The 115,343-nt window shown below is 37.5% G+C and carries 103 protein-coding genes and 1 riboswitch (2 of these 104 running past the window's edge); of the genes, 95 read left to right on the top strand and 8 right to left on the bottom strand.

Features of this window, described 5'->3' with window-relative positions; all coding sequences use genetic code 11:
• From tsf to AC3WSK_RS00570, 57 genes are all read left to right on the top strand, one after another.
• Positions 1–10, top strand: partial view of a translation elongation factor Ts gene (tsf, locus tag AC3WSK_RS00850; RefSeq protein ID WP_079560486.1) — the 3' portion only. The gene continues 878 nt to the left of window position 1, outside the view; the window shows 10 of its 888 coding nt (coding positions 879–888); its start codon lies off the left edge, out of view; its stop codon occupies positions 8–10.
• A gap of 524 nt (positions 11–534) precedes the next feature.
• Positions 535–1,260 (top strand): UMP kinase, encoded by a 726-nt coding sequence (pyrH, locus tag AC3WSK_RS00845; protein ID WP_079560487.1) that lies wholly within the window; start codon positions 535–537, stop codon positions 1,258–1,260.
• Positions 1,260–1,817 carry a ribosome recycling factor gene (gene frr / locus AC3WSK_RS00840; protein ID WP_079560488.1) on the top strand — a complete coding sequence of 186 codons (558 nt, stop codon included), beginning with the start codon at positions 1,260–1,262 and terminating at the stop codon, positions 1,815–1,817. Before pyrH ends, frr begins: the two co-directional genes overlap by 1 nt.
• A 744-nt stretch (positions 1,818–2,561) precedes the next feature.
• The gene (gene uppS, locus AC3WSK_RS00835) at positions 2,562–3,356 is read left to right on the top strand and encodes an undecaprenyl pyrophosphate synthase (protein WP_079560490.1); all 795 of its coding nucleotides are present in this window, start codon (positions 2,562–2,564) and stop codon (positions 3,354–3,356) included.
• Positions 3,353–4,153, top strand: coding sequence for a phosphatidate cytidylyltransferase (locus AC3WSK_RS00830; protein ID WP_079560491.1), 801 nt, complete (start codon positions 3,353–3,355; stop codon positions 4,151–4,153). Before uppS ends, AC3WSK_RS00830 begins: the two co-directional genes overlap by 4 nt.
• 162 nt (positions 4,154–4,315) lie before the next feature.
• On the top strand, positions 4,316–5,461 hold the full coding sequence (gene dxr / locus AC3WSK_RS00825; RefSeq protein WP_079560492.1) for a 1-deoxy-D-xylulose-5-phosphate reductoisomerase: 1,146 nt from the start codon (positions 4,316–4,318) through the stop codon (positions 5,459–5,461).
• A gap of 45 nt (positions 5,462–5,506) precedes the next feature.
• Positions 5,507–6,769, top strand: coding sequence for an RIP metalloprotease RseP (rseP, locus tag AC3WSK_RS00820; RefSeq protein ID WP_492411453.1), 1,263 nt, complete (start codon positions 5,507–5,509; stop codon positions 6,767–6,769).
• Between the two features lie 187 nt (positions 6,770–6,956).
• On the top strand, positions 6,957–8,663 hold the full coding sequence (locus tag AC3WSK_RS00815; RefSeq protein WP_079560494.1) for a proline--tRNA ligase: 1,707 nt from the start codon (positions 6,957–6,959) through the stop codon (positions 8,661–8,663).
• Between the two features lie 359 nt (positions 8,664–9,022).
• The gene (locus tag AC3WSK_RS00810) at positions 9,023–13,354 is read left to right on the top strand and encodes a PolC-type DNA polymerase III (RefSeq protein WP_492411451.1); all 4,332 of its coding nucleotides are present in this window, start codon (positions 9,023–9,025) and stop codon (positions 13,352–13,354) included.
• Between the two features lie 517 nt (positions 13,355–13,871).
• Positions 13,872–14,342, top strand: coding sequence for a ribosome maturation factor RimP (gene rimP, locus AC3WSK_RS00805; protein ID WP_079560495.1), 471 nt, complete (start codon positions 13,872–13,874; stop codon positions 14,340–14,342).
• A 30-nt stretch (positions 14,343–14,372) separates the two neighbouring features.
• Positions 14,373–15,512, top strand: coding sequence for a transcription termination factor NusA (nusA, locus tag AC3WSK_RS00800; protein WP_079560496.1), 1,140 nt, complete (start codon positions 14,373–14,375; stop codon positions 15,510–15,512).
• Positions 15,513–15,698: 186 nt separating this feature from the next.
• The gene (gene rnpM, locus AC3WSK_RS00795) at positions 15,699–15,977 is read left to right on the top strand and encodes an RNase P modulator RnpM (protein WP_079560497.1); all 279 of its coding nucleotides are present in this window, start codon (positions 15,699–15,701) and stop codon (positions 15,975–15,977) included.
• The gene (locus tag AC3WSK_RS00790) at positions 15,974–16,282 is read left to right on the top strand and encodes a YlxQ family RNA-binding protein (RefSeq protein ID WP_053483263.1); all 309 of its coding nucleotides are present in this window, start codon (positions 15,974–15,976) and stop codon (positions 16,280–16,282) included. The genes rnpM and AC3WSK_RS00790 overlap by 4 nt, the downstream gene beginning before the upstream one ends.
• A 14-nt stretch (positions 16,283–16,296) precedes the next feature.
• Entirely contained in the window at positions 16,297–18,552 is a 2,256-nt protein-coding gene (infB, locus tag AC3WSK_RS00785) for a translation initiation factor IF-2 (protein ID WP_079560498.1), read from the top strand.
• A complete protein-coding gene (locus AC3WSK_RS00780; protein ID WP_079560499.1) occupies positions 18,552–18,830 on the top strand; it encodes a DUF503 domain-containing protein in 279 nt (92 codons plus the stop codon). Before infB ends, AC3WSK_RS00780 begins: the two co-directional genes overlap by 1 nt.
• A 99-nt stretch (positions 18,831–18,929) precedes the next feature.
• Entirely contained in the window at positions 18,930–19,271 is a 342-nt protein-coding gene (gene rbfA / locus AC3WSK_RS00775; protein ID WP_079560500.1) for a 30S ribosome-binding factor RbfA, read from the top strand.
• 169 nt (positions 19,272–19,440) lie between these two features.
• Complete coding sequence (gene truB, locus AC3WSK_RS00770; RefSeq protein ID WP_079560501.1) at positions 19,441–20,352, top strand: tRNA pseudouridine(55) synthase TruB; 912 nt, start codon at positions 19,441–19,443, stop codon at positions 20,350–20,352.
• A 13-nt stretch (positions 20,353–20,365) separates the two neighbouring features.
• Positions 20,366–21,322, top strand: a complete 957-nt coding sequence (gene ribF, locus AC3WSK_RS00765) for a riboflavin biosynthesis protein RibF (RefSeq protein WP_079560502.1) — start codon at positions 20,366–20,368, stop codon at positions 21,320–21,322.
• 342 nt (positions 21,323–21,664) lie between these two features.
• Complete coding sequence (gene rpsO, locus AC3WSK_RS00760) at positions 21,665–21,934, top strand: 30S ribosomal protein S15 (RefSeq protein ID WP_079560503.1); 270 nt, start codon at positions 21,665–21,667, stop codon at positions 21,932–21,934.
• A gap of 287 nt (positions 21,935–22,221) precedes the next feature.
• Complete coding sequence (gene pnp / locus AC3WSK_RS00755) at positions 22,222–24,336, top strand: polyribonucleotide nucleotidyltransferase (protein WP_079560504.1); 2,115 nt, start codon at positions 22,222–22,224, stop codon at positions 24,334–24,336.
• Positions 24,337–24,482: 146 nt separating this feature from the next.
• Positions 24,483–25,706 (top strand): M16 family metallopeptidase, encoded by a 1,224-nt coding sequence (locus AC3WSK_RS00750; protein ID WP_492411444.1) that lies wholly within the window; start codon positions 24,483–24,485, stop codon positions 25,704–25,706.
• A 232-nt stretch (positions 25,707–25,938) separates the two neighbouring features.
• Positions 25,939–26,928, top strand: a complete 990-nt coding sequence (locus tag AC3WSK_RS00745) for an ABC transporter substrate-binding protein (protein ID WP_170938914.1) — start codon at positions 25,939–25,941, stop codon at positions 26,926–26,928.
• Between the two features lie 15 nt (positions 26,929–26,943).
• A complete protein-coding gene (locus AC3WSK_RS00740; RefSeq protein ID WP_079560507.1) occupies positions 26,944–27,936 on the top strand; it encodes a FecCD family ABC transporter permease in 993 nt (330 codons plus the stop codon).
• Positions 27,936–28,718, top strand: coding sequence for an ABC transporter ATP-binding protein (locus AC3WSK_RS00735; RefSeq protein ID WP_492411441.1), 783 nt, complete (start codon positions 27,936–27,938; stop codon positions 28,716–28,718). The genes AC3WSK_RS00740 and AC3WSK_RS00735 overlap by 1 nt, the downstream gene beginning before the upstream one ends.
• A gap of 11 nt (positions 28,719–28,729) precedes the next feature.
• Positions 28,730–29,224, top strand: coding sequence for a HugZ family pyridoxamine 5'-phosphate oxidase (locus tag AC3WSK_RS00730; protein ID WP_492411439.1), 495 nt, complete (start codon positions 28,730–28,732; stop codon positions 29,222–29,224).
• 915 nt (positions 29,225–30,139) lie between these two features.
• Positions 30,140–30,403, top strand: a complete 264-nt coding sequence (locus tag AC3WSK_RS00725) for a YlmC/YmxH family sporulation protein (protein WP_053594254.1) — start codon at positions 30,140–30,142, stop codon at positions 30,401–30,403.
• Positions 30,404–30,412: 9 nt separating this feature from the next.
• Positions 30,413–31,192 (top strand): dipicolinate synthase, encoded by a 780-nt coding sequence (locus AC3WSK_RS00720; protein ID WP_079560510.1) that lies wholly within the window; start codon positions 30,413–30,415, stop codon positions 31,190–31,192.
• Complete coding sequence (locus AC3WSK_RS00715; protein ID WP_079560511.1) at positions 31,186–31,776, top strand: dipicolinate synthase subunit B; 591 nt, start codon at positions 31,186–31,188, stop codon at positions 31,774–31,776. The genes AC3WSK_RS00720 and AC3WSK_RS00715 overlap by 7 nt, the downstream gene beginning before the upstream one ends.
• Before the next feature lie 85 nt (positions 31,777–31,861).
• Positions 31,862–32,899, top strand: a complete 1,038-nt coding sequence (locus AC3WSK_RS00710; RefSeq protein WP_079560512.1) for an aspartate-semialdehyde dehydrogenase — start codon at positions 31,862–31,864, stop codon at positions 32,897–32,899.
• A gap of 13 nt (positions 32,900–32,912) precedes the next feature.
• Positions 32,913–33,830, top strand: coding sequence for a 4-hydroxy-tetrahydrodipicolinate synthase (gene dapA, locus AC3WSK_RS00705; RefSeq protein ID WP_079560513.1), 918 nt, complete (start codon positions 32,913–32,915; stop codon positions 33,828–33,830).
• Between the two features lie 545 nt (positions 33,831–34,375).
• Positions 34,376–36,043, top strand: a complete 1,668-nt coding sequence (locus AC3WSK_RS00700) for a ribonuclease J (RefSeq protein ID WP_079560514.1) — start codon at positions 34,376–34,378, stop codon at positions 36,041–36,043.
• 155 nt (positions 36,044–36,198) lie between these two features.
• Positions 36,199–36,498, top strand: a complete 300-nt coding sequence (locus AC3WSK_RS00695) for a hypothetical protein (RefSeq protein ID WP_492411435.1) — start codon at positions 36,199–36,201, stop codon at positions 36,496–36,498.
• Between the two features lie 81 nt (positions 36,499–36,579).
• A complete protein-coding gene (locus tag AC3WSK_RS00690; protein ID WP_427482607.1) occupies positions 36,580–38,868 on the top strand; it encodes an FtsK/SpoIIIE family DNA translocase in 2,289 nt (762 codons plus the stop codon).
• A 186-nt stretch (positions 38,869–39,054) separates the two neighbouring features.
• Positions 39,055–39,783, top strand: coding sequence for a GntR family transcriptional regulator (locus AC3WSK_RS00685; RefSeq protein WP_079560516.1), 729 nt, complete (start codon positions 39,055–39,057; stop codon positions 39,781–39,783).
• 52 nt (positions 39,784–39,835) lie between these two features.
• The gene (locus tag AC3WSK_RS00680) at positions 39,836–40,924 is read left to right on the top strand and encodes a BMP family lipoprotein (protein WP_079560517.1); all 1,089 of its coding nucleotides are present in this window, start codon (positions 39,836–39,838) and stop codon (positions 40,922–40,924) included.
• Positions 40,925–41,449: 525 nt separating this feature from the next.
• Positions 41,450–42,997 (top strand): ABC transporter ATP-binding protein, encoded by a 1,548-nt coding sequence (locus AC3WSK_RS00675; protein ID WP_079560518.1) that lies wholly within the window; start codon positions 41,450–41,452, stop codon positions 42,995–42,997.
• On the top strand, positions 42,997–44,043 hold the full coding sequence (locus AC3WSK_RS00670) for an ABC transporter permease (RefSeq protein ID WP_079560519.1): 1,047 nt from the start codon (positions 42,997–42,999) through the stop codon (positions 44,041–44,043). Before AC3WSK_RS00675 ends, AC3WSK_RS00670 begins: the two co-directional genes overlap by 1 nt.
• A 1-nt stretch (position 44,044) precedes the next feature.
• Positions 44,045–45,004 carry an ABC transporter permease gene (locus AC3WSK_RS00665; protein WP_079560520.1) on the top strand — a complete coding sequence of 320 codons (960 nt, stop codon included), beginning with the start codon at positions 44,045–44,047 and terminating at the stop codon, positions 45,002–45,004.
• A 257-nt stretch (positions 45,005–45,261) separates the two neighbouring features.
• On the top strand, positions 45,262–46,533 hold the full coding sequence (gene yfmF, locus AC3WSK_RS00660; RefSeq protein WP_079560521.1) for an EF-P 5-aminopentanol modification-associated protein YfmF: 1,272 nt from the start codon (positions 45,262–45,264) through the stop codon (positions 46,531–46,533).
• Positions 46,530–47,831: an EF-P 5-aminopentanol modification-associated protein YfmH gene (gene yfmH / locus AC3WSK_RS00655; RefSeq protein WP_079560522.1), complete on the top strand. Its 1,302-nt coding sequence runs from the start codon at positions 46,530–46,532 to the stop codon at positions 47,829–47,831. Before yfmF ends, yfmH begins: the two co-directional genes overlap by 4 nt.
• The gene (gene ymfI / locus AC3WSK_RS00650; protein WP_079560523.1) at positions 47,828–48,556 is read left to right on the top strand and encodes an elongation factor P 5-aminopentanone reductase; all 729 of its coding nucleotides are present in this window, start codon (positions 47,828–47,830) and stop codon (positions 48,554–48,556) included. The genes yfmH and ymfI overlap by 4 nt, the downstream gene beginning before the upstream one ends.
• Positions 48,557–48,601: 45 nt before the next feature.
• On the top strand, positions 48,602–48,859 hold the full coding sequence (locus tag AC3WSK_RS00645) for a DUF3243 domain-containing protein (RefSeq protein WP_079560524.1): 258 nt from the start codon (positions 48,602–48,604) through the stop codon (positions 48,857–48,859).
• Between the two features lie 225 nt (positions 48,860–49,084).
• A complete protein-coding gene (locus AC3WSK_RS00640; protein WP_197141989.1) occupies positions 49,085–49,867 on the top strand; it encodes a DUF3388 domain-containing protein in 783 nt (260 codons plus the stop codon).
• Between the two features lie 39 nt (positions 49,868–49,906).
• The gene (locus AC3WSK_RS00635; protein WP_079560525.1) at positions 49,907–50,806 is read left to right on the top strand and encodes a helix-turn-helix domain-containing protein; all 900 of its coding nucleotides are present in this window, start codon (positions 49,907–49,909) and stop codon (positions 50,804–50,806) included.
• Positions 50,807–50,856: 50 nt separating this feature from the next.
• Positions 50,857–51,435 (top strand): CDP-diacylglycerol--glycerol-3-phosphate 3-phosphatidyltransferase, encoded by a 579-nt coding sequence (gene pgsA / locus AC3WSK_RS00630; protein WP_079560526.1) that lies wholly within the window; start codon positions 50,857–50,859, stop codon positions 51,433–51,435.
• A 17-nt stretch (positions 51,436–51,452) separates the two neighbouring features.
• Positions 51,453–52,709: a competence/damage-inducible protein A gene (locus AC3WSK_RS00625; RefSeq protein WP_427482618.1), complete on the top strand. Its 1,257-nt coding sequence runs from the start codon at positions 51,453–51,455 to the stop codon at positions 52,707–52,709.
• Between the two features lie 322 nt (positions 52,710–53,031).
• Entirely contained in the window at positions 53,032–54,096 is a 1,065-nt protein-coding gene (recA, locus tag AC3WSK_RS00620) for a recombinase RecA (protein ID WP_079560528.1), read from the top strand.
• Positions 54,097–55,072: 976 nt separating this feature from the next.
• Positions 55,073–56,632, top strand: coding sequence for a ribonuclease Y (gene rny, locus AC3WSK_RS00615; RefSeq protein WP_079560529.1), 1,560 nt, complete (start codon positions 55,073–55,075; stop codon positions 56,630–56,632).
• Between the two features lie 363 nt (positions 56,633–56,995).
• On the top strand, positions 56,996–57,766 hold the full coding sequence (locus AC3WSK_RS00610; protein ID WP_492411430.1) for a tyrosine-protein phosphatase: 771 nt from the start codon (positions 56,996–56,998) through the stop codon (positions 57,764–57,766).
• A 193-nt stretch (positions 57,767–57,959) separates the two neighbouring features.
• Entirely contained in the window at positions 57,960–58,970 is a 1,011-nt protein-coding gene (locus AC3WSK_RS00605; protein ID WP_492411429.1) for an O-antigen ligase family protein, read from the top strand.
• 65 nt (positions 58,971–59,035) lie between these two features.
• Positions 59,036–59,944 carry a glycosyltransferase family protein gene (locus tag AC3WSK_RS00600; protein ID WP_427482624.1) on the top strand — a complete coding sequence of 303 codons (909 nt, stop codon included), beginning with the start codon at positions 59,036–59,038 and terminating at the stop codon, positions 59,942–59,944.
• A 54-nt stretch (positions 59,945–59,998) separates the two neighbouring features.
• Positions 59,999–60,751 carry a glycosyltransferase family 32 protein gene (locus AC3WSK_RS00595; protein WP_492411426.1) on the top strand — a complete coding sequence of 251 codons (753 nt, stop codon included), beginning with the start codon at positions 59,999–60,001 and terminating at the stop codon, positions 60,749–60,751.
• Positions 60,752–60,793: 42 nt separating this feature from the next.
• A complete protein-coding gene (locus AC3WSK_RS00590) occupies positions 60,794–62,338 on the top strand; it encodes an oligosaccharide flippase family protein (RefSeq protein WP_492411424.1) in 1,545 nt (514 codons plus the stop codon).
• Positions 62,317–63,333 carry a glycosyltransferase family 2 protein gene (locus AC3WSK_RS00585; protein ID WP_492411422.1) on the top strand — a complete coding sequence of 339 codons (1,017 nt, stop codon included), beginning with the start codon at positions 62,317–62,319 and terminating at the stop codon, positions 63,331–63,333. Before AC3WSK_RS00590 ends, AC3WSK_RS00585 begins: the two co-directional genes overlap by 22 nt.
• Before the next feature lie 153 nt (positions 63,334–63,486).
• On the top strand, positions 63,487–64,212 hold the full coding sequence (locus tag AC3WSK_RS00580) for a YveK family protein (RefSeq protein ID WP_492411420.1): 726 nt from the start codon (positions 63,487–63,489) through the stop codon (positions 64,210–64,212).
• Positions 64,212–64,925, top strand: coding sequence for a CpsD/CapB family tyrosine-protein kinase (locus AC3WSK_RS00575; protein WP_492411418.1), 714 nt, complete (start codon positions 64,212–64,214; stop codon positions 64,923–64,925). The genes AC3WSK_RS00580 and AC3WSK_RS00575 overlap by 1 nt, the downstream gene beginning before the upstream one ends.
• 195 nt (positions 64,926–65,120) lie before the next feature.
• Positions 65,121–65,918 (top strand): TIGR00282 family metallophosphoesterase, encoded by a 798-nt coding sequence (locus AC3WSK_RS00570; RefSeq protein WP_079560868.1) that lies wholly within the window; start codon positions 65,121–65,123, stop codon positions 65,916–65,918.
• Between the two features lie 209 nt (positions 65,919–66,127).
• Here AC3WSK_RS00570 and AC3WSK_RS00565 read toward each other — a convergent pair whose 3' ends face one another.
• A complete protein-coding gene (locus AC3WSK_RS00565) occupies positions 66,128–66,547 on the bottom strand; it encodes a hypothetical protein (protein WP_079560538.1) in 420 nt (139 codons plus the stop codon).
• Positions 66,548–67,112: 565 nt separating this feature from the next.
• On the opposite strand from AC3WSK_RS00565, the gene AC3WSK_RS00560 reads away from it, so the two are divergent.
• From AC3WSK_RS00560 to AC3WSK_RS00465, 20 genes are all read left to right on the top strand, one after another.
• On the top strand, positions 67,113–67,379 hold the full coding sequence (locus AC3WSK_RS00560) for a stage V sporulation protein S (protein ID WP_004224903.1): 267 nt from the start codon (positions 67,113–67,115) through the stop codon (positions 67,377–67,379).
• A gap of 312 nt (positions 67,380–67,691) precedes the next feature.
• Complete coding sequence (locus AC3WSK_RS00555; RefSeq protein WP_079560539.1) at positions 67,692–69,431, top strand: 2-oxoacid:acceptor oxidoreductase subunit alpha; 1,740 nt, start codon at positions 67,692–67,694, stop codon at positions 69,429–69,431.
• Positions 69,431–70,297, top strand: a complete 867-nt coding sequence (locus tag AC3WSK_RS00550) for a 2-oxoacid:ferredoxin oxidoreductase subunit beta (protein WP_079560540.1) — start codon at positions 69,431–69,433, stop codon at positions 70,295–70,297. The genes AC3WSK_RS00555 and AC3WSK_RS00550 overlap by 1 nt, the downstream gene beginning before the upstream one ends.
• Before the next feature lie 434 nt (positions 70,298–70,731).
• Positions 70,732–71,439, top strand: coding sequence for a lantibiotic protection ABC transporter ATP-binding protein (locus tag AC3WSK_RS00545; protein WP_079560541.1), 708 nt, complete (start codon positions 70,732–70,734; stop codon positions 71,437–71,439).
• Position 71,440: 1 nt separating this feature from the next.
• On the top strand, positions 71,441–72,169 hold the full coding sequence (locus AC3WSK_RS00540) for a lantibiotic immunity ABC transporter MutE/EpiE family permease subunit (RefSeq protein ID WP_492411414.1): 729 nt from the start codon (positions 71,441–71,443) through the stop codon (positions 72,167–72,169).
• A gap of 3 nt (positions 72,170–72,172) precedes the next feature.
• Entirely contained in the window at positions 72,173–72,928 is a 756-nt protein-coding gene (locus AC3WSK_RS00535; RefSeq protein WP_492411412.1) for a lantibiotic immunity ABC transporter MutG family permease subunit, read from the top strand.
• A gap of 28 nt (positions 72,929–72,956) precedes the next feature.
• Positions 72,957–73,619: a response regulator transcription factor gene (locus AC3WSK_RS00530; protein WP_492411411.1), complete on the top strand. Its 663-nt coding sequence runs from the start codon at positions 72,957–72,959 to the stop codon at positions 73,617–73,619.
• Positions 73,616–74,992 (top strand): sensor histidine kinase, encoded by a 1,377-nt coding sequence (locus tag AC3WSK_RS00525; RefSeq protein ID WP_492411955.1) that lies wholly within the window; start codon positions 73,616–73,618, stop codon positions 74,990–74,992. Before AC3WSK_RS00530 ends, AC3WSK_RS00525 begins: the two co-directional genes overlap by 4 nt.
• Before the next feature lie 541 nt (positions 74,993–75,533).
• Positions 75,534–75,905 (top strand): ELKS/Rab6-interacting/CAST family protein, encoded by a 372-nt coding sequence (locus AC3WSK_RS00520; protein WP_240518225.1) that lies wholly within the window; start codon positions 75,534–75,536, stop codon positions 75,903–75,905.
• A 277-nt stretch (positions 75,906–76,182) separates the two neighbouring features.
• The gene (locus tag AC3WSK_RS00515) at positions 76,183–77,439 is read left to right on the top strand and encodes a carboxylate--amine ligase (protein ID WP_079560546.1); all 1,257 of its coding nucleotides are present in this window, start codon (positions 76,183–76,185) and stop codon (positions 77,437–77,439) included.
• Positions 77,440–77,627: 188 nt separating this feature from the next.
• Complete coding sequence (gene miaB, locus AC3WSK_RS00510; RefSeq protein ID WP_427482640.1) at positions 77,628–79,172, top strand: tRNA (N6-isopentenyl adenosine(37)-C2)-methylthiotransferase MiaB; 1,545 nt, start codon at positions 77,628–77,630, stop codon at positions 79,170–79,172.
• Positions 79,173–79,610, top strand: coding sequence for a YlbF/YmcA family competence regulator (locus AC3WSK_RS00505; RefSeq protein ID WP_079560550.1), 438 nt, complete (start codon positions 79,173–79,175; stop codon positions 79,608–79,610). It begins immediately after the preceding gene.
• A 385-nt stretch (positions 79,611–79,995) separates the two neighbouring features.
• Positions 79,996–80,631, top strand: a complete 636-nt coding sequence (gene cotE, locus AC3WSK_RS00500; protein ID WP_427482641.1) for an outer spore coat protein CotE — start codon at positions 79,996–79,998, stop codon at positions 80,629–80,631.
• A 128-nt stretch (positions 80,632–80,759) separates the two neighbouring features.
• Positions 80,760–83,351, top strand: a complete 2,592-nt coding sequence (gene mutS, locus AC3WSK_RS00495; RefSeq protein ID WP_492411407.1) for a DNA mismatch repair protein MutS — start codon at positions 80,760–80,762, stop codon at positions 83,349–83,351.
• A gap of 14 nt (positions 83,352–83,365) precedes the next feature.
• Positions 83,366–85,234, top strand: coding sequence for a DNA mismatch repair endonuclease MutL (gene mutL / locus AC3WSK_RS00490; RefSeq protein WP_492411405.1), 1,869 nt, complete (start codon positions 83,366–83,368; stop codon positions 85,232–85,234).
• Between the two features lie 398 nt (positions 85,235–85,632).
• Positions 85,633–87,279, top strand: coding sequence for a glycerol-3-phosphate dehydrogenase/oxidase (locus AC3WSK_RS00485; protein ID WP_079560556.1), 1,647 nt, complete (start codon positions 85,633–85,635; stop codon positions 87,277–87,279).
• Between the two features lie 3 nt (positions 87,280–87,282).
• The gene (locus AC3WSK_RS00480; RefSeq protein ID WP_079560558.1) at positions 87,283–88,197 is read left to right on the top strand and encodes an alpha/beta hydrolase; all 915 of its coding nucleotides are present in this window, start codon (positions 87,283–87,285) and stop codon (positions 88,195–88,197) included.
• Positions 88,184–89,086, top strand: coding sequence for a tRNA (adenosine(37)-N6)-dimethylallyltransferase MiaA (gene miaA, locus AC3WSK_RS00475; RefSeq protein ID WP_492411402.1), 903 nt, complete (start codon positions 88,184–88,186; stop codon positions 89,084–89,086). The genes AC3WSK_RS00480 and miaA overlap by 14 nt, the downstream gene beginning before the upstream one ends.
• A 91-nt stretch (positions 89,087–89,177) precedes the next feature.
• Positions 89,178–89,408 (top strand): RNA chaperone Hfq, encoded by a 231-nt coding sequence (hfq, locus tag AC3WSK_RS00470; protein ID WP_079560563.1) that lies wholly within the window; start codon positions 89,178–89,180, stop codon positions 89,406–89,408.
• A gap of 313 nt (positions 89,409–89,721) precedes the next feature.
• Positions 89,722–90,024, top strand: coding sequence for a rhodanese-like domain-containing protein (locus AC3WSK_RS00465; protein ID WP_079560565.1), 303 nt, complete (start codon positions 89,722–89,724; stop codon positions 90,022–90,024).
• 58 nt (positions 90,025–90,082) lie between these two features.
• On the opposite strand, the gene AC3WSK_RS00460 is transcribed toward AC3WSK_RS00465, so the two are convergent.
• Positions 90,083–90,478 carry a hypothetical protein gene (locus AC3WSK_RS00460; RefSeq protein ID WP_079560567.1) on the bottom strand — a complete coding sequence of 132 codons (396 nt, stop codon included), beginning with the start codon at positions 90,476–90,478 and terminating at the stop codon, positions 90,083–90,085.
• Between the two features lie 328 nt (positions 90,479–90,806).
• On the opposite strand from AC3WSK_RS00460, the gene AC3WSK_RS00455 reads away from it, so the two are divergent.
• On the top strand, positions 90,807–91,679 hold the full coding sequence (locus AC3WSK_RS00455; protein WP_492411399.1) for a DMT family transporter: 873 nt from the start codon (positions 90,807–90,809) through the stop codon (positions 91,677–91,679).
• 174 nt (positions 91,680–91,853) lie between these two features.
• Positions 91,854–92,030, top strand: a riboswitch (cobalamin riboswitch).
• A 114-nt stretch (positions 92,031–92,144) separates the two neighbouring features.
• Positions 92,145–93,200, top strand: a complete 1,056-nt coding sequence (gene cobT / locus AC3WSK_RS00450; protein ID WP_079560572.1) for a nicotinate-nucleotide--dimethylbenzimidazole phosphoribosyltransferase — start codon at positions 92,145–92,147, stop codon at positions 93,198–93,200.
• Between the two features lie 120 nt (positions 93,201–93,320).
• On the opposite strand, the gene AC3WSK_RS00445 is transcribed toward cobT, so the two are convergent.
• On the bottom strand, positions 93,321–93,926 hold the full coding sequence (locus AC3WSK_RS00445) for a trimeric intracellular cation channel family protein (protein WP_079560574.1): 606 nt from the start codon (positions 93,924–93,926) through the stop codon (positions 93,321–93,323).
• 286 nt (positions 93,927–94,212) lie between these two features.
• Here AC3WSK_RS00445 and AC3WSK_RS00440 point away from each other — a divergent pair, with 286 nt between their 5' ends.
• The 4 genes from AC3WSK_RS00440 to AC3WSK_RS00425 all read left to right on the top strand — a co-directional run bounded on the left by AC3WSK_RS00440 (position 94,213) and on the right by AC3WSK_RS00425 (position 98,361).
• Entirely contained in the window at positions 94,213–95,463 is a 1,251-nt protein-coding gene (locus AC3WSK_RS00440) for a methionine gamma-lyase family protein (RefSeq protein WP_427482668.1), read from the top strand.
• A gap of 558 nt (positions 95,464–96,021) precedes the next feature.
• Positions 96,022–96,396 carry a MerR family transcriptional regulator gene (locus tag AC3WSK_RS00435; protein ID WP_079560583.1) on the top strand — a complete coding sequence of 125 codons (375 nt, stop codon included), beginning with the start codon at positions 96,022–96,024 and terminating at the stop codon, positions 96,394–96,396.
• Positions 96,397–96,479: 83 nt separating this feature from the next.
• A complete protein-coding gene (gene glnA, locus AC3WSK_RS00430; protein WP_079560586.1) occupies positions 96,480–97,814 on the top strand; it encodes a type I glutamate--ammonia ligase in 1,335 nt (444 codons plus the stop codon).
• A 241-nt stretch (positions 97,815–98,055) separates the two neighbouring features.
• On the top strand, positions 98,056–98,361 hold the full coding sequence (locus AC3WSK_RS00425) for a hypothetical protein (protein ID WP_427482670.1): 306 nt from the start codon (positions 98,056–98,058) through the stop codon (positions 98,359–98,361).
• Between the two features lie 155 nt (positions 98,362–98,516).
• Here the strand turns inward: AC3WSK_RS00425 and AC3WSK_RS00420 are convergent, their stop codons facing one another.
• Positions 98,517–98,822: a hypothetical protein gene (locus tag AC3WSK_RS00420; RefSeq protein WP_492411396.1), complete on the bottom strand. Its 306-nt coding sequence runs from the start codon at positions 98,820–98,822 to the stop codon at positions 98,517–98,519.
• Positions 98,823–98,907: 85 nt separating this feature from the next.
• Here AC3WSK_RS00420 and AC3WSK_RS00415 point away from each other — a divergent pair, with 85 nt between their 5' ends.
• Entirely contained in the window at positions 98,908–100,035 is a 1,128-nt protein-coding gene (locus tag AC3WSK_RS00415) for an S-layer homology domain-containing protein (protein WP_492411394.1), read from the top strand.
• A 395-nt stretch (positions 100,036–100,430) separates the two neighbouring features.
• Here the strand turns inward: AC3WSK_RS00415 and AC3WSK_RS00410 are convergent, their stop codons facing one another.
• Positions 100,431–100,880, bottom strand: a complete 450-nt coding sequence (locus AC3WSK_RS00410) for a CotD family spore coat protein (RefSeq protein ID WP_240518227.1) — start codon at positions 100,878–100,880, stop codon at positions 100,431–100,433.
• Positions 100,881–101,440: 560 nt separating this feature from the next.
• Here AC3WSK_RS00410 and AC3WSK_RS00405 point away from each other — a divergent pair.
• Both AC3WSK_RS00405 and AC3WSK_RS00400 read left to right on the top strand, forming a co-directional pair.
• Entirely contained in the window at positions 101,441–102,796 is a 1,356-nt protein-coding gene (locus AC3WSK_RS00405) for a YjiH family protein (RefSeq protein WP_427482767.1), read from the top strand.
• A gap of 179 nt (positions 102,797–102,975) precedes the next feature.
• Positions 102,976–103,533: a hypothetical protein gene (locus tag AC3WSK_RS00400; protein ID WP_079560594.1), complete on the top strand. Its 558-nt coding sequence runs from the start codon at positions 102,976–102,978 to the stop codon at positions 103,531–103,533.
• A gap of 81 nt (positions 103,534–103,614) precedes the next feature.
• On the opposite strand, the gene AC3WSK_RS00395 is transcribed toward AC3WSK_RS00400, so the two are convergent.
• Genes AC3WSK_RS00395 through AC3WSK_RS00385 form a run of 3 tightly spaced genes read right to left on the bottom strand, consistent with a single transcriptional unit; the run spans position 103,615 to position 105,521 of the window.
• On the bottom strand, positions 103,615–104,295 hold the full coding sequence (locus AC3WSK_RS00395; RefSeq protein ID WP_079560596.1) for a hypothetical protein: 681 nt from the start codon (positions 104,293–104,295) through the stop codon (positions 103,615–103,617).
• Positions 104,292–105,158 carry an ABC transporter ATP-binding protein gene (locus AC3WSK_RS00390; RefSeq protein WP_492411391.1) on the bottom strand — a complete coding sequence of 289 codons (867 nt, stop codon included), beginning with the start codon at positions 105,156–105,158 and terminating at the stop codon, positions 104,292–104,294. Before AC3WSK_RS00390 ends, AC3WSK_RS00395 begins: the two co-directional genes overlap by 4 nt.
• A gap of 3 nt (positions 105,159–105,161) precedes the next feature.
• A complete protein-coding gene (locus AC3WSK_RS00385; protein ID WP_079560601.1) occupies positions 105,162–105,521 on the bottom strand; it encodes a GntR family transcriptional regulator in 360 nt (119 codons plus the stop codon).
• A 276-nt stretch (positions 105,522–105,797) separates the two neighbouring features.
• Here AC3WSK_RS00385 and queF point away from each other — a divergent pair, with 276 nt between their 5' ends.
• The 9 genes from queF to AC3WSK_RS00340 all read left to right on the top strand — a co-directional run.
• Positions 105,798–106,298 carry a preQ(1) synthase gene (queF, locus tag AC3WSK_RS00380; RefSeq protein WP_049668571.1) on the top strand — a complete coding sequence of 167 codons (501 nt, stop codon included), beginning with the start codon at positions 105,798–105,800 and terminating at the stop codon, positions 106,296–106,298.
• Complete coding sequence (locus AC3WSK_RS00375) at positions 106,298–106,933, top strand: queuosine precursor transporter (RefSeq protein WP_079560603.1); 636 nt, start codon at positions 106,298–106,300, stop codon at positions 106,931–106,933. The genes queF and AC3WSK_RS00375 overlap by 1 nt, the downstream gene beginning before the upstream one ends.
• Before the next feature lie 201 nt (positions 106,934–107,134).
• Positions 107,135–107,386: a phage holin gene (locus AC3WSK_RS00370; RefSeq protein WP_427482680.1), complete on the top strand. Its 252-nt coding sequence runs from the start codon at positions 107,135–107,137 to the stop codon at positions 107,384–107,386.
• Positions 107,387–107,484: 98 nt separating this feature from the next.
• Entirely contained in the window at positions 107,485–109,590 is a 2,106-nt protein-coding gene (locus AC3WSK_RS00365) for a DUF2339 domain-containing protein (RefSeq protein ID WP_492411388.1), read from the top strand.
• Between the two features lie 500 nt (positions 109,591–110,090).
• Positions 110,091–110,540: a type IV pilus modification PilV family protein gene (locus tag AC3WSK_RS00360; RefSeq protein WP_079560610.1), complete on the top strand. Its 450-nt coding sequence runs from the start codon at positions 110,091–110,093 to the stop codon at positions 110,538–110,540.
• A gap of 17 nt (positions 110,541–110,557) precedes the next feature.
• The gene (locus AC3WSK_RS00355) at positions 110,558–111,004 is read left to right on the top strand and encodes a type II secretion system protein (protein ID WP_079560612.1); all 447 of its coding nucleotides are present in this window, start codon (positions 110,558–110,560) and stop codon (positions 111,002–111,004) included.
• Positions 111,005–112,537, top strand: a complete 1,533-nt coding sequence (locus tag AC3WSK_RS00350) for a pilus assembly PilX N-terminal domain-containing protein (protein ID WP_492411386.1) — start codon at positions 111,005–111,007, stop codon at positions 112,535–112,537. It begins immediately after the preceding gene.
• A 604-nt stretch (positions 112,538–113,141) separates the two neighbouring features.
• Positions 113,142–114,512, top strand: a complete 1,371-nt coding sequence (locus AC3WSK_RS00345; protein ID WP_427482686.1) for a G5 domain-containing protein — start codon at positions 113,142–113,144, stop codon at positions 114,510–114,512.
• Positions 114,513–114,530: 18 nt separating this feature from the next.
• On the top strand, positions 114,531–115,343 hold the beginning of the coding sequence (locus AC3WSK_RS00340) for a GspE/PulE family protein (RefSeq protein ID WP_492411383.1). The gene runs 858 nt beyond the window's last position; only the first 813 of its 1,671 coding nucleotides appear in the window; it begins with the start codon at positions 114,531–114,533; its stop codon lies beyond the right edge, outside the window.

Below are 115,343 nucleotides of genomic sequence, written 5' to 3'. Positions count from 1 at the left end.
AGGTAACTAATTTAGCTTGCATTTGATCCTAATCAAATAATAACTAGATTTTCTAGACAAAAAATGGGGAACACAACATAGCGTGTTCCCTATTTTTCCGAGATTAGCGAAAAAAAGTTAAAATTGGCTCGTCACCAAAAGTTGCGGATAACATTTATTAAACCGTATGCTATGTATATAAGTTGATCTTCGTTACGACTGGACGACTCCTTGGGATCAGCGATAGAGGAACGGAGGCTAAAACCATCACATCCTGTGATAACGCTTTCGTGACCAACATCATGCTGCTGCCGCTACGCTAGCACTACGCTTTCGCGTGAAAAACATCTGTTGGCCCAAGCGGCTCATCGGACGCCCCCAGGAAGCTCTGCTCTGCGCGAAAGCGCCTAGTCGGAACGGAAATCAACCAACTTTATCGTGTTGAGCCACATAATTTTCTATTTTGCCTTATTCATAACTAGAAATTATTGTTATTTATACTATAATGGAAAAGGGAATAGAGATTTTTTAAATAAAGTCTGACGGAGGTTTACAATGAGTGTGCCACAATATAAACGAGTAGTTATTAAATTAAGTGGTGAAGCGTTAGCTGGAGAAGCGGGCTTCGGTTTATCACCAAAAATAATCAAGGCTGTTGCAGAAGAAGTAAAAGAAGTAGTAGATCTTGATGTAGAAGTTGCTGTTGTTGTAGGTGGCGGTAATATATGGCGTGGAAAAATCGGTAGCGAAATGGGAATGGATCGTGCAGCAGCCGACTATATGGGTATGCTAGCAACGGTTATGAACTCTTTAGCGTTACAAGATGCACTGGAGAAATTAGGAATTGAAACACGTGTACAATCTTCAATTGTAATGACACAAGTAGCAGAGCCATATATTCGCCGTAAAGCAGTTCGTCATCTAGAGAAAAAACGTGTAGTAATTTTTGCAGCAGGTACAGGTAACCCATTCTTCTCTACGGATACTACAGCTGCATTACGAGCTGCTGAAATCGACGCAGATGCGATTTTAATGGCGAAAAATAATGTAGATGGTGTTTATTCTGCAGATCCGAAAGTAGATGCAACTGCCGTTAAATATGATACACTCACATACTTAGACGTTATTCAACAGGGCTTACAAGTAATGGATTCAACAGCTTCTACTCTATGTATGGATAACGATATTCCGTTAATTGTCTTCTCAATTACGGAACCAGGTAATATTAAACGTGCCGTACAAGGCGAGAAAATTGGAACAGTTGTTAGGAGGAATGTATAATGGCTAAACAAGTTTTAGAACAAGCTAAAGAAAAAATGAACAAAACAATTGCCGCTTTTTCACGTGAACTAGCTTCAATCCGTGCAGGTCGTGCAAATGCTTCTCTATTAGATCGCATTACGGTTGATTATTATGGTGCACCAACACCGATTAATCAGCTTGGAGGTGTTTCGGTACCAGAAGCGCGCTTATTAGTTATTACACCTTACGATAAAACAATCTTAGGTGAAATCGAAAAAGCAATCATGAAATCAGATATTGGTATTACACCAACAAATGATGGATCTGTTATTCGTTTAATGATCCCGGCTTTAACAGAAGAGCGTCGTAAAGATCTTGTGAAACAAGTGAAAAAAGAAGCAGAGGATGCAAAAATCGCTGTACGTAATGTTCGTCGTGATGCTAATGATGATCTGAAAAAACTTGAAAAAGCTGGCGAAATCACAGAAGATGGTCTACGTGGCTACGGTGAAGATATTCAAAAATTAACAGATGAATTCATTGTTAAAGTAGATCAAGTAACGAAAGAAAAAGAAAAAGAAATTTTAGAAGTGTAAGCATAATTTGCTTTGCATATCTATGATGGAACTTTTTGATGAGATGAAGGCGTCCTATACATATCAGGACGTCTTTTCTCTTTACTTTAAATGATTATGTAAAAGGTTTAGTAAAATGTTATACATAACTTTAATTGTTTTAGGGAAATACCTTTCATCTATTTTTTCTTTCTTTTAAGATTAAGAAGAACTGTTTTTTACGTGAAGAGAAAAACATTATTGAGGAATGAACGAAATAAGGGAAATACCTCTTAATAATCATACTTGAGTGGGCGTGATAAAAGTTTTCTAGCCTTTCTTTATAAAGGAATCATCAATCTAAAGTTGGGGATGACATTTTGTTAAAACGTATGTTATGAGGATAAGTTGATTGGAGTGGAGACTGGGCGACTCCTTGGGGATTAGCGATAGAGGAACGAAGGCTAAAACCATCACATCCTGTGATAATGCCTTCGTGACCAACATCGTGTTGGCCCGAGACCCTGGAGCGAGCAACGTGAGTGAAGCGGCTCATCGGACGCCCCCAGGAAGCTCTGCTCTGCGCGAAAGCGAAGCGTCAGCGGCAAAGCGCCCAGTCGGAACGGAAATCAACCCCACGTTTCGGTGATCATCCTAAAATGTGTGTAGTTCTAAAATAAGATAGTTCATACATAGTCAATTTAGAGGGGAAAAAAAGACAAAATGCGCTTTTGTTTGTTATGATAGGTTAGTATACGTCCGATTAGTTGTAGTGGGGGAGTTAGCATGTTTAAAAAGCTATTAGGTAAACAAATAAATATGGATTCACAATCATTGGAGGAACGTGTTGCCCTTGCTAAAAACGAGCCGATTCCTGCCCATGTAGCGATTATTATGGACGGAAATGGACGTTGGGCGAAGAAACGTGCCATGCCACGTGTTGCTGGGCATCACGAAGGTATGAAGACAGTCCGGAAGGTAACTAGATTTGCATCCGATTTAGGTATTAAAGTTTTAACGGTATATGCGTTCTCTACAGAAAATTGGAAGCGACCAAAACCTGAGGTCGATTTTCTAATGCGTTTACCTGTAGAATTTTTAGGTTCCTTTTTACCTGAAATGATGGAGCGTAATGTACGTGTTGAAATGATAGGGGATCCATCTTTATTACCTGCACATACGCAAAAAGCGTTGTATGAGGCGATGGAGGAAACGAAACATAATACAGGATTAATATTAAATTTTGCTCTGAATTATGGAAGTCGTTCCGAAATGGTTAGCGCCATGAGAACAATGCTTCAAAAGGTGCAGGATGGTCAATTAACGATGCAAGAAATAACAGAAGAATGTTTGACATCTCATTTAATGACGGCTCATCTGCCAGAGCCAGATTTATTAATTCGAACAAGCGGTGAAGTACGCTTAAGCAACTTTATGTTATGGCAGCTCGCTTATACAGAATTTTGGTTTACAAATACATTGTGGCCAGATTTTAGCGAGGAAAACTTACTGGAAGCGGTGGAAAACTACCAGAAACGTAATCGCCGTTACGGTGGGTTGAAGGGAGAAGGAACAACTTGAAACAACGAATTATCACAGCAATAATTGCAGCAGCGCTATTTATTCCATTTGTTATTTATGGAAAAGTGCCATTTACAATTCTTGTGCTTGCAATGGCTGTTGTCGGCTTTTATGAAATACTAAAAATGAAAGGTATTTCACTTTTTTCAGTGCCTGGTTTTTTAGGGCTACTAACATTAATACTACTTGTTATACCAAAGGACTGGTCAAGTAAAGTGGTAGAAGCAATTGGCTATTCCTCTGATTTAATGGTTGTGTATGGTCTAATGATGCTTTTGCTCATTTACGTAGTCCTTGTGAAAAATAAAATTACATTCGATGAAGTTGCATTTATTTTATTAGGTGCGTTTTATGTCGGACTAGGTTTCCATTACTTAATTGAAACACGAAGCTATGGTCTTGAGTTTGTCGTATATTGTTTACTAGTAGTTTGGACAACTGACTCTGGTGCATATTTTGTTGGAAGAAAATTAGGTAAAAATAAGCTTTGGCCTGAAATTTCACCGAAGAAAACTGTGGAAGGTTTTGTAGGTGGCATTGTTATTGCTGTAATCTTTGCTGTCGCGATGCAAGCAATTTATCCATTTGCAAATGGTTATGTCTCACTTATTTTCATCACAATCATTGCGTCAATTATTGGGCAAATGGGCGATTTAGTGGAATCTGCTATAAAGCGACATTTTGACGTAAAGGATTCAGGAAATATTTTACCTGGGCATGGCGGTATTTTAGACCGCTTTGATAGTCTGCTATTCGTCGTGCCTTTACTACATTTTTTACATCTTTTTGGTAACTAAAAATAATAGGTGCTCATCGGACGCCTTTAAAAAGCGCCCAGTCTGAATCGATATCAATTCTACGATCTGATGATGAGCCATAATAATAGCAATTTCCTCTAAACAGAGAGGAAATAATCGTGCTATATCATTTGTTGAGATAGAAAAAGGGGACAATTTGTCGTGAAAAAAATTAGTTTACTTGGTGCAACTGGTTCAATCGGTTGGCAAACCTATGATATTTTAAAAGAACAACGCGATGCCTTTCATTTAGTAGCGTTTTCTTCAGGAAAAAATATCGAAAAAACGCGTGAAATGATTGAAACTTTAAAGCCAGAGCTTGTATCTGTTCAATTAGAAGAAGATGCAGTTATGCTCGCTAAAGAATATCCACAAGTACAGTTTACGTTTGGTGCAAAAGGGCTTGTAGAGGTTGCTACACATCCTGATTCAACGGTGCTTGTAAACGCGGTTCTTGGAAGCGTTGGACTAGAATCGACATTAGCTGCAATTCGCATGGGCAAAACAATTGCCATTGCCAATAAAGAAACGCTTGTAACCGCTGGACATTTAGTAATGGCAGAGGCCAAGAAATATAATGCAACAATTTTGCCAGTAGATAGTGAGCACTCAGCGATTTACCAATCGATGAATGGTGAGAATCCAAAAAATATTGAACGATTAATTATTACAGCTTCTGGTGGTAGCTTCCGTGACAAAACACGCGAGGAATTGAAGCATGTTACGGTTGCAGATGCATTAAACCACCCGAATTGGTCAATGGGTGCAAAAATTACGATTGATTCAGCTACAATGATGAATAAAGGACTAGAAGTTATAGAAGCACATGTCTTATTTGATATGCCCTATGATAAAATAGATGTACTTTTGCATAGAGAAAGTATTATTCACTCCCTAGTTGAGTATCATGATACTAGTGTCATTGCACAGCTAGGTACGCCGGACATGCGTGTACCTATCCAATATGCATTAAGCTATCCAGATCGTATGCCACTGCATAACGGACAACGACTTAATTTAGCACAAATTGGTCAACTTCATTTTAAAGAAATGGATTTTGAACGTTATCCAGCATTACGTCTAGCATATGAGGCTGGGCGCACAGGCGGTACAATTTTAACAGCGATGAACGCAGCGAATGAAGCGGCAGTTGCGGCATTTTTACAAGGGAAAATAACATTCCTTGAAATTGATGAAACGATTGAGCGTGTAATGCAAGCACATAACAATATAGTAGTACCAGATTTGCAAACGATTTTGCATGTAGACAGTGAAACAAGAAAAACAGTATTAAACATGGTAAAATAAAGAGAGAAGATATCGTTAACTATTCGCTTTTAAAGGTGGGGTATTATGCAAACAGCTATTGCATTTATTTTAATATTTGGCCTACTTGTATTCTTTCATGAATTTGGTCACTTCTTGTTTGCGAAACGAGCAGGCATTATGGTTCGAGAATTTGCAATCGGTATGGGACCAAAAATTTATGGGAAAACACACGGTGAAACAATCTATACAATACGTTTATTGCCAATTGGTGGTTACGTTCGTATGGCTGGTGAGGACATGGATGGTACCGAACTACAGCCGGGTTACCGAGTAGGGCTTATTGTAGATGAAGATAATGTTGTAAAGAAAATAATCTTTAATCAAAATAATAAGCAACTACCAGATTTATTATTTTTAGAAGTTGAGCGTGCCGATTTAGAAAATGAATTGTTTGTAGAAGGCTATGATGAAGAAGAAAAATTAGTTAGTTATAATGTTGCAAGAGATTGTATGCTTGTAGAAAACGGTAAAGAAACGTTAATCGCACCGTATGATCGTCAATTTAACGCTAAAACAGTCGGTCAACGTGCTATGACAATTTTTGCTGGTCCGTTATTTAACTTTATATTAGCTTTTGTTATTTATTTGCTAATTGGATTAATTAATGGTGTGCCTACGTATGAGCCAATCATAACAGAAGTTGTGGAAAATGATCCAGCTGCACAGGCAGGCATGCTTGCAGGTGATAAAGTAGTTGACATTGGCGGACAAGCAGTTGAAAAATGGCAAGATTTAGCTGCCATTGTACAAGATCACCCGGGTGAAAATATTAATGTTACGGTTGAACGAGATGGTCAGCGAGTTAACCTAAATATGACGGTTAAAGAAGTAGAACAAAATGGCGAAAAATACGGTCAAATAGGGGTTAAGTATGAGAGCCCACGTGAATTTAATCCGTTAAAGGCTGTTGTTTATGGCGCTCAAGAAACGTATACTATGACTGCTCGAATATTTGAATTGCTTGGTATGTTAATTACCGGTAAATTCACGATAGATGCGTTATCAGGTCCAGTAGGCATTTATAAAGCGACAGAGCAGGTAGCTCAATATGGATTCATCAATTTAATGAATTGGGCTGCGATGTTAAGTATTAACCTTGGAATTATGAATTTATTACCGCTTCCAGCACTTGACGGTGGCCGTCTATTGTTCTTCGGCTTCGAAGCAGTAAGAGGTAAACCAATCGATCGTCAAAAAGAGGGTCTTGTGCATTTTGTAGGTATTGTACTATTGATGATCTTAATGGTTGTTGTTACATGGAATGATATACAAAGATTTTTCTTTTAACTAAATAAAGTTAAGCTTTTCAAGTAAAACATTATTTAGAGGAAGCCCTGGCAATTATGCCAAGGTGAAAATTGATTGAAAAAACATAGCTTTGAGCGCAATTTTTTTGAAACATTGCGTTCAAAGCTAAATTTGTTTATGCTAATTAGAGTATAAAACTTATTTATTAAAAAAGGTGGAACACTGAATGAAGCAAAGTAAAACATTTATCCCAACGCTACGTGAAGTACCTGCTGATGCAGAGGTAAAATCACATAAGCAATTACTGCGTGCAGGGTTTATTCGTCAAAATACAAGTGGGGTATACTCGTATTTACCGCTTGCAAAACGTGTATTAACAAAAATAGAAAATATTGTTCGTGAAGAGATGGAAGCAATCAATTCAATTGAACTTTTAATGCCTTCATTACAATCTGCGGAACTATGGCAGGAGTCAGGCCGCTGGGAAAAATATGGTCCAGAATTAATGCGTTTAAAGGATCGTCACAATCGTGATTTCGCATTAGGGCCAACACATGAAGAAGTGATTACAACTTTAGTACGTGATGAAATTAAATCATATAAAAAATTACCGTTAACACTTTATCAAATTCAAACTAAATTCCGTGATGAAAAGCGACCTCGCTTTGGTTTACTGCGAGGCAGAGAGTTTATTATGAAAGATGCGTATTCATTCCATGCATCGCGTGAAAGTTTAGATGAAACATATGATGATATGTATCGTGCCTATTCAAATATTTTCTCTCGTCTTGGTTTAAACTATCGTGCAGTTATTGCAGATGCAGGCTCAATTGGTGGGAAAGGTACACATGAATTTATGGTACTTTCTGAAATTGGGGAAGATACAATTGCATACTCTGATACATCTGATTATGCTGCGAACATTGAAATGGCAGAGGTTCTTGTAGACTATCAACCATCAGATGCAGCATTAAAAGACCTTGAAAAAGTGGCAACACCAGATCAAAAAACGATCGAAGAAGTATCAGCTTTCTTAAATGTTGACTCTTCAAATGTCATCAAGTCATTAGTATTTGACGTAGATGGTGAATTAGTAGTTGTACTTGCTCGTGGAGATCACGAAATTAATGATATTAAACTGAAAAACGCACTTGATGCTGGTTCTGTTGAACTTGCTAGTGAAGAGGCAATCCGCGAATTATTAGGCTGTGGAGTTGGTTCAATCGGTCCTGTTAAATTACCAGTAGACGTAAAAGTAGTAGCTGACAATGCTATTAAATCGATTCGTAACGGTGTAGCCGGTGCAAATGAGGATGGGTTCCATTTAGTAAATGTAAATCCAGAGCGTGATTTTGCAGTGAATGAATACTTAGATATTCGTTTTATTCAAGTGGGTGATCCATCTCCAGATGGACAAGGTATTATCAAATTTGCAGAAGGTATCGAGGTTGGTCATATTTTCAAATTAGGAACAACTTACTCTGAAAAAATGAATGGTACATTCTTAGACGAACAAGGTAAAGCACAGCCATTTATTATGGGATGCTATGGTATTGGGGTATCACGTATTTTAGCTGCTGTTGCAGAGCATTTCCAAGATGAAAATGGTTTTGTTTGGCCAACACAATTAGCTCCTTATGATATTCATGTTGTACCTGTTAATACAAAAGATGAATCACAAGTTGCCTTAGCTGATGAGCTATACGGTTTATTGAAATCATACCGTTATGATGTGCTATTAGATGATCGTGCAGAGCGTGCAGGGGTTAAATTCGCAGATGCTGACTTAATTGGCTTACCTGTCCGTGTTACAGTAGGTAAAAAAGCAACTGAAGGTATTGTTGAGGTTAAATTCCGTCAAACAGGTGAAACGTTCGAATGGAAAAAAGAAGAGGTCATTGATCGCTTAAATGAATTTTTCCGCAAACATTAAATTCCTTTAGAAGAACCGCTGTCCTAAATGGTATTAAATAGATAAAAAATTCGCGCCACTTCTCGGGGACAGCGAGCCAAGCATGAATTCATAGATGTTTAGGATTTGTGAGGCTTGACGGTCGCTCGTGGAAAGGGTGCGATTTTTTTTCCGTCTAGGCTAAAGCGCTACATCCTTGAGGTCGCTTCGATCCCTCGGGCAAAAGTAGGTAGATCGCTTACTTTTGCTTCGGGCTCTCCAGCGCTGTCGGATGTAAACGAGCGCTTTAGCGCATTTGTTCCTTTAAATCGTAAACGTTGGTGAGGAAATAAAATATGGGGCATGTAAGACTGCCTCATTCTGAAAGTAGGTGTCAATAGTTGGAACAGCAACAAGAAGCAAGAGCAAGGTTTCAAATGCTCTTGCAACAACTAGAACTAACAGATGATGTGTATATGTCCTTTTTTGAGGAAGGTGAATTATCACGACTAACTGTACACAAAAAGAACAGGCTATGGAATTTTTCCATTAAATTACGAGATATACTTCCTTTTTCACTATACCAACTTTTTCGTACTCGTTTAGCTGAGAAATTTTCAGCTATCGCTGAAATCCATACAACTTTTGATACGGAAGAGAAAAATGTGACGGAGGAGCTAGTCCAACAATATTGGTTAACGGTAGTAGAGCAAATCGATGAGATGGCGCCCACTTTGAAAGAATGCCTAGTATCGCAAGTGCCTACGTGGAATGGGCAAAAAATTACGTTATCCTGCATGCAGGAAATGGAATTTATGATGCTGAAAACAAAGTATGCAGAAAAGCTTTCTGCAAGCTATAGTCAGTTCGGCTTTCCGCATATTGTGTTAGATTTCGTACTTCAAGATCAAACAGAAGAAATGATTGCCGCACAGGAAGCTTTCATGGAACAGAGGCGTTTAGAAGAAGCTGCTTTAGCTCAGCAAGCGATAGAAGATTACCAAAAACGTGAGAAGGAGAAGAAAGAAAATCCTGCTATTGCGAATCTTGGTGATCGACCATTCCAGCTTGGTATGTTAATTAAAGATGATGAAACAATGGAAATTAAACGCATTGTTGAGGAAGAACGTCGTGTGATCATTGAAGGCTTTGTATTTGATGCAGAAGTTAAAGAGCTGAAAAGCGGTCGTTCTTTATTGCAAATTAAAATTACCGACTATACGGATTCCATCGTTGTAAAAATGTTCTCACGTGATAATGATGATGCGGAACTTATGCAGCATTTGAAAAAGGGTATGTGGGTAAAAGTCCGAGGCTCTGTACAAACTGACACATTCATTCGTGATTTAATCGTTATGGCAAACGATATTAATGAAATCAAAAAAGAAACACGACAGGATAAGGCGCCAGAGGGAGAAAAACGGGTTGAATTGCATTTGCATACACCAATGAGCACGATGGACGCTGTAACACCAGTTGATAGACTTGTTTCTCAGGCTGCGAAGTGGGGTCATCCAGCCGTGGCTATTACCGACCATGCTGTTGTACAATCCTTCCCAGAGGCTTATGCAGCAGGGAAGAAACATGGTATAAAAGTTATTTATGGATTGGAAGCGAATTTAGTAGATGATGGTGTACCGATTGCTTATGCAGCTGAGCACCGATTATTAGATGATGATACTTATGTCGTGTTTGACGTAGAGACGACAGGTCTATCTACTGCTTACGATACAATCATTGAGCTTGCCGCGGTGAAAATTAAAGATGGGCAGGTAATCGACAAATACGAAAGCTTTGCCAATCCCCATCACCCACTTTCAGCGACGACCATTGAACTGACAGGCATTACAGATGATATGGTACGTAACGCGCCAGAAGTGGAACAAGTCATTAAGGAGTTCCATGCATTTATCGGAGATGGCATAGTGGTTGCCCATAATGCATCATTTGATATTGGCTTCTTATACACAGGCTATAAAAAATATGGACTAGAGGGAACTATTCATCCAGTTATTGATACGTTGGAGTTAGCCCGATTACTTTATCCAACGATGAAAAACCATCGTTTAAATACACTTTGTAAAAAATTCAATATTGATTTAACTCAGCATCACCGAGCTATTTATGATACAGAAGCAACTGGTTTCTTACTTTTACAGCTGTTAAAAGATGCAGATGAATTAGGTATTAAATATCACGACGACTTTAATAAGCATATCGGGGGCGGGGATGCTTACAAAAAGGGACGACCGATGCATTGTACGATATTAGCAGTAGACAATGTTGGACTAAAAAATTTATTTAAATTAGTCACTCACTCCCATACAAAAACTTTCTATCGAGTACCTCGAGTAACACGAGCGGTCCTAGAACAATATAGAGAAGGATTATTAATCGGATCAGGTTGTAATAATGGTGAATTATTTGAGACGATGATGAATAAATCCCCAGAGGAAGCGGAGCAAGTTGCGAGATTCTATGATTATATTGAAGTTCAACCAAAGGCTGTGTATGCACCGTTAATTGAGCGCAATGTCGTACGTGATGAATGGACACTTGAAGATATTATTCGCAAGCTCGTAAAGCTAGGGAAGAAAATCGATAAACCCGTTGTAGCAACCGGTAATGTTCATTACTTAGATCCGACAGATGGAATGTTTAGACAAATACTAATTGGCTCTCAAGGTGGTGCCAACATATTAAATAGATCGAAGCTGCCTGAAGTTCATTTCAGAACGACGGATGAAATGCTTAAAGAATTTGATTTTTTAGGTCCGGATCTTGCGAAAGAAGTAGTTGTTACCAACTCTCAAAAAGTCGCAAATATGATTGGTGATGTTAAGCCAATTAAAGATGATTTATACACACCAAAAATTGAAGGCTCAGATGATGAGGTTACAAATTTAACCTATGAAATGGCTCATCTTATATATGGAGAAGAGCTACCAGAAATCGTGAAGGCCCGAATTGAAAAGGAATTAAAGTCAATTTTAGGCCATGGTTTCGGAGTAATTTACTTAATTTCAGCGAAGCTTGTGAAAAAATCATTAGCTGATGGCTATTTAGTAGGTTCCCGTGGTTCAGTTGGATCTTCATTAGTAGCGACCTTTATGGAGATTACTGAAGTAAATCCACTTCCTCCTCATTATGTTTGTCCAGATTGTAAGCATTCAGAGTTTTTTAATGATGGTTCAGTAAGTTCAGGCTATGACTTACCAAATAAAGATTGTCCGGAATGTGGATCACCGTATAAAAAGGACGGGCAAGATATCCCATTCGAAACGTTCCTTGGCTTTAAAGGAGACAAGGTACCTGATATCGATTTGAATTTCTCAGGGGAATATCAACCACAAGCCCATAATTATACGAAGGTATTATTCGGTGAAGATTATGTATATCGTGCAGGAACAATCGGTACAGTCGCAGAGAAAACAGCGTATGGCTACGTAAAGGGCTATGCCAATGATAACAACCTACATTTCCGCGGTGCCGAGGTAGATCGTTTAGTACAAGGCTGTACAGGCGTAAAACGTACAACAGGACAGCACCCTGGAGGAATTATCGTAGTACCAGATTATATGGATATTTTTGATTTCTCACCAGTACAATTCCCTGCGGATGCACAGGATGCAGAATGGCGTACAACGCACTTTGATTTCCATTCCATCCACGATAATATTTTAAAGCTTGATATACTGGGGCACGATGATCCGACTGTGATTCGGATGTTGCAGGATTTATCAGGGATAGATCCAAAAACCATTCCAACAGATGATCCAGTCGTTATGAAAATCTTTAGTTCGCCAGAAACTTTAGGCGTAACAGAAAAACAAATTGGCTGTAAGACAGGAACACTCGGCATTCCTGAGTTCGGTACCCGTTTTGTACGCCAAATGCTTGAAGATACAAAGCCATCCACATTCTCGGAGCTCGTGCAAATTTCAGGACTATCGCACGGAACAGACGTATGGCTTGGTAACGCGCAAGAGTTAATTCACAATGGTACATGTGTGCTAAAAGAAGTAATTGGCTGTCGTGACGATATTATGGTGTATTTAATTTATCAAGATTTAGAACCGTCACTGGCGTTTAAAATTATGGAATCCGTGCGTAAAGGGAAAGGATTATCTGACGAATTTGAAGCGGAAATGCTAGCGAATAAAGTACCAGGCTGGTATATCGAATCATGTAAAAAGATAAAATACATGTTCCCGAAAGCCCATGCTGCCGCGTACGTGTTAATGGCAGTGCGTATTGCATGGTTTAAGGTACATTTCCCAATCCTTTATTACGCAGCGTATTTCACAGTTCGTGCAGATGATTTTGATTTAATTGCCATGGTACAAGGTCCGCAAATGATTCGTACAAAAATTGATGAAATCAATCTGAAGGGCTTAGATGCTTCAACAAAAGAGAAAAACCTATTAACTGTAATGGAATTAGCACTTGAAATGTGTGAGCGTGGTATGAACTTCCAGAAAGTGGACTTATATCGTTCGCAAGCTAGTGAATTTATCATTGATGGGAACACTTTAATTCCACCATTCGATGCGATTCCTGGACTTGGTACAAACGTTGCTAAACAAATTGTGGCAGCACGTGAGGACGGAGAATTTTTATCGAAGGAAGATTTACAGCAACGAGGTCGTGTATCCAAAACATTAATAGAATACATGGATCAATTGGGTTGTTTAGAAGGAATGCCTGATGCCAATCAGTTATCACTTTTCTAAAATTACGAAAGTTAGCTTGAAGGCATCTTCATCAATCACACGAATAACTTCTCTACCTTTTGCTCAAATTAAGGCTTATAAAGACATTTGTTAAAATGTATACCATGTATATAAGTTGATTGAAGGCAAGGTTGGGCAACTCTAGAATAGCGCCTAGCTTGAACGGAAATCAACCCCACGTTGTAGTGATGGCTTAATTTAAGCACAATTTTGATTTCTGGACACATTGTTTATCTGTGCGAAAGCGAAGCGACAGCAACAATTATGTCAAGGCATACTGGATTAGATGTCTAGAAAAAGGAAATTTGCATTGTGCTGTAAACTATGCTATCCTTATGGTAATAATTTGTTGATATTTTTCCAGCAAAAGAGTGGGACCTTCCCGCTCTTTTCTGTTGTTATACCGTAGCAAAACAAATTTTTGACTAACAGCAGGTAAGACCGTTAAATTTCACCAAAGCTACTGGTGGAATTTCTGTTTTATTACGCCAGAATTTGATAGATACAGGAGGAAACAATGAGCAAAGTACCATCTTTAATTGAAGAGCTCGCTAAACCGATTGTTGAAGAGTTGAATCTTGAGCTTGTAGATGTCGAGTTCGTAAAAGAAGGACGTAACTGGTTTTTACGTGTTTATGTGGATACACCTGAAGGTGGGATTGACATTGAACAATGCGCTCAAGTTAGTGAACGACTAAGTTTGCTATTGGATGAAAATGACCCAATTACACAAAACTATTATTTAGAAGTTTCTTCACCTGGAGCAGAACGTCCATTGAAAAAAGACACTGATTTTGAAAAAGCGATTGGCAAATTTATTTATGTTAAAACCTATGAGCCCATTAAGGACATGAAGGAATTCCAAGGCTACTTAACGTCATACGATGAACATACATTAGTGATGGAAGTACGCATTAAAACGCGTAAAATAACAGTAACAATTGAACAAGAAAAAATCGCATTGGCGCGACTTGCCATCGATTTTTAAGCATATTGCATATTTAGGAGTGAAAATAAAATGAGTAGTGATTTGTTAGATGCGCTAAATGCGTTAGAAGAACAAAAAGGAATTTCAAGAGATGTGTTAATTGAAGCAATAGAAGCGGCATTAGTTACAGCTTACAAACGCAACTTCAATCAAGCACAAAATGTTCGTGTGGACTTAAATTTAGATAAAGGCTCTATTCGTGTCTTTTCACGTAAAGATGTTGTTGAAGAAGTAGAAGATGATCGTTTACAAATCTCTGAAGAAGATGCTAAGGCAATCAACCCTGCATATCAATTAGAAGATATCGTGGAGCAGGAAGTGACACCTCGAAACTTTGGTCGAATTGCTGCACAGACAGCGAAACAAGTTGTTACACAACGAGTGCGCGAAGCAGAACGTGGCTTAATTTACGAGCAATATGTGGACCGTGAAGATGATATCGTAACGGGTGTAGTTGAACGTCTAGATGCTCGCAATATTTACGTAGGTCTAGGAAAAGTAGAGGCTGCATTACCACAAAACGAACAAATTCAAGGTGAAACATATCATCCACATGACCGTATCAAGGTCTATATTACAAAGGTTGAACGTACAACACGCGGACCACAAGTAATTGTTTCACGTACACATCCTGGTTTATTACGCCGCTTATTTGAAATGGAAGTACCTGAAATCTACGAAGGTATCGTAGAAATTAAATCAATTGCTCGTGAAGCAGGAGACCGTTCTAAGATTTCTGTTTATGCACATAACGAAGAAGTAGATCCAGTAGGTTCATGTGTAGGGGCAAAAGGCGCACGTGTGCAAACAATTGTAAATGAATTGAACGGCGAAAAAATCGATATCGTTGAATGGTCAGAAGATCCAGTTGTATTTGTAGCAAATGCTCTTAGCCCATCAAAGGTTTTAGATGTTCAAGTAGATGAAGAAGAAAAATCCACTACAGTTGTTGTTCCAGACTATCAATTATCATTAGCAATTGGTAAACGTGGTCAAAATGCTCGTTTAGCTGCGAAGTTAACTGGCTGGAAAATTGATATTAAGAGTGAAACAGATGCTCGTGAGTTAGGTATTTATCCATCTGCTACAAGCACTTTCATACCTGCTGAGGATAAAGAAAGTGATTTTGATGATGTGACAGTTGACTTATATCAAGACGACGAAGAATAAGTAAGAAAGCCCGTGTGACTAGTTAACTACCATTATTCAGTAGGCGTTGGGCTGCGCCGACTGAATAATGGCAGAGCCTACAATTGAAAATAGTACAGTATTTAATTAAAATGCAAGTATATAACCAATGTAGTGCACGGCTAGTCCACCTCTTACGACAAGCTTTAGAGAGGAAAGGTGATTCTTATGGCTATTAATAAAAAAGTACCTCTTCGAAAATGTGTAGCTACTGGAGAGATGCTATCAAAGAAAGAAATGATTCGTGTCGTTCGTTCGAAAGATGGCGAGGTAAGTGTAGATGTTTCCGGGAAAAAACCTGGACGTGGTGCCTATGTCTCTAAATCAGAGAAAGCGATTGAAATCGCCCGTAAGAAAAATGTTTTAGGGCATCAACTTGATGTGAAAATCCCTGAAGAAATCTACGAAGAACTTATTTTGTTGATTCGTAGGGAGTCTATATTATGATCAATCAAGCAGTGCATAATTTGCTTGGAATAGCGGCAAGAGCCCGTAAAGTGATTTCAGGAGAAGAGTTAGTAGTAAAGGAAGTTCGCAATGGTAATGCTAAGCTAGTACTGCTTGCAAACGATGCTTCTAAAAACTCTAGCAAAAAAATTCAAGATAAATGCACGTACTACAACGTTGAGTATCATGTAATTGGTGATCGTTATGATCTAGGACATGCTACAGGTAAGGAGGCCCGAGTGGCTTTAGCTATTACCGATAAAGGTTTTGCAAGTAAATTGTCTAGTCTACTCAACGAAAAATAATCGGGGGTGAGCAGATGACCAAAATCAGAGTTCATGAATATGCGAAACAAGTGAATAAAACGAGTAAAGAGGTTATTGAAGCACTAAATAAATTAAATGTGAGCGTAACAAATCATATGTCAATGTTAGAAAACGACATAGTGACAAAGTTAAACCAATCATTTAAAAATAATAAAGATGTGAAGCAACCTACTCAAAATGTTTCGCAAAAACAGCAGCAACCGGTAAAAAAGCAAGAAGGGCAAAAGCAACAATCTGCTACTTCTAAGCCTAAAGCAAATAATCAGCAACAAACGCGTCAAAACTCAAATTCGTCTAACGAAAAATCTAAGAATATAAAAGGTAATCAAAATAGAAATATGACACAAAATAATAATAATAACAATAATAATAATAATCGCAGAGGTGGCGGTGGTTACAACCAACGTCCAAAACCAGGAATCCATGGCGGGAAACGTCGCCATCCAAAAACACATCAACCAAGTCTACCAGTGAAACAAAAGGAATTACCAGAAAAAATTACTTTTGTTGAATCACTTTCTGTAGCGGAATTAGCAAAAAAATTACACCGTGAGCCATCAGAAATTATTAAAAAATTATTTATGCTTGGTGTAATGGCAACGATTAACCAAGAATTAGATAAGGATGCAATTGAATTAATTTGCGCAGACTATGGTGTAGAAGTTGAAGAAGAAATTCGTGTAGATATTACGGATTTAGAAACACACTTCGAACAAACAGAAGAAATTAACGAGGAGGAGTTATCAGAACGTCCTCCTGTAGTAACAATTATGGGTCACGTTGACCATGGTAAAACTACATTGTTAGACTCTATTCGTAATACTAAAGTTACCGCTGGCGAAGCTGGAGGTATCACGCAACATATCGGTGCTTATCAAGTTACTGAAGGCGACAAAAAAATTACTTTCCTTGATACACCAGGACACGCTGCGTTTACAACTATGCGTGCGCGCGGTGCGAAAATAACTGACTTAACGATTTTAGTGGTAGCTGCGGATGATGGCGTTATGCCACAAACAGTAGAAGCAATTAACCATGCAAAAGCAGCAGAAGTACCAATTATTGTTGCAGTCAACAAAATGGATAAACCTTCAGCTAATCCAGACCGTGTGATGCAAGAGTTAACAGAGCATGGCCTAGTTCCTGAAGCTTGGGGCGGCGAAACTATTTTCGTACCGATCTCAGCACTTAAAGGTGAAGGCATTGACACATTACTTGAAATGATTTTACTTGTCGCTGAAGTTGGAGAGTTAAAAGCGAACCCTAATCGCTTAGCACTTGGTACAGTAATTGAAGCACAGCTAGATAAAGGTCGAGGTTCTGTTGCAACACTTTTAGTACAAGATGGAACATTAAAAGTTGGAGATCCAATTGTTGTTGGCCATACTTATGGTCGTGTACGTGCTATGGTGAATGACAAAGGCCGTCGTGGAAAAGAAGCTGGACCATCAACGCCAGTAGAAATCACAGGTTTAAATGATGTACCACAAGCTGGCGACCGTTTCGTTGTCTTTGAAGACGAAAAAACAGCACGTCAAGTTGGTGAAACTCGTGCAATGTCAGCGATTCAAGCACAACGTTCAGAAAAACAACGTGTAACGCTTGATAACTTATTCGAACAAATGAGTCAAGGTGAAATGAAGGAGCTTAACTTAATTGTTAAGGCTGACGTTCAAGGTACTGTAGAAGCTATGGCTGCATCATTAATGAAAATTGATGTTGAAGGCGTAAACGTAAAAATTATTCACACTGGCGCTGGAGCGATTACAGAATCTGATATTTCTCTTGCTGCGGCTTCAAATGCAATTGTTATCGGCTTCAACGTTCGTCCGGATGTTAATGCAAAACGTGCAGCAGAAGAAGAGGGCGTAGATATTCGTCTACACCGTATTATCTATAAAGTAATCGAAGAAATTGAACAAGCAATGAAAGGTATGCTTGATCCAGAATTTGAAGAAAAAATTATTGGTCAAGCAGAAGTTCGACAAACAATTAAAGTATCAAAAGTTGGTACAATTGCTGGTTCATACGTAACAGAAGGTAAAGTAACTCGTGATTCAGGCGTACGTGTAATTCGCGATAATGTAGTAATTTTTGAAGGTGAATTAGATACACTTAAACGTTTCAAAGATGAAGTAAAAGAAGTTGCCCGAGGTTACGAATGTGGTATTACAATTACAAACTTCAACGATATTAAAGAAGGCGACATTATCGAAGCCTATATTATGGAAGAAGTTAAACGTGCTTAATGATCGTTTACGCAGAGGTTGAATTCATTATTCAAACTGCCCATTCGTTGAAGGAAAAACGTGCTGTCTTACAGCGTATGATTACCCGCACGAAACAAAAATTTAATGTATCGATTGCGGAAATTGATCATCAAAATGTATGGCAACGCACGAAAATAGCGCTTGTTGCTGTTTCTTCTTCAAAAGAAGCAGCCGAGCGTGAAATTAATCACGCGCTTCACTACTTACAGTCAAATCCATCTTGGGAACAGCTAAATGTGTGGCGGGACTATTTATAAGTTACATTATAAGTTGTGTTGTATGATTTACCACCTTGCATGAAAAACTATGTAAGTGAGGACACAACTTTCTGTACATCGAAATTGAGGTGACAAACTATGTCTCTACGCTCAAACCGTGTCGCTGAGCAAATGAAAAAAGAGCTTGGTGATATTATTGGACGTAAAATAAAAGATCCGCGTGTTGGTTTCGTTACTGTTACTGGTGTTGAAGTAACAGGTGATTTACAGCAAGCGACGATTTATATTACAACTCTAGGCAATGAACGTGAGAAAGAGGATACACTAAAAGCTTTATTAAAGGCTTCTGGTTTTATTCGCTCAGAAATCGGTTCACGAATCCGCTTACGTCGTACACCAGAACTAATTTTTGAATTCGATTCATCGATTGAATATGGGAACCGTATTGATACATTGCTACGTGGTTTACACGAAGAATAAGATAACTAAAAAAAAGTCTGCCATATGCATGTTCATGCAGGCAGGCTTTTTTACATTGATTGAAATATAACAAGACATTTTGAGGCCCTATCACCTCTATCAAAAGGGTGATAAAAGGTTGCGGACTCTCAAAACAGGCTGAAAATGTATTGATTTTAGGAGGAAAGTTATGAACGGTATTTTACCGCTTTGGAAGGAACGCGGCATGACAAGTCATGATTGCGTCTTTAAATTACGAAAAATTTTACGCACAAAAAAAGTAGGACATACAGGCACACTTGATCCTGGTGTTGAGGGGGTTCTCCCAATTTGTATTGGTCAAGCAACACGCATCGCAGAGTATTTAACGGATGCAGGAAAAACCTATGAAGCTGTTATTTCAATTGGCCGTACAACGACAACTGAAGATGCAGAAGGAGAAACGGTTGAGCAAGATCATACGAATAAAAAGTTTACACGTACTCAATTGCAAGAAGTTTTAGCCTCACTTACAGGTGTCATTCAACAAACGCCACCAATGTTTTCAGCTGTTAAAGTAAATGGTAAACGTCTCTATGAATATGCTCGAAAAGGCGAGACCGTCGAAAGACCGACACGTCAAGTTACTATTTATGCATTAGAGCTACTAGATGATGTTGAACTATATGAAGGACAAGAAATTACATTCCCTGTACGGATAGCGTGTAGTAAAGGGACGTATATTCGAACACTAGCTGTGCAAATCGGAGCAGCGCTTGGCTACCCTGCGCATATGAAAGAGCTCGTACGCACAGCCTCAGGTACGTTTACACAAGAAAATTGCTTTACATTGGCACAGGTAGCTGAGCTGATGGAAGCTGAACAAATCGATACATGCATTTTACCAGTTGAGTATGCATTGACAGACTATCCATTTATTGAAATAACTTCTGCTAATGAAAAAGAAATTTTCAATGGACAAGTGCTTCCCGCAGATGCATTATTAAAGATACATGATAAAATTGTTTTTGGAATCAGTGGGAAAGCAGTTGCGGTCTATCAAGCCCATCCTACAAAGGAAGGGTTTATGAAGCCACATAAGATGTTTCCGACGATAGAGTAGGAGGATTTTTTGTATGGAGGTCATTCATTTAAAATACCCACATCAGCTACAGCAACGAGAAAGCATGCAACCGTATTCATTGGCACTTGGCTTTTTTGATGGTGTACATAGAGGGCATCAGGCAGTTATTCAGACAGCGAAGGAAGAAGGAGACAAGCGTCAAATTCCAACAGCTGTTATGACATTCGATCCACATCCTTCTTTAGTGCTAGGCGGTCGTAACGAAAAAGTATTTTATATAACGTTATTACAGCAAAAATTGCAGCTATTTGAAGAACAGGGTGTGGATACAGCATTTGTTGTACATTTCACTTCTGATTTTGCAAAGCTTTCACCTGAAGCTTTTATTGATACATTTATTCGTGGGCTGAACATTCAACATGTTACAGCTGGCTTTGACTATTCTTTTGGTGCATTCGGTAAAGGTAAAATGGAAGATATGCGTGCATTAAGTAATGGAGATTACGGCGTAACGGTTGTTGAAAAGAAAACCGACGATATCGAAAAAATTAGCTCTACACGTATCCGAAAGCTTTTACAAGAGGGGGATATGGAAGCAGCGAGATTGCTTCTAGGAAGACCATTTGAAATTTCGGGTATCGTTGTACATGGTGATAAACGAGGACGCACAATAGGTTTCCCAACTGCTAATGTCCAAGCGTTAGAGGGAACTTATATCCCAGCAAGCGGTGTATATGCGGTTCGATTACTGGTGCAAAATAACTGGTATGATGGTGTATGTAATGTAGGCTATAAACCAACATTTAAAGATCCAAATGACAAGCAATTATCCATCGAAGTCCATATATTAAACTTCGAAAAAAATATTTACGGTGAAGAAGTGCATGTCGCTTGGTATAAACGTATAAGAAGTGAACGGAAATTCGATGGTATTGAAGCTTTGAAAGCCCAAATCCAAAAGGATAAACAAGAAGCAATTGACTATTTTGGGATTATCGCCGAAAGTTAAAACGTACGCCATGAGTTGATTGGAGTGGAGGTTGGGCGACTCCTTGGGGATCAGCAATAGAGGAACGAAGGCTAAGAGCATCACATCCTGTGATAACGCCTTCGTGACCAACCTCGTGTTGGCCCGACGCCCAGTTGGAACGGAAATCAACCCCACGTTATGGAGATGAGCCTAAATCTGCTTTAGCCTATGAATAGGCGCTTACGTTAACACTTGCTTGACCTTTTGATTTATGGTAACATTCATAAGTGCATAATATGCTTAACCTTAGCTCGGTATATCGATGACTCCAACGTTTACTGTGCTAATGGGGATTAACAATTATTTAGGAGGTCCATACAAATGGCTATTTCAAAACAACGTAAAAACGAACTTATTGCTGAGTTCCGTACTCACGAAAGTGACACTGGTTCTCCAGAAGTACAAGTTGCAGTATTAACAGAGGAAATTAACTCTCTAAATGCTCACTTACGTACACACAAAAAAGATTTCCACTCTGAGCGTGGTCTTCTTAAAATGGTAGGTCGTCGTCGTCACCTATTAAAATATCTTCGTGAAACTGACGTACAACGTTACCGTGAACTAATCACTCGTTTAGGCTTACGTCGCTAATTGTCGAAAAGCGGGATTAATCCCGCTTTTTCTTTATGTTTATAAATATTAAGAAGACGGTTAACTTTACTATTGCGAAAAAAAGCATATATATGACACGAATTTCAAGCAAAAAAACTTTGTTTCAATCAAATACAGAAATAAATCCTAAATAAATTGGCAATAACTGAATTTAAATGTATGATTATTTGATGAAATATTTAGCATAGAACAAGCATTTTTGGTACACTTACTATTAGTACATACAGACGAAGTAAGTGTTTTTATAATAGAGAGGGGTTCATTGAATGAACGAAAAGAAAGTCTATTCCTATGAATGGGCTGGCCGTCCGCTTGTAATCGAAGTCGGACAGTTAGCAAAACAAGCAAATGGGGCCGTTTTAGTACGTTATGGTGATACATCTGTACTTTCAACAGCGACAATGTCAAAATCACCGAAACCACTTGATTTCTTCCCATTAACAGTAAACTACGAAGAACGTTTATACGCAGCAGGTAAAATTCCTGGAGGCTTTATTAAACGTGAAGGACGTCCATCTGAAAAAGCAATTTTAGCAAGCCGTTTAATCGACCGTCCGATTCGTCCGATGTTCCCAGACGGTTTCCGTAATGAAGTACAAGTGATTTCGATGGTCATGTCTAACGATCCGGATTGCACGTCTGAAATGGCTGCAATGGTTGGTTCATCAATAGCGTTAGCTATTTCAGATATTCCATTCGACGGACCGATTGCAGGTGTACAAGTTGGCTATATCGACGGTAAATTTATCGTGAACCCAACAGTGGAACAAGCTAATCAATCAACAATCCATTTATCTGTAGCAGGTAACAAGGATGCTATCAACATGGTTGAAGCAGGTGCACTAGAAGTACCAGAGGAAATAATGCTAGAAGCTATTATGTTCGGTCATGAAGAAATCCAAAAAATTATTGCTTTCCAAGAGCAAATCGTTGCAGAAGTAGGAAAAGAAAAATTACCAGTAACGTTATTTGAAATTGATGAAGCGATTCAAGCAGATATAAAAGCAGCTTGTGAGACTGACATGCATGATGCAATTCAAACTGCTGAAAAACATGCACGTGATGAAGCTATTAAAGCGGTAAAAGACCGTGTTATTGCTTCTTATGAAGAGCAAGAAGCTGATGAAGTAACAATGAAGCAAGTTTATACAATTCTAGATAAAATGGTTAAAGACGAAGTACGTCGTCAAATTACAGAAGATAAAGTACGTCCAGATGGTCGTAAGTTAGACGAAATCCGTCCACTTTCTTCTGAAACAGGTATATTGCAACGTACGCACGGTTCAGGATTATTTACGCGTGGACAAACACAAGCCCTTTCTATTTGTACATTAGGTGCACTTGGAGATGTGCAAATTATCGACGGTTTAGGTGTAGAAGAATCAAAACGCTTTATGCATCACTATAACTTCCCTCAATTCTCTGTAGGGGAAACTGGCCCAATTCGTGGACCAGGTCGTCGTGAAATCGGTCATGGTGCATTAGGCGAACGTGCTCTTGATGCGGTTATTCCAGATGAAACTGTATTCCCGTATACAATCCGTTGTGTATCGGAAGTACTTGAATCAAACGGTTCTACATCTCAAGCCTCTATCTGTGCTTCAACGTTAGCGATGATGGATGCTGGTGTTCCATTAAAGGCTCCTGTAGCAGGTATTGCAATGGGTCTTATTAAAAAAGGAGAACACTACTCTATTTTAACTGATATTCAAGGTATGGAAGACCACCTTGGAGATATGGACTTTAAAGTTGCAGGTACAGCTAAAGGTGTAACAGCACTTCAAATGGACATTAAAATTGATGGTTTATCACGCAATATTTTAGAAGAAGCATTAACACAAGCTAAAATTGGCCGTATGCACATTTTAGAATCAATGCTTGCTACTCTTGCAGAACCACGTGAAAAATTATCTACATTTGCTCCGAAAATTGTAATCGTGAAAATTAATCCTGATAAAATTCGCGATGTTATCGGACCTGGTGGTAAACAAATTAACAAAATTATTGAAGAAACTGGCGTAAAAATTGATACAGAGCAAGATGGTACAATTTACATCTCTTCTGCAGATGAAGAAATGAACGCTCGTGCAAAACAAATTATTGAAGACATCGTACGTGAAGCAAAAGTTGGCGAGTATTACTTATCAACAGTGAAACGTATTGAAAAATTCGGTGCGTTCTGTGAAATATTCCCTGGTAAAGACGGCTTACTTCACATCTCTGAAATTCAAGAGGAACGTACAAAGCAAGTTGAAGATGTATTAAAACTTGGCGATCAATTACTTGTAAAAGTTATTGAAATTGACAAGCAAGGTCGTGTGAATTTATCTCGTAAAGTAGTTATCCAAGAGGAAAAAGAACGCGCTGAGCAAGATAAATAATAAATTGTAGAAAAGGCTGCGTATAATGCGCAGCCTTTTTTAAATCAACTATAAGGAAACTGGTTCTATTCGAGATATCCATATAAATTTTGGGATGCTTCACATTGCCTTTAATATTGAACCAGAGATGAAATGGGGGAGATTTTTTGGTACAAGTACATACATGTCAGAATGGTGTGCGTATTGTGTCTGAGCAAATCGATCATGTAAGATCCGTTGCGCTAGGCATTTTTGTTAATGCAGGATCTCGTTATGAGCTACCTGAGGAAAATGGTATTACACATTTTATCGAGCATATGCTTTTTAAAGGGACAAAAAATCGAACAGCTCGACAAATTGCTGAAGAATTTGACCGAATTGGTGGCGAGTTAAATGCTTTTACATCTAAGGAAAACACTTGTTATTATGCAAAGGTTTTAGACCATCATGCAGAGCTCGCCGTTACAATATTAGCGGATATGTTCTTTAATTCTACGTTTGCAGAGGAAGAGTTAGAGAAGGAAAGACAAGTTGTACTAGAAGAAATACTAATGAGTGAAGACGCACCTGATGACGATGTTCATGAAAAGCTATGGGAAGTCATGTATCCAAACGACGCACTTGGTCGTCCAATACTAGGAACTGCGACTACGTTAAAAACATTTACAGCAGATATGATCCGTAACTATATGGCTAAACATTATGGTCCAGAATCAGTTGTTATTTCAATAGCGGGAAATATCTCTACAAAGCTTATGCAAACAATTGAAGACTTATTTGGTCACTATCAGCCATCTCCACTTGTGGTTGAACCTGTGTTAACGAATCCTCATTTTTACCCAGGAGAGATTTCAAAAACTCGCGATACGGAGCAAGCGCATTTGGCTATTTCGTATCCAGCAATTGGTGTAAAGGATCCGGATATGTATAGCTTTATTGCACTTAATAATATTATTGGGGGTAATATGAGCTCTCGTTTGTTCCAAGAAGTACGCGAAGAACGTGGTTTGGCATATTCGATATTTTCTTATCAATCTTGTTATGCTGATGTTGGCGCATTTACGATTTATGGTAGTACAAGTCGTCAGCAATTATCACAGCTTCAACATACAATTGATGCGACATTACTTGATATCGTAGCAGGTGGTGTGACCGAGGAAGAACTTATGAATGCGAAGGAGCAGCTGAAGGGGAGTTTTGTACTCGGTCTAGAGGGGACAGGCGCTCGTATGAATCGTAATGGTACAAGTGAGTTAGTGCATCGCAGACATCGTTCTGTAGACGAAGTATTAGCGTCAATCGATGCCGTATCAATGGAATCGATTGATCGTTTAATAGCAAAAATCTTAAAAGCTGAGCCAGCCATTTCAATTATTGGTCCAGAAGCTTAATCATGTCTAACATTTGTAGGGTAAATAAAGTTACAGTTTATGTTACTTTGAATATTACTAATTTTCATTACCATCAATTTTTTGATAAAAAGAGGATTTCGATAGCTATCGGAGTCCTCTTTTTTTTAGTTGAAAATGCTCATTCTCAATTAAAAGTTGATATTCCCAATGAAGTTTGATAGAGTAAATGATATTGAATATCATTATCATTTAGATGGAGGCTTGTATTGTTATGAATAAATGGATAGGTGCTGGATTTCTAGCATTATCACTTACATTAGTTGGGTGCTCACAACAAGAAAAAGAGGCAGATAAGGAGATACAGAAAGAAGAGACATCTCAATCACAAGAAGTATCAGAAGCAACACAGAAGGGGAAATTTGAGGATGGTGTAAATGAAGAGGCATTTCAAAAAGCACTAGCTAGCTTTCCAGCAACAGTTCCTGAAAAAATCGTTACTACTTCGGTTCCTTTAACAGAGATGCTACATATACTTGACATCACACCTGTGGGCGTTCCGACATCGACAAATCCGATTCCGGTAGATTTCGATGCTATTACACGAATTGGCTCACCTATGGCACCAGATCTAGAAGTTATATCGAGTTTACAAACTGACTTAATAATTGGAGCTTCTTCTCTACAAAGTTCCCTAGATCAAGCACTTCAGGGAATGAATTTACCAACAGCCTATCTACCGACAGATTCCTATGATGACTTAAAATTGAGCTTCAAGGTACTTGGTACATATTTTGGAAAAGAAGAAAAAATGAATGAATTACTTCAAAACATTGTCGCAAAAGAAAAGGAACTTGAAACAAAAGCACAAGGAAAGGAACTTCCATCTGTTATGCTTGTGATCGGAACTTCTGACTCATTTATGGTTATGAATGAAAAATCATATCTGGGTAGTCTGGTTGAGCGTTTAGGTGCTGATAATATTGCAAAATCAGTATTAAAAGCAAAATCAACTTATTCTGCAATGAATCTAGAAGACATTGTCGTTGCTGATCCAGATATCATTTTCGTATTAGCATCAGGTGACCATGGAGCAAATGAAGATAAGTTCAAAGAAGAGATTGAAAAAAATAGTGCATGGAAACAACTCTCAGCTTATAAAAATGACAAAATCCATATGCTTGATTATAGTACGTTTGGTGTAACTTCCATTTCTAATGTTGAGACAGCACTTACAACAATCGCAGATTATTTTTACAAATAACAATGAGGTATTCCTATGATTAGTACTACAAGAAGTCGAATAATTATTATCATGACCTTTGTGTTAACAATGGTAGCAGCTATTGTTGCGATAGGGCTAGGGAGTGTGAAAATTGCAATCCCAGATATTTTAACAACAATTGCCAATGGACGTGATAATGCTGGCGTATATACTACAATTATTTGGGATATTCGTTTACCACGTGTTTTATTAGCACTAATAGTTGGAGCTAATATTGCAATCTCAGGTGCATTATTGCAGGCCGTAATGGGAAATCCACTAGCTGATCCAGGGTTGACGGGTGTTACAAGTGGAGCAGCGGCATTTGTTTTAATCATTTTATTAGCAAATCCAGAATTCACTCACTTTATCCCAGCCGCAGCTTTTATTGGTGGCTTAATTGCCGCAACTATAATTTATGCACTGGCCTGGCGACGAACAGGCATTACACCAATCACTATTATTTTGTCAGGAGTTGCAGTAAATGCACTGTGCGGTGGGGTTATTGGATTTTTATCGATTCTTTATAGTGATCGACTACCATCAGCGGTGCAATGGATGAATGGTAGTTTAGCGGCCAAGGGAAATGCGTCACTGCAAATGATTTATTTGTACGCAATAATAGGTTGGATCATATCTATTTTTGCGATACGCAAGGCAAATATTATACGTTTAGGAGATCAAGTAGCAGTAAATTTAGGGGAAAATGTAACTCGTATTCGTATTATGTTATCTATTTTGGCTGTATTTTTAGCGGCAATCTCGGTAGCAGCAGTAGGAATGATTGGCTTTATTGGTTTAATCGTACCGCATATGGCTCGAATGCTTGTAGGCTCAGACTATAAATATTTACTACCAATGAGTATGGCGATGGGGGCTATTGTGTTACTTATTGCTGATACTGGTGGACGAACATTGTTTGCGCCACTCGATATTCCAGCGGGCATTCTAATGTCAGTCATTGGTGGACCTTACTTCTTATATTTAATGCGAAAGAAGGCGTTTTAATGTTAAAAATTGAACAGCTATCTGTCCGCTATGAACAAAAGGAAGTTGTCCATAATTTTTCTTTTGAAGTTGTAAAAGGTGAGGTCCTATCCATTATTGGACCTAATGGCTCTGGAAAATCTACTATTTTAAAAGCTATTGCTCGTATGCAGCCTTATAATGAAGGAACAATTATCTTTGATGGCGAAAATATCCGTCGACTCTCGTCCAAAGACATAGCAAGAAAAATGTGTATGTTGAGTCAAAAAAATCAGGCTCCAACTGATATATCTGTTAAAAACCTAGTGGCATACGGACGATATCCACATAAAAAGTGGTTTGAGCGTTTAAATGCAGAGGATGAGGGTATTATTGATTGGGCTCTTGAGAAAACACATCTCACACATTACAGAGAAAAGCCTATTGCAGCTTTATCGGGTGGTGAATCACAGCGAGCTTGGATAGCGATGGCTTTAGCGCAGCGGCCACAAATTTTATTGTTGGATGAGCCAACGACATACTTAGATATCGCACATCAGCATGAAGTTCTAGAATTAGTGAGAGAGCTTAATCATGAAATGGGGATGACGGTTGTGATGGTGCTCCATGATTTAAATCAAGCATCTAGCTATAGTGATAAAATCGTAGTTGTAAAGGATGGTCAACGCGCTCATGTTGGCACGCCTGAAGAGGTAATGACCGAACAGATGATTCAGCAAATATACCGAATGGATGCAGAAATTCAATATGTATCATGGGATAGTGCTCCACGGATTCAATTAAAAAGTACTGTCAAGGCATAGGAGGAAGTAAGATGCAAAAAGAAATGGATATTGAGCAAGTAAAACAGGGCTATGAAACATTTATTCAAGGAAAGAAAAGTTGTGTGTTAAGTCTAGTGGATGGAGAAGGGAAACCTTTTAGTAGCACTACTCCATTTGTGCGTTTGAATGGTAAATTTTACGTCTATATTAGTCGTATCGCAGAGCATTTCCAACTCATGGAGCAGGCTCAATTTGTAGATGTACTTTGCGTGGCAGATGAGGCAGTAACACCAAATCCATTTGCAGCAGAACGGGCACGTTGGCAATGTACACCAAAGAATTTAGGGAACGAAGGATATGAGGACGTATTTGCAGCATTCAATAAATTGTTTAATGCTAAAATGATGGAGCTGTTACGTACACTTGATTTCTCACTATTTGAGCTCACACCATTGGAAGGTCGCTACGTGGTAGGCTTCGGTAAGGCATTTACAATTGATATAGCGAATGATACGTTAGTCCATGTAGTAATTGATAAAAAATAGGTCGCCATTTTTCGGCAACCTATTTTTTTATTCATTAAAAAACTTCTCTTGCTAAATATAAAGTAAGGCTTTGAAATAAAATAGAAATACTAATGATTATACTCATGATTGTAGGAATCAAAATAATGAAGATGGCTGTTATCATTCGAAAATGACGCGTCCGCTTCGCCTCGTCTAGATGATGGATATAAAACTGAACAAAGAAGAATCGAAGGCTTCTCATTGTATGCTTTATTGTTATGAACTAGTGCCTCTGATATTTTGCTTACTTCCTCATTACTTCCTTTAAATAGCGCCAATCACTATCCAATATTTTAAAACCTTTTTCCATAGTCTTGTCGAGTTATGTCGTATTGAGCGTTTCAAGTATATGTAAATCGTCAAAAACTACACCGATGTCGTTTTTTATCGGTAATTCATGTTCGACAACATCCTTGTCGAATAGCAAAATTTCGCACTATTATTTTTGGGAAAATATCGTAGTCGACTCCCCGGTTCAGTAAAACCAATGGTAGCCTCAGTACTGAAAAACACTTACATCATTAAGAGAAAACCATTCATGCTTTTAAGTAAAGTATGAAGTTCAATAGTATTCATAACTAACTCCTATACTTCCTCTTTTGTTAGCCCAGCAGTTAAGACCGTTCTAACCGTTTACTGCATATACTCTTAAAAATGACGCAATAATTCCTCGCGTAGAAAATCTTGATTTCTTTCTGTAACAAAGCTTCCTTTTCCAGTTATCGTTTCGATAAATTAAATTAAGTTTGCACAAATTCCTCACGTCACAAATTTGTATATATACACTATTTGTAGATGTGCTAGTAAAATGCACATTTCAGACTTTGGGTAAGGGTCACGAATTGCAAAAACTCGGCATATATTGGGGTAACGGTTCAAGGAGGGAGATGAGGCATGCTACTATCAGAGATGGTGGATAAAGAGTTAATTCAAGTTGAGGGTGGCGTACACTTTGGCATATTGGCACATACGGAATGTCTATTAGATGTGCAAACAGGAAAGATTCATGGTTTTGAGATTGTGAAAGATAAATTGCCATTTCAAAAAAAGAAAGTGAAAGTAAGTGAAATGATACCTTGGCACGAAATTATACTAATTGGCGAAGATCGAATTTTATTTAACAAAACAACGACAGTACAGTCAGAATTTTTACAGTGAGGTGAGCTTTTGGAAAATGAAAAATGGCTTGTTATCGGTGAGGATCTAAGGTTAAAGGAATTAGCTACCATGCTAAGAAGCCCATCGAGAACAGTATTTTATAAAAGAACATCAGTTTGGAATGAAGAGTTGAATAAGCTTGTATTAGAATTCCAACCAAATAGAATTATTCTTCCTATACTTCCACTAAAAATTGAAGTGGAACAGCTTTATGGCATATCTCAAGTTAAGTTTTATACAGGGCGTTTAACGATGCATTGGAAGCAATTGCTTGAGAAAAATGAAACAAATTGCTATTTACAACAAGAATCATTTATTTGGCAAAATGCAAGATTAACAGCGGAGGGATTTATCGCCACGTTTTACGGACTCGAGCAAAAATGTATTTACGGACAAAACTTTACTATCGCAGGATTTGGGCGCACAGCCAAAATGCTCGCTTCTTTACTCGTCAAGATGGGCGCTAATGTCCATATAGTAGCGCGTTCAGTTGTACAAGTGAGTGAAGCAAAGGCATATGGTTATAAAGCTACGGATTTAGATGATCGTCAATGGTCAATTAATGATGGGATTTTTGTCAATACGATTCCTGCTAAGTGGATTACTGAATCATTCCAAGAACATGTCCCGGTTGTACTATATGATTTGGCTTCAGAGCCTGGCTGTTTAGATATAGACGTTGAACAATTACAAACGTACGTGCTATTGCCGTCATTACCTGGGAAATACTTTGCACATAATGCAGCGACAATATTGTGCAAGGCAATAGAGGAGGAAGAAAATTGCTAACGGGGAAACGAATTGGTTTAGGGATTACAGCCTCCCACTGTACGTATGCGGACGTAGTACCTAAAATCCAAAACTTTATAGATGCAGGAGCAACAGTTGTTCCAATCATTACACACTCCGTTTTACATGCAGCTACGCGTTTTGGTACTGGGGAGGAGTGGATTGCCAAAATAGAGGAATTAACTGGAGAAAAGGTTGTTTCTTCTATTAAAGAGGCAGAACCATTTGGACCATCCAATCCATTGGATGCGATGGTTATAGCCCCAATGACTGGAAATAGTATTAGTAAATTTGCAAATGCAGCAACAGATAGTCCGGTATTGATGGCTGCGAAGGCAACATTGCGTAACGGTTCACCTGTTGTTCTAGGTATATCAACGAATGATGCGCTTGGCTTAAATGGTATAAATATAATGAGGCTGTTAAATGCTAAAAACATTTATTTTATTCCATTTGGGCAGGACGCGCCACATTCAAAACCAAATTCCTTGATTGCTGATTTTGATCAAATGGTCGCGACTGTTTATGAAGCGATTACGGAGAAAAAGCAATTACAGCCACTGTTGGTACAATATTTAAAATAATTCGTAAATTACACACAATTTTCAGTATTTTTGTGATACAATAGCACACATTATGTAACTTGTATTCAAGGAGAGTTGATGACAGATGACAAAGCAGTTAACAGTTGCTGTAGTTGGAGCAACAGGGGCAGTAGGCACAAAAATGATGGAACAACTAATTAAACGGGAGTTTCCAATTGGAGATATTAAGTTTTTAGCTTCGGCACGTTCAGCAGGAAAACCAATCGAATTTAATGGAAAGACATATACAATTGAAGAAGCGACACCTGAAGCTTTTGAAGGCGTCAATGTCGCTTTATTCTCAGCTGGTGGTTCGGTATCAGCAGTGCTAGCACCAGAAGCGGCAAAACGCGGTGCAGTAGTGATCGATAACACGAGCCATTTCCGCATGGATCCAGACGTACCATTAGTTGTTCCAGAAGTAAATCGAGGTGATCTTGCTAAGCACAAAGGGATTATTGCAAATCCAAACTGCTCTACGATTCAAATGATGGCTGCACTTGAACCTATTCGTCAAGCATTTGGCTTAACAAAAATTATCGTATCAACATATCAAGCAGTTTCAGGTGCAGGTGTTTCTGCTATTCAGGAATTAAAGGCACAAAGTGCAAATTGGGATGCAGGTAAGGATGTAGAAGCAAATATTTTACCTTCTGGTAGCGACAAACGTCATTATCCAATCGCTCGTAATGTCATTCCACAAATTGATAAATTTACAGACAATGGCTTTACATACGAAGAAATGAAAATGATTAATGAAACGAAGAAAATTATGCATGCACCAGAGCTAAAAGTAGCCGCAACTTGCGTTCGTGTGCCAGTCGTTTCAGGACACTCTGAATCTGTTTATCTTGAAGTAGAAAAAGAAGCAACAGTACAGGAAATCTTTGAAGTATTACGCAATGCGCCTGGTGTCGTATTACAAGATGATATCGCAACACAAACTTACCCAATGCCTATTTATGCAGAAGGGGAAGACGCTACTTTTGTAGGGCGTATCCGTCAAGATTTAGACAATAAAAAAGGATTCCACTTATGGATCGTTTCTGACAATCTTTTGAAAGGCGCTGCATTAAACTCTATTCAAATTGCTGAAGCAATGCTAGAGGATAACTTACTATAAGAGGGGTGTAAGGATGAATTTAGGTCGAATTGGAACGGCGATGATTACGCCGTTCAAAGAAGATGGCACGATTAATTATCCAGAACTAGAACGTATTATTAATCATTTGATTGATAATGGTACAGATTGTATTGTCGCATGTGGCACAACCTCTGAAAACCCAACTATGTCCACAGAAGAAAAAATTGAAGTTGTACGCTTTACCGTAGAGAAAGTGGCAGGTCGTGTACCGGTTATTGCAGGTACAGGAGATAACGAAACGGCTTACTCTATAGCAATGACGCACAAGGCTGAAGAAAATGGCGCAGATGGTATCATGCTTGTAGCACCATATTATAATAAGCCAAATCAACGCGGTATTTTTGCGCATTTTGAAACAATTGCAAAAGAAACAAGTTTACCTGTCATGCTTTATAACGTGCCAGGACGTACAGGCGTCAATGTTGCCTATGAAACTTCTGTTGCTTTAAGTAAAATTTCTAATATTGCCTGGATAAAGGAAGCGAGTGGCAATTTAGATCAAATGGGCGATATTATTGAGAATGTTGATTCAGATGATAATTTCTTAGTGTATAGTGGGGATGATGGTTTAACACTCCCACTACTAGCAATCGGCGGAGCAGGAATTATTTCAGTTGCTGCCCATGTTGTAGGGAATGATATGCAATTAATGATTAAAGCGTTTGAAGAAGGAAATCACGAGCTAGCAGCCAAAATTCACCGAGCATTATTACCACTTGTACGTGCGTTGTTCGCACAGCCAAACCCATCGCCAGTAAAATACGCGATGACCAAATTAGGCTTTGATACACTTAATGTTCGTTTACCAATGATGGAAATGACAGATGAAGAAAAAGCAAACTTTGACCGAATTTGGGATACGTATCAAGAAAAGGCGAGAAGCTTTAGAGAAATAAGTACCTTTAGTTAATTTGTAATTCAAGCTAAATAGTAAATCCTCAGACCGTAGACAAACTCGAAATTTTTAGTTTGTTTACGGTCTTTTTCTTTTGGAACTTTCGTAGAAGGGTGAGACACTTTCCCAAAAAAATATAGAGTATTCGCCCTAATGAGGATAACTGCTCAAGGATGACTGATATTCTCTCAGGTAAGAATCCGGAATCTATCAAGGTATTTGGATCTATTTTTATAGTCAATTGTTTTTGTATCTTTTAATCATCGATTTATTTATATGGAAGTTGAAATAGCTTACGTGCAAGAAAAAACATTACTGAAAATGGCTTATATCGGCACTATATCCCAATCTCCAAAAGCTCGCTTCGCTTTTTTTTTATAAAATTAAACCTTTCACGATGCTACATCCTCCTCCTACTTTCCATCTATTAGAAATAAAATTAGCAATAAATTTCTGTTTCTATCATGAAAGATGCATTTTTAATTTGTGCAAAAGCTTTGCAAACCTTATAATAAATCTTAAGTGGTTGCTGTTCGGGATATTTTTTAGGAGGAAATAAATTGACGAAAAAGAAAAATGAATTAATTCGCATCATCCCACTTGGTGGCGTTGGCGAAATTGGGAAAGCAATGTACGTAGTAGAAATTGACGAAGAGCTATTTGTAGTGGATAGCGGATTGATGTTCCCAGAAGACGAAATGCTGGGCATTGATATCGTAATTCCAGATATTACGTATTTAGAAGAAAATAAAGAGCGTGTGAAAGGAATTTTCTTAACACATGGTCATGAAGATGCAATTGGCTCAATTGCTTATGTATTACAAAAAGTGAAAGCGCCAGTGTACGGATCAAAATTAACAATTGCACTTGCAAAGGAACATTTAAAGGAATTGCCTGCACCACATCAGGTGAAATTCTTTGAGGTTACGAACCGTAGTCGTATGAATTTTAACTCAACGTATGTGACATTCTTCCATACAACACATAGTATTCCCGATTCGTTAGGGGTAGTGTTCCATACATCTGAAGGAGCAATTGTTCATACAGGTGAGTTTAAATTCGATCAATCCGCGACAGGTAAATTTAAGCCTGATTTAGCAAAAATGGCTCAGCTAGGAGAAGAAGGCGTATTTATGCTGTTATCTGAGTCGAGTGAAGCTGAGCGACCAGGTTACACGACATCTGAGATTGTGATTGAAGAGCAATTATCAAAAACATTCCATTCAGCACCAGGTCGTATTTTAGTTGCTGTTTATGCATCGAATTTTATTCGTATACAGCAAGTGTTGACACAAGCTCAAAAGTCGTTCCGTAAAATAGTTATTGTAGGAAAACCTTTAGAAAAAGCTGTGGATTTAGGTGCACATCTAGGTTACTTAACAGTAGAAGAAGATACAATTATCCCTATCTCGGAAATGCAAAAGTATCAAGATGATGAGATTATTATTATCGCTACAGGTAATAAAGGGGAGCCACTTGATGCATTAGAGAAAATTGTCCGCAAACATCACCGAGACATTAAAATTAAAAAGAATGATACAGTATTAATTACATTTACACCGTCTCCTGGTATGGAAGTGCAGATGGCTAATACGATGAACTCGATCGCAAAAGCAGGTGCTGAAATTCTCACATCTAGCAAAAATGTACATGTATCGGGTCACGGTAGCCAAGAAGATTTAAAGTTAATGTTAAACTTAATGCAACCAAAGTACTTTATCCCTGTGCAAGGTGAGTACCGCATGCTTATTGCTCACTCTAAGCTTGCTCAACAGCTAGGTATGCAAAAATCACAAATTTTTATCGCCGATAAAGGGGATATTGTAGAATATAAAAATGGTAAAATGCGAATGAGTGGCCGTGTACAAGCAGGTAATGTTTTAATAGACGGTATCGGTGTAGGTGATGTAGGGAACATAGTACTTCGCGATCGTAAATTATTATCGCAGGATGGTATTTTCATTGTTGTCGTTACATTAAACCGTGCTCAAAAGAAAATCGCATCTGGTCCAGAAATTTTATCGCGTGGTTTCGTATATGTACGCGAATCAGAAGAATTAATGGTGGAAGCTTCTGATATTGCTAAAAATGTTATTGAAAAATACGTTGGTAAAGATACATTTGAATGGACAAACATTAAACAAGAAATTCGAGATACACTGAATACGTATTTATTCCAAAAAACGAAGCGCCGCCCAATGATTATCCCAATCATTATGGAATATTAAAAATGAAAGATCATCGTTGATTGAAAAAGGATTTTCTAACCGAATGTAAACGGTGGAAAATCCTTTTTTGCCTCAATACGGAAAGTTAGATATCGCATTTATTGTATTATATGCCATGTGTAATAAGTTGATCTTCGTTAAGGCTGGGCGACTCCTTGGGAATCAGTAATAGAGGAACGAAGGCTAAAATCATCACATCCTGTGATAACGCCTTCGTGACCAACATCGAATGTTTTATCTGTAGCGAAAGCGAAGCGGCAGCGGCAAATGTTTTACCTGCGCGAAAGCGAAGCGGCAGCGGCAAATGTTTTACCTGCGCGAAAGCGAAGCGGCAGCGGCAAATGTTTTACCTGCGCGAAAGCGAAGCGGCAGCGGCAAAGTTTTATCTGCGCGAAAGCGAAGCGGCAGCGGCAAAGCGCCCAACCGGAACGGAAATCAACACCACGATATGGTGATGATTTTTTTGGAATAATCAAGTTCTACATGTTATTATTTGCTACATATTAAAGAATGGATTGCAAAAGAAGGTGAAATAGATGGCGACTAGTAAAAAAAGAAAAGTCACGAAAGGAAAAGCGACGACAGAGAAAAAAGAAATGCATCCGCTTATGTATGAAATTTTAGGTCTTATCTTAATTGCGTTTGCGGTTATTATGATTTTTGAATATGGCATGATTGGCCGAGTTCTACAAACAATTGCGATGTTTCTTTTTGGAAATTTACATTTTGCTGTGCCGTTTATGCTTATTTTTGTTGCGGTGTTACTGATGATTGGGCGGAAAAAAATAAGCATTTATGATCGTGTCATATTAGGTATGCTCCTAATTGTTATGAGTTTAACAATTTTTAGTCATGGCATTTTGTTTGAACAATTATCAAAATCTGGTGGATTATTATCAGACTCTGTTTTGCGAGAATCTTGGCGAATTTTAATTAATTCTGAGGGTATCATCAATCGAAGTAATGCACTTGGCGGCGGAATGGTGGGTGCACTGTTATTTAGTGCTCTACATGTTTTATTTGAGGCGGCAGGTGCGAAAGTCGTTGCATGGGTTATTTTCTTTATCGGATTAATATTAGTAACAGGAAAGGCCCTTGTTCCATATTTAGCGAAAAAAATGCCCGACCTTTTTGGCAAATGGCAGAAGAAGCATCGTGATAAGAAAAAGAATATGCCGAAAAAACCTACTAATCGCCGTTCAAAAGTAGAAAGCAAGGATGACATTGCGGCCGTTGATCAGGAGCCAGAAGTACAAGAGGAAGAAGAGATTTCTCATGAACCAATCATCTCTGCTTTTACTCAAAATGTGTCTCATGAACGAGAGTCATTTGCAATGGCCGAAAATGAAGACATTGAACATGGTGAGATGGTTGATGATGTTCATATTGAAGGAGCAGATGCTGTGGAAAATGCAGACTACCAACTTCCGTCTTATAATTTATTACAATTACCACCACAACATGACCAAAGTGGCGAATATTCTGTCATACAGGCAAATGCGAAAAAGCTAGAGCAAACGTTGCAAAGCTTTGGGGTAAAAGCAAAAGTTACACAGGTACATTTAGGTCCAGCTGTAACAAAGTACGAAATATTACCAGATGTAGGTGTGAAAGTAAGTAAAATTGTAAATTTACAGGATGACCTTGCCTTAGCACTTGCTGCGAAGGATATACGTATGGAAGCACCTATTCCTGGGAAGTCAGCGATTGGCATTGAAGTACCAAATAGTGAGGTAGCTATTGTTACACTCCGAGAAGTGTTAGAGTCTAAGGACGGCGTAAAGCCAGAAGCATTATTGCAAGTTGCATTTGGTCGTGATATTACTGGACAAGCAGTACTTGCTGAGCTCAATAAAATGCCACATTTACTTGTTGCGGGTTCGACGGGTAGTGGGAAAAGTGTGTGTATAAATGGTATTGTCGTATCAATCCTAATGCGTACAAAACCACATGAGGTTAAGCTGATGATGATTGACCCGAAAATGGTGGAGTTAAATGTTTATAACGGTATTCCACATCTACTGGCACCAGTTGTTACGGATGCACGTAAAGCGTCTCAGGCGCTGAAGAAAGTTGTGGCGGAAATGGAACGCCGCTACGATCTATTTTCTCATACAGGTACCCGTAATATCGAAGGTTACAATAGTCATGTACAAAAAGTTAATGAGCAAACAGATGAGAAACACCCTAAATTACCATATATTGTAGTAATTGTAGACGAGTTAGCGGACTTAATGATGGTTGCCTCAAGTGATGTAGAGGATTCTATTACACGTTTAGCACAAATGGCACGTGCAGCTGGGATTCATTTAATAATTGCAACTCAACGACCAAGTGTAGATGTGTTGACAGGTGTTATTAAAGCAAATATTCCTTCGCGCATTGCCTTTGCAGTGTCATCTGCAATCGATTCTAGAACGATTTTAGATATGGGTGGAGCCGAGCGTTTACTCGGTCGAGGAGATATGCTGTTTTTACCAGCGGGTGCATCTAAACCAAAACGTGTGCAAGGTGCTTTTTTATCAGATCAGGAAGTTGAGTCAGTTGTTAACTTTGTTATAGAACAGCAAAAGGCACAATATCAGGAGGAAATGATTCCGACCGATGAAGAGACAATTTTAGAAGAAACGGATGAATTATTTGATGAGGCTGTACAGTTAGTTGTTAGTATGCAGACGGCCTCTGTTTCGATGTTGCAACGCCGTTTCCGTATCGGTTATTCGAGAGCTGCTCGTATCGTCGATCAAATGGAACAACGTGGTATTGTCGGGCCTTCGGAGGGTAGTAAACCTCGACAAGTGCTCATTCATCAATACGATAATTAGTGCCAAAATAACGTTAAAAAATTGAACAATGTTGTATACATTGAGTAGGCCCAAATTCATTTAAAAATTCGAAAGCAATTACATTATGTGTAATTGCTTTCGGTCTATAAAAATGTTATATTTATGAACGATTAGTAGGAATGTTGTACATCAGATGTCTGATCTCTGATTTTGGTGGTGATATATGTGACTATTAAAGCAGATCATCGTCATCTCTATCTTCAAGTAATTGATCGTTTAAAGTCTGACATTGAAAAAGGCGTTTTTAAAGAAAATGAAAAACTGCCTTCAGAGTTTGAATTATCGAAATCACTAGGAGTCAGTCGAGCAACTCTTAGAGAAGCGCTCCGACTGTTGGAAGAGGAGAATGTGATTGTGCGTCGACATGGGGTGGGCACATTTGTAAACCCTAAGCCGTTGTTTACATCAGGTATCGAGCATTTATCGAGCATTTCTTCCATGATCGAGGCAGCGGGTATGGAACCCGGTTCCCGCTTTTTAAAGGCGACGGAAAGCATACCTGCTGAAGAAGATTTAAAACGCTTCCAGTGTGATGGCGAGGATAAAATACTCACAATTGAACGTGTCAGAACAGCGGATGGTGAGCCGGTAGTTTACTGCATAGACAGATTACCAGCAAGCTTCCTGCCAACTGACTTTGTAGAAAAAAAAGAAGTTTCACTTTTCTCTGCACTTGAACAATCCGGTAAAATTCATGTTGCCTATGCTGTGACATATATTGATCCTATTGGGTATCATGAGCAAGCTTCGCCGATTTTAAATTGCGGACGTGAAACAGCTCTTTTAGTATTAAAGCAGTTACATTACGATGATCATGATCAAGTAGTGTTGTATTCAAAAAATTATTTCCGAGCTGATAAATTCAGCTTCCATGTAGTTCGTAAACGGGTGTAGAACATTTCTAATTTTTTCCTGCTAATTACAATACCTTTGGGGGGTTAATCAAATGAAAAAACGTAAATTTGGTTTAGTATTATCATCAGTTTTAGCTGCAAGTGCAATCTTAGGTGCATGTGGTACGAAAGAGGAAGAAAAAACTAATAAAGAAAATGAAAACGCTTCACCAGGCGAAAGCAACCAAGAAGGTGCCTTCTCAGTAGCAATGGTAACTGACGTAGGTGGAGTTGATGATAAATCATTCAACCAATCTGCTTGGGAAGGTGTTCAAGAATTCGGTAAAGAACATGGCCTAAAAAAAGGTGATGGCGGCTTCGACTACTTACAATCAAAATCAGATGCAGACTATGATTCAAATTTAAATGCGTTATTACGTCGTGACTTTAACTTAATCTATGGTATTGGTTTCATGATGGAAGATTCTATTACTGCAATCGCTGAAGAAAATCCAGATAACCATTTCGCAATCATTGACGCTGAAGTAAAAGCGGACAATGTAGTATCAGTATTGTTCAAAGAGCAAGAAGGTGCTTTCTTAGCAGGTGTAGCTGCTGCGAAAATGTCTAAATCAGGTAAAATCGGTTTCGTAGGTGGCGTAGATATTCCAGTTATCAACCGCTTCGAAGCTGGATTTTTTGAAGGTGCAAAAGCTGTAAATCCAGATATCGAAATCACATCAAAATATACTGCTGCATTCGATAAAGCTGACCTTGGTAAAGTTACTGCAAACAGCATGTACTCTTCAGGTGTAGATGTAATTTTCCACGCAGCTGGTGCAACTGGTAACGGTGTATTCTCAGAGGCAAAAGAACGTAAGAAAAAAGATCCTAATGCAAACATTTGGGTAATCGGAGTAGACGCTGACCAATATGAAGAAGGTAAAGTAGACGGTAAAACAAATGTTACTTTAACTTCTATGTTAAAAGGTGTAAATACAGCAGTTGTAGATATTTCTAATAAAGCGAAAAAAGGTGAATTCCCAGGTGGCAAAACGCTTACTTATGGTTTAGCTGAAGACGGCGTGAAGCTTGCGGATTCTCGTGGCGCAATCCCAGAAGATGTACTAAAGGTTATTGAAGAATATAAAGAAAAAATTGCTAAGGGTGAAATTAAAGTTCCAGAAAAAGTGAAAAAATAATTCACCTTTTGATCATCATAAGGGACTTTTTATGAAGGCCCTTATGATGATTTTTCAATCTATCGTTATATTTTGACTATTCGTAATATTCTATTTAACTATACTGGTCATTACCGTAGAGGTAGAATTTTATATGAGCTTATCGTAAGAATAGTAATGATGGTAACAAGTTAATAGAAGAAAGGTTTCTAACGATGACCTTTCCTGTATTAATTTATCTTCATTTAGAAGACTATCTACCTCTATTAGTGGGACAAGATAGGCATGGATTTTTTGTGGATTGGGTGCATAATGCCCAATGAACGAAGAGTTAATCTCTGACAGAATTCATTGTTGTGCGATGTGATAAACGCTGAGCAACAGGGATTATGTCAAGTATTTAGATTAGTTTTAAGCGATGCAACAATGTTTCATGTGCGAAAGTGCAGTGCAACTTTGCGACAGTAACAAAATGCTTTCTGTGGCGACAGCCACAATTACGTCAAGGCGAAATTGATAAAAGTGCCTATTAAGGGAGTGACAAAATTGGAATACGTGATTGAAATGCTAGGAATCCGAAAAGAGTTCGGTAATTTCGTGGCGAATAATAACATCACCCTCCAGCTGAAAAAAGGCGAAATTCATGCACTGCTAGGCGAAAATGGTGCAGGTAAATCGACTTTAATGAACGTCCTTTTTGGTTTGTATCAACCAGAGGGTGGCGAAATTCGAGTTCGTGGGAAGGCTGTTAAAATTACAAACCCGAATGTGGCCAATGATTTAGGGATTGGTATGGTCCATCAACATTTTATGTTAGTGGAAAATTTCACAGTAACAGAGAACATTATTTTAGGTTCTGAACCAACAAAAATGGGTATTGTTAACATTAAAGATGCGGCGAAGAAAGTACAAGCACTTTCTGAAAAATATGGCTTAGATGTTGATCCATATGCCAAAATCGAGGATATTACTGTGGGGATGCAACAGCGTGTTGAAATTTTAAAAACACTATACCGCGGTGCAGAAATTTTAATTTTTGATGAACCAACTGCATCTTTAACACCACAGGAGATTACAGAGCTTATTCAAATAATGCGACGCTTAATTGCAGAGGGCAAATCTATTATTCTAATTACCCATAAACTAAAAGAAATTATGGAAGTCTCTGACCGTGTGACAATTATTCGTAAAGGTGAAGGGATTGGAACAGTTATCACTGCTGAAACAAATCCTAACCAATTAGCTGAAATGATGGTTGGTCGCCAAGTCGAATTTAAAACCGAAAAAACAGAAGCCAACCCAACTGATGAAGTAATTGCAATCGATAATTTGGTTGTTACAGACTACCGTAATATCGATAAAGTAAAAGGCTTAAACTTAAAAGTACGTAAAGGTGAAATTGTTGGTATTGCAGGTATCGATGGTAACGGACAATCTGAGTTAATCGAAGCCATTACTGGTTTACGCAAAATAAAGAGTGGTTCTGTTAAATTAAATGGCAAAGATATTACAAATATGAAACCTCGTAAAATTACTGAGGAAGGCGTTGGGCATATTCCACAAGATCGCCATAAGCATGGTTTAGTTTTAGATTTCCCAATAGGTCATAATATCGCACTACAAACATATTATCAGTCTCCAATCGCTAAGGGCTTTGTTATGGACTATAAGAAAGTGTCTGAAAAAGCACGTCAAATCATTGAAGAATATGATGTGCGTACAGGTAATGGTGAAATGACACCAGCACGTGCCCTTTCAGGTGGTAACCAACAAAAAGCGATTATCGGTCGTGAAGTTGATCGTAATCCGGACTTATTGATTGCTGCACTACCAACACGTGGTCTTGATGTAGGGGCAATTGAGTTTATTCACTCTCGCCTGATCGAGCAACGTGATAAAGGAAAAGCGGTACTGTTAATTTCATTTGAATTAGATGAAGTCATGAATGTTTCGGACCGAATTGCTGTTATTTATGACGGTCAAATTGTTGATGAGTTAAATCCAACAGAAACGACAGAACAAGAGCTAGGTCTATTAATGGCAGGACAAAAAAGTGAAAATAAAAAGAATGGTGCGAAGGAGGGGAATGACTAATGTCAAATCGTGTCATTAATATTCTCGTTCCTATCATCTCTATCATTATCGGTTTAATTGTTGGGGCTATCGTGATGATAGTTAGCGGCTATGACCCAGTACAAGGTTATAGCGCACTTTGGACAGGTATTTTTGGAGATTCATATTCTATTGGGAACACAATCCGTCAAATAACACCGTATTTATTGGCGGGTCTAGCGGTAGCATTTGCCTTCCGCACAGGTTTATTTAATATTGGTGTAGAAGGTCAGTTAATTTTAGGTTGGCTAGCAGCAGCTTGGGTAGGCTATGCGTTTGATCTACCTAAAATCATTCACTTACCATTAGCATTACTTGCGGCAGCAGCTGCAGGTGCATTTTGGGCCTTTATTGCAGGTTTCTTAAAAGCGAAATTTAAAGTTCACGAAGTTATTGCGACAATTATGTTAAACTATACTGCGCTTTATATTGCGAATGCAGTGATTAAAAAATTGTCTGACGGTGGCTTTAAAACAGAACGCGTTCATGAATCAGCTTCTTTACGTTCTCCGTTTTTAAGAGAGCTTACAGACAATTCAAGTCTTCACTATGGCATCATTGTTGCACTGTTAATGGTTATGGTTATGTGGTTCATTTTAGAAAAAACAACACGTGGATATGAGCTTAAGGCGGTAGGCTTTAATAAGCATGCTGCAGACTATGCTGGTATGAGCGTCAACAAAAACATTATTTTAGCTATGACGATTTCAGGTATGTTCGCGGGTCTTGGTGGTGCTATGGAGGCATTAGGTACTTTCCAAAACGCTTCTATTAAACCAGGCTTTACAGGTATAGGTTTCGATGGTATCGCCGTTGCCTTACTTGGTGCGAATACGCCTCTTGGGGTTGTATTCGGAGCTTCATTATTCGGCTCACTTAAATACGGAGCATTAAATATGCCAAATGCTGCAGGTATTCCTGAGGAAATCGTATCTATTATTATTGCGTTAATTATTTTCTGTGTAGCATCGGGCTATATTATTCGAGTAGCATTGCAAAAGTTGCGCAAGAAAAAGGAGGGACAATAACATGAGCTTTTTAGAAATGTTATATTTCATCATCCCTTCTGCGATTTTCTTCGCAACACCTTTAATTTTTACGGCAATCGGTGGTGTATTCTCTGAACGATCTGGTGTTGTCAATATCGGACTAGAAGGTTTAATGGTTGTTGGTGCATTTGTTGGTATTTATGTCAATTTAGAATTTGCTTCAACATTTGGTGCAGCAACAATTTGGGTAGCTATGCTGGCAGCTGTCATTGCTGGGGGAATCTTCTCTCTATTCCATGCAGTTGCTTCGATTTCCTTCCGTGCCGATCAAACAGTATCGGGGGTTGCTATTAATTTATTAGGTTTAGCGGTAACTGTATTCTTAGTAAAAATGATTTATGGTAAAGGGCAAACTGATATGATTACCCAACCAATAACTCGTTTCGCTATCCCTTATTTAAAGGATATTCCGTTCTTTGGTCCATTATTATTCCGTGATGTCTATAGTACGTCAATTTTAGCTTTTGCAGTAGCTATCGGGGCATGGTTTATCATTTATAAAACACCATTCGGTTTACGTTTACGCGCTGTCGGTGAACATCCAATGGCTGCAGATACGATGGGTGTAAATGTTAATAGAATGCGCTATATTGCTGTTGTCATCTCAGGGGCATTAGGTGGTCTTGGTGGTGCAGTGTATGCGCAATCAATTACAAGCGATTTCTCACATGCTACAATTGCGGGTCAAGGCTTTATGGCCATCGCTGCAATGATTTTTGGGAAATGGCATCCAATCGGTGCATTAGGTGCAGCTTTATTCTTTGGAGTAGCACAAACGTTAAGTGTTGCAGGAAGCACAATTCCTTACGTTCAGGACATTCCTGCTGTATACTTACAAATTTTACCGTATGTATTAACAATCCTTGCATTAGCAGGATTTATCGGTAAAGCAAATGCACCAAAAGCTAGTGGTCAACCTTATATTAAGGGGAAACGCTAAAAAACAGACAATTTTTTACACGAAAGACTGGGCGAAAATGCTCAGTCTTTTTCCTTGTACATAGCTCAAGTGTTTGGGAAAATAATGGTTGAAGGTTGATCTTTATTTGCTAGTATGAACAGGTTCATTAAGTAACCAAATGAAATTTCACACTTTCCGTATACATACTTTGGATTCTTTTTGCAATTATAGACAATAGACATGTATAGTATGTGTAGTACTTTGTTATATTAAGAAAGATAAGGAGGGTTCTATATATGTTTAAAACAATCCCTTTTGCAAAAGGTGTCAATTTGCATATCCGACAAACAACCCAATTTAAAACCGTAAATTTTTCAATTAAATGGAGAAGAGCATTAACGGCTACAAATGCGTCTGAACGCACAGTGTTAACAAATGTGTTGCAACACAGCAATGCTAAATATAAGACAACAGCTGCATTCCGAGGTTTCTTGGATGACTTGTATGGCACAGTGCTTTATTTTGATACATCTAAACGTGGTAATGAGCATACAGTACTGATGAATGTAGAAACCGTTAACGATCATTATTTGGCAAATACAAGTGTTTTAAACGAGGTGCTTGGTTTATTGCATACAGCAATCTTTGAACCAAATATAGAAAACGGTGTATTTAAAGAATCGATTGTAGAGCGTGAAAAGAAAACGGTCATTCAACGTATCGAGTCTATTTTTGACGATAAATCTCGATTTGCGCAGCAACGTATTCAACAGATTTTACGTCCGAATGAACCGGCCTCTATTTCTGCTAACGGAACTGTTGAGGACATTCAAAAAATTACCCCTGCGTCATTGTTTGAAGCATATCAATCGATGCTTGCTAACGATAAAATAGATATTTATGTCGCGGGTGATATTAATGAAGACGAAATCGTGACGCAGCTGAAAAAAGCTCTACCGTTTAATGATCGTACACCTGAAGAAGTTCCTGCTGTGCTTCCGCAACAGCATCCACAAAATGATTATGTACGTGAGCAACAAGATATGAAGCAAGGAAAGCTGCATATTGGCTTTAGTACACCAGTACGATTTGGTGATCCTGATTTCGCTAAAATGCAAATCTTTAACGGCGTATTTGGTGGCTACCCTCATGCTAAATTATTTATGAATGTTCGTGAAAAGGAAAGTTTAGCTTACTATGCGTCTAGCTCCTATGCATCACATTATGGCTTAGTCTTTGTTGTATCTGGGATTGAACAAAAGAATGAAGAAAAAGCACTATCACTAATAAAAGAACAAATTGCTGTTATGCAAGCAGGCGACATTACTGATTTGGAATTAGAGCAAACAAAGGCAATGCTGACGAATCAGCTAAAAGAGTCATTGGATTCTGCTCGAGGACAAATAGAAATTTTTGACCAATATAAAGATTTACCCGAGGAGTTCTCTGTTGAAGCTTGGGCAAATAAATGGAAAGCTGTAACGAGAGAAGATATCGTTGAAATGGCGAAGCAAATTCAGCTAGAAGCGGTCTATTTCTTATGTGGGAAGGAGCAAGCCGCACAATGAAGACAATTGAATTCAAACAATTAGATGAAACATTGTATTATGAAAAATTAGAGAATGGCTTAGATGTCTATATTTTACCGAAAAAAGGCTATTCCAAAACATATGTGACGTTCACAACTAAGTACGGTTCTGTTGATCGTACATTTGTGCCGCTTGGTGAGACGGAAAGCATTACAGTTCCAGATGGCATTGCTCACTTTTTAGAGCATAAAATGTTTGAAAAAGAAGATGGCGATGTATTCCAAAAGTTTAGTGAATACGGTGCTTCAGCAAATGCCTTTACATCATTTACACGTACGGCGTATTTATTTTCTTCGACGGACAATATTTATAAAAGCACAGAAACATTATTAAATTTTGTGCAAGAACCTTACTTTACGGAAGCAACAGTGAATAAGGAGAAGGGCATTATTGGACAGGAAATTACGATGTACGATGATCAGCCAGATTGGCGCTTGTATTTTGGTACGATCGAAAATATGTATCATAATCACCCAGTAAAAATTGATATCGCTGGTACAATCGAGACGATTGATGGCATTACTGCGGACCACTTATATACGTGCTACAATACGTTCTATCATCCATCCAATATGTTATTGTTTGTTATTGGTGCTGTAGACCCTAATGAAATGATGACGTTTATTCGTGACAATCAAGGTAAAAAAGAATTCACTGAACCAACACCAATACAACGCTACTTTGATAAAGAACCGACTGAGGTTGCTATCAAAGAGCGTGAGTTGCATATGGATGTACAAAAGCCAAAGGTTTATATCGGCTTAAAAGCAAAAGAAACAAATCTTTCTGGTCGTGATATGTTAAAACATGAGCTATCTGTTCAAATTGCACTTGAACTTATTTTCGGACGTACATCTGAATTTTATGAGCGCATCTATGAAAATGACTTAATTGATGAAACGTATGCATTTGATTTCACGTTAGAAAACGGCTTTGGTTTTGCTATGATTGGCTCGGATTCTGCAGACCCGGCTGCATTAGAGAAAGCTATTAAAGAAGAATTAGCAAAGTATGATGAAGATGCACAATTTGAAAGTGGCGATTTAGAACGAGTGAAACGTAAAAAAATTGGTTTCTTCCTACGTGCGCTGAACTCTATTGAATTTATCGCCAACCAATTTACACGTTATTCGTTTAATGAGATGAATTTGTTCGATGTTGTACCTGTGCTAGAAGAATTAACGATTGAAGATTTGAAAAAAGCATTTTCTTCAATTCAAGGTGAATCTCAACAAACTGTCTTTAAAATTTTACCTACAGAGAAGGGCGAACAGTGAAAAAGTTTGCCCTCGTGTTAGGTGCATCGGGTGAGATTGGTCGTGCTATTTGTCAGAGTCTGGCAGAAGACGGCTGGTCCATCTACATACACTTTTCAAACAATGAAAAAGCAGCGCAGGCTTTATACCACTCTCTTTCAGAAAATTTCCCTTCACAGGAATTTATGCTTGTACAGGGAGATTTTTCGAAAGCGTCCGGGGCACAATTACTAGCATCGCAAATTTTTAATGTGCAAGCAATTGTCTTTGCAAATGGTCAGGCGCATTATTCTCTACTTGAAGATACTACTGTGGAGGATATGGATGCATTATGGCGTGTCCATGTGCAAAATCCAATGCGTCTGACGGCATTGCTGTCATCAAAGCTTCGTGCGCATGACGTTAGCTATGTGCTTTTTATCGGTTCGATTTGGGGAGAGGCTGGATCGGCTGGTGAAGCTCTTTACGCAGCCGTGAAGGGCGCCCAACATGCTTTTGTAAAGTCGTATGCGAAAGAAGCGGCACTGTCACGTATTCGTGTTAATGCCATTGCACCTGGCTTTATAAATACCTCGATGAACAGTCATTTAAGTGAAGAGGAGCTTGACTATATTTTAGAGGATATTCCGCTAGGCATAGCTGGTCAAACAACGGATGTTGCTAAGATGGTACGCTTCTACCTTTCTGGAAATGCAGATTATGTAACGGGACAAGTAATTCGATTAAACGGTGGTTGGTACATATAATGTTCTTTTTTGCACATACTACATGTGTAAAGGAGGAGGAACAGTATGACTATCTTAGAGAACTGGCATAAATGGACATCGTTTTTAGGTCAAAATGTTATGCGTGCAGAATCAAGCGGTGTACCATCGCAAATGATTCAACAAGCTGCTGTACAAATTGGAGAATATTTGGCGACAAATGTCGATCCTAAAAATGAACAAGAACGAGTGCTGTCGGATTTATGGGGCGTTGCCTCTGAAGAAGAAAAACACGCACTGGCGAATTGTGTCGTTAAACTTGTGCAAAATAAACCTGTACAGTAAAAAAGAGGAGAGCGATCTCCTCTTTTTTTTATATAAAAAAGCAATTTCTGCATAGAAAAGGGAACGTATGTAAGCCTATTTAGGATGTTCAAAAAAAAAATAGTAAGTTTTTAAAAATAACGCTATAATTCCATGTATTCTAACTTTCCATTACATAAAAAATCAGCTATGATGGAACTTATAAGGGATTTTTTACGTTAACTAATAGGAAGGGAACGAGTGTGTTTGAGCGATTGGTACTTTGAATATGAAATTCAGGTGAATCGCCCTGGATTATTAGGAGATATTGCTTCACTTTTAGGGATGCTTCGTGTCAATATTATTTCAATAAATGGTGTCGATGAGGATCGACGTGGTATGTTAGTGCATACAGACAACGATGAGACAATTGAGCGTTTTCGTACAATTGTTTCGACAATGGAACATATTAACGTGACCAAATTTCGACAACCTAAACTCCGTGATCGTTTAGCCATAAGGCACGGTCATTATATTCCTCGAGATGCAGATGAAAAAAATACCTTCCGCTTCGTCCGAGATGAACTTGGTATTTTAGTTGACTTTATGGCTGAGCTATTTAAAAAAGAAGGGCATAAGCTCATAGGAATACGTGGAATGCCTAGAGTTGGAAAAACTGAATCGATTGTAGCGGCTAGTGTATGTGCCAATAAAAAATGGATTTTTTTATCATCTACAATGATTAAGCAGACTGTTCGCAATAAACTCGCTGGTGATGAATTCAGTGACAATAATATTTTTATATTAGATGGCATTGTAACACGTCGTTCATCTGATGAGCGGCATTTACAACTAGTGCGTGAAATGATGAATATGCCTTCCATAAAGGTCGTCGAGCATCCAGACATGTTTGTTCAGCATTCAGATTATAGGATAGAGGATTTTGATTATATCATTGAATTACGTCATCACCCAGATGAAGAAATTACGTATGAGATAATGGAAAAAAATCATATGATGTCCGAATCCAATTCATTTGGAGGATTTTAGGATTTAATTTTTAAATTGATGTTAAAGTAGGTGTTTTGAGTGGCAGAATTAGGGACTCGACTGAAAGAGGCGAGACTGTCTAAAGGCTACAGTTTAGACGATTTACAAGAAATAACGAAAATACAAAAGCGTTATTTAATAGGTATTGAAGAGGGCAATTATTCGATCATGCCTGGTTCATTTTATGTACGAGCTTTTATTAAACAATATGCTGACGCCGTTGATTTGAACGCAGAGGAAATTTTAGAAACGTATAAAAGTGAGCTACCAGGTACTTCGAACAATCAAGTAAGTCAATCGATAACGAGTAGTCCAAGTAGAAGAAAAATTACAAAAGGCCCTTCTACTAAAATGATGGAGGCAATGCCGAAAATAATCGTTGGTTTATTTATCATTGTCATTATTGTAGTCATTTGGGTACTCATGCAGTCTAAAAATAATGCAGTACCGAATTCTGGAGAAGAGACACCTCCAGAAATGCAATATGATACAAAAGCAAAACCAATAGATACAGAAAAAGATAAAGAAAAAGAAAATAAAAAAGCTCAATCAAATGACAAACAAGAGTCAACAGATTCAGCAAAGGAAACATCTGACGAAACTGAAGAGGTTAAGCAATCGATTTCAGCGGGGACTGTTGAAGCGGATGGTGCTACAACTTCATATACGTTAACAGGTGCAGATACATTTAAAATACGTATCGAAGTATCAGGTCCTACATTTATCGGTATTCGAGACCAACAGCAACAAGAAATACTAACAGATACTCGTGTATATAATGCAGGAGAAGTAGTAGAATTTGATGCAACATCTCAAAATTATGCTCGTATCCGTTTAGGTAATTCAACGCAAGCCAAGGTATACATTAATGACGAGCCTTTAACGTATGCACAGCAAGCTGTAACGCAAAACATCGTCATCAATTTCAATAAAGAATAGTAGTCATCTAATGATGACTACTTTCTTTCATCATGAAAGGTGTTAGAAAAATGAACATTCCAAATAAAATTACCATCTCTCGAATCTTACTTATTCCGTTCTTTGTCATTGTTATGATGTTTGATTTTGGCTGGGGAACAATGTCACTATTCGGAGCGGATATGCCTGTTCATCATTTTGTAGGTGCACTTATTTTTATTTTTGCTTCAGCGACTGATTGGGTGGATGGTTTTTACGCACGTAAGTATAATCTTGTGACAACATTTGGTAAGTTTTTAGACCCACTTGCTGACAAATTACTAGTTTCAGCAGCTTTTATTTTAATGGTAGAGCTTGATATGGCGCCTGCATGGATAATAATTATCATTATTAGCCGTGAGTTTGCAGTAACTGGTCTTCGTTTAATATTGGCAGGTGAAGGAGAAGTTGTTGCGGCAAACCAGCTTGGTAAAATTAAAACGTGGGCCCAAATTGTGGCCATCGGAGCAGCACTTTTACACAATACAATCTTTACACTTATTGGTATTCCATTTGATACAATTATGTTATATATTGCATTGTTCTTTACACTATGGTCTGGATGGGATTATTTCTATCTAAATCGACGTGTCTTACTTGATTCTAAATAAGAGAGGTCTTGAGGATCATGAATGCTGAAATTCTTGCAGTTGGCTCAGAGTTATTGCTTGGTCAGATTTCGAACACAAATGCAAAGTTTATTTCTAGTCAGTTGTCCGAATTAGGAATAAATGTGTATTATCACACTGTAGTTGGAGATAATGCACAACGTTTAGAAGAAGCTATTTCCATTGCAGAGACTCGTGCTGATTTAATCATTTTTTCTGGTGGGCTTGGGCCTACAAAGGATGATTTAACAAAGGAAACGATTGCTCGTCATCTTGGCGTTACTCTTGAATTTGACGATATCGCGCTGACATATATTGAGCAATTTTTTGCAAAGCGAGGACGTCCAATGACGGACAATAATCGTAAGCAAGCTTTAATACTAGCAGGTAGTGAGGTGCTCGCAAACCATCACGGTATGGCACCTGGCATGATACTAGCGAAAGATGAGCGTACTTATATTTTGCTTCCGGGGCCACCTAAAGAGCTTGAGCCGATGTTCCAGTTTGAAGCAAAGCCAAAGCTTAGTGCGATGTTAAATGCAGGAGGGGTTATACTATCGCATGTTATGCGTTTTTATGGCATTGGAGAGGCAGAGCTTGAAGTAAGTGTCCAAGCTATTTTAGATTCGCAAACAAACCCAACTGTTGCGCCGCTTGCTTCTGACGGCGAAGTTACACTGCGTGTAACTGCTAAGGCAGAAACGGAGCAAGAAGCACAGCAGCTTATTGCTGCAAAGGTAGCAGAGATTCAAGCGCTTGTAGGTGACTATCAATACGGTATAGATGATGATTCTCTAGCCTCTAAAACAGTAGAAATGTTACTAGATAATCAGTTAACAATTTCTGCGGCAGAAAGTTTAACAGCAGGATTATTTCAGTCTGAGCTTGCAGAAATACCAGGTGTTGGGGATGCCCTAGTTGGTGGCGTTGTCACGTATACAGAAGAGGCTAAAATAAAGCAACTCGGTATTTCTAAAGAATTATTAACTACACATGGGATTGTAAGCAGTGAATGTGCAGCAGCTATGGCTAGCGCTGTACGTGAAAAATTTGATACTGATATTGGTATTGGATTAACAGGTGCAGCAGGTCCTACAGCCCATGATCATCAACCAGTGGGGACGGTTTGGATTGGTATCGCAATTGGCGATGAGAAACCGCTCACGTACTTACTTCATTTATCGGGCATGCGTAATACAAATCGACTGCGTGCTGCGAAATTTACTTGTCATTATTTAATGCAGCTTTTGGAAGAAAGAGGCTTTAAAAAACGTTAATCAATTTGCCCCGGCATAATATAGGTTCATCACCAAAAGTTGCGGATGACTTTTGTTTAAAACGATTATTATGTAAATAAGTTGATTGGAGCGTAGGCTGGACGCCCCCAGGAAAGCGCCCAGCCGGAACGAAAATCAACTACACGTTTTGGTGATGGTCCATAATATAGTTAAAATAGAAATTTGGGTAATGGAAAGTTACCCAAATTTTTATTTTGAATAAAAACGAATAAACGTTCGCTTTTTTCTTGCGTCTTCTCTTAAAAACAAGTATAGTAGAGATAGAGAAAAACAGTGAACAGTTTTCGAAGGAGGAAAATGAATGAGTGATCGTAAAGCAGCCTTAGAACAGGCGTTAAAACAAATTGAAAAGAACTTTGGTAAAGGTTCTATCATGAAACTTGGCGAAAAGACGGATTTAGAAATTGCTACATCTTCAAGTGGTTCGCTAGCACTTGATGCTGCATTAGGTGTAGGTGGTTATCCACGTGGACGTATTATTGAAGTATACGGCCCTGAATCATCAGGTAAAACAACGGTTGCGCTTCATGCCATTGCAGAGGTTCAGGCAAATGGTGGACAAGCAGCGTTTATCGATGCTGAGCATGCATTAGATCCAATATATGCACAAAAATTGGGTGTCAATATTGATGAGCTTCTATTATCTCAACCAGATACAGGCGAACAAGCGCTTGAAATCGCAGAGGCATTAGTACGTAGTGGCGCAATCGATATTATCGTTATAGACTCAGTAGCAGCATTAGTTCCGAAAGCGGAAATCGAAGGAGATATGGGTGACTCGCATGTTGGTTTACAAGCGCGTTTAATGTCTCAGGCTTTACGTAAACTTTCAGGTGCTATCAATAAATCAAAAACAATTGCTATCTTCATTAACCAAATACGTGAAAAAATAGGTGTTATGTTCGGAAACCCAGAGACAACGCCTGGTGGTCGTGCACTTAAATTCTACAGCTCTGTTCGCTTAGAAGTACGTCGTGCAGAAGCCATTAAACAAGGTAATGACATTATGGGTAACCGTACTAAAATTAAAATTGTGAAAAACAAAGTAGCGCCACCATTCCGTACAGCTGAAGTTGATATTATGTACGGTGAAGGAATTTCAAAAGAGGGCGAAACAGTTGATTTAGGTGTAGAACTAGATATCGTACAAAAAAGCGGTTCTTGGTATGCTTACGGTGATGAGCGCCTAGGACAAGGCCGTGAAAATGCTAAACAATATTTAAAAGAAAATCCAGCAGTGCTTGACGATATCGCAAATAAAATCCGTGCTTCTTACGGTATTGCATCATCATCTTATACAATTGCTGCGCATGATAATGAAGAAGAAATGGATGATGAATTAAAGCTTCTTCTTGAAGATGAATAATATAAGTGCATTGTTCCCACTCTTTATAGTGAGAGCAATGCATTTTTTTATTGTTAAGGAAACTACAGATTTTTGCCTGTGGATAAACTAAAGTATAGTCGGTGTCTAGGGTAAAGCACTACATCCTCGAGGTCGCTGCGATTTCTCGGGCAAAAGTGGTGGAGCGTTTACTTTTGCTTCGACCTCTCCAGCGCTTGTTGGAAGTAAACGAGCGCTTTAGCGCATTTGTTCTTTACACATACTGGGGAATGTGGTTGTATAATATTTGTTAGGATATCCATATATTTAGTGATGAAGGCAATCGCCAGAGCAATGAGTCGGCAATAGGAAGAGGTAATCAAAGAAGTGATAGATTGAACGTCATAAAGGGAAGTGGGGATCATATTTTCCTCACCGTAAATTGATATAGCATCGGGAATAAATAGCTTCCACCAAAAGAAAATGATACTTCCTAAGTACTGCTTCTACGTATGAAAATGAAAAGTTAAATTTAACGTTAGTGTAAAAGTAATAGGTAATTAATTCTCCTAATGGATATGGCTGACTTTTTTTCTTTTGAGAGGCGAACAGATGCCCGACTATCCTTGACAGAGCTTGAGGCTAGTTATACAATTAAATATGTATAATTACTGAATTATGACTTTAAATAGGCAGTACATTACATTTTGACTTCATTTTGGAAAGGCCTTTAAAGATCTCGTAAATGAAGTTGAAGCCTCTGGCAAATGGCAAGATTTTGAACAGACAATGATGCATTAGAATGTTCGCCTTAAAGCTTCGCATCCTGCGAAAACGGCTAACTAATTTGCATAGGTAAAACACTACGTCCAGTGACTTTACCGAATGACCGACATTGTTTCGGTCCTCGTGCATACTTTAACACAATTCAAAATCCGGGACATAGTTATGCCAAGGTGAAATGAATGTATGCGCCGACTGAAACTGTATTACCCAAATAGCAAGAGGAGGTGTTCATATGGATGCAATTACTATCATCTCCGCTTTGCTTGGACTCATCGTTGGTGCCGCTGTTAGCTATATCTACATGAAAAAAGTGAATGACTCAAAAATCACTGGTGCTAAACATGTCGCTGAAACAATCGTTGAAGAAGGAAAACGAGAAGCGGAGGCATTGAAGAAAGAAGCACTACTTGAAGCCAAAGATGAAACTCACAAATTTCGTACTGAAGCAGAAAATGACATTCGTGAACGTCGTTCTGAGCTTCAGAAACAAGAGAACCGTTTATTGCAAAGAGAAGAGAATCTTGATCGCAAAGATGATGCTCTAAATAAGAGAGAAGCAGGTTTAGAGCGTAAAGAACAAGCTCTAAGCGAAAGACAACAGCATATTGAACAGATGGAAAGCAAAGTGGACGAGCTCGTTGCCTCGCAAAAAACAGAGCTAGAAAGAGTTTCTGCTTTAACTAGAGATGAAGCAAAAGCTATTATCTTAGGAGAAGTAGAAAAAGAGCTAGCAACTGATATTGCTGTGATGACGAAGGAAGCTGAGACACGTGCGAAGGAAGAGTCAGATAAAAAAGCGCGTGAAATTTTATCACTGGCACTACAGCGTTTTGCAGCAGATCACGTAGCAGAAACAACAGTATCTGTCGTGAACTTGCCAAATGATGAAATGAAAGGTCGTATTATTGGTCGTGAAGGTCGTAATATTCGAACTTTGGAAACGTTAACAGGTATAGATTTAATTATTGATGATACTCCAGAGGCAGTTATTTTATCAGGCTTCGATCCAATTCGTCGTGAAACGGCTCGACTTGCACTTGAAAAACTTGTACAGGATGGCCGCATTCACCCTGCTCGAATTGAGGAAATGGTGGAAAAAGCTCGTCGTGAAGTGGATGAACAAATCCGCGAAACAGGTGAGCAAACAACATTTGAAATTGGCATTCATAACTTACATCCAGATTTAATGAAGATTTTAGGCCGCATGAAATACCGTACAAGCTATGGACAAAACGTCCTAAAACATTCAATTGAAGTCGCATATTTAGCTGGCTTGCTTGCTGCTGAACTTGGTGAAGATGTAGCATTAGCTCGCCGTGCAGGCTTATTACATGATATTGGTAAGGCAATTGACCATGAAGTTGAAGGTAGCCACGTCGAAATCGGTGTGGAATTAGCTACAAAATACAAAGAACATCCGATCGTTATAAACAGTATTGCTTCTCACCATGGCGACACAGAAGCAACATCTGTTATTGCAGTATTAGTAGCTGCAGCTGATGCGTTATCAGCAGCTCGTCCAGGTGCTCGAAGTGAGACGCTTGAAAACTATATCCGTAGACTAGAAAAGTTAGAAGAAATTTCCGAAAGCTATGATGGTGTAGAAAAATCCTTTGCAATTCAAGCTGGTCGTGAAATCCGTATTATCGTACAACCTGAAAAAATTGATGACTTGGCTTCACATCGCTTAGCGAGAGATATCCGTAAGCGAATTGAAGAAGAACTTGATTACCCAGGCCATATTAAAGTAACGGTTATTCGTGAAACACGTGCCGTAGAATACGCAAAATAATTGTCATACAGAAACGTCTTTTACTCAAAATAGAGTAAAAGACGTTTTTTTTTATAGTTAAGGAAACGATAGATTTTTTGCCTGTACATAACCTAAAGCGACTTCGAGGATCTAGGCTAAAGCGCTACATCCTCGAGCTCGCTTCGTTTCCTCGTGCAAAAGTAGTGGAGCATTTACTTTTGCCTCGGCCCCTCCAGCGCTTTTGTTCTTAACTTGGTTGTGTAAGCTACTGTCATATTTATCGTGAAAATAGGCATATATACAATAAGTGCCTTTATTTATCAGCAATAAAATTTCTACTAATAATCATTTAAATTGGTGAAAAACAGTTAGGTGATGAATTGGAATAAGGAGATGATGAGCATGGTTGATACTCACAGCCATTTATTATCCGGAGTTGACGATGGACCACAACAACTTTCAGAGTCATTGCAATTACTAGAACATGCTGTGATGCAAGGAATAACAGCCATTATTACTACTCCTCATGCCAAGCACCCAATGTACGATGTGCCATATGAAAATGTATTTCATCAGGTACATACTTTACAGCTAGAAATAGAAAAAAGAGCATGGCCAATCAAACTATTTCCTGGACATGAAGTACGCATCAATGAAAATATTTTAGAGTCTATCACAACTAAACAGCTTCATACGTTGGCAAACTCAAACTATCTATTACTTGAATTACCTTCGGAAACAATCCCTTTCTATTGTAAGGGAATTATTAGGTTATTAGTTGCATCAGATATTACACCAGTTATTGCGCATCCTGAGCGAAATGGAGCTATTCGACAAAATGTAGCACTCCTTGAGCAATTCATTCGTGATGGGGCATTAGCACAAATTACGGCAGGTAGCATTACGGGGCATTTTGGCAAAAAAATTCAACAATTTGCAATGGATTTAATAGAAGCAAGACTTGTTCATACGTATGGTTCAGATGTCCATAATATGTCTACAAGACCATTGCTTTTTGAAGCTGGGTTAGATTACTTGGAGAAAATGAAACAGCTGGATATGGTTGACCTTTTCCTTGAAAACAATGAACGTGTTTTAGAAAATAAGCAGCTATTAATTGCGGAGCCAATCGTTATAAGTGAAAGAAAATGGTGGCATCTTTTCACAAAATAACATACGGAATGAAGCTATAGTGAGGGTGATGAAAGTGCGGTTTTTTATCCTAACGATATGTATGAGTGTATTACTACTCTTCAGTGCATTATCTTATGAAATATCTATACTAATTTACTTTACTGTCTTTTTTTCCATCTTTCCGATCATCCTTTTCATCTATAATCGAAGTGCAAATATTCGTAGAATGTATGTGAGCGATATATTTTTCTTTCTATTTATTATTTGTGGGCTATTAAGTGCTTTAGCCAATTCTGATATGGAATCACTTATCAATATTGTATGTATGCTTACGATGTATATAGGGTTATCGATTATATATAACTCTTTTCAAACGGCTACTTTACATGTGCTAGCTATTAGTATTTGTCTCTCGCATCTCATTATTTTATTCTTATCTTTTTTCATGAATCGAGTTGTTTTCAACGCATTTGCGGGGATTTATAGCAACCCAAACATGATGGGATTGGCCATGACATTGTTAGCGGTGGTATTACTAGCTGGGACTATTCAATATTTTCAGGGTGTTACGAAAAAGGTTCCTATCGTAGTCCTAGTAAGCCTATTCTTTTTTGTTTTTTATATTATTTTACTCACACAAAGTAGAACGGCTGCCATCACCGTACTATTCGCTGTCATAATGAGTATGGCCTTGTTAGCTATTCAAAACGCTTCAAGTATTAGAAAAGTGGGCGCACTCGTATCGGTTCTATGTGTACTAAGTATGACATTCATTTTCAGTCTAAGTAAAATTCCGATACTAAACAAAGCGGTTCAAAAAATTGTAGGGAAATTTCAGCGGAAATCGGCTGATCTATCTGATGGACGAATGGCAATTTGGCAAAATATCATAAAAGATTCCACATTATTTGGCCATGGAGAAAATTATCATGTTGGACAATTGGATGCACATAATACCTTTATTGCCCTATTAGCTGAGTATGGTTGGTTGGCCGTTACATTTTTTCTACTATTCGTAGCAGCATTATTATGGAACGCATTTTCTTTTGCTAAAAAACGAGTTAAGTATACGAACATGCTACAACTATTACCATTTTTAATACTTATCACTTATATTTTACTTTCAATGACGGAAATTATTATTTATACAACACCGATAATGATCGTTTTATTTGTTCTTTCTGGCAATTCATTTACCCATCATAAACTCGCACTTAATAGTTCAAATATGAATAAAACGTGAAAATTAATAGACGACAGACCATTTTAATTGAAAATTAGCAGTTGAAAGAAGGGGGAATCATCTATTTGAAGATTGGATTTGTCAACAACGGAAAATCATTTTTACCAGAAATCTCAGCCTATGTAGCGTATTTAAATCAGCAGGATAATATTGAAGCCATCACCATTTTAACAGCGGAGATAAATGAAGTTCCAATAACCAATATAGATTTATTATGGAAATTTCCTGGTTTAGATATAAAAAAACATTCAAGAGAGACAAAGATTATCCATGAATATAATTCGTTATCAACTGGTCATTTTCCGATGTTGAAAAATTTTGTGAAAAAAACTTGTAATGTTAAACCGCATGGTCGCGTATTTTTGAATGAACTTGTAGAAAAGGATTTTAAGATGAAGGACAATGTTCCAAAAATTCATCGAGATATGGGAATATCAAAAGACTTTTTCATAAAAACATCAAAAAAAGAGTACGACTTTGTTTATGTCGGCGCAATGGGAACTGAAAGAGGTACCGCTGATGCGCTAAAGCCCTTTACGACAACTTTAAAAGATAACACGATTTTATTAATAGGAAATCCAACAAATGAATTATATACATCTTTCAAAGACTATAAAAATATTATCTTCTCAGGATCGCTACCTTATCATGAAGTTCCTCTTCTAGCGTCAAAAGCAGAATACGGGCTGAATTATATGCCTGATGTGTACCCTTTCAATTTACAAGCTTCAACTAAGCTCCTTGAGTACTGCGCATTAGATTTGAAAATTGTTACGACCGATTATCCTTGGGTCAATAATTTTGAACAGAAAACACAAGGACGCTTTTTTAAGTTACACCGAAATTTAGCAAACTTTACGATGGCAAGTTTAAAAAACTTTGAATTTGTGACACCAGATGTTAGTTATTTAGAGTGGAACCTATTGTTAGATAGGGTAAAACTGATGGAGTTTATCAAGTTAGTAATGGAATAGTTTGATATGTGATATGCCGTTAATTTATTTGGATAACAGAAAGGAAATTGTATAATGATCCCTAAAAAAATTCACTTCTGTTGGTTTGGCGAAAATCCGTATCCGCAGGTAGTTGAAGCGTGTATTGCCTCCTGGCAAAAATTAATGCCTGACTATGAACTAATTGAATGGAATGAAAATTCATTTGATATTCAATCCAATCAATTTGTACAAGAAGCCTACGAATCTAAAAAATATGCTTATGTAGCTGATTATGTTAGGTTATATGCACTATACACACAAGGTGGCATTTACTTGGATACAGATGTAGAAGTTGTCCAATCGTTAAACCCTTTTTTATCTCATCAAGCATTTACTGGCGGAGAAAATAGTGATACATGTGTAACCGGAACAATGGGGGCTGTAAAGGGGCATCCGTGGATTAAGCTACTGCTGGATTTTTATGAAGATAAAAGTTTCTATACGGAACAAGGTCAACAAACAAATACTGTTATCATCACGGGTCTAACGAGAGAAAAATATGGATTTACAGAGTCTAATCAACATAGGCAATTGGATGACGATCTACACATATATCCATTTGAATATTTCTGTGCGAAGGACTTCGAATCAGGAACGATTAACCAAACTGTTAATACTTTTACGATCCATCACTTTAATGGTTCATGGTTGTCAGAGCAACAAAAAAAACGACATAAAAAAGTAATGCGTTATAAATATGCTATCAACAAATTATTTGGACCGAATGCTTTTGATCAGTTAAATAAAACACGTAAAAAATTAAATGGTATCAAGATTTTCGAGTGAAAATGTAATGCATAAAAGGACAAGTGGAGGCAAGGTGGACTAATGAAGGAAATTCGGATGGGTGCTATTCTCTCTTACTTATCTATTGTTTGTACGTTTATAGTAGCAATTGTGTTTACCCCTATTATGATTCGAATTCTTGGTCAAGAAGAATACGGATTATACTCATTAATTACAATTTTTGTTGGGTATTTAACAATATTAGATTTTGGTTTAGGGAATGCAATTATTCGTTATATTTCTAATAATCGAGTAGTAGGTGATAAGGAGACGGAAGCTAGATTAAATGGCTTTTTTCTACGGCTATTTTCGATTATAGGTGCGTTTACTCTTGCCATTGGGTGTTTTGTGTATTTCCAAGTAGAGACAATTTTTGGACAAAGCTTATCTTCATTGCAAATCGAAAAGGCAAAAGTAATGGTAATAGTGATGACCGTAAGCTTTGCCTTACAATTTCCTTTAAGTGTTTTCTCTTCAATCCTTCAAGCCTATGAAAAATTCATACTAATTAAGTTAACTTCATTTATAAAAGTAATCGTACAACCGTTACTGATGCTGTTTTTCTTGTTACAAGATGCTGGTGCAGTCGGGATGGTTTATATTGTAGCTAGCTTAAATGTATGTGTATTAATAATAAATTCTATTATTTGTTTGAAAACGTTAAAAGTACGATTTATCTTTTCTGGTTATAATCCAGGCCTTATAAAAGAAATATTCGTCTATTCATTTTTTTTGTTTGTGACAGTCATAGTGGATAAAATTTATTGGCAAACTGACCAAGTATTACTGGGGATTATGAAAGGAACAGAAGATGTAGCCATTTATGCAATTGCTATACAATTTATTATGATATTTATGGCACTAGCACTTGCCATAAGTGATTTGTATTTGCCAAAGATTTCAATGTTGGTGACACAAGCGGATGGTCTTATGGAAATTAATCGGTTATTTGTCAATGTTGGCGCCATTCAGCTAATGATTCTTGGATATGTATTAAGTGGCTTTTTTTTATTTGGTAAAACTTTCATCTCATTGTGGATAGGGGATGAATATTTAATCGTCTATCCGATCGTACTGATCATCATGTTGCCGTTTTCAGTCGATTTAATTCAAAATATAGGTCTGAGTGTGTTAAAGGCAAAAAACATGTTTAAGTTCCGAACAGTATTATTAATTACACTTGCTAGCACAAATATTATTCTATCTATTCCTGCCATCTATTTATTCGGGGTTATTGGAACAGCAATCATAACCGCGGTATCGTTATTTATTGGGAATGTATGTATTATGAATGTTTACTATGCAAAAAAAATACAACTAACTATTAAAAAATTTTGGATACGCATTAGCAAGATTTTCGTAGCTATTGTTATTGCGTCTCTTTTAATGAAAGGTATACTAATTGTTTTCCCACTTTCGAATACTTGGTACATTTTAGGGCTATATATTGCCTTATACAGTATGATTTTCGGTATATCTTTGTTCACATTTGGAATTACTGCTTCTGATCGAAAATATTTAATTGGAAAAGTAAAAATGCTCAGCCTAGCTGGAGGGGTGAAATTTTGGGGTCAGAAATCCTCGTAACTGTTATTATACCGGTATATAACGCAGCACCGTATTTAAAGAAATGTCTAGCAAGTATTTGCCAACAAACGTTAAAGCTAATCGAAATTATTGCGATTAATGACGGCAGTACTGACGATTCTCTTTCTATTTTACATCAATTGGCCTTACAAGATCAGCGGATAATCATTCATAATCAATCAAATGGTGGGGTAAGTCATGCTAGAAATATAGGGATTAACGAGGCAAGAGGTCAATACGTTACGTTTGTCGATGCGGATGATTGGATAGAGCCATCTATGTTGGAACGATTATATAGCGCTATTCAGGATACAGAAACTGAAATAGCTAAATGTGATGTTTTTGTAGATGGAAAAAATGATGGCAATCGTTTGAACTATCCGTCGACTGCAAATGAACTTTTTGACTCTCAGAAATGTTTGCATTTATTATTTACTGAATTTCATGAAAAACATTTCGGTTTTGCTTGTTGCAAATTGTATTCTAAAGCCTTTCTTGATCAATTTGGAATTCGATTTGAAGAGGATATGAATTTTTCTGAAGATGTTTTATTCATAACAAAAGCGATCACAAAGAGTAAGACAATTTGTTATGTGCCTCAGCAGCTTTATCATTACAATGTGTTGCCACAGCAATCATTAACGAGAAGCTACCGTAAGAATGAGCGAGAAAAATATGATGTAATCTATGAACGTATTCGTGAGACATTAGTAGCTGAAAATATTTTTACATCCATTGAAACTAGCTTCAATGGATATGTATTTTCCGGTTTAGTAAATTTAACACTTCACATGCAGAGTTCCCCATATAAGGGGCTCGATTTATTAAAAGAGATTAAAGAAGAAATAGTCAGTTTTGTTGATGACTACCCTTATGTTCTTGAGATAAACCCAATAAAATTTTCATTGAAAAAGAAGCTCTATTATCAGTTGTTGAAAAAAAATGCTGTATCTACGCTAGCATTTATCATTTTTTTATCGATGAGGAAAAAATGAATTACTTGTTGTATTAGGAATAACATAGGACATAAATTTATATAATAAATATATAATTGAGTATTTCATTTTACTAGCTACTATACCAATTAACTATGAATATCACACTCCATTACACAAATTTAGATAGTTTAGGGGAAGGAGATATACTCGATGGAGAATTCGATTCAAGTAAAGGCGATAGTAAAAATCTTACGAAAACGTTTGCTTCTTATTCTTTCGATAATCATAATCGCGATGGCATTGGCTGCTTATGTTAGTTACTATGTCATCACGCCTGTATATCAAGCTGAAACTCAAATATTAATCAACCAAAAAAATACGGATCAACAACAAATGTATACGGGTGCATATTCAATTGAGACAGATTTACAATTAATAAATACGTATAATGTCATTATAAAAAGCCCAGCTATTCTATCAAAAGTAATTGAAGAGTTGAAATTAGAATTATCTCCCGAACAATTAGCAGAAAAAATTACGGTCAATAATGAAAGCCAATCACAAGTAGTTTCTATAAAGATTCTTGATGAAAAGCCAGCACGAGCGGTGGAGATTGCCAATAGGATAATAGATGTCTTTAAAGAAGATATTCAAAAACTGATGAACGTAGATAATATCAATGTCCTTTCAGTAGCTAAATTAGCTGATGACCCACAACCAGTGAAGCCGAAAAAAATTCTAAATATTGCGATTTCCGGTTTTCTTGGACTACTTTTAGGAACAGGCATTGCATTTAGTGTAGAATTTTTCGATTCAACAATAAAGACAGAGCAGGAAATTGAAGAGCTATTAAATTTACCGATAATAGGATTCGTGAGTTCAATAAAAGAAGGCAGAGGATCTATCTCTACTAGACGAGGGAGACGAGTCACATAATGTTTAAAATGAAAAATAAAAAAAAGAAAGCAATAGCGATGATGCAACGGAAACTATTGACTAACGTACACACAACTTCTATTATTTCTGAGCAGTTTCGAACAATTCGAACAAATTTAAAATTTGCGCTCCCTAATTTATCGTGTAAAACAATTTTAGTGACATCATCTATCCCTGGTGAAGGAAAGACAACGAATGCAGCAAATATTGCGATCGTTTTTGCTCAAGAAGGTAAAAAAGTTTTAGTAGTGGATGCTGATATGCGAAGACCTGCTATCCACTATACATTTGAATTGCATAATATTTCAGGTCTATCAAGTGTACTGATACAAAATGACACGTTGAGCGAAGCGATACAAGAAACGTTTATAGAAGGATTATTTGTCCTCACTAGTGGACCAATCCCACCTAATCCTGTAGAGCTTCTTGCTTCAGAAATGATGGATACGTTAATAGAAAAAATGATAGATTTTTATGATGTAATCATCTTTGATACGCCACCTGTTAATTCTGTGACCGATGCTCAAATTTTAGCGAATAAAACAGATGGTGCACTACTTATTGTTAATACTGGAGTAGTAGAGAAATCTAGTGTTGTCAAAGCGAAAAATTCCTTACTAGTAGCACAAGCAAAAATATTAGGCGTTGTTATGAATAACTATGCTCTGCCCAAAGAACAATATAAGAACCAGTATTATCATACAAGAAAATAGAAATCAGTACCGTCCGCCTGACAAGTCCTAATAGCTTGTCAGTTTTTTTTATAGACAATCAGAAAGAGTATCAGCGCCTATATTTTCAAGCCTAAAAAGCATCTGTTAAATACGCTAGACGGACATAATTTTGCGTTTGTCTTTGAATTGGTGGTAAAATATAAGGTGCTAATTAATGAAAGAGTGGTTATGAAAATGAAAGTTTTATTTATTGGGGATATTGTAGGTTCGATCGGCCGAGATGCAGTGGAAAAGTATTTACCACGCTTAAAGAAAAAATATAATCCAGACGTTGTTATTGCCAATGGTGAAAACGCAGCAGCGGGACGTGGAATTACACGTAATATTTATAATGACCTATTGCAAATGGGTGTAGATGTCATTACGATGGGTAATCACACTTGGGATAATAAAGATATTTTTGATTTTATAGATGATGCAGATTATTTAATACGCCCTGCAAACTTTTCAAGTGATGCACCAGGTAAAGGCATGGTGCAAATTTCAAAAAACGGTGTAACACTATCTGTTATTAATTTACATGGTCGAGTGTTTTTACCTCCTCACGAGGATCCATTTGCGATGGCAGAGAAATTAATCGAAGAAGCGCATAAAACGTCACCGCTTGTATTCGTGGATTTTCATGCAGAAGCGACAAGTGAAAAAATTGCGCTTGGATGGCATTTAGATGGAAAGGCCTCTGCAGTAGTTGGTACACATACACATGTGCAAACAGCTGATTCACGTATTTATCCAAATGGAACAGCCTATATTACGGACGTTGGTATGACAGGTCCATACGATGAAATTTTAGGGATGACGAAGGAAAGTGTCATTTATAAATTCCAAACAAATATGCCATCTCGTTTTGAAGTGCCTAAAAAAGGACGCGATGTGTTAAGTGGTTTCTTTGTAGACATTGATGATAAAACAGGCAAAGCTCGTCATTGTGAGCGGGTGTATATAAACGAAGATTATCCGTTCCAAGCATAAGAAGAGAAACTATTGTGTATGAAAAAATGCACAATAGTTTTTTGTTTTGAAAATTTGTTAATTCAATGAAATTAAAGCACCATAATAAAATATGACTCTTCGGCAAAACGAGGGGTGATTTCCGTTCCTACTTGGGCTTTCTTTGGGTGTCGGGGCAACAGATGTTTGCTGCGCGACCAGTGGTACTATTCCAATGAAAAAGAGCGCCCTTATTGGGTGCTTTTTTTTATGAGGGTAAATAATTCTTTTACAGATTCGTCCTCTTGTATTTTGTAATTTTTACCGTCAAACTGTAGGATGCCACTTTCAATGATAGAGATATGGTATGAATTATTGTTGTGATAAATAATGAACGTGTATCCTTCCAAATGAGAAAATTCAGAGTGAGACTGTTTAACTTTTAAATCTTCCAGTGAACCAATTAATGTTGGAAATATAGGATTGTCTTTAATAACGTTTGTTATAGTTGTCGTTGATTCATTTAAGATACCAATTTTATTAATTTCTTCGCTTAAATTAACTGTATGTAGTAAATCTTTAACAAAGCTTTTTGTTTTGTATTCGTTGAAAAAGTAAATTGAGACTGCTATTAAAATTAAAGCTTTAATAAAAATTATTTTTTTCTTCATTCGAAACAACTCCTTAAATTATTGGGATTTTAATCATTTTCGAATTTTTAGTCAAGAATAGTTTACTATCATTCTCGGTTCTTTAAGTGCCCATTGTTGCACCTACTATAGAAAGAGGGATTCGATGGGAGAATATGAGTCTTTAATCGGTTTAATGAGCAATACAGACTTTCCAATTGTCGCTTTTTTGGCCTTTTGGAAGTTCGATAAATCACTGACTGGCTTGAAAAAACTGGAAATGATAAGACGGATACGGTTTCTTTCACTTCGCTTTCGTCGCAGAGCAAAGATTTCCGCAGAGATAGCGAGTAGTCTGGAATGGAAATCATCCCACGTTTTGCAAAGGAGCCATAGTTATTTATAATGGCGCCTTTATTTCAATGACAAAGCAATTTTTTAACTGTAATTATCAGTCTTTTTAGATTGTTTTGATATATAAGAAATGAAAATAGTCTATTTCCTTCTCGTCGAGCATAAAATGACCTATCGACAATAACTTGAGGTCCAAAAGGGGGACATGAGTTGTTGAGCGTAAACACTATTCGCGAAACGGGGAGGAATAATTGTGGATTCATTAAAAGTATCATCACGCTCTAATCCAAATTCAGTTGCAGGTGCATTAGTCGCGGTAATCAGAGAAAAAGGGCAAGCAGAAATGCAGGCAGTTGGGGCAGGTGCACTTAACCAAGCCGTGAAAGCAGTGGCCATTGCACGCGGATTTGTAGCGCCAAGTGGCACAGATTTAATTTGCGCACCGGCGTTTGCCGATATTTTAATTGCTGGTGAGGAACGTACAGCCTTAAAGCTTCTTGTGGAAAAACGTATTCGATAAAAAAGTAATGAAGTAAAATGCCTTGCACATAATAAGCTGCAAGGCATTTTTTTCGTTTATATAGACAATAAGGATATCAGGAAGAGAATCCCTCATGCTCTACATACTAACATGTTAAATGTCACTTGAATTCAGCAAGCAAATTTTTTAAACTTAATTGATTTGATAATTACAACTTTATGAACGCTATTTTCAGTCAAAGGTCTGAATTTCGCTGAAATCGCGTAATAACAATAGTGCAGACCGTTTCTTCGTGTTAAACTTATGAAGGAAAAATAATAGTATATACATTGGATCTAAGGAGTTGTTGACATGTTACATCAGCTTTCATGGAAAGTCGGTGGGCAACAAGGTGAAGGGATTGAAAGTACAGGGGAAATTTTCTCAATGGCAATGAATCGTTTAGGTTACTTCCTATACGGTTACCGTCATTTCTCTTCTCGAATTAAAGGTGGCCATACGAATAATAAAATTACAGTTCGTCCAACAGAAGTACGTTCAATTGCGGATGATTTAGATATTTTAGTAGCGTTCGATCAAGAAACAATCGACGTCAATTATAAAGAGTTAACAGAAAATGGGATTATTTTAGCGGATGCAAAATTTGATCCAGTGAAGCCAGAAGATTCAAAAGCGCCATTATTTGCGGTACCTTTTACAGAGGTAGCTGCAGAGCTAGGTACTTCGTTGATGAAAAATATGGTGGCAATCGGGGCAACAGCTTCATTGCTAAATCTAGAAGATGAAGTGTTCCAAAATGTTGTAGATGATATTTTTGGCAGAAAAGGTGAAGAAGTTGTTCAGAAAAACATGGAGGCAATTACACGCGGCCATGAATTAATGAATGAGCTTTTAGGCGATCGTGTAGGTGAATGGGCTCTAGCACCAGCAGACGGTAAACGCCGTATGTTCATGATTGGGAACGATGCAATAGCACTTGGTGCACTTGCAGCTGGGACACGCTTAATGGCAGCTTACCCAATTACACCAGCTTCTGAGATTATGGAATACCTTATTAAAAAATTACCGAATTTCGGTGGTACGGTTATTCAAACAGAAGACGAAATTGCTGCAGCGACAATGGCAATTGGGGCAAACTTTGGTGGGGTTCGTGCCTTTACAGCTTCAGCTGGTCCGGGTCTTTCATTAATGATGGAAGCAATTGGTCTTTCAGGTATGACAGAGCAGCCACTAGTAGTTGTTGACACACAACGTGGTGGTCCATCAACAGGGTTACCAACAAAACAAGAGCAATCAGATTTAATGGCGATGTTATATGGTACGCATGGTGAAATTCCTAAAGTAGTGATTGCACCTTCTACAATGGAAGAAGCATTCTTTGACACAATCCAAGCGTTTAACATTGCGGAGGAATTACAATTACCAGTTATTTTAATGACTGACTTGCAATTATCTCTAGGGAAACAATCTGTAGAGCCATTCGATTACAGTAAAATAGAAATCCGCCGTGGTAAAATTGTTACTGATGACATTGAAGAAGCAGCTGATAAAGCATACTTCAAACGTTATGAGAATACGGAAGACGGTATTTCACCGCGTGTGCTACCTGGTACATTAAACGGTATTCACCATGTAACAGGGGTTGAGCACGATGAAACAGGTAAGCCATCGGAAGCAACTGGTAACCGTCAAGTACAAATGGATAAACGTTTCCGTAAGCTAGAGGCATTGAAATTTGATAATCCAGTATTTTCAAATACGCCACATGAAGAAGCGGATATTTTATTAGTCGGCTTTAACTCAACACGTGGAGCTATTGAAGAAGTACAAGAACGATTAAATGCTCAAGGTATGAAGGTGAATCATGCACATATTCGTTTAATTCACCCATTCCCGTCTGCTGAAGTGGCACCACTTGTAGAAAAAGCGAAAAAAGTAATCGTTGTAGAAAATAACTACACAGGTCAATTAGCAAATATTATGAAGATGAATATTGGTGGTCACGATAAAATCGAGACGATCACAAAATATAATGGTACACCATTCTTGCCAGGTGAATTAGAAAATCGTGTGAAGGAGTTGACTCGTTAATGGCAACATTTAAGGATTTTCGTAATACAGTGAAACCAAACTGGTGCCCAGGCTGTGGTGACTTCTCTGTACAAGCAGCGATTCAGCGCGCCGCGGCTAACGTTGGTATTGAACCAAACGAACTAGCGGTTATCTCTGGGATCGGCTGTTCTGGTCGTATTTCAGGTTACATTAATTCTTACGGTTTCCACGGTATTCATGGCCGTGCATTACCAATTGCACAAGGTTTGAAAATGGCTAACCGTGATTTAAACGTTATTGCTTCTGGCGGTGACGGCGATGGCTTTGCGATTGGTATGGGTCATACAATCCATTCCATCCGTCGAAACATTGACATCACATACGTTGTTATGGATAACCAAATTTATGGTTTAACAAAGGGTCAAACATCTCCACGTTCTGCTGCAGGATTTATTACAAAATCTACGCCAGGTGGTGCGATTGAACCTTCACTAAAACCGTTAGAAGTCGCTTTAACTAGTGGAGCTACATTTGTGGCACAAGGCTTCTCAACAGATATTAAAGAGTTAACGGCTTTAATTGAAGCGGGCATTAATCATAAAGGCTTCTCATTCATCAACGTATTCTCACCTTGTGTTACGTATAACAAAGTGAATACGTATGATTGGTTTAAAGAAAACTTAACGAAGCTTGCTGATATCGAAGGCTATGACAATGCTGACCGTGCTATGGCAATGCGTACAGTGATGGAGCATGAAGGTTTAGTAACAGGTATTATTTATCAAGATACTGAAACAGCTTCATATCAAGAAAAAGTACCAGGCTACTCAGAGCTACCATTAACAGATATTGATATTAATATGAGCGAAAATGATTTTAATAAATTAGTGAAAGAATTTATGTAAATCAAATTTTATACAACATGATAAAAAGCATTTGGGATGACCTCATTCCAAATGCTTTTTGTGTTTTTGAAAGACTATGTAATTAAATAAAGTACGGCTCTTCTGCAAAACGAGGGGTTGATTTCCGTTCCTGCTGGGCGCTTTCCTGGGGGCGTCCGATGAGCCGCTTCACTGCGCTGCAGGGTCTCATCTGTGACGCTGATCCCCGAGGAGTCGCCCAGCCTCCAATCCAATCAACCATTTCACAAAGCATATCACTCTAATAAATAGTCATAAAACAAAAGTTCAGTAGGGGACGTCTATGCAATAGTGAAGCATTATAGCATTCTCTGATTAAATTGATTTTCAGCGTGACGATCCACAAAAATTTTTGATTTCCTTACAAAATCCTTATAATCATTTTCTACACTAAAATCATCGAAAGGAAGATGATTATGGAAGATATTATTTTACAAACAGAAAATCTTAGTAAAAGCTTTAAGGGGCAAAAAATTGTAGAGGACTTGTCGTTAACGATACCTCGCAATTCTGTTTACGGTTTACTTGGTCCGAATGGTGCAGGGAAATCAACAGCGTTAAAAATGATAACTGGGATGCTGCGCCCGAATGCAGGAAAGATACTTTTTAGTGGCCGTGAATGGAATCGTAATGATTTAAAAGACATGGGTGTATTAATTGAAACACCACCTTTATATGAAAACTTAACGGCAAGAGAAAATCTCAAGGTTCGAACGATTGCCCTCGGATTGCCACAGTCACGCATTGACGAAGTATTAAAAATTGTTGACTTAACCAATACAGGGAAAAAACGAGCAGGACAGTTTTCTTTAGGGATGAAACAACGCCTAGGAATAGCAATTGCGCTATTAAACTATCCGAAGCTTTTAATTCTTGATGAGCCAACAAATGGTCTCGACCCAATCGGCATCCAAGATCTTCGAAAACTGATTCGATCTTTTCCAGAGCAAGGGATAACAGTCATTTTATCAAGCCACATACTTTCAGAAGTAGAGCAGGTCGTTGATGAAATCGGCATCATTGCAGGAGGAAAATTAGGCTATCAGGGAGTTGCCCCACAAGGTCAGGAATTAGAATCATTATTTATGCAAGTAGTGTCAGCTAATAGAAAGGCAGGCATGTAACATGATTTCGATTATGAAGGCTGAAAGATTAAAATGGAAAAAGACTTTTATTCCTAAATTAGTTTTGCTAGCACCCATTGTGGCAATCTTACTAACTGCAGTATTAATGGGAGGAAGTTTTTTTCAAAGTGGCGCTTATAATTGGTGGTATACAATGCTCCTGCCGGGTGCACTGACGATATGTTGTGCATTGGTGATCGAAAAAGATGCTAAATTGAAATACCATAGTATTCTCGCAATGCCGATTGATCTGAAGAAGATTTGGTTTGGCAAAATACTTGCATGTAGTACCTGGTTGTTATTAATTACAATTATTTTCTTTGCTGGCATTACTGCTGGTGGAATATTATTTGGTAATAGCTATTCTTTCATTAATAGTCTTACAGGTAGTTTGTTAATTTTCGTCACGTTTTTATGGCAAATTCCTCTTTGTTTATTCCTTGCGGCAAAATTAGGAACTTATATGTCCATTTTAATAAATTTAGTTGGCAATATTGCCGGTATGATCGCACTTGCAAATGGGGAGTTTTGGTATAGTGTTCCTTACGCCATTACTGCAAGACTAATTTGTCCAACGCTAGAGATTTTACCAAATGGTCTGCCAGTGCCTGAAGGTAGCCCGTTATTAAGCATGTCGGTTATAGTTCCAGGTATATTAATTACTTTAGCATGGTTTGCTTCAATCAGCTTCCTTACTGCACGTTGGTTTCAAAGAAGGGAGGCGAAATAGTTCATGGTAATGTTAAGATTACTTAGAGCAGAGTTTCTTAAAACAAAAAGAACGCCATTTTTGCTCACGCATCTAATTGTACCTATTATTATTTCAGGGGTATTTTTAGCATACTATACTTATTCACCATGGGGTTTTAATGATAGGGTAACGGCATATCTTCAAGGAGTAACATGCGGGTTTCCAATTATTATTGGATTAGTTTGTGCAATGGCTGCGGAGCAAGAAGCAAAGGCAGGGCAGTTCCAGGGGATGCTAACAGCTACTAAAACAAAAATAGTGGTCTATTTAAGCAAGTTGCTACTGTTATTGTTATTTAGTTTTGGAGCAATATTACTGTCTTTCGGTATTTTTAGTGTTGGATTTATTGAACTTTTGCATGAAGATACTTTTGATTATCAATTTTATTTTATAGCTGGATGTATTCTATTTGTAAGCTGTGCATTTTTATATATTTTACATTTTTTTGTTAGTCTTCATTTTGGTAAAGGTGCCTCAATCGGATTAGGTATTGTAGGGTCACTAATAGTAGCCTTATTACTCACTGGATTAGGTGATGGCATTTGGTCATTTATACCTTATGGTTGGGGTGGTCACTTTGTTTCATTATGGACAATGAAAGCGTCAGGGGTTGACTTATCAATAGTGGAAGTAGGACTACAGGAAGGTATTATTGCTTCAGTATGCGGAACATTGTTCGCGTTAGTCCTTTCTTGTTTATGGTTTTGGAAATGGGAAGGAAGAAAGTCTGATAATTAGGGTATGAAGAAATGGTGAGGGTAGAAATATGGCGAAAATATTGGCAGTAGATGATGAGAAAGATATTTTAATATTGATAAAAAATGCATTACTAAAAGACGAGCATTTAGTAACGGCAGTCTCTGATGCGACCGAAGTAAGTAAAATGGATCTGGGTGCCTTCGATTTAATTTTATTGGATGTGATGATGCCCGAAATTGATGGATTTACTTTATGTGGCCAAATACGCCATGCTGTAGATTGTCCCATCCTTTTTTTAACGGCTAAATCATTGGAGGAAGATCTAATGTATGGTCTAGGTCTTGGAGCAGATGATTTTATTATCAAGCCGTTTGGAATTGGTGAGCTACGTGCAAGAGTGAATGCGCATTTGAGACGCGAAAAAAGGGAAAGACGCAGTATCCTTTTTGTAGATAATATTCATTTCAATCTTTCTGGTAAAGAGCTGTTTGTAAATGAGGAAAAGGTAATGCTGACAAAAAGCGAATATGAAATATGCGAATTTCTAGCTCGAAATCGAGGACAGGTATTTTCGAAGGAAAAGATTTATGAAACTATTTTTGGGTTTGATGGGAAGAGTGACAGCACTGCCATTACTGAGCATATTAAAAATATCCGTTCAAAGCTACATACCTTTAATGTTGACGCCATTGACACTGTTTGGGGGATTGGATATAAGTGGAGACAATGAGGTCCAATAAAGGAACACGTTTACATACTTTTTTTCTTCGATATCTCTTTTTCCTATGTATAGGCACTATTCTTTTAGTAGTACTACTATTTAGTATATTTTTATTTGCTTTTTCCGCCAATATTGTATTGCCCGCAAATTATGCAGAAATTCAGATTTCATTATCAAAGGATCGCATAACGTCTAGTAGTTCGGTTACAGCTGATATTATTCCAGACCTTGTTGACTACGCTGTTTTGTCTAAAGATGGACAATTTTTTTCAGGGAGTCTTTCAGAAAAGGAAGCTATTAAGGCATGGAATGTAATGAAAAAGGGGGAAACTTCAAGTGGCTCCCAATTTTACTCGTTTATACAGCGAGAAAATGAGATTTGTATATTACGATATTATTTAGTACCCCAGTATCGTTCAGAATTTTTAAGAAAATATTTGCCTAATCCGCAACTATTAGAACTCCTATTGTTTATTATAGGGATAGTAACATATGCAACTGTGCTTGCTATTCATTTTGGAAGAAGTTTAAAGAAAAAAATGTTTGGCTTGCAGGAAGCGATTGAAAAAATACAAAATCAAAATTTGGATTTTACAATAAATACTTCAGGAATTCGTGAGATAGATGAAATATCCATTTCTCTTGAGCATATGAGGGAGGCATTAAACAGTTCTTTAAAACAGCAATGGGAATCAGAACAGGCACGTAGAGAGCAAATCTCTGCTCTTGCTCATGATCTGAAAACACCACTTACGATTATTAGAGGAAATGCAGAGCTTCTACAAGATACTGATCAAGATGATATTCAAAAAGAATATAATAATTATATTTTGAAAAATACAATAGAAATAGAAAAATTCACGAAAGAGCTGATCGATTTATCGAAAATGGAGAAAAGTATCGTTCGTGAAAAAATGAATGTTAAAACGGATGTATTTATGACAGAAGTAGAGCATCAAATGAGAGCTCTTTCGTTGGAAAAAAAACTTCAAGTAGTTGTCCGAAAGGAAATGCTTCCCACGCTCATATGGATCGATGAAGAGCAGTTCTATCGAGCGATGATAAATGTTATTGCTAATGCGGTAGAGCACACACCTGAAAATGGTAAGATATTATTAACCGTGCAAAGTGCTAATGATGTGATTCAATTTACCGTTACCGATAGCGGCTGTGGATTTTCTCCGAAGGATTTAAAAGAAGCTACCAAACAGTTTTATCGCGGAGACCCAAGCAGAAATGCAGGAAATCACCATGGGATGGGGCTTTATATTGCCCAATCAATTGTTCAGAGTCATAGTGGGGCACTGCAAATTGATAATGATTTAGCAGCAGGTGGAGGAAAAGTGACCATAACAATCCCAAACAATTTCTTCTTGAAGTAATTGTTTTACTGTCACTTTGCTTTTGGAAAGATAAACAAAATTATTCAAAATGCGGGTAATTATTTTTCTGATAGAAGGATCCTTTTGTTTATGCCTATTCTGGTATGGAACGGAAATTAGAGTCTGCTAATGAAGTTCATTAATATTATATTAGATAAAATGTATACAAGTTGATCTTCGTTATGGCTGGGCGACTCCTTGGGGATCAGCGGTAGAGGAACGAAGGCTAAAACCATCACATCCTGTGATAACGCCTTCGTGACCAACATCCTGTTGCCCCAAGCGGCTCATCGGACGCCCCCAGGAAGCTTTGCTCTGTGCGAAAGCGAAGCGTCAGCGTCAAAGCGCCCAACCGGAACGGAAATCAATTCCACGCTATAATGGTGACCTTTAAATTAATAAATATCTTGAGAAAAGAGTGATTTTGGCAAATTTGCTAATATCATTCTTTTTGTTTTTGGAAAAAGGAAGAAATGGGGAGCGCGTTCAGGCAATAATATTCTAAAAAATGCTACAATAAAAGAAAAAAGAAGAGGCGATGATGCACGTGGATAACGTCATTGATTTTATTGCAAAGAAAAGAGAGCGCGAAGAAAGGCAGCGCGCGCAGGATTTAGAAAAGTATGTTGCGACACAATGTAATTTCCATCAACCAGAAAATATTGATGCACTTGTTGAAGGAAAAATGATTGAAGTCAAAGATCATACGTTGTTTTTAGGTTTTCTCTCAATATTAAAAGATGAAAAAATTGATCCACTTGATATTTTTCAAGACGTATTTACATTAGAACCTTCCCGCTTTGAGATGTCCTATAATATGAGATGGTGGTCAGTCGTACAGCTTGCATTTACATTTTTAACAATTTTAAAGGAAAACGAGCCACATACATATGCAGATTTTCTTGGTTTATAAAATTAATCTAGAGTGTGTGCACGTCTTGAAAAGCTACATTAACGTGCGCATACAGAACTAGATTCCTTCTTATTCCCCCAAAATAACCCCCTTAAATAATTGTACAACGACGTTGCATATTGCAGATTTTTTATACACGATTGAGTGACAACATCACGTTAGCCCAGAGCCTCTGGCATGAATGAAAAATATAGACTCATAGTGTTATTAGTATTAAGTTCAGAATAGAACGCATACAAATGATTAAATTCATTTTTAATATGAGAGGCGAGTAAAATTGTCAAAAACAGTTGATCAACCCTTTTTACCAGTTATTATACAATCAGGTCAATATGCATATGGGGTAGCCCGTTCCTTCTATGAGGCGTATCGTATGAAAAGTCTTGTATTAGAGCCTTCAATGAAAACAAAAGGTATTCGAACGCTTCTACTAGGTGGGGCGCTAGGAATAGCGACTCAAAATAGTGATATCCTGGATTTTCAATATGTGGACCGTTTAGATGAACCAGATTATTTTGTACAGGCTTTAATAGAAGTAGCGAAGCAGTTCAAACATAAAAAATTAATCCTTCTTGTATGTGATTGTTATTATGCGGAGCTGATCATTACTAATAAACAGACATTACAACATTATTTTATTTTGCCTTATATAGATGAGGGTTTAATGAAGAGGGTTCAAACAAAGGAAGAATTTTATAAGCAATGTGATTTATATAATTTAAAATATCCCCAAACGATCGTATTGACAAAGGAACATCATGTAACAAGTGAAATACCCTTCGATTATCCAATAATAATCAAGCCATCGAATTTCGTTGAATATTCGCGTTGTTCCTTCCCTGAGAAGAAAAAAGTATTTCTTGTAAAAAATGAAGAAGAGAAGCGGCATATTATTAAAAGCATTTATCGCTCTTCCTATAAAGATTCTTTAATTCTTCAAGAGTTTATTCCAGGTGATGATTCTTATATTCGGGTATTAGACGTTTACGTAGGAAAGGACAGGAAGGTTAAACTGATGTGTTTAGGGAACAAGCTCCTTGAAGATCCATCACCACAAAATATTGGAATCTCCTTGGCGATTATGACAGACTTCGATAAACAGCTTATGGACAACTTGCGCTATTTTTTGGAGGGCATTGGCTATAGTGGTTTTGCAAATTTTGATATGAAACTAGATGTTCGTGACGGGGAATTTAAAATATTTGAAATGAACTTACGATCGGGTGCTTCAAGCTATTACGTGACAGCAAGTGGTCATAATTTAATGCAATGTGTTGCTAATGATTATGTATTCAATGTACATCAAGAGCTAACGTATGTACAGACGAGGCATTTATGGTCACTCATTCCAAAAAGATTGTTATTCAAAGGCTTGAAAAATGTAAAACTGAAAATAGAAGCTAAGCAATTAATAAAACAGGACAAGTATTCGAATGCTCTATATTTTAGAGAGGATATGAACATAAAGCGTTGGGTAAAGCTTAAACTATATAATTTTTATTTAAATCTAAAATATAAAAAGTACTACAAATAAGGCCAAGATAATTTGGAGTTCTAAAAGAAGCAAAGCGGTGGTGGAAAAATTCTGCAAACTACGTGTAATTAAGTCTAAACCGCGACATTTAGTACACAAGCCTTGTAGGATGTTGCAATTATTCAGTATAATAGTAAAACGGGATTTCAAATGTATGGAATTCGTTTGAAAGGAGTTACCTGATTGCAATGAATGAAGAACAACGCTTAGCTAATCAACAAGTCAATCAACCAAAAAAAGAAGACAAGCCTGAAAAGGATTATAGTAAATATTTTGAAACGGTCTTTACGGCACCTTCATTAAAAGATGCTAAAAAACGTGGGAAAGAAGATGTTAAGTACCATAAGGACTTTAACATTGCAGAAGAGTTTGCAGGTATGGGAACAGGGCGTACTTTCTATATTCGTACGTATGGCTGTCAAATGAATGAGCATGATACAGAAGTTATGGCTGGGATTTTTATGCAGCTAGGATATACGCCTACAGATATAATTGATGAAGCTGACGTCGTATTACTGAATACGTGTGCCATCCGTGAAAATGCAGAAAATAAAGTATTTGGAGAACTTGGCTTCCTGTTAAAATATAAACGTAAAAATCCAGAAATGTTAATCGGGGTTTGTGGCTGTATGTCACAGGAAGAATCCGTGGTCAATAAAATATTAAGAAGTTATCCGCATGTCGATATGGTGTTTGGTACACATAATATTCACCGTTTACCGAACATTTTAAAAGAAGCATATATGTCTAAGGAAATGGTCATTGAGGTTTGGTCTAAAGAAGGCGATGTAATTGAAAATCTGCCGAAAAAACGTCTTGGTTCCATCAAAGCTTGGGTAAATATTATGTACGGCTGTGATAAATTCTGTACGTATTGTATTGTACCTTATACACGTGGTAAGGAACGTAGTCGCCGTCCAGAAGAAATCATTGCTGAAGTTCGTGAACTAGCGGCTGCGGGTTATAAAGAAATTATGCTTTTAGGACAAAATGTCAACGCTTACGGTAAGGATTTTGAGGATATTGAATATCGACTTGGTGATTTAATGGATGAATTACGAAAAATCGATATCCCACGTATTCGATTTACAACGAGTCATCCACGTGACTTCGATGATCATTTAATCGAAGTACTTACAAAACGTGGTAACTTAGTGGAGCATATTCACTTACCAGTACAATCTGGTTCAAATGATGTGCTAAAAATTATGGCGCGTAAATATACACGTGAGCATTTCCTTGGATTAGTAGCGAAAATTAAAGCGGCTATTCCGGAAGTAACACTAACGACTGATATTATCGTAGGTTATCCTAATGAAACTGAAGAACAATTTGAGGAGACATTATCCTTGTACCGTGAAGTAGGTTTTGAAATGGCCTTTACTTATATTTATTCTCCTCGTGAGGGTACACCTGCTGCCAAAATGGTGGATAATGTACCTGAAGAAGTGAAAAAAGAACGTCTTCACCGATTAAATGCGGTAGTAGGGGAATACTCTCGCAAAGCATTAGAGAGCTTGAAGGGTGAAATAGTAGAAGTATTAGTCGAAGGAACGAGTAAAAAACGTGATGATGTGTTAGCTGGCTACACGCGTAAAAACCGTCTTGTAAACTTTAAAGCCCCAGCAGATCTAATTGGTCAATTAGTGAAAGTAAAAATAGTTGAAGCTACTTCATATTCACTGAGTGGTGAATTCGTAGAAGTAGTAAAAAATGAAAAGGTGGAAGCGTAAATGACACAAGTATTATATACAAAAGAAGATTTAATCAAGAAGTCACATGAAATTGCGCATATGATTGCCAATACGCCAGAAGTAGAATTTTTCAAAAAGGCAGAAGCACAAATCAATGAAAACCAACAAGTACGTGAACGTATTGCAAGTTTAAAAAGCCTACAAAAGCAAGCTGTTAACTTCCAACACTTAGGAAAAGAAAAAGCACTTAAATTAATTGAAGATAAAATCGGAAAAATCGAAGAAGAAATCAACGCAATCCCAGTAGTTCAACAATTTAAAGAATCTCAAGGGGATGTAAATGATTTATTACAACTAGTGTCAAACACAATTGCAAACAATGTTACAAATGAGATTGTTCGTTCAACAGGTGGGGATTTACTTCGTGGAGAAACTGGCTCATACGTAGCAAATACAACACCAGGCAGCTGCTCATAAAAATAATTGAAGAAATAGCTCGAATGAATGCTTTCATTCGAGCTTTACTATTGTTAAAAAACTATTGTGTCAATGAAATGAAGATGCCTGTCGCTCTTCGTTTTATAATCATAAATTAAAGTGAAATGCCAGAAGAGACATACAATGTGAAATAGTTGATCTTCGTTACGGCTGGGCGACTCCAGGAATGCACCCAGCTGGAACGGAAATCAACCCCTCGATTTGCTGAAGAGACATACAATATAAGCAACAATTACGGCTAGGCTTCAATTTTCATAGATATTGGCGTGTTTCTGACAACATACTATGTAAAATGAATTTAATCCTTAATTCGATTCTATAAAAATATATGTTCACCCAATAGGCGCTACCTGCATATGATGGAGTGAAAAGAGTCGAAGGAGGAATTGCGCTGAAACGTTTACGACAAATCGTGACGAGAGCAGTAGTTGCCAAAGGGAAGAAGAGAACAGAAGAACGTGTAACATTATGTCCATCAAATAAGCCGACAAGCATTCTCGGTTGCTGGGTTATTAATCATACTTGCTCCGCGAAAAAAGTCGGTAAATTTGTAGAAGTATCAGGGAAGTTTGATGTCAATGTATGGTATGCCTATAGTAATCATTCGAAAACAGCAGTGTTTTCTGAAACGGTGCACTATAAAGACAAAGTGAAGCTTTCATTTAGAGAAGGTGAAGTAAGTGTTGGTGATGATGTACGTGTACGTGTCATTCAAGAGCCAAACTGCATAGAGGCAATCATTTCTCCATGCGGTACGAAATTTGAAATCTTAGTAGAACGTGAAGTCGTTGTAGAGGTAATGGGAGAAACGACGATTTGTATTAGTGTACATCCACTAGATTTCGAAGAGGAATGGAACTTTGATGATGAGAGCTCATCCTCGTCTTCATCTAGTTCGAGCTCAAGTTCAAGCTCAAGCTCATCTTCTTCGTCTAGCTCTAGTGGAGAAGGCAGGTATGTTTTAGAGTCTTCATCGTTTCCTGATGAACGACAAAGATAATAGTAAAGAACATATTTCTTTTATACATGCGAAGCGCTAGCATCTTAAAAAAGGTGATTGAAGCGTTTCGCATGTATCTTTTGTTATAATAAAAATATCTATATGGTTAGAGCGAGGGAATTTTTAAAATGACAACATATACACCAATGATGCAACAGTATTTACAGGTAAAGGAAGATTACAAGGATGCCTTTTTATTTTTTAGATTAGGCGACTTTTACGAGATGTTTTTTGAGGATGCTATTAATGCCTCACAACTTTTAGAAATTACATTAACGAGCCGAGATGCTGGTGCAAAAGAGCGAATTCCAATGTGTGGTGTTCCACATCATTCGGCAAAAAATTATATTGAAACACTTGTGCAAAAGGGCTATAAGGTTGCAGTTTGTGAGCAAACAGAAGATCCGAAGCAAGCAAAAGGTGTAGTGAAGCGTGAAGTCGTACAACTTATTACACCGGGTACGATCATGGAAAGTAAGTCGCTCGATGGTAAATCCAATCATTTTATTGGCGCTGCAGAGCAATTTGATGATACGACATTTGGCTACGCTTATTTAGACTTATCTACAGGTGAAGCAGTAGCCTCCTCGATTGAGGGCGACGGTAAAGCACTATTAATGCAAATGCAGGCATACGGTATTCGTGAATTAATTGTCACGGAAAATTTGCAACTGCTATTAGCAGAGCATGCAGTCAATGTCGGTATCGTCCTTTCTATTGAAACAGATGAAATGACGTTGGCTAAAGCTGCACATTATGTAGAAGCGGTGCCGAATGATTTACAAATCGCTTGCCTTCGTTTGCTTCATTATATCGATAAAACACAAATGCGTTCCTTATCACATATCCAGGCATTTACGTATAATGAAATGAAAAATTATTTACGTATTGACTCTAGCTCTAAGCGTAATTTAGAGCTTATTCAATCTATTCGTGGCGGCGATCAAAAGGGCACGCTTTTATGGTTGTTGGATGACACCGTGACGGCAATGGGCGGACGAAAATTAAAGCAATGGTTACACCAACCTCTTGCTTCACGTTCTGCCATTGAAGCGAGACTAGCGAACGTCACTGATTTGTTGGAGGAGTATTTTGTAAGAACGGAGCTCCAAGCCTCTTTAAAACAAGTATACGATTTAGAACGTTTAGCTGGACGTGTAGCTTTTGGTAATGTAGGTGGACGTGATTTAGCGCAGCTACGTGATTCTTTACGTCAAGTACCTGTAATTCAGCAGCAATTACGTGGTGCTAATAAAGAAACATTGCAGAAGCTAGGTGCAGCACTTGATACGTGTGCGGATGTGGAGGTACTTTTAGCTCGTGCAATTACGGACAACCCACCAATTACGATTAAAGAGGGGGACGTCATTCGCGATGGCTATAATGAGCGTTTAGACGAACTACGCTATGCCTCACGGAATGGGAAAGATTGGATTGCTCAGCTGGAGCAAGAGGAGCGGGCGAAAACAGGTATTAAAAACTTAAAAATCGGCTACAATCGAATTTTCGGTTATTATATTGAAATTACGAAATCTAATATCCATTTAGCTGATTTAACACGCTATGAACGTAAGCAAACTTTGGCAAATGCTGAACGTTATATTACGCAAGAGCTTAAGGAAAAAGAAGCATTAATTTTAAATGCGGAGGAAGAAAGTTTAACGTTAGAATATAATTTGTTTGTGGAAATACGTGATGAATTAAAGGCGTTTATTCCACGTGTACAAGCATTAGCGGCAAGTATTAGTGAGCTGGATGTGCTAGTAAGTTTTGCGAGTGTTTCAGAGAAATATCGTTTTACGAAGCCTGAGTTTCATGAAGGACGTGCGCTAGAAATTATTGAAGGGCGCCATCCAGTTGTTGAGAAAATGCTTAATAAGCAAATGTATGTGCCAAACGATTGTGTTCTTGAGGATAATAACAATATGATGCTGATTACAGGTCCGAATATGTCTGGTAAAAGTACGTATATGCGTCAAGTTGCACTAATTGTTGTGATGGCACAAATGGGCTGTTATGTGCCTGCTGAAAAAGCTAGATTACCAATTACAGATCAGATTTTTACACGCATCGGTGCGGCAGATGATTTAGCAGCGGGACAATCAACCTTTATGGTGGAGATGTTAGAATCTCAGCACGCCATTACGCATGCTACAAAAAATAGTTTAATGCTATTTGATGAAATTGGTCGCGGGACATCTACTTATGATGGCATGAGTCTTGCTCAATCCATGATGGAATACATCCATGATAAAATTGGAGCAAACACACTGTTCTCAACTCACTATCATGAATTAACGGCACTAGAAAAGGAGCTTCCTCGACTGCAAAATGTACATGTATCTGCTACTGAAAAAAATGGCACAGTTGTCTTTTTGCATAAGGTGAAAAAGGGGGCTGCCGATAAATCTTACGGGATTCATGTAGCACAGCTTGCTCAATTACCAGAGGAAATTTTAACAAGAGCACAAGTACTGCTTGAAAACTTCGAGGCAGGAAGCGAAGCTGGACACGAAGCCGAAAACGAAGTAGTCGTGGTACAGGAAGTTGATGAAAAGCCAATGCAAATGTCCCTATTTACAGAAGAAGAACCAATTTCTCCTGCAGAATCTGAGGTGCTTAAAAGCCTAGAAAAAGTAAATATTCTAGGCACTTCACCAATGCAAGCGATGAATATTTTATATGAATTACAGCAACAACTAGTAAATGCAAAAAAGTAAAGGAGTGATGCGCTATGGGAAAAATACAAATTATGGACGAGTGGCTGTCCAATAAAATCGCGGCAGGGGAAGTAGTAGAAAGACCGGCCTCTGTAGTTAAAGAGCTTGTTGAAAATGCCATTGATGCAGGAAGTACGTCCATTGATGTTTTTTTACTAGAAGCGGGCCTCACTTCAATTCAGGTCATTGATAATGGTAGTGGTATGGATGAAGAGGATGCATTAATATCATTCTCTCGCCATGCGACAAGTAAAATTCATCAGGAGCATGATTTATTTCGAATTCGTACACTTGGCTTCCGTGGTGAGGCATTAGCTTCCATTGCATCAGTGTCAAAAATGACACTGATTACATCAAATGGTGAATCAGGAACGTATTTAGAGCTTGAGGGTGGGCATATCGCCACACATAAACCTGGCCCTTTGCGTAAGGGAACAGATCTTACAATAGCACAGCTATTTTTCAATACACCCGCTCGATTAAAATATATGAAAACAATACAGACCGAGCTTGGGCATACAATTGATCTAATGAATCGCCTCGCACTCGGAAATCCACAAATTGCGTTTAGATTGCTGCATAACGGCCAGCAATTGCTACAAACAAATGGACGAGGGGATGTTCAGCAAGTGTTAGCGGCCATTTACGGTGTGCATAATGCTAAAAAAATGGTGGCATTCAGTGGAGAATCACAGGATTATAAAATTTCTGGCTTTGTATCACTACCTGAGGTGACTCGTGCCTCGAAAAACTATATGTCGTTATTTGTGAATGGTCGCTGGGTGAAGCATTATTTAATACAAAAAGCGATTGTAGATGCTTATCATACGTATTTGCCCATTGAACGTTTTCCGATTGTAGCGCTCTTTATAGAGGGAGATCCTTATTTAACAGATGTCAATGTTCATCCTGCCAAGCATCAAATACGTTTAAGTAAGGAGCCTGAGCTTCTTAAGCTAATTGAGGAAACGATACGAGAGAATATTCGCCATGTTATTCGAGTACCGCAAATGGAAAAGAAGGAGAAAGTGGCAAAGTCTGAGACAGAGCAGTTAAATATTTGGAAACCTGCACCGAAGCTTAATGTGGAGAAAATGAATGCTATTGTAGAGAAACTTTATGATGTACAAACTGTTCAAGAATCCAACACATTAGATCCTTTAGTGCCACAATCTGAAGTCCCTACTGCCGTTGAAGAAAGTTGGCAACCGACACCAATGATGGAAGTGAATCGTCCTGAAGAAGAAGTGACACTAGAAGAGCCAATGGAAGTTTTGGAGGATGAGCTTCCGAAAGAGCCATTCCCTGCACTTGAAGTAGTAGGGCAAATTCACGGCACGTATATTGTTGCGCAAATGGAGGATGGCTTTTATTTAATTGATCAGCACGCTGCTCAGGAGCGTATTAAATATGAATTTTTCCGTGAAAAGGTCGGTCAGGTGAATCCGAATGAGCGTCAGGCTTTATTGCTGCCATTGACTTTCCATTATGCTGCTGACGAGGCTCTTATTTTAAGAGAAAATCGACAGGAGTTAGAAGCTGTAGGCGTATTTTTAGAGGAATTTGGGCAGGCATCATTTGTCGTAAGAGAGCATCCGAGCTGGTTCCCTAAAGGGGAAGAACAGGAAATTATTGAGGACTTAATTGAACAAGTGCTGACAACTAAAAAAGCGGATGTCAAAAAATTACGTGAGGCGGCAGCGATTATGATGAGCTGTAAAAAGTCGATAAAGGCCAATTATTATTTAACGAAAGAGCAAATGGAAGTGTTATTGCGAGATTTACGCAATGCCGACAATCCATTTACATGCCCGCACGGACGTCCAGTACTTATTCATTTTACATCTTATGAAGTGGAAAAAATGTTTAAACGGGTAATGTAATTATAACGCCTAGAACAAAGGTTCAAAAGTAACATACACAGTACATGTGCATAAAAGGAATTTTGTAGGTAAAGCATATACAAATGACTCATCATCAAAAGTTGTGGATGACATTTTGCTAGAATGTATGTCATGGATATTAAGTTGATTGGAGTGGAGACTGGGCGACTCCTTGGGGATTAGCGTCACAGATGAGACCCTGCAGCGAAGCGAAGCGGCTCATCGGACGCCCCCAGGAAAGCGCCCAGTCGGAACGGAAATCAACTACATGTTATGGTGATGAGCTATACGAATGACATTGGAGTTTCTATGCTTAAAGTTATAACTAGTTATACAATCAGACATATACAGCAAAAGTTACACGTATTTTCAATTTATAGCAAATGGGGGAAAAAGGTATGTTTTCATTTGAGCATCGTCCTAAAATTATGCATTTTTTAGAGCAATATAGCTTTGACGTTTTAGTCATCGGTGGTGGCATTACTGGTGCTGGCATAGCACTTGATGCAGCATCGAGGGGGTTATCAGTCGCTTTGATAGAGAAGCAGGATTTTTCTGCTGGTACATCAAGCCGTTCAACAAAGCTTATTCACGGTGGACTTCGTTATTTAAAGCAACTTGATGTAGGTGTAGTAGCGGAGGTTGGGCGTGAGCGTGAAATTGTATATGACAATGCTGTTCACGTTACAACGCCTGAAAAAATGCTACTACCATTATATAAAAAGGGCTCACTTGGACCATTGTCAACATCATTGGCATTGAAGGTCTATGATCGATTAGCAGGTGTTAAAAAGCATGAACGTAGAACTATGTTAAACGCTCAGGAAACGGCAGCGCTAGAGCCTTTACTCAATCAAGATGAGCTTATTGGTGGTGGCTATTACGTTGAATATCGTACAGATGATGCCCGTCTAACTATTGAAGTGTTGAAAAAAGCTGTGGAATATGGGGCACTTTGTCTAAATTATGCGGAAATGACAGGGTTTTTATATGAGAAGAAAAAGCTTGTTGGGGCACAAGTGACGGATCATGTTACAGGGAAAACAATCGATGTGCATGCTGCGCAAATCGTCAATGCAACTGGACCTTGGGTAGATGAAGTCCGTCAAAAGGATAAAGTAGTAGACAAAAAACAATTACGTCTCACAAAAGGGGTCCATATTGTCCTTGATCAAAAAGATTTTCCATTACAGCAAGCCGTGTACTTTGATATAGTGGATGGGCGTATGGCCTTTGCAATTCCACGTGATGGTAAAACGTATGTAGGAACAACAGATACAGTTTACGAGGGAGACCCTACACATCCGGTCGCTACCCGAGAGGACGTTGATTATTTAATTGTAGCTGCAAAAACAGTGTTTCCAACTGCAAATATTTCAAGAGATACGGTTGAATCGTCGTGGGCAGGTGTGCGTCCACTTATTTATGAAAAAGGCAAGGATCCATCCGAAATTTCACGCAAAGATGAGATATGGACGGCTCCAAGTGGGCTAATAACAATTGCCGGTGGTAAACTGACGGGCTACCGTCAAATGGCAGAAACAATCGTTGATAAAATTGTAAAGATCCATAAATATAAGCACGCAAGTCCATGTGTAACACGTGAGTTGTCACTTTCCGGTGCAAAGGGCATTAATGCCATTAATTTCCCTGATTATAGTTCTTATAAAGCTAAAGAGGGCGTTCAGTATGGCCTTAATTATGATGAAGCAAAACAACTTGTACAAAAATATGGGACAAATGTTGACGCATTATATAACCAGGTGAAATTTTTACATGAGCACGGAAGTACGATGCCTTTAGTTTTACATGCCATGTTACTTTATGGCATAGAAGCGGAAATGGTGTATACGCCAAGTGATTTCTTTATTCGTCGAACAGGCTTATTATACTTTGATATTGATGCAGTAAAACGTTATAAACAGCAGGTCATTCAAGTGATGCAACAACATTTTAACTATACAGAGTCACAAAGAAATACTTATGTAGCTCAACTAGAGCAAGCTATTTTAGATGCAACAAATTTTGCAGAGGAAGGAGTGTAGGTAATGCGTTATATTGAAATGTCAGATGGCCATTTTCTGTTTATTCGAACATTAAAACCATCGAAGCCATGTATTGGTCATATTCATATATTGCATGGCATGGCGGAGCATAGTGAACGTTATGTTACATTTGCCAATAGCCTAAACGAAGCGGGCTATGCAGTGACAATGCATGATCATCGAGGGCATGGAGAAACAGCGGCCTATAATGGCACATTAGGTTTTTTTGCTGAACAAAATGGGTTTGATCGTGTCGTAGAGGATGCGCATGAAGTAGTAACATTTTTGCATGAACAATTTGCAGATGTACCATTAATTATATTTGGTCATAGTATGGGATCGTTCATTACTAGAAGATATATACAATTGCACAGCGATCAAGTGGATCACGTGATTCTTTGTGGAACAGGGAATGTTACAGCATTGCATACGATGGGGAATTTAGTAGCAAAAGTATTAGCCAAACAGCTTGGTAAAGAGACAGAGAGCAAGTTATTAAATAAGCTGAGCTTTGGTAGCTTTAATAAACAGTTCCCGAATTCGAAGACTGCTTATGATTGGTTATGTTCAGTAGAGGACGAAGTGGAAAAATATATAGATGATCCGTATTGTGGCTTTATCCCAACAAATCAATTTTTTGTCGATTTAACAACAGGTTTCAGGTCGTTAAATCGTAAAAGTGAAATAGCAAAAGTGAAAAAAGACTTACCGATATTATTGATAAGTGGTAGCAAAGATCCAGTAGGAGAACAAGGTCAAGGTGTATACGCTGTTGCAGAACAATTTACAGAAGCAGGCATACAGGACGTGACGGTCTACTTATTTGAGGATAAGCGCCATGAAATCCTAAACGAGGATAATCGAGAGGCAGTCTATCAAGTTTTATTACGGTGGTTAGAAAAATATGATACAAGATAAAATACAACAGGCAGAGGTCGTAGCAATCGTAGGACCTACAGCATCTGGGAAAACAGCATTAAGTATTGAGTTAGCAAAAAAATATAATGGAGAAATCATTAACGGTGACTCCATGCAAATCTATCGAGACTTAGATATTGGTACAGCTAAGATTACGGAAGAAGAGATGGAGGGTGTACCCCATCATTTACTAAGTTTCAAAGAGCCAACAGAATCCTTTTCAGTAGCAGACTATCAAAAATTAGTGCGAGCTAAAATTGCAGAAATTCAAACGCGTGGCAGGCTACCGATTATTGTAGGGGGCTCAGGTTTATATGTGCAGGCAGTACTCTTTGATTTTCAATTTACAGAGGAGCAGGTAGATGAGGTGGCACGGAAAGCCTATTATGAAGAACTGGAAAAATTAGGCCCAGAGGCGATGCATGCTAAGCTGAAAAAACTTGATCCACAAACAGCGGAGACTATTCATCCAAATAATACTCGCCGTGTCATACGTGCGTTAGAGATGATTGAGCTTAGTGGCGTTTCAAAGGCATCCGAAGAACAAAATCGTGGAGAGGTTCCACTGTACAATCATGTGATTTTAGGGCTCGGGCAAAATATGTCACGTGAAGTGCTCTATGATCGTATTAACCGTCGTGTTGATATAATGATGGAAAAAGGACTTTTAGAAGAAGTAAAGGGCTTATGGCAGAGAAATATTCGTGGTGTGCAATCAATCCAAGCAATCGGCTACAAAGAATTATACGATTACTTAGATGGTAAATGCTCTTTAGAAGAAGCCGTTGACAGCTTAAAGCAAAATTCTCGCCGCTACGCGAAAAGACAGCTAACATATTTCCGTAACAAAATGGATGTATATTTTGTTAATAATGAAGAAAAACTTTGAATAATTTCTAAAAATTACTAATTGCTAAATTGGTAGAACATGCTACTATAGGAATGAAGAGGTAGAAAGAGAGTATAGGGAGGTATATTTGATGAAATCAATTAACTTGCAAGATACATTCTTAAACCATTTACGTAAAAATAATGTCTTTGTAACTGTGTTTTTGTTAAACGGATTTCAGTTAAAAGGAACTGTGAAATCCTATGATAATTTTACAGTATTATTACTAGATGCTGATAGCAAACAACACCTTATTTACAAACACGCTATTTCTACATTTGTTCCAGCAAAGCAAGTGGATTTTTTAGAGACAGGTGAATAGATCATTCATCATCAAAAGTTTGGGAATCAGATTTTATAAAACGTTTACCATTTGAATAAGTTGCTCTTCGTTACGACTGAGTGACTCCTTGGGGATTAGCGATTTAGAGGAACGAAGGCTAAAAGCATCACGTCCAGTGATAACGCCTTCGTGACCAACAACAAAGCGCCCAGTCGGAACGGAAATCAACCTCACGTTATGGTAAGGAGCCGTAAAAAACTATACTTAAACAGTTAGTGTTCTTGACACTAGCTGTTTTTTTGCCTTCAGGCTATAATGTAAGAGGAAATTGACATTTTGGAGGACTACACAGATGAAATCTATGGATACAACAGAAATAGTAGAACTATTAGATGCAAACGAAGACCTATTCATTATTGATGTTCGTGAAGAGGATGAGGTAGCTCAGGGTATGATTCCTGGTGCTCAGCACATTGCTCTTGGGACAATCCCTGAGCGCTTAGAAGAATTAGATACTGCTAAGCCATACATTATCGTTTGCAAGGCAGGCGGACGTTCAGCAAATGCTTGTGCATATCTAGAAGCTCAAGGCTTTGACGTAACAAACCTTGAAGGCGGCATGCTTGCTTATGATGGAGAGTTAGAATTTAAATAATGACATACTAAAAAAAGAAAGAGCCTTTCAATATTCGCTCTTTCTTTTTTTATTGCGCTTATTTTTTTAGTGAGTCTATAATAAGGCTAAAATTTTTTTCGAAATGATTGTATGGATTTTCATTTTTTAGCTCCCGGATCTTTAGGTTATAACTGGCAAAGTTTAAACCGGCACCGTAAATTTGTAATGCGCCATTCGCAAGATCTCCTCTCTGAAGGTGTTCTATACCTTCCATTAAGAAGTTTTCGCTCTCATCGAAGTGACATTCAGTAATGTTTTTATCTCCACTGTGAAATAACTTTAAGTTTTCAATGATTTTATTCGCTGTATCTTCACTTATTGAAGCGTCTACATTGATTAATATTTGGTTTATCGGTTTTACTAGCTGAGCATATCGGCTATCATAATTCTCGCATGTTTCAGCAATTGCGTTTCTTAGCTCTTTTGTGTCCAACGTCTCTTCACCTACCTTTTTAATTTTGTCCTGCCTTAGATTTTATTAACTCCCAAACTTATTTAGCACACCAGTTTTCATTAATTTTTATCGTTTTGGCACTTATCAAAAGATAGCATCTAGCATTAATATTCTTGCGCACGAATATTCAGAAATGTGTTACAATTAAAACCGTTAAGGAGGGATAAGTATGTATCGAACAATAGCACCCCCAACAATGTCTTTACAGTAGAATCTACTGTTTAGGCATTCATTAAAAGCTTGCTAATTCTCAATAGATTCTACTGTATATCGGAGACTATATACATGTAGAAAGTAGGAATTAGAAATGAGCGGAAAACCATCTTTTATTGTATCGATGATTATTTTTGGCGCTGTCGGTGTTTTTGCAAAATATATTAAGTTGCCTTCAAGTGAAATAGCCTTTTGGATGAGTCTCATTGGCTCTTGTTTTTTACTGTTGATTTTCCTTTATAAAAAAGAAAAATTTACGAAAACAACTATTTTGCAAAATAAATGGCCAATGATACTTTCGAGCTTTGCTTTATGTGGCAATTGGATTTTTCTTTTCCAAGCGTACAAGGAAACAACCATCGCAAATGCGGCACTAAGCTACTATTTTGCTCCAGTACTAGTAATTTGTTTATCACCAATCGTTTTGAAAGAGAAAATAGTTGCACGGAAAATCTTTTATGTTTGTGTTGCGCTAGTAGGCCTGTATTTTATTGTCCAAAGTCAAACTACCGAAACGAGCGAACATTATGTCGGAATTATCTATGGGCTTATTGCAGCTTGTTTCTATACAATAGTTACATTCACCAATAAGTATATTCATGGCTTAAAAGAGCCCGATAATACGATTATTCAGCTTGCTTTAGCAGCGTTATTCCTCGCACTTTATCTTGTGGGGACTAATGGGTTCAAAGTAATACAAATCGATATAAAATCAATTAGTTTACTTATAGCATTGGGCATCGTCCATGCTGGGATCGGCTTCTATCTGTTCTTTTTCGGAATGCGTCATTTAAAAGGGCAAAGTATAGCTATTTTAAGCTATATTGATCCGCTAACATCATTACTGATTTCGGCGATAATTATTGGAGAAAAAATGACGACCCTACAAATAATAGGCGCTATTCTTTTGCTCGGTGCAACATGTCTGAGTGAATTAGACAAAACAAAGTTGATCTCACAGCGATAAACAAACAGGAAGCTCCCAAGCCTTTATGCATGGGAGCTTCTATTTTTGCTTAATGACATACTATAAAAAATAATTAAAGAGAAAAGGGACCAGCATATCCGTTCACTAAAAAAACCATGAAGCTTGAAAATTTAAAATGTTGACACATTAAACACTTTGACGTAAATTAAAAATAATTGCATAAAAGCATTAGGTGCCCATTGCGGGAGAATAGGGAATAAAGTGAAAAGCTTTAGCGGTCCCACCACTGTAAAAGGGAGTTTCATAGAGAATGCCACTAGCATCGTTCTGGGAAGGTTCTATGAAATGTTGAAATTGAGCCAGGAGACCTGCCTATCTGCTTCGTATTATATAGACGATGGAAAAGTCTGTAGTTTATTTGTTATGGATAAACTACAGGCTTTTTATTTTTTTCTCTAAATCATTCTTCGAGTAACAAGGGCAAATAAGAAAGGGGAAATTTTCATGCAATTATTACAACAAACGATCCAAAACATTCAAAGTGCAGACCACAAAATGATGGGGCAGGCAAAAGAACGCATAGATGCACTTTGCAAGCCTCCTGGTAGTTTGGGGAAGCTGGAAACTCTAGCTGTGCAACTATCCGGTATTACAGGTGAACTATATCCTGCAATTGATAATAAAGCAATTATTGTCTGTGCCGCGGATCATGGTGTCTGTGAAGAAGGAGTGACGCCGAATCCACAAAATGTGACGGTCTTCCAAACGCTAAATTTCCCAAGAGGAGGAACAGGTGTCTGTGCTGTCGCGAAAATAACGAATGCAAAAATTGTTACGGTAGACGTTGGGGTTAAAGAGGATATTCCACATGATGCTGGTGTCATCATTAAAAAGATTAAATATGGTACGGATAATATGGCAAAGGGTCCTGCTATGTCAAAGGAAGAAGCCATTCAATCAATTGAAGTAGGAATTGAAGTAACTACGGAAGAAATCAAAAAAGGGATAAATGTACTCGGGACAGGTGAAATGGGTATCGGTAATACAACACCTAGTGCTGCTATATTATCGGTTCTTCGCGAGTGTCATCCGAATGAAGTGACAGGCTTCGGTGCAGGAGTCGGACCAGGAGGAATAGCACATAAAGTAGAAGTCATCCACAAAGCTATAGCATTAAACAAACCAAATCGTCATGATGCTATTGATGTTCTTGCAAAAGTCGGAGGGTTAGAAATTGGCGCGATGGCAGGGGTAATACTTGCTGCTGCTGCACATCGCAAACCTGTTGTTATTGACGGCTTTATTTCTACTATCGCTGCTCTAATTGCGTACGAACTTGAGCCAAACGTAAAAGACTATATTATTCCTTCTCATGCTTCTGAAGAACCTGGTGCAAAAATTGCTGCTGAAATGCTCGGAATTGAACCAATGCTACAAATGAATATGCGATTAGGAGAGGGCTCTGGTGCAGCTTTAGCCTTTCCTATTTTGGATGCAGCAAGCTCTATGATGAAAAACATGACTACATTAGAGGAAGCTATGTTACTGTTGAAAAAGTAGATTTATTAATCTTTAGGTACTTATTGTCGCTGCTGTGGATGCACGGCGTTTGTGAAAATAAGAAAAATTCAAAACAAGCCCAAATCTGATATTTGGGCTTGTTAATATGCAACGGTATAGCTATGCTCGATTCAACTTCCGCAACGGTAACCGCCATTTCTTCGTATATGAAAGTATTCTTAATACTGTGATCACACCAAATAATACATATAAAAAGATATCCCCTGAGAAAAGTTGAAGTCCGATAATAAGCCCGGCTAGTGCTGCCCAAACACCATAAATTTCATCACGGAGGACTAATGGTTGTCGTCTAGCTAATAAATCGCGAACAATTCCACCACCTGACCCTGTTAAGACAGCAGCTACAATAACTGCACTAATAGGCATGTCGAGCTTTACAGCATAGAGAGCACCTTGAATGGCAAATGCGGATAATCCGATAGCATCGGTAAAATTGCCCCAGCGATGCCAATGCTGAATAAGACGGTGCGGAAATAAGAAGAATAGCGTAATCGCTGCAATGGCAATTTGGAACATCATATCTTGACCCCAAAGTGTAGTTACAGGTAAACCTATCAATAGATTTCGTATAGCTCCACCACCGAAAGCAGTTACGATACCGAGTATATAGACACCGAATAAATCATATTCTTCTTCCATTGCAATTATTGCCCCGGAAATAGCGAAGGCAATTGTTCCAATGATACTAAAAACCTCCCAAGCCAACCCTTTCACCCCTTAAGTGAATAAAATCATTTCTTGTTGTAGATTAGTTACTAATACGAACTAGAAAACATTAAAGTCTTCTTTTTTGTATCAGAAGCAAAGAAAGCATCGACTTATGATTTGGAATTATCAGATATTAAGTATCTAATTATAGCAGAAATGCATAGATATAGTTTTTAATTTAACTAAGCGCCTAAATGCAATTAGAAACACAAGCAATTTTTGCAGGCAAGCTCACAAATTGTTAAGATAAGATTTGAACAAATGTGAAATGGAGAAGAACATAATGACTTTTACAACCAATTTATTAGAAGAAACACTAGCATTAGCTGCTAAAATAGAAGATAAGGTACGCCCTTTTCATGCAAAGGTAGAAGATATGGCGTTCTTCAATCAACAAAAAGTGCTTGCTGCATTCCGAAAGCATCAAGTAAGTGATTATCATCTGCACCCATCTAACGGTTATGGCTATGATGATGAAGGGCGTGACAATCTAGAACGTGTTTATGCAGAGGTTTTTGGAGCGGAGGCTGCTATTGTGCGTCCGCAAATTATTTCTGGTACACATGCAATCACACTTAGCTTATTCGGAGTACTACGTCCTGGTGATGAATTACTTTATATTTCGGGGCAGCCGTATGATACGTTGCAATCAATAGTCGATGGTGGCGATAAAGATACTGGCTCGTTAAAAGATTATAAAATCGGTTATAGCCATGTGGATTTATTGAATAATCAAGAGATCGATTGGGAAGGTGTTGTAGCTGCAATTACAGCAAACACAAAAATGATTGCTATCCAACGTTCGAAGGGCTATGCAACACGCCCATCCTTTACTATTTCGCAAATTGCAGAAATGTGTGCAAAGATCCGTGAATTAGCACCGAACGCAGTTATTTTCGTTGATAATTGCTACGGAGAATTTGTTGAGGCACTAGAACCGACAGAGGTTGGAGCGGATTTAATAGCAGGCTCGCTCATTAAAAATCCTGGTGGAGGCTTAGCGAAAATTGGTGGTTATATTGCAGGTCGTGCAGATTTAGTAGAAAAATGTGCTTACCGTATGACATCGCCAGGTATTGGTGCTGAGGCAGGTGCAACATTAAATACGCTCGGTGATTTCTATCAAGGATTTTTCCTCGCGCCACATGTTGTATCTCAAGCATTAAAAGGTGCCATTTTCACAGCTGCTATGCTGGGAGAAATAGGCATGAATACATCGCCAAGGTATGATGCGAATCGTACGGATTTAATTCAATCGGTTTCTTTCCAAAAGGCGGAACAAATGATTGCTTTTTGCCGTGAAATTCAAGCAAACTCACCAATTAATGCGCATTATGCACCAGAGCCAGCGTATATGCCTGGCTATGAAGATGATGTCATCATGGCTGCTGGAACTTTCATTCAAGGTTCAAGCATTGAGCTCACAGCAGACGGTCCTATTCGTCCGCCATTTACCGCCTTTATTCAAGGTGGGTTAACATACGAGCACGTAAAATTTGCTATTTGTAGTGCTGTTCAAAAAATCCAAAAATAAGTAACGAAAAACTATTCAAAACCTCCTTTTGAATAGTTTTTTTACTTATGAACGAACAGTTGAAGATGAAGCTTCTTAAAGTGAATGCCATTTATCATCATTCAGTAGAAGACTACTTCATGATGAAATATCCTAACACCTACTGAATGGAGATAAAGCCTCCGGCGGATGTCACGGATCTTCAAAATCCGGAAGCAATTACGACAAGGCGAAATTGATATAAGTTGATTGGAGTGGAGGCTTGGCGACTCCTTGGGGATTAGCGATAGAGGAACGAAGGCTAAAACCATCACATCCCGTGATAATGCCTTCGTGACCAACACCGTGTTGGCCCGAGACCCTGGAGCGAGCAACGCGAGTGAAGCGGCTCATCGGACGTCCCCGGGAAAGCGCCAAGCCGGAACGGAAACCAACCCCACGTTAGGATGTGAAGTATAGTTTTTTACAATTTTTCATCATTTCAAAAAATATTTTAATCAATGTTAGGAAAGCTTACATGAGTGGTTGACACTATAAATTTTTCGTTATATGATTAGCGAGTATTGGAGGGGAACTTAAATGAGTCGTGAAATTAGACGAACTATGCCGTTATTATCTATGAATATCGTAATGCAATTGACAGAGCTTTCGGCACGTCAGATTCGTTATTATGAAGAACACCATTTAATTGAGCCGCACCGAACAGAAGGCAACCGTCGAATGTTTTCATTAAATGACGTCGATACACTGCTGGAAATTAAAGATTATTTGGATCAGGGTATGAACATGGCGAAAATTAAAAAGCTGTTCGCTAAAAAGAATGAACCTGTTTCAACAGATGAGCGTGATTTAAGTGACTCAGAATTACGTAACATCATGCGTGAAGAAGTGCGTCAAGCACAGCGCATGCAAAAATCATCCATCCGTCGTGGGGATTTATCTCGATTCTATTAATAAAAGGCAACATCATTCATGTCTTTATTAATAGAGTAGGGTAATTATAAAAAGCTAGACAATTTATAGGAGTGTGGAAAACTGTGGGTAAATACACTAAAGAGGACATTAAACGTCTAATCGAAGAAAAAAATGTAAGCTTTATACGTCTACAATTTACAGATATTCTTGGCACAATCAAAAACGTTGAGATTCCTGTAAGCCAATTAGACAAAGCACTAGAAAACAAAATGATGTTTGATGGCTCATCCATTGAAGGCTTCGTACGTATCGAAGAATCAGATATGTATTTACATCCTGATTTAGATTCTTTCGTAGTGTTCCCTTGGACTTCTGAAAAAGGGAAAGTAGCACGTTTCATCTGTGATGTATACACTGCTAAAGGCGAGCCATTTGCTGGTGACCCACGAAATAACTTAAAACGTATCCTTAAGAAAATGGAAGATATGGGATTCTCAAGCTTCAACTTAGGACCTGAACCAGAATTCTTCTTATTTAAATTAGATGCAAAAGGTGAACCGACACTAGAAGTGAACGACCACGGTGGTTACTTCGACTTAGCACCAACTGATCTTGGCGAAAACTGCCGTCGTGATATCGTACTAGAGCTAGAAGAAATGGGCTTCGAAATTGAAGCATCTCACCATGAGGTAGCTCCTGGACAACACGAAATCGACTTCAAATATGCAGACGCAATCACAGCTTGTGACAATATTCAAACGTTCAAATTAGTTGTTAAAACAATTGCACGTAAACACGGTCTACATGCTACATTCATGCCGAAGCCATTATTCGGTGAAGCGGGTTCTGGTATGCACTTTAATGTTTCATTATTTAAAGGTAAAGAGAATGCATTCTTCGATGAATCTACTGAACTAGGTCTTTCTGAAACAGCAATGCAATTCATGGCAGGTGTCCTTTCTCACGTTCAAGGCTTCACAGCTGTGACAAATCCAACAGTTAACTCTTATAAACGTCTTGTACCTGGTTATGAAGCGCCGTGTTATGTAGCATGGTCAGCTCAAAACCGTTCACCACTGATCCGTATCCCATCAGCACGTGGTCTTTCGACTCGTGTAGAAGTACGTTCTGTGGACCCATCTGCTAATCCGTATTTAGCGATGGCTGTTATTTTAGAAGCTGGTCTTGAAGGGATCCGTCGAAACTTAACACCACCAGCTGCTATTAACCGAAACATCTACGTGATGTCTGATGAAGAGCGTAAAGCGAATGGTATCGCAAACTTACCACCAGCGCTTGATGATGCTTTAGCATTACTTGCTAAGGATGAAGTAGCTCAAGCAGCTTTAGGTGAGCATATTTATGCAAACTTTAAAGAAGCAAAAGAAATCGAGTTCGACATGTACCGTACAACAGTACACCAATGGGAACGCGATCAATATTTAAAAATGTACTAATTAAAACGTTGGGGCTATGATGCTCCAACGTTTTTTTGTGCGCCTAGCCTGGAAGTACATCATTTTATGCGGTATCTTCTGATAGAATTTAGTAAATTTTATCAAAAGAAGGTCTTCAAAATAATAAAAAGAACGCAAATTAATACATAAAAGCTAAGTTATTCGTAAATATTTAAGTTTTTCTTATATGCCCTATACACACTTGACTACGTGCATTATTATTTTAAAAGAGGTGAATTAAATGGAGATAGTATCATCGTTTGGATTTATAAGTATATCAATTTTTTATCTTTATCAAATTATCTTTTTTATCTTTTTCAGAAAAAAAGAACCTAAAGAAGCTTCTTTAAAGTATTATAAATTTACATGTGTGATTAATTTCTTGATTTTTCTCGCGACTCTTCCAGTAGTGTTTTTACTTGGTGCTATGTCATCATCTCTTTTTCCGTTTTTAATCATCAGTGGTTTACCATTACTATTCTTCATTTGGTCACTAAGAGATTTACTAATTTTACAAAAAGAAGAAATAAATAGATACATAGACTAATAAAAAATGCATTCAACAACCATTTTTAGCGATAAGGAAGTCAATTTTATTAAAAGTCAAGAGGTTAAGTAATTCGCTTGTTACATCAGTATTCTTTATGAAATGTACAACATTATAACGAATTATTTTTAAGCTGAACTAATTTCTGCATTAGTTCAGCTTTTATTTGTGATTAGAACTCTCGAACCTTTTTCACCTTTCGAATTATCTAATTTCCCCTCTTTCTTTAATCGTTCCACTTCAATTTGATTGACCATTTCAAAATCAATTTCACTAAAAGAGGAATTCAACAATCCTTGCTCTTCCTCATAATCAAACCCCGTCGCCCCCTGGAAATGCACTTTTCCCTGAAATACTTTCTTTTTCGGTTCGTAATGATCCTCTAATGTAACCAAATCGGTAGCTAATAAAACCTCCATCAGATTTTCATGAGGCATATGACTAGCTTTCTTTATTTCCATATTTTGCACTCTATATATATTTGTAGCAGTCATGTAAACTATGTCTATTGGTAAAATTTTAATAGAAGAAAGTAGGAGCAAACCAATGAAAGCACTATATGTTTTTTTATCTTCCCTTGTATTGTTTGGACTTATTTCTGTTTCGCCAGCAGAAGCAGCAGCAGCAGAAAAATCCATCGATATGTATTTTTTGGAGGATGTTGATTACGATCATTGGGCATACAATGAATTGGAACGCTTTGTGTATTCGGATATCATAGACGGATATGTGGAAACAGAATCGTTTGAAGAAGATGGAGAGGAATATGAATATACATCCGTCTCTATAAAACCAAAAAATCCGATTACTCGTGCTGAATTCACTAAAATTTTAGTGAATTCGATGAATTTACGTGCAGGTGAAACAGTTAAATCGTTCCCTGATGTAAAACCGGCGAATTGGTATTACGAGTTTGTTAAGGTTGCTAGTAGTCAAGGCATTATCAATGGTAAACCAGACGGTACTTTCCGACCGAATGACAAGATTACACGTAACGAAATGGCAGTCATGATTTACCGTGCATTCGAGTCAAAGCTTGATTTTTCAGTAACAGGAAAAGTATTCCCAGATGTACCAAAGGGGAATTTCGCCTATGAAGCAGTTGTGAAAACGGCAGCTGTAGGAATTATCAAAGGGTACGGAAATGTTTTCAAGCCTTACAATGATGCAACTCGTGCTGAAGCTATCGTGATGATTGACCGTGCCTTGCATCTAGAGCCCGAAACAGATGGAGATCAACTTGCGATCATTCAAGCAGTTGATCGTAACATTAAAGATGAGACGAAATTCACTGAACAACAAGACTTAAAAGCATTAGAAGCACTTTATCGTGAAACGACAATTGGTTACCAATTAGCTTATTCACTTGATAGTTTGGATATGGCAGGTATGTTTGAAGAATCAGATGTTATATTCAAGAAGGAACAGATTGGTGAATATGCGATCAAAGTTGTATCTGTAAATAATCATTTTGCTCAAGTCCGTATTGATAACTTAGTATATAAAATATCTTTGACAGCGCCAGATATGTCTTTTAACATGAAAATTGACTTATCAGGAACTGCTCATCTTAAGAAAAGTAATGATGGTAAATGGAAAATTTATAACGTTGTTCTTGATGAAGATGACTATGAACAAGATTGGAAAGAAACATTAGAAACTGAGATCAACTAAGAACAAAAAAAGCGTAAGGAATTCTCTGAATCGCCCCGTAAAAGTTAGACATCAATCTAACTTTTACGGGGGTTTTTTTATGGCAAAAGTAAATGCCGAAAATTGATTCAAGCAGTCCAGCGATACTTAAATGGAAATGAATCTATGATTGAAATCGCGGAAGAATTGGAGTGACAGATAGGGTTGTAAGTGAATGGGTTTGCCGTTATTGAAAAATGGTGTAGAGACTTTCTTAAAATCCTAGTAGGAATGTTAAGCAGCAAAAAATAAAATGTACACTACTAAAATTGAAATTTAGTAATGTACATTTTTATAATAATTGCAACAATATAAACAAGTTATGATATAACAATTACTTGTCTTTAATATTACAGTGTATCCTCATCGCATCTATTTTAATAGCCCATATGATGGTGGCACGGCATATGCTGCTGATGGTGATGTTGATGATGCCCCATGTGATGATGATGCCCCATGTGATGGTGATGGTGTCCCATGTGGTGATGTTGGTGGTGATGATGTGGCATATGGCAAGGCTCAGGTGGCATTTCGCAAAGTGTATGAGTCTCACAACATTCATTCACGACAGACTCAGTGCAAGGGAAATGATACTGATGATCAATTATATGTTTATTAACTGTTGTTACATGTGCTGGCTGTACATGTGGTACAACTGTATGGATGTAATTTGTGCGTACATAATCCTCTGGTGGACAACAATGTGGCGGCTCATATTGAGTTGGACATGTAAGTGGTGGACAACAATGCGGGCCTTTTGCATGATGATGGTGATGCATATGCTGCATGTGATGCATATGCTGCATATGTTGCATATGTCTTTCCATGGTAAAACCTCCTGTTTTGATAAGTTGTGGTTCATAATTAACATATGAGATAAAAGACGATATGGTCTATTTGTATGCCTATTAAGGGCTGGTTAAATCTCTTAGGCAATCAAAATAGGTATGATTAATGGAGGGGTTCACCAAATTTTAGACGTCGTCAGTCACTGTAAAATTGAGGTTTGTTGAAAAGTAATGATACAAAGAAGAATTGCAAATAATGTTAGAAGAGAATAATAATAATATTAAATTTTAGATTGAATAAAAATGCATTTTGTTGTAGAATTAACCGATGTATCGTAGGTTTACGATATTTTTTAGCTCATAAAAATGAGTGATAGTGATTATTCTAAAAAACTTTATGCATTGAGGATTTTAATAATAAAAAAGTAGTGTTTGGGCATTCCTTCCTTACTTTTTAAAGGAATGTTTTTTATTTGATCATTCATTAACTACTCAATGCAAAACTTTATACAGATATACATTTCTTGGCGGTTTTAAAGTACCTAACAAGCTTGATGTATAAAACTTCGAAAAAACCTAAAGAAATGAGGCTTTAAATGATGAAAAAATATCCTACTTCTTCATACTTTTTCTTCATAATTCCGTCTCTTATTGGTGTTCTATTATTTATGACACCAGTCTTAACGGAAGATGGATGGAAAGTTCCGATTGCTATTTTAGCAAATTTATTAGCAGGTTTTGTTGCACCTATTATTAGTTACTTTACTATAATTATATTTGCGATTTCGGCAATTGGTTCACTCATTGCCAAATTTGTTCCTCGGAATAATGCAAAGGAATCTAGTATTTTATATACATTATTTTATGTAAATTGGTTTTGGACAATTATAAGAGTCATCGGTTTAGTATTTGCCTCAATGGTCGTGTTTAATTTTGGACCATCCGCGATTAACAATGAAAATACGGGTGGATTATTAATGAATCCTGACGGTGGTTTAGTAACATTTTTATTTACGATTTTCTTATTTGCAGGCCTACTATTACCGTTTTTAACAAACTTCGGATTGCTTGAATTTTTCGGAACGATGATGGTAAAAATCATGCGTCCGCTCTTTAAAAGCCCTGGGCGTTCATCAGTTGATGCACTTACATCGTGGGTTGGTGATGGAACAATTGGTGTTCTTATGACGAGTAAGCAATATGAAATGGGGAACTATACGAAAAAAGAGTCAGCCATTATTGCAACGAGCTTTTCTGTAGTATCCATCACATTCTGTATCGTAGTACTAGATACAGTGCATTTATCACGCTATTTTATTCCATATTACTTAACGGTTGTACTTTGCGGTCTTGTGTTAGCGATTGTTATGCCGCGAATTTTTCCACTTGCTAACAAAGAAGACACTTATATCGACGGTACACCAGTAGATTTATCACGTGAGGAATTACCTGAAGGCTATAATTCTGTGTCTCACGGCTTAGAAAATGCTTTAGCCGTTGCGCATGCAAATCGTGACCCACGTCAATTTTTGAAAGATGGGACTAGAAATGTCTTGGATTTATGGATTGGTGTAGCACCGATCGTTATGGCATTTGGTACGGTTGCTTTAATGCTTGCTGAATTCACTAATATTTTTGCATTTTTAGGAAAACCGTTTGAACCTATTTTAACAGTACTTGGTTTACCAGAGGCAGCTGAGGCAGCGCAAACGATGGTTGTTGGCTTTGCTGACATGTTTTTACCTTCAATTTTAGGAGCAGGAATTGAAGCTGAAACGACACGATTTGTGATTGCTGTCGTTTCTGTTACACAGCTTATTTATATGTCTGAAGTCGGTGGCCTTATTTTAGGTACAAAAATTCCACTGAAATTTTTAGATCTAGTAATTATTTTCTTAATTCGTACGATTATTTCACTACCAATCGCAGCATTAGTTGCACATATACTCTTTTAGATTAAAAAGGCAATTGTTCGAATTTCACTAATGCGAACAATTGCTTTTTTCTTTATTAAAGTACGCGCGAAAAAGGAGAATATCTATAAAAAGGAATTCAGTGAACATAATATAACTTGCACATAAATTCATTGAATTGGGAAAAACTACGTTTAAAGTGATGATACTGAGGTGATAAAATGGACAGAATTTTTTCTCTCTGCTTAAGTTCTTGTTATTTGTTATTTTCTCAACCTAGTGATGCCTATATAAAAGACTCACCTAGTTCGTATGAAGAGGTCTATCCTGAAATAGGCTATAAAACGGTTGAAGGAGCTGCCTACGATTTCGAACGGCACTTTCATCAAGGACTAAAGCTACCACTTCGAGTACCTCCTATTAGTTTTACACATCATTTTGGTCGGTTTAATGATCTAGATGGTGACATGAACGATTTTTTTGAAGTTACATTTGTTAATAATCAACTTCCTGAACATCATTATAAAATAACGGTTCGACCTATTCAGTATAAGTTTCCAGTTAAAAAGGAAAGTGTAGTAAAGACTTTCGTATTGAAAAAGGGAACGACTTCAATCTATATGGAAGTCTCGGGTTTTCATGTACTTGCTTTCGAAAGAGAAGATTGGCAATATATGCTGTGGATTGATAAAAGAGTTTCAAATAAGGTGACACCTGAAGTGTTAGTTGACATTGCTAATTCCATTGACTATACAACGTTAGAGGATGAACGGGGTTAATTCAGCTAGAAAATGCCAAGACCTATAGTTTTTTGGTCTTGGCATCATTTTTTTTGAAAGTATGCCGAATAGCCTCAATAATTATGCTGGATTGACAGAAGCATTTCGGATCGCCATTGTTATGATAGAGTAGAGTAATACACTAAAAACTAATAAACCACTTAATAGAGCGAAGCTAGATATATTTGATAGTAGGTCAAACAAAGGAGAATACCATTTGAATATGATTGTAACAATCGGAATTAAGACGAGTAACCCTATAAAACTGTAACCGCCCAGAGTTCCCAAGCGATAAAAGACAACATTCAATAAAAGTCCTGCTGTTAGGAACAAGAGCAGTAAAACGGTATCCAATGCCATCATTTGTAAAAATGATGGGGAATTATTAAAAAGTAAAATAGGATGGATAATGAATATGTTAGAGACGTTAGTAAGTATTTTTTGTGTACAACCAATTATGAAGGCACTTACTAGGCTCCAACAGATAAAAAAGAGCCCCACATTGAACATAAATTGCAAGCGACATAAACCAAGCCTTAAAAAATAGGATAACGTTTTATTTAGTAACTTTGCAGCCATGATACTGGAGAAGATATAAACAGGTATAGAAATCATGATGTAAAAATTATAAATATACAGGTTAAAAAAAGCTTCTAAGAATAACGACAATAGGACGATTGAAAATAAAATGCTCCAAAAAATTAAAATTTGCTTTTTATAGCTTTGAAATAATACATACAAGCTTCCCTTTACTGTATTCATTTAATAGTCCTCGCTTTCTGCTGTTTACTTAAATACACTAACATATCCTGTAATGAAACAGGTTCAAGCATAATATTCTGTCCTTCAATGGATTGACCATCAGTGAAGACAATTGCAGTTAGCTCCTGCATAAATGTATGCTTATAAATACTCTTTAGTCCATTAATTGCCTGCTCAACATCAGAAGGATTACCTTTTACTGCTACAATATGCTCATGCCATTCCTCCACGGTTTTCTGAAGCAGTAATTGTCCTTCGTGTAAAATAAGTATTTCCTCAAATAGCTTACTTGCTTCATCAATTAAATGTGTAGACAATATAAAGAGTCTTGGATTGTCGGTTTGTTGTTCAATCAATAAATCATAAAAAGTATTTCGGGCAGCTACATCAAGTCCGATATAAGGTTCATCAAAGATTGTAATCCCTGCGTTACTCGCAAAGCCTGTAATAATGCCTAACGCAGACACCATTCCTTTTGATAAACTGCGAACCTTATCTTTTGGATTTAGAGCAAAAACTTCTAGTAGCTCCATTGCGAGCTCTCCATCCCAGTTTGGATAAAAGAAGCTATTCGCCTTTAACGTTTGTGCAATTGTCATTTCCTCTTGAAAGTTTCCATTCTCTGCAACAAAACAAATATCACGTAAAGTTAAAGGTACATTGAAAACATTTTCTCCATTGACAGATATGTTTCCCTTAGTTGTAGAAATAAGTCCTGATAATAAATTTAAGAATGTTGTTTTACCAGCGCCATTATGACCCAAAAATCCAATGATTTTTAGTCCTTCAATTGTAAAAGAGATATTTTTTAAAGCTTCCTTATGTCTATATGATTTACTAACATTTTTCACTTCGATTTTCATAGGTTAACCCCTCTGTAACATATTTTGTAATTCTTTATCTGAGATACCTAATCTTATTGCTTCTTTCTTTAACGGCTCTATATGTTGCTGAAAAAAATTTTCCTTACGCTCTGCAATTAATAATTCACGAGCATCAGTACTCACAAACATGCCGACGCCACGTTTTTTATAAATTACGCCTTTGTCCACTAATTCGTTCACGCCCTTTCCAGCTGTTGCAGGATTAATTTGATATTCCTTTGCAAATTCATTTGTGGATGGAATGCGATCTTCGGGTTGTAGGTGTCCATCTAAAATTCCATCCTCTATTCGTTCGCGAATTTGTTGGAAAATGGGCTTTTCATTGTTTAAAGAGTGAATCACAATTCCCCTCCTTTTGTTGATTGGTTAATTACTTGTGTAACTAACTATATAACGCAAGGGTAATTTTGTCAATTCCATATTGTGAAAAATTTAGTTGACTGAATGCGTTCATTAAGTTATTATAACTAGCGAATAAGAAAGAGGTTCATAGCGCATACCCTCTATAAAAAACTATGGATGACGTCATCTACGCCATATCCCAAAATGCGGATATGGCGATTTTTTTTTATTTGGTTTCACGCAATGGACTTCTCACAATTTGAGGAGGCATTTTTTATGGCAGGAAGAAATGAAGAGCAAGGTTTACAGGATTTAACACTCCTTGGGAACCAAAATACAAAGTATTTATTTGAATACTCACCGGAAATACTTGAAGCAGTCGACAATTTGCATACGAAAAACGATTTTTTTGTAAAGTTTAATTGCCCGGAATTCACAAGTCTATGTCCAATGACAGGGCAGCCTGACTTTGCGACAATGTATATTTCTTTTATTCCAGATAAAAAACTAGTCGAGAGTAAATCATTAAAGCTATATTTATTTAGTTTCCGTAATCACGGGGACTTCCATGAGGATTGTGTCAACATCATCATGAATGATTTAATTAAGCTGATTGAACCGCGCTATATTGAAGTATGGGGTAAGTTTACGCCGCGTGGTGGCTTGTCCATTGATCCTTGGTGTAACTATGGCCGACCAGGCACAAAATATGAAAAAATGGCGGAGCACCGTTTGATGAACCACGATATGTATCCGGAAAAGGTGGATAACCGCTGATGCTTTACTATTTAAATGGATTGTTTGTTGGCTTTTTAATTTTAGCTAATGTTTTAGCTGTTAAAGTGTTTAGTATAGGTGAATGGATGGTGCTTCCAGCCGCTGCGATTTTAATTATTTTTACGTATCCGCTTATTGATGTAATTTGCGAGGTATATGGTAAGGAAGCGGGTGGTCGCACGGTTAGAACAGGGCTTATTGCTCAAGTGTTTGCGGTATTCTTTATCGCTATAGCCATTGAACTACCACCTGCACAAGCCTTTGTCCATCAGCAGGAGTTTGAGACAATTCTCGGCGGTAGTATGCGTGTCATTATTGCAAGTCTTGTAGCCTATTCGGTCAGTGTTAACTTGGATGTAGTGATATTTAGTAAATTTAAAGAAAAGCATGGAGACGGAAAGCTTTGGCTTCGAAACAATGCTTCTACGATGCTAAGCCAACTCATCGATACGGCATTATTTATTACGATAGCCTTTTTTGGAATAATGCCATTTAAGGTGTTACTGACATTATTTATCACACAGTATATATTTAAATTTTTGGCGTCCATTGTTGCAACACCACTTGTTTATGGGTTAGTTTACGTTGCACGGAAATTTGATAAACTTAAAAGCATCGAGCCATCTCATTACTGAGATGGCTTTTTTAACATTCCGTTCTTTAAATAACCCGATGGAAGAGAGGGACATAATTCTTCTGTCGAAAGTTAATAGTGCTCTCGTAATCGAATATTATTTAATAGCACCTCTTTTATCCAAGTTTATAGCTCCATTTTTGCATATGTGTAACGTTACGGCCGAGCATATACTGTGGATAAGAAAGGGAGGTGAGCAATTATGAGAATTAACTGGAAGATCCGTTTTCAGCATAAACCATTTTTACTTGCACTATTTTCGTTGATTGTATTACTCGCGCAGCAAGTAGCAGCTATTTTTGGCTATGATTTAACGAGTGCAATGAGTGAGCAGGGAATGACCATCTTAAATACCGTATTATCCATCTTCGCTTTATTAGGAGTTGTCGTAGATCCTACAACACGGGGAACCAGTGATAGTCAACGTGCTTTGATGTATAGAAGACCTAGATAAAAAAGGGTGGAAATAAATTAAAAGTGTAATTTTACATTTTGGATAAATGTGTTATAATGATAAAAAATTGATAAAGATAAAGTAGGGAGGACGATTGAATGTCGCTTGAAATGGAGCAGAGGGTTGCCAAGCTCGAGCAGGAAATGATGGATTTGCGGCAGGAATTAGAAGGCTTAAAACGTCAACAACCTGTTGGAAAATCAAGCGCCTTGAGTGCTAGGCAATCCATGGCTGATCAATTTGAACCAAAACCAGCGCAAATCCTAAAGCCAAATTCAAGCTTGGAACCAAAGCCGAAAATAATGACAAATCCAGAAGAAAAGGTGCAACCACAGCGAACATTGGAAGAGCGTATTATGTGGGCACTTCCAAAATTATTTATGGTCATTTTAGTGATGGGGGTACTTTGGGGACTTAAGCTTGTTAGTGATTATGACTATTTAGCGAACGAAGTTAAAATTATCCTTGCCTACGTATTATCTCTTGCCTTAGCAGTAATAGCTTATGTGTTAGAGCGTAAAAAAACAGGATCATCGGCTATAACAATTTCTTTATACGGTGGTGCATTTATTGTTGGGATATTAACAACTGCCGCAAGTGCGATATTGTATGAAATCATAGGTTTAACGATGGCACTTGTTATTGCCGTTGTTTATATCGGCTACGGTATTGTTATTAGCTACTTGAAGAAAAACGAAGTACTCACAATATTTGTAGCCTTTACATCATTATTACTACCATATTTACTAGAATATATGGATTTTAGTCCTGTTATCATCTTAATCTATGTGGTTGTGCTATTTATGATGCTGCAATTTGTCATTCTTCAACACAAGCAGAAGTTGGCATTCTATCTAGCAACCTTTTTCTCTTTGCTAGCTGTCAGCATTATAGCGTTTATGAACCATGACAACCGAGTTGTTTTTGCAATAGGTTTCCTTGTTGTTCTAACTATTTTTTACACTAGTTGGTGCCGATTATATAATGCAGAGTCTAAACTGAAAAATATTCATGTCGGACTCCAATTCAGTCTAGGAACTTTTAGTTTATTACTCCTGAACTTTATTATTAGACCAATTGAATATAGCGAAGCACTATTACTCATAGTAATCAGCTTGTTTGCAGCTGTAGCGGGTTATGGCTATAAGCAAAAATGGCAGGAGGCATTTGATAGTGCCGTAACACTCGCATTTATTACACTATGTAATACGCTGCTAGTTATGAATTTACCAGGGGAAGTAGATCAATTGCTCATCCCGTTCATCACCTTTGCAGGTGTTATGATGAGTTTACGATTACGAGCAAGTATGATGAAGGTTGTCGGCTCATTTTCATTTACAATTACAGTCGCTTTAAACTTTATTATTCATGAGCCGACACCGTTCTTCAGCATAGATCATATTAGCTTAATAATGCCGGGAATATATCTCCTAATTATTTATGTATATGCGAGACGTCCAAAAGAGACACTGACATCCTTCGAAAAGTTTATGAAGGAAATATATGTGATTGATATTTTAGCAGTTATTACGGCTGGTTATTTCTTAGCCTATATCGGAAAGCTGGATGAATTGTACTTTGCAAGTGTTGGTAATATCCCGCATTTAACGTGTTTAATCCTAGCTTTACTTTTCGCGGGATCACTTTTAGTACCAATAAAATACAAGGGGCGTGCATTAACGCCAGTCCTTGGTGGGTTTTTCGTTCTCTTCACCGTAATGCTTGAAATTATTCCATACAATATGCAAGGTATCGAGTGGCTAAATATAGTAACAAGAATCGTGTATATTGCTGTGATCATAGCAATAATGATTGATGTACTGATGAAGGGCCGCATTTACCAAATCTATCAAGAGCAAGCAGAGAAACTTCTAGACCAAGTTGTAAGTGCAGGCGTTGTGCTTACGATGATATCGGTTTGGGGTCTTATCCATCAACTTTCCTATAATAGTTTGCTAGATTGGAAACTAAGCATTGCCTTTTCAACGATCACATTATTCCTGACAGCCAGTATCTCACTATGGCTTAGCACTGTGCGTAACTTACAAACATTACGCCTAACAGGGTTTGTTATTTTAGTGATTGCGTTTATTAAGCTTATATTCTTTGATTTATCCGCTTTAGACTTATTAATACGAGCTGTCCTGTTTATTTTGATAGGTGGGATTGGGTTGTTGTTGTCGGGTAGGTTGTTGAAGAAATAAATAAATAATATTGATCTAAAGCATGGAGTTGCAATAAAACAACATTAAAACCGTTTACCTTTATTTTATGGTAAACGGTTTTTTTATATCTAATCGCTTTTTAAACTTAGCTTGATCTACATATTTTAGCAATTGAAAAATTTAAAAATAAATACAAATTCATACGAAAAAGTGGTGTTGTAAATGCTGTTTATATATGAAATAGTATAATTAGCATAGGTAATATTCAATTAATAGGAAAGTTTATTTACTATAAGTACTATTGTTTTAGTGTTAAAGTCTAATGTACTTTTAACTTCTTTCGGCGGGTGTCCAAACGCCCGCTAAACAGAGGAACTTAGTCTAGGAACGCCAAGTCCTGTGGCATTACCGAAATGACCGACATCGTGTCGGCCCTCGCGCATGTCTAAGCGCAAAGCCGATTCCAGACGTGATTATGCCGAGGCATAATTGATTAACTTACATTACTAAAAAGTTTGATCAGCATAAGGAGGGAGAAAATGAAGCGTCAAAATAGAAAATTATTTAAGAGTCAAGGGGGATTCTCTTTAATTGAGGTTGTTGCTTCCTTAGTTATAATAACTATCATCTTATTATCCTTTTTCGGCTTACTCATTCAATCGAATAAAACCGGAAAAAGCTCTGAACAAATTATTGATGCCACCTATTTAGCGCAAAAGGAAATGGAGAAAATGTATAACTACTTTAAATCTACCACGATCGAAACGTGGGAATCTAATTTTCCGTATCTAGCTGAAAAGGATGAAGTGAATTCAACAGGTAATATCACTCGGTATAAAGTGACACCCTCTAATGCTAAAAACAAGGAAATCATAATAGTGAATGCTGAAGATATCTCGCATGATAATACCGTTAGGGTTACTATCGAAGTTTATGATTCAAGAGGGGCGATATTAAAAGCGAAAATGCAAAATATCTTTAGCTTGTAAGAAAAGAGGTGGTTCATATGTCTAAATTCAAAAATGAGAGAGGCGTGACCTTACTAGAAGTTTTGGCTGTTACTGTAATAGCTACGATTGTATCTATTGTTCTTATGTCTATCTTAATGAACAGTAAGACTACAAGCGATAAACAAATGAAATCGACTATTCAATTATCTGACACAACTTATATTTTGAAAGTTGTTACTAAAGATACGCGTAAATCTACTGAAATTCATAAAAAGGCTTTAGATGAGTATACAGAATATACACTAATAAATAATCAAAATAATAAAAAATATACTTATGTATATTACCAAAAGGATCAGACGATTACGAGAAATGATGAAATGATTGCAGCGAATGTGCTTGATTTTAACATTGAAGATAAACGGAGTCATGTAATTATTGATATTACAACGCCAAATAGTAAGCCTTTTTCATCAACTATATATTTTAGGGGAGGCAGCTAAATGTTTAAGAATCTAAAACAAGAAAATGGTTATTCGTTACTTTTAGTAATTTTTACAATTGCTTTTATCTCAGTTCTTGGAATTACGCTTTTAACACTTACTGCTAATTCATTAAAGATGTCTGCTAATGAGCGAGATGACCAATCTGTTTTTTACATTGCAGAAGGTGGCTTAAACAGTACAAAAAGCAAAGTAGAACAATTAGTTAAAATTACATACGATGAAAATAGAAAAAAATTCAATAAGCTACCTCCTGATAAAAGAAAGCCGGAAAAATTTAAGTCAGATTTTATAGATGCATTTGAAAGTAGCTTAGAAAAAATCTTTGAAAAGAATCAATCAACATATGCTGATACAGTGACTTTTGATGAACAATTTAATGAAAAAACTTTTGCAAATGTAACAGTTATTCAAGAAAGTACTGAACAATTACAATATAAAATAACGTCCGTTGGTAATGTTGGCAAGAAAACGAGAACAGTAGCACAGACAATTACAATCGATTTAGGAAGCGGAACGGGTTCTGGTTTTTCAAATTCCGCTGCTATCCACGCTATAAAAAACATCGAACTTGGAGGAGGTAAACTTAATGGGGATGTTGTTTCTGACAGTGGAAAAATTAGTATTACACAAGAGAGTGCTAAAATTACTGGTAAGATTGGAACAACTCCAGATAAGTTTTCAAAGCCGAGCTGGATGAATGTTACGAATGAGATTATAGGGAATGTTGCATTTCCTAAGGATGTATTACCACCTTTCCCGGATAATGAATTTACTAGTTTAAGCACAAGACCATATACAAATTCAATTCAAGTTTCCATCGATGGAAATCAAACGCAACTCTCGTTGGAAAATCATTCAATTAAGATTGACGGTGGAGGAAACGGACACATAAATGGGTATCAAAACTTTAGTGGTACTCTCCCGCTTACTCAAAATATGTACTTGAAAACGCTTATAGTTTCTTCGGGCAGAACGTTATCTATTGATGTAGGTAATTCAGACAAAAATTTATATATAGATAACTTTAACTTCACGGAAGGGCACTTAAATATTACGGGGAGCGGTAGATTAACTTTGTATATTAAGGATGCTTTTAATTTAAAGGGAAGTTCGAGTATGAATAATACAGGAGACATAGGGCAATTAAGTGTATATTATACAGGCACTTCGTTAATGGATTTTACTGGTGATACAAAAACAAAAGCCTCTATATATGCTAAATCAGCTGATATAAAAATAAATGGTTCTGGTAGCGTACAAGGAAATCTATATGCAGGTGGATCAAATATCAATGTTGAAGGAGGGTCTTATAATCACGACTTATATATTTATGCCCCCGACGCAAAAATCACAATGAGAGGATCAGGAGAAGTTATAGGAGGAATAATGGCTTATACAGTAAATACGAGTGGAGGTTCAACTGTTACTTACAAACCAAAAACGATTGAAGATACAATATCAAATGGTGGTTTAGTATTTGAAGAAAATAATAATTTAACAATTTCTAATAGTATGCTTGAAGTAGAATAAATATCACGGAGCATGAAGAGGTTGTTTAGAATGCGATATTCTGATTTTGATACAATAGAATACTAAGCTTGTCGTCTTAGTAATGACATTATTTTTACAATTATATAGTTAGTTTTAGAGAAGCTTAATGCTGTCTATGACGAGGGGTTCCAATTGATGTGAGAAAGTAATAGAAAAGGGTTATTTAGAATGTCTGGAATGAATTCAGATTTTCTAAATAACCCTTATTTTAATATTGGTTAAACTCTTGGTGAGAATAGAAAGAGGGCGCTATTTGAATTTAAAGTGCAACCTTTCAATTGAACCTGAAATTAATAGTCTTTTTTGCCTAGGGTAGTTGATTCGATATGTATACATCGAAAGTTGTGTGGAGATATATGACTGTGTTTTATAGTCCATAAAACACATTAACAACATTTCAATAGTAATTACAATTTCATGTTTAAAAAAGATAAGTTCACTGAAATTTAACTATTTTTAGGATGAAAGGCTCATTTTTAAATATAGTTTGTGTTGTATTGTAAAAATATGAATAAAAAGTAATTGTTTTATATGAGTAAATAGACATTCTTTTTTTGACTATATTTGTAAAGGTGATGAGGCTATGAAATTATATTTGAAGTTAGGCGCAATGGTAGCTGTTCTAATCATCTTATTAACAGTCTGGGTACCTAATATGATCGTAGATAGTGCACTGGCTAAAGGTGTTGAATCTACAATCGGAGGAATATCGGTTAAGGATTTAGAGGGTGGTGATATTGAAAATGCTTTACAAGAGGCTATTAATATTTGGCGAGACGCTCCTGTTAGCGTAGAAGGGGCCAATATTACGATTTCACTGGATCCAAAATTATTTGTATTTGATGTAGAGAGTTCTATAGCTGAATATCATAGTTTAACAGACAAGTCTTGGTTTGCTTTTTGGAAGCAAGAGCAAGCGGTACATATACCCTTACATGTGGAAGTAGATGATCAAGTGAAGAAGCAGCTTGAGGCTACTAGTGTATGGGAGGTTGATGCGACCTTAAATGCAATTATCACTCAAATTTCCTATTTAAAAAGTCATAAAATTAATGCAACAGTTGCAGATACTCAGTTAATAGAAGCGGAGCGTTTGGCTCTATCGATTGAGAAAATACCTGCAAATGCAATGGGTGTTGATAAACTAACGAATATGCTAAACGATTCTATTATTTTACCTGAAGTGCCATTTTCTTACTTAACAACGATAGAAGAAAAATATGACGAAGCAAATAGTGAAGCAATTAATTTCGTAGCCTCTATGCTTTATCATGCTGCTCTTCAAACTGATTATGAGATTTCAGAGAGACATTCTCAAGAAAAGAGGCCGAATTATTTACAGCAAGGACTGGATGCAAGGGTAAATCGTGCGTTAGATAAAGATTTGCAATTTGTAAACCGTTCTGATCAATCGAATAAGTTAAAACTCACAGTAGAAGGTGATTCTTTAAAAGTGGAATTATTAGCTCAAAAGAAAGAAAAAGAAATCACTGTTCGAGTTAGTAAAGATAAGATCATACAACCACGAGTCATTATTCGCTATTCTAAAGACTTACCAGTAGGCAGCGAAGAGGTTATCCAAAAAGGTCAAGTAGGCGTCCGGGTCGAAGTTTATCGCTCTGTTTTAGAAAATGGTAACACTACGGAGGAACTAGTCAGCCGTGACTACTATCCACCTGTTAATAAAATCATTTTGAAATCTTCAAGACAGCCTGTTGTTCCAGAAAATAGTAATGAAAAAGTAGGAACTTCCGATTCGAGTGATCCTGATCTAAACATGGATTTAGATGGAGATGGATTACCAGATAGACAATCTGAAAATGAAAAATCCGTCAATAATGCTGTAAATAACAATAAAGATACATCTGCAAATACTTCAAAAGATCCGAATGATCCTGAGATTGTATATGGCTACTATGATAAAGGTGGGAATTTTGTACAAACAAGCCCATAAAGAGAGGAGTATATGTGAATGATCGTAAAAACTGGGCGAAAGCGATTAGGTGATTTACTTGTTGAATCTGGAGTTATAACAAATGTGCAATTGGAATTTGCGCTTACAAACAAAACAAAAGATGAGAAATTAGGCGATTTTCTCATAAAAGAAAATATTTTAACTGAGCAACAGTTAATCGAAGTACTAGAGTTTCAGCTAGGAATCCCACACATTCATTTGAATCAATATTCAATAAGCCCAGACTTACTTCAACTTGTTCCGGCTGAACTCGCTAAACGAACAAATATTATTCCAATCCGTCGTGAAAAAAATAAACTTTTCATCGCGATGGCTGACCCGATGGACTATTTTGCAATAGAAGAAGTACGTATGGCGACAGGCTGCCAAATCGAAACAAGTATTGCAGCTAAGGATGACTTATATCGTACCCTAACGAAATATTATGATTTGCAAGAGTCTATGGAGGCTGCATTGCTCGACATTGGTGCGACAGCTGCTGAAACACAGGAGGAAATTGAACGAGAGGATTCTCCGATTGTCCGACTAGTTAATCAAATAATTGCTAATGGAGTTGCCCAACGAGCAAGCGATATCCACTTTGACCCACAGGAGACGGATTTAAGGGTTCGCTATCGAGTAGATGGGGTATTGAGAACCGAGCGCTCGTTACCGAAACATATGCAAAATATAATATTAGCACGTATCAAAATTATGGGGAATTTGAATATCACGGAAAATCGAATTCCTCAAGATGGACGTATTAAAACGAATGTTAATTTCAAGCCAGTAGATATTCGACTTTCGACTCTTCCAACTGTTTATGGAGAA

The sequence above is a fragment of the Lysinibacillus sp. EB271-A1-10B genome (assembly GCF_058791335.1).
The sequence above is the reverse complement of the archived record's forward strand: the minus strand, read 5'-3'. Positions and strand labels throughout refer to the sequence as shown.

Coding starts and splice junctions, on each gene's coding strand:
- AC3WSK_RS00400 (WP_079560594.1), top strand. CDS start 102,976: ATGGACAGAATTTTTTCTCTCTGCTTAAGTTCTTGTTATTTGTTATTT.
- rnpM (WP_079560497.1), top strand. CDS start 15,699: ATGGCTATTAATAAAAAAGTACCTCTTCGAAAATGTGTAGCTACTGGA.
- truB (WP_079560501.1), top strand. CDS start 19,441: ATGAACGGTATTTTACCGCTTTGGAAGGAACGCGGCATGACAAGTCAT.
- AC3WSK_RS00420 (WP_492411396.1), bottom strand. CDS start 98,822: ATGGAAATAAAGAAAGCTAGTCATATGCCTCATGAAAATCTGATGGAG.
- AC3WSK_RS00815 (WP_079560494.1), top strand. CDS start 6,957: ATGAAGCAAAGTAAAACATTTATCCCAACGCTACGTGAAGTACCTGCT.
- AC3WSK_RS00440 (WP_427482668.1), top strand. CDS start 94,213: ATGACTTTTACAACCAATTTATTAGAAGAAACACTAGCATTAGCTGCT.
- AC3WSK_RS00370 (WP_427482680.1), top strand. CDS start 107,135: ATGAGAATTAACTGGAAGATCCGTTTTCAGCATAAACCATTTTTACTT.
- miaA (WP_492411402.1), top strand. CDS start 88,184: ATGATACAAGATAAAATACAACAGGCAGAGGTCGTAGCAATCGTAGGA.
- rseP (WP_492411453.1), top strand. CDS start 5,507: ATGCAAACAGCTATTGCATTTATTTTAATATTTGGCCTACTTGTATTC.
- AC3WSK_RS00555 (WP_079560539.1), top strand. CDS start 67,692: ATGTTACATCAGCTTTCATGGAAAGTCGGTGGGCAACAAGGTGAAGGG.
- AC3WSK_RS00345 (WP_427482686.1), top strand. CDS start 113,142: ATGAAATTATATTTGAAGTTAGGCGCAATGGTAGCTGTTCTAATCATC.
- AC3WSK_RS00780 (WP_079560499.1), top strand. CDS start 18,552: ATGATCGTTTACGCAGAGGTTGAATTCATTATTCAAACTGCCCATTCG.
- mutS (WP_492411407.1), top strand. CDS start 80,760: ATGACAACATATACACCAATGATGCAACAGTATTTACAGGTAAAGGAA.
- queF (WP_049668571.1), top strand. CDS start 105,798: ATGGCAGGAAGAAATGAAGAGCAAGGTTTACAGGATTTAACACTCCTT.
- AC3WSK_RS00575 (WP_492411418.1), top strand. CDS start 64,212: ATGTTTAAAATGAAAAATAAAAAAAAGAAAGCAATAGCGATGATGCAA.
- yfmH (WP_079560522.1), top strand. CDS start 46,530: ATGAAGACAATTGAATTCAAACAATTAGATGAAACATTGTATTATGAA.
- AC3WSK_RS00725 (WP_053594254.1), top strand. CDS start 30,140: ATGCTACTATCAGAGATGGTGGATAAAGAGTTAATTCAAGTTGAGGGT.
- AC3WSK_RS00410 (WP_240518227.1), bottom strand. CDS start 100,880: ATGGAAAGACATATGCAACATATGCAGCATATGCATCACATGCAGCAT.
- hfq (WP_079560563.1), top strand. CDS start 89,178: ATGAAATCAATTAACTTGCAAGATACATTCTTAAACCATTTACGTAAA.
- AC3WSK_RS00390 (WP_492411391.1), bottom strand. CDS start 105,158: ATGAAAATCGAAGTGAAAAATGTTAGTAAATCATATAGACATAAGGAA.
- AC3WSK_RS00745 (WP_170938914.1), top strand. CDS start 25,939: ATGAATAAATGGATAGGTGCTGGATTTCTAGCATTATCACTTACATTA.
- miaB (WP_427482640.1), top strand. CDS start 77,628: ATGAATGAAGAACAACGCTTAGCTAATCAACAAGTCAATCAACCAAAA.
- AC3WSK_RS00425 (WP_427482670.1), top strand. CDS start 98,056: ATGGAGATAGTATCATCGTTTGGATTTATAAGTATATCAATTTTTTAT.
- AC3WSK_RS00550 (WP_079560540.1), top strand. CDS start 69,431: ATGGCAACATTTAAGGATTTTCGTAATACAGTGAAACCAAACTGGTGC.
- AC3WSK_RS00625 (WP_427482618.1), top strand. CDS start 51,453: ATGAATGCTGAAATTCTTGCAGTTGGCTCAGAGTTATTGCTTGGTCAG.
- AC3WSK_RS00580 (WP_492411420.1), top strand. CDS start 63,487: ATGGAGAATTCGATTCAAGTAAAGGCGATAGTAAAAATCTTACGAAAA.
- recA (WP_079560528.1), top strand. CDS start 53,032: ATGAGTGATCGTAAAGCAGCCTTAGAACAGGCGTTAAAACAAATTGAA.
- AC3WSK_RS00365 (WP_492411388.1), top strand. CDS start 107,485: ATGTCGCTTGAAATGGAGCAGAGGGTTGCCAAGCTCGAGCAGGAAATG.
- AC3WSK_RS00375 (WP_079560603.1), top strand. CDS start 106,298: ATGCTTTACTATTTAAATGGATTGTTTGTTGGCTTTTTAATTTTAGCT.
- AC3WSK_RS00485 (WP_079560556.1), top strand. CDS start 85,633: ATGTTTTCATTTGAGCATCGTCCTAAAATTATGCATTTTTTAGAGCAA.
- AC3WSK_RS00690 (WP_427482607.1), top strand. CDS start 36,580: ATGGCGACTAGTAAAAAAAGAAAAGTCACGAAAGGAAAAGCGACGACA.
- AC3WSK_RS00405 (WP_427482767.1), top strand. CDS start 101,441: ATGAAAAAATATCCTACTTCTTCATACTTTTTCTTCATAATTCCGTCT.
- AC3WSK_RS00415 (WP_492411394.1), top strand. CDS start 98,908: ATGAAAGCACTATATGTTTTTTTATCTTCCCTTGTATTGTTTGGACTT.
- AC3WSK_RS00610 (WP_492411430.1), top strand. CDS start 56,996: ATGGTTGATACTCACAGCCATTTATTATCCGGAGTTGACGATGGACCA.
- AC3WSK_RS00360 (WP_079560610.1), top strand. CDS start 110,091: ATGAAGCGTCAAAATAGAAAATTATTTAAGAGTCAAGGGGGATTCTCT.
- AC3WSK_RS00595 (WP_492411426.1), top strand. CDS start 59,999: ATGATCCCTAAAAAAATTCACTTCTGTTGGTTTGGCGAAAATCCGTAT.
- pgsA (WP_079560526.1), top strand. CDS start 50,857: ATGAACATTCCAAATAAAATTACCATCTCTCGAATCTTACTTATTCCG.
- dapA (WP_079560513.1), top strand. CDS start 32,913: ATGAATTTAGGTCGAATTGGAACGGCGATGATTACGCCGTTCAAAGAA.
- AC3WSK_RS00680 (WP_079560517.1), top strand. CDS start 39,836: ATGAAAAAACGTAAATTTGGTTTAGTATTATCATCAGTTTTAGCTGCA.
- AC3WSK_RS00665 (WP_079560520.1), top strand. CDS start 44,045: ATGAGCTTTTTAGAAATGTTATATTTCATCATCCCTTCTGCGATTTTC.
- AC3WSK_RS00355 (WP_079560612.1), top strand. CDS start 110,558: ATGTCTAAATTCAAAAATGAGAGAGGCGTGACCTTACTAGAAGTTTTG.
- frr (WP_079560488.1), top strand. CDS start 1,260: ATGGCTAAACAAGTTTTAGAACAAGCTAAAGAAAAAATGAACAAAACA.
- infB (WP_079560498.1), top strand. CDS start 16,297: ATGACCAAAATCAGAGTTCATGAATATGCGAAACAAGTGAATAAAACG.
- AC3WSK_RS00740 (WP_079560507.1), top strand. CDS start 26,944: ATGATTAGTACTACAAGAAGTCGAATAATTATTATCATGACCTTTGTG.
- yfmF (WP_079560521.1), top strand. CDS start 45,262: ATGTTTAAAACAATCCCTTTTGCAAAAGGTGTCAATTTGCATATCCGA.
- uppS (WP_079560490.1), top strand. CDS start 2,562: ATGTTTAAAAAGCTATTAGGTAAACAAATAAATATGGATTCACAATCA.
- AC3WSK_RS00465 (WP_079560565.1), top strand. CDS start 89,722: ATGAAATCTATGGATACAACAGAAATAGTAGAACTATTAGATGCAAAC.
- rny (WP_079560529.1), top strand. CDS start 55,073: ATGGATGCAATTACTATCATCTCCGCTTTGCTTGGACTCATCGTTGGT.
- AC3WSK_RS00520 (WP_240518225.1), top strand. CDS start 75,534: ATGCACGTGGATAACGTCATTGATTTTATTGCAAAGAAAAGAGAGCGC.
- pyrH (WP_079560487.1), top strand. CDS start 535: ATGAGTGTGCCACAATATAAACGAGTAGTTATTAAATTAAGTGGTGAA.
- mutL (WP_492411405.1), top strand. CDS start 83,366: ATGGGAAAAATACAAATTATGGACGAGTGGCTGTCCAATAAAATCGCG.
- AC3WSK_RS00645 (WP_079560524.1), top strand. CDS start 48,602: ATGACTATCTTAGAGAACTGGCATAAATGGACATCGTTTTTAGGTCAA.
- nusA (WP_079560496.1), top strand. CDS start 14,373: ATGAGTAGTGATTTGTTAGATGCGCTAAATGCGTTAGAAGAACAAAAA.
- rbfA (WP_079560500.1), top strand. CDS start 18,930: ATGTCTCTACGCTCAAACCGTGTCGCTGAGCAAATGAAAAAAGAGCTT.
- AC3WSK_RS00395 (WP_079560596.1), bottom strand. CDS start 104,295: ATGAATACAGTAAAGGGAAGCTTGTATGTATTATTTCAAAGCTATAAA.
- AC3WSK_RS00710 (WP_079560512.1), top strand. CDS start 31,862: ATGACAAAGCAGTTAACAGTTGCTGTAGTTGGAGCAACAGGGGCAGTA.
- AC3WSK_RS00730 (WP_492411439.1), top strand. CDS start 28,730: ATGCAAAAAGAAATGGATATTGAGCAAGTAAAACAGGGCTATGAAACA.
- rpsO (WP_079560503.1), top strand. CDS start 21,665: ATGGCTATTTCAAAACAACGTAAAAACGAACTTATTGCTGAGTTCCGT.
- AC3WSK_RS00435 (WP_079560583.1), top strand. CDS start 96,022: ATGAGTCGTGAAATTAGACGAACTATGCCGTTATTATCTATGAATATC.
- AC3WSK_RS00545 (WP_079560541.1), top strand. CDS start 70,732: ATGGAAGATATTATTTTACAAACAGAAAATCTTAGTAAAAGCTTTAAG.
- rimP (WP_079560495.1), top strand. CDS start 13,872: ATGAGCAAAGTACCATCTTTAATTGAAGAGCTCGCTAAACCGATTGTT.
- AC3WSK_RS00535 (WP_492411412.1), top strand. CDS start 72,173: ATGGTAATGTTAAGATTACTTAGAGCAGAGTTTCTTAAAACAAAAAGA.
- AC3WSK_RS00565 (WP_079560538.1), bottom strand. CDS start 66,547: ATGAAGAAAAAAATAATTTTTATTAAAGCTTTAATTTTAATAGCAGTC.
- AC3WSK_RS00735 (WP_492411441.1), top strand. CDS start 27,936: ATGTTAAAAATTGAACAGCTATCTGTCCGCTATGAACAAAAGGAAGTT.
- AC3WSK_RS00790 (WP_053483263.1), top strand. CDS start 15,974: ATGATCAATCAAGCAGTGCATAATTTGCTTGGAATAGCGGCAAGAGCC.
- AC3WSK_RS00540 (WP_492411414.1), top strand. CDS start 71,441: ATGATTTCGATTATGAAGGCTGAAAGATTAAAATGGAAAAAGACTTTT.
- cobT (WP_079560572.1), top strand. CDS start 92,145: ATGCAATTATTACAACAAACGATCCAAAACATTCAAAGTGCAGACCAC.
- AC3WSK_RS00525 (WP_492411955.1), top strand. CDS start 73,616: ATGAGGTCCAATAAAGGAACACGTTTACATACTTTTTTTCTTCGATAT.
- AC3WSK_RS00670 (WP_079560519.1), top strand. CDS start 42,997: ATGTCAAATCGTGTCATTAATATTCTCGTTCCTATCATCTCTATCATT.
- ribF (WP_079560502.1), top strand. CDS start 20,366: ATGGAGGTCATTCATTTAAAATACCCACATCAGCTACAGCAACGAGAA.
- AC3WSK_RS00455 (WP_492411399.1), top strand. CDS start 90,807: ATGAGCGGAAAACCATCTTTTATTGTATCGATGATTATTTTTGGCGCT.
- pnp (WP_079560504.1), top strand. CDS start 22,222: ATGAACGAAAAGAAAGTCTATTCCTATGAATGGGCTGGCCGTCCGCTT.
- AC3WSK_RS00480 (WP_079560558.1), top strand. CDS start 87,283: ATGCGTTATATTGAAATGTCAGATGGCCATTTTCTGTTTATTCGAACA.
- AC3WSK_RS00505 (WP_079560550.1), top strand. CDS start 79,173: ATGACACAAGTATTATATACAAAAGAAGATTTAATCAAGAAGTCACAT.
- AC3WSK_RS00530 (WP_492411411.1), top strand. CDS start 72,957: ATGGCGAAAATATTGGCAGTAGATGATGAGAAAGATATTTTAATATTG.
- AC3WSK_RS00350 (WP_492411386.1), top strand. CDS start 111,005: ATGTTTAAGAATCTAAAACAAGAAAATGGTTATTCGTTACTTTTAGTA.
- AC3WSK_RS00570 (WP_079560868.1), top strand. CDS start 65,121: ATGAAAGTTTTATTTATTGGGGATATTGTAGGTTCGATCGGCCGAGAT.
- AC3WSK_RS00590 (WP_492411424.1), top strand. CDS start 60,794: ATGAAGGAAATTCGGATGGGTGCTATTCTCTCTTACTTATCTATTGTT.